General features: G+C 68.7%; 109 protein-coding genes and 1 tRNA gene (2 of these 110 cut by a window edge). 25 read left to right on the forward strand and 85 right to left on the reverse strand.

All coding sequences use genetic code 11. The features are described from left to right. Positions 1–20 carry the final stretch of an SMP-30/gluconolactonase/LRE family protein gene (locus IE209_RS05810; RefSeq protein ID WP_189686024.1) on the forward strand. It extends 880 nt beyond the left edge of the window, so 20 of the gene's 900 nt are visible here — the last part of the coding sequence; the start codon falls outside the window, past its left edge; its stop codon occupies positions 18–20. A 168-nt stretch (positions 21–188) separates the two neighbouring features. After that, the gene (locus IE209_RS05815) at positions 189–1049 is read left to right on the forward strand and encodes a transporter substrate-binding domain-containing protein (RefSeq protein ID WP_229882732.1); all 861 of its coding nucleotides are present in this window, start codon (positions 189–191) and stop codon (positions 1047–1049) included. 3 nt (positions 1050–1052) lie between these two features. Here the strand turns inward: IE209_RS05815 and uvrA are convergent, their stop codons facing one another. Next, entirely contained in the window at positions 1053–6764 is a 5712-nt protein-coding gene (gene uvrA, locus IE209_RS05820) for an excinuclease ABC subunit UvrA (RefSeq protein WP_189686026.1), read from the reverse strand. Between the two features lie 220 nt (positions 6765–6984). Here uvrA and IE209_RS05825 point away from each other — a divergent pair, with 220 nt between their 5' ends. From IE209_RS05825 to pgaD, 4 genes are read left to right on the forward strand one after another with little or no spacing between them, the layout of a single operon-like run. Beyond that, positions 6985–7917, forward strand: coding sequence for a PEP-CTERM sorting domain-containing protein (locus IE209_RS05825; RefSeq protein WP_189686027.1), 933 nt, complete (start codon positions 6985–6987; stop codon positions 7915–7917). Beyond that, the gene (gene pgaA, locus IE209_RS05830) at positions 7914–10364 is read left to right on the forward strand and encodes a poly-beta-1,6 N-acetyl-D-glucosamine export porin PgaA (protein ID WP_189686028.1); all 2451 of its coding nucleotides are present in this window, start codon (positions 7914–7916) and stop codon (positions 10362–10364) included. Before IE209_RS05825 ends, pgaA begins: the two co-directional genes overlap by 4 nt. Before the next feature lie 18 nt (positions 10365–10382). Next, on the forward strand, positions 10383–11648 hold the full coding sequence (gene pgaC, locus IE209_RS05835) for a poly-beta-1,6-N-acetyl-D-glucosamine synthase (protein WP_189686029.1): 1266 nt from the start codon (positions 10383–10385) through the stop codon (positions 11646–11648). A gap of 18 nt (positions 11649–11666) precedes the next feature. Then, the gene (gene pgaD, locus IE209_RS05840; protein WP_189686030.1) at positions 11667–12137 is read left to right on the forward strand and encodes a poly-beta-1,6-N-acetyl-D-glucosamine biosynthesis protein PgaD; all 471 of its coding nucleotides are present in this window, start codon (positions 11667–11669) and stop codon (positions 12135–12137) included. A gap of 48 nt (positions 12138–12185) precedes the next feature. On the opposite strand, the gene IE209_RS05845 is transcribed toward pgaD, so the two are convergent. The 9 genes from IE209_RS05845 to IE209_RS05885 form a co-directional block, all read right to left on the reverse strand. Further along, the gene (locus tag IE209_RS05845) at positions 12186–13865 is read right to left on the reverse strand and encodes an MFS transporter (protein ID WP_229882707.1); all 1680 of its coding nucleotides are present in this window, start codon (positions 13863–13865) and stop codon (positions 12186–12188) included. A 150-nt stretch (positions 13866–14015) separates the two neighbouring features. Then, positions 14016–15308, reverse strand: a complete 1293-nt coding sequence (locus IE209_RS05850) for a DUF3422 family protein (RefSeq protein WP_189686031.1) — start codon at positions 15306–15308, stop codon at positions 14016–14018. A 34-nt stretch (positions 15309–15342) separates the two neighbouring features. Continuing rightward, a complete protein-coding gene (locus IE209_RS05855) occupies positions 15343–15984 on the reverse strand; it encodes a 2-hydroxychromene-2-carboxylate isomerase (protein ID WP_189686032.1) in 642 nt (213 codons plus the stop codon). 82 nt (positions 15985–16066) lie between these two features. Beyond that, positions 16067–16291: a DUF1289 domain-containing protein gene (locus tag IE209_RS05860; protein WP_373305290.1), complete on the reverse strand. Its 225-nt coding sequence runs from the start codon at positions 16289–16291 to the stop codon at positions 16067–16069. Further along, entirely contained in the window at positions 16288–16785 is a 498-nt protein-coding gene (locus tag IE209_RS05865; RefSeq protein ID WP_189686033.1) for a YbaK/EbsC family protein, read from the reverse strand. Before IE209_RS05865 ends, IE209_RS05860 begins: the two co-directional genes overlap by 4 nt. 9 nt (positions 16786–16794) lie before the next feature. Beyond that, the gene (gene rhtB / locus IE209_RS05870) at positions 16795–17433 is read right to left on the reverse strand and encodes a homoserine/homoserine lactone efflux protein (RefSeq protein WP_189686034.1); all 639 of its coding nucleotides are present in this window, start codon (positions 17431–17433) and stop codon (positions 16795–16797) included. Positions 17434–17447: 14 nt separating this feature from the next. After that, positions 17448–18368 carry a hydroxymethylglutaryl-CoA lyase gene (locus tag IE209_RS05875; RefSeq protein ID WP_189686035.1) on the reverse strand — a complete coding sequence of 307 codons (921 nt, stop codon included), beginning with the start codon at positions 18366–18368 and terminating at the stop codon, positions 17448–17450. Between the two features lie 108 nt (positions 18369–18476). After that, positions 18477–18857, reverse strand: a complete 381-nt coding sequence (locus IE209_RS05880; protein WP_189686036.1) for a type II toxin-antitoxin system VapC family toxin — start codon at positions 18855–18857, stop codon at positions 18477–18479. Further along, on the reverse strand, positions 18854–19060 hold the full coding sequence (locus IE209_RS05885; protein ID WP_189686037.1) for a type II toxin-antitoxin system VapB family antitoxin: 207 nt from the start codon (positions 19058–19060) through the stop codon (positions 18854–18856). The genes IE209_RS05880 and IE209_RS05885 overlap by 4 nt, the downstream gene beginning before the upstream one ends. A 39-nt stretch (positions 19061–19099) precedes the next feature. Here IE209_RS05885 and IE209_RS05890 point away from each other — a divergent pair, with 39 nt between their 5' ends. Continuing rightward, positions 19100–19606, forward strand: a complete 507-nt coding sequence (locus tag IE209_RS05890; protein WP_189686038.1) for a cupin domain-containing protein — start codon at positions 19100–19102, stop codon at positions 19604–19606. A 3-nt stretch (positions 19607–19609) separates the two neighbouring features. Here IE209_RS05890 and IE209_RS05895 read toward each other — a convergent pair whose 3' ends face one another. The 6 genes from IE209_RS05895 to IE209_RS05920 form a co-directional block, all read right to left on the reverse strand. Next, on the reverse strand, positions 19610–20527 hold the full coding sequence (locus IE209_RS05895; protein WP_189686039.1) for a 2-hydroxyacid dehydrogenase: 918 nt from the start codon (positions 20525–20527) through the stop codon (positions 19610–19612). A gap of 39 nt (positions 20528–20566) precedes the next feature. Continuing rightward, positions 20567–22579, reverse strand: coding sequence for an acetyl/propionyl/methylcrotonyl-CoA carboxylase subunit alpha (locus tag IE209_RS05900; protein ID WP_189686040.1), 2013 nt, complete (start codon positions 22577–22579; stop codon positions 20567–20569). A 3-nt stretch (positions 22580–22582) separates the two neighbouring features. Then, the gene (locus tag IE209_RS05905) at positions 22583–23290 is read right to left on the reverse strand and encodes a DUF4126 domain-containing protein (RefSeq protein ID WP_189686041.1); all 708 of its coding nucleotides are present in this window, start codon (positions 23288–23290) and stop codon (positions 22583–22585) included. A gap of 6 nt (positions 23291–23296) precedes the next feature. After that, positions 23297–24082, reverse strand: a complete 786-nt coding sequence (locus IE209_RS05910) for an enoyl-CoA hydratase/isomerase family protein (RefSeq protein ID WP_189686042.1) — start codon at positions 24080–24082, stop codon at positions 23297–23299. 11 nt (positions 24083–24093) lie between these two features. Continuing rightward, entirely contained in the window at positions 24094–25725 is a 1632-nt protein-coding gene (locus IE209_RS05915) for a carboxyl transferase domain-containing protein (RefSeq protein WP_189686043.1), read from the reverse strand. 121 nt (positions 25726–25846) lie between these two features. Then, positions 25847–26041 (reverse strand): hypothetical protein, encoded by a 195-nt coding sequence (locus tag IE209_RS05920; RefSeq protein WP_229882708.1) that lies wholly within the window; start codon positions 26039–26041, stop codon positions 25847–25849. An 89-nt stretch (positions 26042–26130) separates the two neighbouring features. On the opposite strand from IE209_RS05920, the gene IE209_RS05925 reads away from it, so the two are divergent. Beyond that, positions 26131–26799: a trimeric intracellular cation channel family protein gene (locus IE209_RS05925; RefSeq protein ID WP_189686045.1), complete on the forward strand. Its 669-nt coding sequence runs from the start codon at positions 26131–26133 to the stop codon at positions 26797–26799. A gap of 5 nt (positions 26800–26804) precedes the next feature. On the opposite strand, the gene IE209_RS05930 is transcribed toward IE209_RS05925, so the two are convergent. Then, a complete protein-coding gene (locus IE209_RS05930; protein ID WP_189686046.1) occupies positions 26805–28940 on the reverse strand; it encodes a hypothetical protein in 2136 nt (711 codons plus the stop codon). A gap of 272 nt (positions 28941–29212) precedes the next feature. On the opposite strand from IE209_RS05930, the gene IE209_RS05935 reads away from it, so the two are divergent. Then, positions 29213–29584 (forward strand): hypothetical protein, encoded by a 372-nt coding sequence (locus IE209_RS05935; RefSeq protein WP_189686047.1) that lies wholly within the window; start codon positions 29213–29215, stop codon positions 29582–29584. A gap of 26 nt (positions 29585–29610) precedes the next feature. Here IE209_RS05935 and IE209_RS05940 read toward each other — a convergent pair whose 3' ends face one another. The 8 genes from IE209_RS05940 to petA all read right to left on the reverse strand — a co-directional run bounded on the left by IE209_RS05940 (position 29611) and on the right by petA (position 34862). After that, positions 29611–29934 (reverse strand): hypothetical protein, encoded by a 324-nt coding sequence (locus IE209_RS05940; RefSeq protein WP_189686048.1) that lies wholly within the window; start codon positions 29932–29934, stop codon positions 29611–29613. Positions 29935–30121: 187 nt separating this feature from the next. Continuing rightward, entirely contained in the window at positions 30122–30601 is a 480-nt protein-coding gene (locus IE209_RS05945) for a helix-turn-helix domain-containing protein (protein WP_189686049.1), read from the reverse strand. Positions 30602–30717: 116 nt separating this feature from the next. Beyond that, positions 30718–30793: transfer RNA gene (locus IE209_RS05950), tRNA-Thr, on the reverse strand. A 25-nt stretch (positions 30794–30818) separates the two neighbouring features. Continuing rightward, positions 30819–31328 (reverse strand): ClpXP protease specificity-enhancing factor, encoded by a 510-nt coding sequence (locus IE209_RS05955; RefSeq protein ID WP_189686050.1) that lies wholly within the window; start codon positions 31326–31328, stop codon positions 30819–30821. A 19-nt stretch (positions 31329–31347) separates the two neighbouring features. Then, complete coding sequence (locus IE209_RS05960) at positions 31348–31959, reverse strand: glutathione S-transferase N-terminal domain-containing protein (protein ID WP_056672295.1); 612 nt, start codon at positions 31957–31959, stop codon at positions 31348–31350. 94 nt (positions 31960–32053) lie between these two features. Next, positions 32054–32824 carry a cytochrome c1 gene (locus IE209_RS05965; RefSeq protein WP_189686051.1) on the reverse strand — a complete coding sequence of 257 codons (771 nt, stop codon included), beginning with the start codon at positions 32822–32824 and terminating at the stop codon, positions 32054–32056. Between the two features lie 21 nt (positions 32825–32845). Then, positions 32846–34249, reverse strand: a complete 1404-nt coding sequence (locus IE209_RS05970) for a cytochrome b (protein WP_189686052.1) — start codon at positions 34247–34249, stop codon at positions 32846–32848. Positions 34250–34262: 13 nt separating this feature from the next. Further along, the gene (gene petA / locus IE209_RS05975; protein ID WP_189686053.1) at positions 34263–34862 is read right to left on the reverse strand and encodes a ubiquinol-cytochrome c reductase iron-sulfur subunit; all 600 of its coding nucleotides are present in this window, start codon (positions 34860–34862) and stop codon (positions 34263–34265) included. A gap of 156 nt (positions 34863–35018) precedes the next feature. Here petA and mscL point away from each other — a divergent pair, with 156 nt between their 5' ends. Continuing rightward, positions 35019–35447, forward strand: a complete 429-nt coding sequence (mscL, locus tag IE209_RS05980) for a large conductance mechanosensitive channel protein MscL (RefSeq protein WP_189686054.1) — start codon at positions 35019–35021, stop codon at positions 35445–35447. 6 nt (positions 35448–35453) lie between these two features. Here mscL and pdxA read toward each other — a convergent pair whose 3' ends face one another. From pdxA to IE209_RS05995, 3 genes are read right to left on the reverse strand one after another with little or no spacing between them, the layout of a single operon-like run. Continuing rightward, entirely contained in the window at positions 35454–36467 is a 1014-nt protein-coding gene (gene pdxA / locus IE209_RS05985) for a 4-hydroxythreonine-4-phosphate dehydrogenase PdxA (RefSeq protein WP_189686055.1), read from the reverse strand. Further along, entirely contained in the window at positions 36467–37225 is a 759-nt protein-coding gene (locus IE209_RS05990) for a Nif3-like dinuclear metal center hexameric protein (protein ID WP_189686056.1), read from the reverse strand. Before IE209_RS05990 ends, pdxA begins: the two co-directional genes overlap by 1 nt. Before the next feature lie 12 nt (positions 37226–37237). Then, the gene (locus tag IE209_RS05995) at positions 37238–38554 is read right to left on the reverse strand and encodes an MFS transporter (protein ID WP_189686057.1); all 1317 of its coding nucleotides are present in this window, start codon (positions 38552–38554) and stop codon (positions 37238–37240) included. Positions 38555–38842: 288 nt separating this feature from the next. On the opposite strand from IE209_RS05995, the gene IE209_RS06000 reads away from it, so the two are divergent. Then, on the forward strand, positions 38843–39988 hold the full coding sequence (locus IE209_RS06000) for a S1C family serine protease (RefSeq protein ID WP_189686058.1): 1146 nt from the start codon (positions 38843–38845) through the stop codon (positions 39986–39988). Here IE209_RS06000 and tatC read toward each other — a convergent pair whose 3' ends face one another. The 39 genes from tatC to IE209_RS06195 form a co-directional block, all read right to left on the reverse strand. Next, complete coding sequence (gene tatC / locus IE209_RS06005; RefSeq protein WP_145548988.1) at positions 39989–40783, reverse strand: twin-arginine translocase subunit TatC; 795 nt, start codon at positions 40781–40783, stop codon at positions 39989–39991. It lies immediately after the preceding gene. Between the two features lie 57 nt (positions 40784–40840). Next, a complete protein-coding gene (gene tatB, locus IE209_RS06010) occupies positions 40841–41326 on the reverse strand; it encodes a Sec-independent protein translocase protein TatB (RefSeq protein ID WP_189686059.1) in 486 nt (161 codons plus the stop codon). Positions 41327–41336: 10 nt separating this feature from the next. Next, positions 41337–41576 (reverse strand): Sec-independent protein translocase subunit TatA, encoded by a 240-nt coding sequence (gene tatA, locus IE209_RS06015; protein WP_189686060.1) that lies wholly within the window; start codon positions 41574–41576, stop codon positions 41337–41339. Positions 41577–41651: 75 nt separating this feature from the next. Further along, positions 41652–42008: a histidine triad nucleotide-binding protein gene (locus IE209_RS06020; RefSeq protein WP_189686061.1), complete on the reverse strand. Its 357-nt coding sequence runs from the start codon at positions 42006–42008 to the stop codon at positions 41652–41654. Positions 42009–42019: 11 nt separating this feature from the next. Further along, on the reverse strand, positions 42020–42418 hold the full coding sequence (locus IE209_RS06025) for a DUF4870 family protein (RefSeq protein WP_189686062.1): 399 nt from the start codon (positions 42416–42418) through the stop codon (positions 42020–42022). Further along, positions 42411–42800 (reverse strand): phosphoribosyl-ATP diphosphatase, encoded by a 390-nt coding sequence (locus IE209_RS06030; RefSeq protein ID WP_189686063.1) that lies wholly within the window; start codon positions 42798–42800, stop codon positions 42411–42413. Before IE209_RS06030 ends, IE209_RS06025 begins: the two co-directional genes overlap by 8 nt. A gap of 6 nt (positions 42801–42806) precedes the next feature. Then, a complete protein-coding gene (hisI, locus tag IE209_RS06035; RefSeq protein WP_189686064.1) occupies positions 42807–43211 on the reverse strand; it encodes a phosphoribosyl-AMP cyclohydrolase in 405 nt (134 codons plus the stop codon). Positions 43212–43239: 28 nt separating this feature from the next. Further along, positions 43240–44019: an imidazole glycerol phosphate synthase subunit HisF gene (hisF, locus tag IE209_RS06040; protein ID WP_189686065.1), complete on the reverse strand. Its 780-nt coding sequence runs from the start codon at positions 44017–44019 to the stop codon at positions 43240–43242. A gap of 30 nt (positions 44020–44049) precedes the next feature. Further along, a complete protein-coding gene (locus IE209_RS06045; protein ID WP_189686066.1) occupies positions 44050–44904 on the reverse strand; it encodes a D-hexose-6-phosphate mutarotase in 855 nt (284 codons plus the stop codon). Continuing rightward, complete coding sequence (gene hisA / locus IE209_RS06050; RefSeq protein WP_189686067.1) at positions 44897–45640, reverse strand: 1-(5-phosphoribosyl)-5-[(5-phosphoribosylamino)methylideneamino]imidazole-4-carboxamide isomerase; 744 nt, start codon at positions 45638–45640, stop codon at positions 44897–44899. The genes IE209_RS06045 and hisA overlap by 8 nt, the downstream gene beginning before the upstream one ends. Before the next feature lie 36 nt (positions 45641–45676). Continuing rightward, positions 45677–46360 (reverse strand): imidazole glycerol phosphate synthase subunit HisH, encoded by a 684-nt coding sequence (hisH, locus tag IE209_RS06055; RefSeq protein ID WP_189686068.1) that lies wholly within the window; start codon positions 46358–46360, stop codon positions 45677–45679. Then, complete coding sequence (gene hisB, locus IE209_RS06060; protein WP_189686409.1) at positions 46360–46959, reverse strand: imidazoleglycerol-phosphate dehydratase HisB; 600 nt, start codon at positions 46957–46959, stop codon at positions 46360–46362. Before hisB ends, hisH begins: the two co-directional genes overlap by 1 nt. A gap of 29 nt (positions 46960–46988) precedes the next feature. Further along, on the reverse strand, positions 46989–48077 hold the full coding sequence (gene hisC / locus IE209_RS06065; protein WP_189686069.1) for a histidinol-phosphate transaminase: 1089 nt from the start codon (positions 48075–48077) through the stop codon (positions 46989–46991). Continuing rightward, positions 48074–49393, reverse strand: a complete 1320-nt coding sequence (gene hisD, locus IE209_RS06070; RefSeq protein WP_189686070.1) for a histidinol dehydrogenase — start codon at positions 49391–49393, stop codon at positions 48074–48076. The genes hisC and hisD overlap by 4 nt, the downstream gene beginning before the upstream one ends. Then, positions 49390–50046: an ATP phosphoribosyltransferase gene (gene hisG, locus IE209_RS06075; RefSeq protein WP_189686071.1), complete on the reverse strand. Its 657-nt coding sequence runs from the start codon at positions 50044–50046 to the stop codon at positions 49390–49392. Before hisG ends, hisD begins: the two co-directional genes overlap by 4 nt. After that, positions 50043–51323, reverse strand: coding sequence for a UDP-N-acetylglucosamine 1-carboxyvinyltransferase (gene murA, locus IE209_RS06080; RefSeq protein ID WP_189686072.1), 1281 nt, complete (start codon positions 51321–51323; stop codon positions 50043–50045). The genes hisG and murA overlap by 4 nt, the downstream gene beginning before the upstream one ends. A gap of 56 nt (positions 51324–51379) precedes the next feature. Then, positions 51380–51631 carry a BolA family protein gene (locus IE209_RS06085; RefSeq protein WP_189686073.1) on the reverse strand — a complete coding sequence of 84 codons (252 nt, stop codon included), beginning with the start codon at positions 51629–51631 and terminating at the stop codon, positions 51380–51382. 10 nt (positions 51632–51641) lie between these two features. Beyond that, positions 51642–52397 carry an ABC transporter permease gene (locus IE209_RS06090; RefSeq protein WP_145549004.1) on the reverse strand — a complete coding sequence of 252 codons (756 nt, stop codon included), beginning with the start codon at positions 52395–52397 and terminating at the stop codon, positions 51642–51644. Beyond that, on the reverse strand, positions 52397–53329 hold the full coding sequence (locus IE209_RS06095) for an ABC transporter ATP-binding protein (protein ID WP_189686074.1): 933 nt from the start codon (positions 53327–53329) through the stop codon (positions 52397–52399). Before IE209_RS06095 ends, IE209_RS06090 begins: the two co-directional genes overlap by 1 nt. A gap of 279 nt (positions 53330–53608) precedes the next feature. Further along, positions 53609–53878, reverse strand: coding sequence for an STAS domain-containing protein (locus IE209_RS06100; RefSeq protein ID WP_145549006.1), 270 nt, complete (start codon positions 53876–53878; stop codon positions 53609–53611). Further along, positions 53878–54519 carry an MlaC/ttg2D family ABC transporter substrate-binding protein gene (locus IE209_RS06105; protein WP_189686075.1) on the reverse strand — a complete coding sequence of 214 codons (642 nt, stop codon included), beginning with the start codon at positions 54517–54519 and terminating at the stop codon, positions 53878–53880. Before IE209_RS06105 ends, IE209_RS06100 begins: the two co-directional genes overlap by 1 nt. Positions 54520–54636: 117 nt before the next feature. Continuing rightward, the gene (locus tag IE209_RS06110; protein ID WP_189686076.1) at positions 54637–55374 is read right to left on the reverse strand and encodes an MlaA family lipoprotein; all 738 of its coding nucleotides are present in this window, start codon (positions 55372–55374) and stop codon (positions 54637–54639) included. 13 nt (positions 55375–55387) lie between these two features. Then, positions 55388–55870, reverse strand: coding sequence for an outer membrane lipid asymmetry maintenance protein MlaD (mlaD, locus tag IE209_RS06115; RefSeq protein ID WP_189686077.1), 483 nt, complete (start codon positions 55868–55870; stop codon positions 55388–55390). 28 nt (positions 55871–55898) lie between these two features. Then, positions 55899–56681 (reverse strand): lipid asymmetry maintenance ABC transporter permease subunit MlaE, encoded by a 783-nt coding sequence (mlaE, locus tag IE209_RS06120; protein ID WP_189686078.1) that lies wholly within the window; start codon positions 56679–56681, stop codon positions 55899–55901. Beyond that, positions 56678–57520 carry an ABC transporter ATP-binding protein gene (locus IE209_RS06125; protein ID WP_189686079.1) on the reverse strand — a complete coding sequence of 281 codons (843 nt, stop codon included), beginning with the start codon at positions 57518–57520 and terminating at the stop codon, positions 56678–56680. The genes mlaE and IE209_RS06125 overlap by 4 nt, the downstream gene beginning before the upstream one ends. 77 nt (positions 57521–57597) lie before the next feature. Continuing rightward, complete coding sequence (locus IE209_RS06130) at positions 57598–59064, reverse strand: glutamate synthase subunit beta (protein WP_189686080.1); 1467 nt, start codon at positions 59062–59064, stop codon at positions 57598–57600. Between the two features lie 29 nt (positions 59065–59093). Further along, the gene (locus IE209_RS06135) at positions 59094–63833 is read right to left on the reverse strand and encodes a glutamate synthase-related protein (RefSeq protein WP_189686081.1); all 4740 of its coding nucleotides are present in this window, start codon (positions 63831–63833) and stop codon (positions 59094–59096) included. A gap of 188 nt (positions 63834–64021) precedes the next feature. Next, the gene (locus IE209_RS06140) at positions 64022–64711 is read right to left on the reverse strand and encodes a transposase (protein WP_189686082.1); all 690 of its coding nucleotides are present in this window, start codon (positions 64709–64711) and stop codon (positions 64022–64024) included. Between the two features lie 89 nt (positions 64712–64800). Next, a complete protein-coding gene (locus IE209_RS06145; protein ID WP_189686083.1) occupies positions 64801–65658 on the reverse strand; it encodes a class I SAM-dependent methyltransferase in 858 nt (285 codons plus the stop codon). Continuing rightward, positions 65655–66215, reverse strand: coding sequence for a DUF1415 domain-containing protein (locus IE209_RS06150; protein ID WP_229882709.1), 561 nt, complete (start codon positions 66213–66215; stop codon positions 65655–65657). Before IE209_RS06150 ends, IE209_RS06145 begins: the two co-directional genes overlap by 4 nt. Before the next feature lie 8 nt (positions 66216–66223). Beyond that, positions 66224–67390, reverse strand: a complete 1167-nt coding sequence (locus IE209_RS06155) for a deoxyguanosinetriphosphate triphosphohydrolase (protein ID WP_189686085.1) — start codon at positions 67388–67390, stop codon at positions 66224–66226. A 3-nt stretch (positions 67391–67393) separates the two neighbouring features. Then, positions 67394–68512, reverse strand: coding sequence for a 3-dehydroquinate synthase (gene aroB / locus IE209_RS06160; protein WP_189686086.1), 1119 nt, complete (start codon positions 68510–68512; stop codon positions 67394–67396). A 27-nt stretch (positions 68513–68539) separates the two neighbouring features. Continuing rightward, a complete protein-coding gene (locus IE209_RS06165) occupies positions 68540–69052 on the reverse strand; it encodes a shikimate kinase (RefSeq protein WP_189686087.1) in 513 nt (170 codons plus the stop codon). A gap of 9 nt (positions 69053–69061) precedes the next feature. Further along, positions 69062–70882, reverse strand: coding sequence for an Ig-like domain-containing protein (locus tag IE209_RS06170; protein ID WP_189686088.1), 1821 nt, complete (start codon positions 70880–70882; stop codon positions 69062–69064). A 168-nt stretch (positions 70883–71050) separates the two neighbouring features. Next, positions 71051–73162 (reverse strand): type IV pilus secretin PilQ, encoded by a 2112-nt coding sequence (locus tag IE209_RS06175; protein ID WP_189686089.1) that lies wholly within the window; start codon positions 73160–73162, stop codon positions 71051–71053. After that, the gene (locus IE209_RS06180; RefSeq protein ID WP_373305301.1) at positions 73159–73710 is read right to left on the reverse strand and encodes a pilus assembly protein PilP; all 552 of its coding nucleotides are present in this window, start codon (positions 73708–73710) and stop codon (positions 73159–73161) included. Before IE209_RS06180 ends, IE209_RS06175 begins: the two co-directional genes overlap by 4 nt. Next, positions 73710–74384: a type IV pilus inner membrane component PilO gene (locus tag IE209_RS06185; RefSeq protein ID WP_189686090.1), complete on the reverse strand. Its 675-nt coding sequence runs from the start codon at positions 74382–74384 to the stop codon at positions 73710–73712. The genes IE209_RS06180 and IE209_RS06185 overlap by 1 nt, the downstream gene beginning before the upstream one ends. 14 nt (positions 74385–74398) lie before the next feature. Further along, entirely contained in the window at positions 74399–75019 is a 621-nt protein-coding gene (locus tag IE209_RS06190; RefSeq protein WP_189686091.1) for a PilN domain-containing protein, read from the reverse strand. A gap of 73 nt (positions 75020–75092) precedes the next feature. Then, positions 75093–76151 (reverse strand): pilus assembly protein PilM, encoded by a 1059-nt coding sequence (locus IE209_RS06195; RefSeq protein WP_373305292.1) that lies wholly within the window; start codon positions 76149–76151, stop codon positions 75093–75095. Between the two features lie 281 nt (positions 76152–76432). Between IE209_RS06195 and IE209_RS06200 the strand changes: the two genes are divergently transcribed. Then, a complete protein-coding gene (locus tag IE209_RS06200; RefSeq protein WP_189686092.1) occupies positions 76433–78829 on the forward strand; it encodes a penicillin-binding protein 1A in 2397 nt (798 codons plus the stop codon). Here the strand turns inward: IE209_RS06200 and cyaY are convergent. Continuing rightward, the gene (gene cyaY, locus IE209_RS06205) at positions 78826–79152 is read right to left on the reverse strand and encodes an iron donor protein CyaY (protein ID WP_189686093.1); all 327 of its coding nucleotides are present in this window, start codon (positions 79150–79152) and stop codon (positions 78826–78828) included. The two genes, IE209_RS06200 and cyaY, sit on opposite strands and share 4 nt — an antisense overlap. A 19-nt stretch (positions 79153–79171) precedes the next feature. Here cyaY and lptM point away from each other — a divergent pair, with 19 nt between their 5' ends. Both lptM and lysA read left to right on the forward strand, forming a co-directional pair. Continuing rightward, positions 79172–79393 carry an LPS translocon maturation chaperone LptM gene (gene lptM / locus IE209_RS06210; RefSeq protein ID WP_189686094.1) on the forward strand — a complete coding sequence of 74 codons (222 nt, stop codon included), beginning with the start codon at positions 79172–79174 and terminating at the stop codon, positions 79391–79393. Between the two features lie 117 nt (positions 79394–79510). Continuing rightward, positions 79511–80800, forward strand: a complete 1290-nt coding sequence (gene lysA, locus IE209_RS06215; protein WP_189686095.1) for a diaminopimelate decarboxylase — start codon at positions 79511–79513, stop codon at positions 80798–80800. Here the strand turns inward: lysA and msrQ are convergent. From msrQ to IE209_RS06240, 5 genes are all read right to left on the reverse strand, one after another. Beyond that, entirely contained in the window at positions 80739–81383 is a 645-nt protein-coding gene (msrQ, locus tag IE209_RS06220; RefSeq protein WP_189686096.1) for a protein-methionine-sulfoxide reductase heme-binding subunit MsrQ, read from the reverse strand. The genes lysA and msrQ overlap by 62 nt on opposite strands. A 1-nt stretch (position 81384) precedes the next feature. Next, entirely contained in the window at positions 81385–82380 is a 996-nt protein-coding gene (gene msrP, locus IE209_RS06225) for a protein-methionine-sulfoxide reductase catalytic subunit MsrP (protein WP_189686097.1), read from the reverse strand. 68 nt (positions 82381–82448) lie between these two features. After that, entirely contained in the window at positions 82449–83795 is a 1347-nt protein-coding gene (gene ccsB, locus IE209_RS06230; protein ID WP_189686098.1) for a c-type cytochrome biogenesis protein CcsB, read from the reverse strand. Between the two features lie 4 nt (positions 83796–83799). Next, complete coding sequence (locus IE209_RS06235; RefSeq protein ID WP_189686099.1) at positions 83800–85932, reverse strand: cytochrome c biogenesis protein ResB; 2133 nt, start codon at positions 85930–85932, stop codon at positions 83800–83802. 124 nt (positions 85933–86056) lie between these two features. Beyond that, entirely contained in the window at positions 86057–86695 is a 639-nt protein-coding gene (locus tag IE209_RS06240) for a c-type cytochrome (protein WP_189686100.1), read from the reverse strand. 71 nt (positions 86696–86766) lie between these two features. Between IE209_RS06240 and yihA the strand changes: the two genes are divergently transcribed. Then, complete coding sequence (yihA, locus tag IE209_RS06245) at positions 86767–87441, forward strand: ribosome biogenesis GTP-binding protein YihA/YsxC (protein WP_189686101.1); 675 nt, start codon at positions 86767–86769, stop codon at positions 87439–87441. Here yihA and IE209_RS06250 read toward each other — a convergent pair. Then, positions 87435–88298: an LpxL/LpxP family acyltransferase gene (locus tag IE209_RS06250; RefSeq protein ID WP_189686102.1), complete on the reverse strand. Its 864-nt coding sequence runs from the start codon at positions 88296–88298 to the stop codon at positions 87435–87437. The genes yihA and IE209_RS06250 overlap by 7 nt on opposite strands. A 192-nt stretch (positions 88299–88490) precedes the next feature. On the opposite strand from IE209_RS06250, the gene metK reads away from it, so the two are divergent. The 4 genes from metK (at position 88491) to IE209_RS06270 (ending at position 94146) form a co-directional block, all read left to right on the forward strand. Next, entirely contained in the window at positions 88491–89672 is a 1182-nt protein-coding gene (metK, locus tag IE209_RS06255; protein ID WP_189686103.1) for a methionine adenosyltransferase, read from the forward strand. A gap of 12 nt (positions 89673–89684) precedes the next feature. Next, complete coding sequence (locus IE209_RS06260; protein ID WP_189686104.1) at positions 89685–90917, forward strand: multidrug effflux MFS transporter; 1233 nt, start codon at positions 89685–89687, stop codon at positions 90915–90917. 52 nt (positions 90918–90969) lie between these two features. Beyond that, positions 90970–91656: an ABC transporter ATP-binding protein gene (locus IE209_RS06265; RefSeq protein ID WP_189686105.1), complete on the forward strand. Its 687-nt coding sequence runs from the start codon at positions 90970–90972 to the stop codon at positions 91654–91656. 162 nt (positions 91657–91818) lie between these two features. Then, on the forward strand, positions 91819–94146 hold the full coding sequence (locus tag IE209_RS06270) for an ABC transporter permease (RefSeq protein WP_229882712.1): 2328 nt from the start codon (positions 91819–91821) through the stop codon (positions 94144–94146). 3 nt (positions 94147–94149) lie between these two features. Here IE209_RS06270 and IE209_RS06275 read toward each other — a convergent pair whose 3' ends face one another. After that, entirely contained in the window at positions 94150–94425 is a 276-nt protein-coding gene (locus IE209_RS06275; RefSeq protein WP_189686106.1) for a hypothetical protein, read from the reverse strand. 80 nt (positions 94426–94505) lie between these two features. Further along, positions 94506–95282, reverse strand: a complete 777-nt coding sequence (locus IE209_RS06280; RefSeq protein WP_189686107.1) for an SDR family NAD(P)-dependent oxidoreductase — start codon at positions 95280–95282, stop codon at positions 94506–94508. Between the two features lie 101 nt (positions 95283–95383). Here IE209_RS06280 and IE209_RS06285 point away from each other — a divergent pair, with 101 nt between their 5' ends. Both IE209_RS06285 and IE209_RS06290 read left to right on the forward strand, forming a co-directional pair. Further along, complete coding sequence (locus tag IE209_RS06285; protein WP_189686108.1) at positions 95384–95932, forward strand: DUF2889 domain-containing protein; 549 nt, start codon at positions 95384–95386, stop codon at positions 95930–95932. Positions 95933–96037: 105 nt separating this feature from the next. Further along, positions 96038–97225, forward strand: coding sequence for a GGDEF domain-containing protein (locus IE209_RS06290; RefSeq protein WP_189686109.1), 1188 nt, complete (start codon positions 96038–96040; stop codon positions 97223–97225). On the opposite strand, the gene IE209_RS06295 is transcribed toward IE209_RS06290, so the two are convergent. Both IE209_RS06295 and IE209_RS06300 read right to left on the reverse strand, forming a co-directional pair. After that, on the reverse strand, positions 97215–99605 hold the full coding sequence (locus IE209_RS06295; protein ID WP_189686110.1) for a penicillin-binding protein 1A: 2391 nt from the start codon (positions 99603–99605) through the stop codon (positions 97215–97217). The genes IE209_RS06290 and IE209_RS06295 overlap by 11 nt on opposite strands. Positions 99606–99831: 226 nt before the next feature. After that, on the reverse strand, positions 99832–100092 hold the full coding sequence (locus tag IE209_RS06300) for a hypothetical protein (RefSeq protein WP_189686111.1): 261 nt from the start codon (positions 100090–100092) through the stop codon (positions 99832–99834). A 366-nt stretch (positions 100093–100458) separates the two neighbouring features. On the opposite strand from IE209_RS06300, the gene groES reads away from it, so the two are divergent. After that, a complete protein-coding gene (groES, locus tag IE209_RS06305; RefSeq protein WP_189686112.1) occupies positions 100459–100749 on the forward strand; it encodes a co-chaperone GroES in 291 nt (96 codons plus the stop codon). Positions 100750–100800: 51 nt separating this feature from the next. Further along, positions 100801–102441, forward strand: a complete 1641-nt coding sequence (gene groL, locus IE209_RS06310; protein WP_189686113.1) for a chaperonin GroEL — start codon at positions 100801–100803, stop codon at positions 102439–102441. A gap of 93 nt (positions 102442–102534) precedes the next feature. Here groL and IE209_RS06315 read toward each other — a convergent pair whose 3' ends face one another. Genes IE209_RS06315 through tal form a run of 3 tightly spaced genes read right to left on the reverse strand, consistent with a single transcriptional unit; the run spans position 102535 to position 105764 of the window. Next, entirely contained in the window at positions 102535–103245 is a 711-nt protein-coding gene (locus IE209_RS06315; RefSeq protein WP_189686114.1) for an FHA domain-containing protein, read from the reverse strand. Positions 103246–103252: 7 nt separating this feature from the next. Continuing rightward, a complete protein-coding gene (gene pgi, locus IE209_RS06320) occupies positions 103253–104815 on the reverse strand; it encodes a glucose-6-phosphate isomerase (protein ID WP_189686115.1) in 1563 nt (520 codons plus the stop codon). Between the two features lies 1 nt (position 104816). Then, positions 104817–105764, reverse strand: a complete 948-nt coding sequence (gene tal, locus IE209_RS06325; protein ID WP_189686116.1) for a transaldolase — start codon at positions 105762–105764, stop codon at positions 104817–104819. A gap of 158 nt (positions 105765–105922) precedes the next feature. Here tal and zwf point away from each other — a divergent pair, with 158 nt between their 5' ends. Continuing rightward, positions 105923–107386: a glucose-6-phosphate dehydrogenase gene (gene zwf / locus IE209_RS06330; RefSeq protein WP_189686117.1), complete on the forward strand. Its 1464-nt coding sequence runs from the start codon at positions 105923–105925 to the stop codon at positions 107384–107386. Positions 107387–107391: 5 nt separating this feature from the next. Next, positions 107392–108240: a MurR/RpiR family transcriptional regulator gene (locus IE209_RS06335; RefSeq protein ID WP_189686118.1), complete on the forward strand. Its 849-nt coding sequence runs from the start codon at positions 107392–107394 to the stop codon at positions 108238–108240. A gap of 3 nt (positions 108241–108243) precedes the next feature. On the opposite strand, the gene IE209_RS06340 is transcribed toward IE209_RS06335, so the two are convergent. The 4 genes in view from IE209_RS06340 to IE209_RS06355 are tightly spaced (at most 33 nt apart) and all read right to left on the reverse strand, a layout consistent with a single transcriptional unit that may run on beyond the window. After that, entirely contained in the window at positions 108244–109254 is a 1011-nt protein-coding gene (locus tag IE209_RS06340) for an ABC transporter ATP-binding protein (RefSeq protein WP_189686119.1), read from the reverse strand. Then, positions 109251–110219 (reverse strand): ABC transporter ATP-binding protein, encoded by a 969-nt coding sequence (locus tag IE209_RS06345; protein WP_189686120.1) that lies wholly within the window; start codon positions 110217–110219, stop codon positions 109251–109253. Before IE209_RS06345 ends, IE209_RS06340 begins: the two co-directional genes overlap by 4 nt. A 33-nt stretch (positions 110220–110252) precedes the next feature. Then, positions 110253–111182, reverse strand: a complete 930-nt coding sequence (locus IE209_RS06350) for an ABC transporter permease (RefSeq protein ID WP_189686121.1) — start codon at positions 111180–111182, stop codon at positions 110253–110255. Continuing rightward, positions 111182–111786: the final stretch of an ABC transporter substrate-binding protein gene (locus IE209_RS06355; protein ID WP_189686122.1), read on the reverse strand. It continues 976 nt past the right edge of the window; 605 of the gene's 1581 nt are visible here — the last part of the coding sequence; its start codon lies beyond the right edge, outside the window; its stop codon occupies positions 111182–111184. Before IE209_RS06355 ends, IE209_RS06350 begins: the two co-directional genes overlap by 1 nt.

The raw sequence follows: 111786 nt of genomic DNA on the forward strand, positions 1-111786 counted from the left end.
CCGGCGCCGGGAGGCCCTGAGGCGCGACATCGGCGTGCATGGGGGTGCAGCGCGCATCCGCGTTTTCGCCGTGGACGGTATGCAGGCTCGCTGCTAGGGTTCGATGGCAGCCTGACTGCATGCACCCCTCATCTCCATTCCACGCCGTGCACCCATTCCACCGCACCGCGGCCTCCCTCGTCCTCGCCATCTTCGCCTGCGCGGCCAACGCCCAGAGCACACCTGCACCCAGCACCTTCGACAAGATCAAGGCCACCGGCGCCGTGGTGCTGGGTGTGCGCGAAGCCTCCGCGCCCATGGCCTACGCGCTCGGCGCCCAGGACAAGTTCGTCGGCTACCACGTGGAGCTGTGCGAGCACGTCCTCAAGGAGATCGCCCCGGGCGCCCGCTTTGACTACAAGGTCCTGACCGCGCAGAACACCATGTCGCTGGTGCAGAACGGCACCGTGGACATCGGCTGCGGCCCGACCACCAACAACCTCACGCGCCAGCAGCAGGTGGCGTTCGCGCTGACGAGTTATGTGAGCCAGGTGCGCATGGCGGTGCGCGCCGATTCGGGCATCACCTCGTTCGAACAACTCGCCGGACGCAACGTGGCCGCGTCCACCGGTACGACGGCCGTGCAGCTGCTGCGCAACTACGCCAAGATGAAGAACATCGAGATCCCGACCGTGCTCGGCAAGGACCATTTCGACAGCTTCCTGATGCTGGAGTCCGGCCGGGCCGACGCCTTCGTGCTCGACGACAACCTGCTGGCCGGCCTGATCGCCAATGGCCGCAACCCCACGGGCTATCGCATCGTCGGCGAGGCCCTGGCGTCCGAGCCCATCGCGCTGCTGTTCCGCAAGGACGACCCGGCGTTCAAGAAGGCCGTGGACGATTCGCTGCGCAGGTTCATGCTCTCGGGCGAGGCGGCCAGGCTCTACGCCAAGTGGTTCATGTCGCCGATCCCGCCCAAGAACGCCAACCTGAACCTGCCCATGAGCGAGACGCTGCAGCAGCTCTTCCGCGAGCCCAACGACAAGCCGCTGGAGTCCTACGCCAAGTAGGCGTCAGCGCGCCAGCACCGGCGCCAAGGCCTTGCCGGTCGCCGTGCCCAGGCGCACCAGCTCCTCCGGCGGCGCTGCGCCGACGATGCGCCCGCCGCCGTCGCCGCCCTCGGGTCCCAGGTCCAGCACCCAGTCGGCCTCGGCGATGAGGTCCAGGTCGTGCTCGATCACGACCACGCTGTGGCCGCCGTCGACCAGGCGGTGCAGCACGCGGATCAGCTTCTCCACGTCGGCCATGTGCAGGCCCACGGTGGGCTCGTCCAGCACGTAGAGCGTGTGCGGGGCTTTCTGGCCGCGGCGGCCCACGTCGTCGCGCACCTTGCTGAGTTCGGTGACCAGCTTGATGCGCTGCGCCTCGCCGCCCGACAGCGTGGGCGAAGGCTGGCCCAGTGTGAGGTAGCCCAGGCCCACGTCCTTGAGCAGCTGCAAGGGATGCGCGATGTTGGGCATGCTGGCGAAGAACTCCACCGCCTCGTCGACCTCCATTTGCAGCACCTCGCCGATGCTCTTGCCGCGCCAGCTCACGGCCAGCGTCTCGGGGTTGAAGCGCGCGCCGTGGCAGCTTTCGCAAGGCACCTTCACATCGGGCAGGAAGCTCATCGCGATGGTGCGGATGCCCTGGCCTTCGCAGCTCGGGCAGCGGCCCTCGCCGGTGTTGAAGGAGAAGCGGCCAGGGCCGTAGCCGCGCGCCTTGGCCTCCAGCGTCTCGGCGAACAGCTTGCGGATGGTGTCCCAGAAGCCGATGTAGGTGGCCGGGCAGCTGCGCGGGGTCTTGCCGATGGGCGTCTGGTCGACTTCGAGCACGCGGTCGATCTGCTCGTAGCCGCGCACCTCGTCGCAGCCAGTCCAGGTGGCGCCGTGCAGCGTGAGCGCGGCCAGGCCGGCCTGGGTGGACTTCTGCGCCACCACGGTCTGCACGTTGGACAGCAGCACGTCGCGCGCGAGCGTGGACTTGCCCGAGCCGCTGACGCCCGTCACGACGACCAGGCGCTTGAGCGGCACATCCGCGTCGACGTTCTGCAGGTTGTGCTCGCGCGCGCCGCGCACCGAGAGCCAGCTGGTGCCGGGCGCGGTGTCCCGGCGGGCCTTGAGCGGATGGCGCATGGCATCGCGCAGGTAGCGGCCGGTGACCGAGTCCTCGGTCTGCGCCAGGTCCTGCGCATTGCCCTGGGCCACGAGGCGGCCGCCGCGCTTGCCGGCGCCGGGGCCGATGTCGATCAGGTGGTCGGCGCGGCGGATGGTGTCCTCGTCGTGCTCGACGACGACCAGCGTGTTGCCCTTGTCGCCGAGCTTGTGCAGCGCGTTGAGCAGGATGTGGTTGTCGCGCGCGTGCAGACCGATGGTCGGCTCGTCCAGGATGTAGCAGACGCCCTGCAGGTTGCTGCCCAGCTGCGCGGCCAGGCGGATGCGCTGGGCCTCGCCACCCGACAGCGTGGGCGCGCCGCGGTCCAGCGTGAGGTAGCCCAGGCCCACCTCTTCGAGGAACTCCAGCCGGCTCGCGATCTCGGGCAGCAGGTCGCGTGCGATGTCGGCTTCGCGCGTGGGCAGGCGGCCCGGCGCGCGCAGCGACTGGATCCAGCGGCGCACCTCGCCGACCGACATGCGTGCGATGTCGGTGATGGCGCGGCCGTCGAAGCGCACGGCGCGCGCCGTGGCGTTGAGGCGCGTTCCCGCGCAGGTCGGGCAGGCCTGCTCGCCCACGTCCTCGGCCTCGGGTTCGGCGAAGGTTTGCTCGCGGCCCTTGTTGTCGTCGTCACGCACGGAGTCGTCGTAGACCGCGCGCTGTTCCCGGGTCAGCTTGACGCCCGTGCCCACGCAGTCGGGGCACCAGCCGTGCTTGCTGTTGTAGGAGAACAGGCGCGGATCGAGTTCGGCGTAGGAGGTCGCGCAGACCGGGCAGGCGCGCTTGGCCGAGAACACCAGCAGCTGGCCGATGGGGGCCGTGGGCTGGCCGTCCGCCATGGCGGCGCGCAGGCCGTCGAGCTGGCTCAGCACGTGCACCACGCCCTTGCCGTGCTCGAGCGCCTGGGCCAGGGCTTCGCGCAGCCGGGCTTCGTTGGCCGGCGTCACGTCCAGGCTGGCCACGGGCAGCTCGATGGTGTGCTCCTTGAAACGGTCGATGCGCGGAAAGCCCGTGGTCGGCAGGAAGTTGCCGTCCACGCGCAGATGCGTGTAGCCGCGCGGCCGTGCCCAGTCGGCCAGTTCCGTGTAGACGCCCTTGCGGTTGACCACCAGCGGCGCGAGCAGGCCCACGTGCTGGTCGCGGAACTGGCGCAGCAGCTGGGCTGCGATGCTGTCGGGCGTCTGCGGCTGCACGGGTGCGTCGTCCTTCACGCAGTGCTGCACGCCCAACTTGACGTAGAGCAGGCGCAGGAAATGCCAGACCTCGGTGGTGGTGCCGACCGTGGACTTGCGGCCGCCGCGCGACAGGCGCTGCTCGATGGCCACCGTCGGCGGGATGCCGTAGACCGCGTCGACCTCGGGCCGGCCGGCCGGCTGCACGATGCTGCGCGCATAGGCGTTCAGCGATTCGAGGTAGCGGCGTTGGCCTTCGTTGAACAGGATGTCGAAGGCCAGCGTGGACTTGCCCGAGCCGCTGACGCCCGTGACCACGTTGAAGCTGCCGCGCGGGATCTGCACCGACAGCGATTGGAGGTTGTGCTCCTTGGCGTTGACGATCTCGATGGCGGCAGGGGCCGCCGCGGCGTAGCGTGGCGCCGGCTCCTGCACGGACAGGGCCTGGCCCGGCGCCATGGCCGCTTCGTACTCGCGCAGCGCGGCCCCCGTGTGCGATGTCGGATGCGCGCGCACCTGCTCGGGTGTGCCCGTGGCCACCACCAGGCCGCCGCCGTCGCCGCCTTCGGGGCCCATGTCGATGAGCCAGTCGCTGGCGCGGATCACGTCCAGGTTGTGCTCGATCACGACCAATGAGTGGCCGGCGTCGAGCAGCTTGCGCAGCGCGCGCATGAGCTTGGCGATGTCGTCGAAGTGCAGGCCCGTGGTCGGCTCGTCGAACAGGAACAGCGTGCCCTTGCGCGCGAGGTTCTGGCGCGAGGGCGCGGCGTTCTTGGCGGCCTCGGCCAGGAAGCCCGCGAGCTTGAGCCGCTGCGACTCGCCGCCCGACAGCGTGGGCACGGGCTGGCCCAGCTTCACGTATTCCAGGCCCACGTCCAGGATGGGCTGCAGCGCGCGCACGACCTCGCGGTCGTTCTCGAACACCTGCACGGCCTCGCTCACGGTGAGCTCCAGCACGTCGGCCACGCTGAAGGCGCGGCGGCGGGCGTTGGCCACGTCGCGGCGCTCGATGTGCACCTCGAGGATCTCGGGACGGTAGCGCTTGCCGTCGCAGTCCGGGCAGCGCAGGTAGACGTCCGACAGGAACTGCATCTCCACGTGCTCGAAGCCAGACCCGCCGCAGGTCGGGCAGCGCCCGTCACCGCTGTTGAAGCTGAACTTGGACGCCGTGTAGCCGCGCTGGCGCGCCAGCGGCGCATCGGCGAACAACGTGCGGATGGCATCCCAGGCGCCCACGTAGCTGGCCGGGTTGGAGCGCGCGGTCTTGCCGATGGGCGACTGGTCCACGTAGACGACGTCGGCCAGGTGGTCGGCGCCCAACAGGCGGTCGTGCAGGCCGGGCGACTCGGTGGCGCGGCCGAAGTGGCGTACCAGTGCGGGCGCCAGCACGTCCTGGATCAGCGTGGACTTGCCCGAGCCGCTGACCCCGGTCACGCAGACCAGGCGCTGCAGCGGGATGTCGACCGTCACGTCGCGCAGGTTGTGCTCGCGCGCGCCTTCGAGGATCAGGCGCGGCGTGTTGTCACCGACCACGCGGCGCTGGCCGATGCCGATCTGCTTGCGCCCGCCCAGGTACTGGCCCGTGAGCGTGTCGGCCTGGCGCAGCTGCGCGGTGCTGCCGTCGAACACGATGCTGCCGCCGCGCGCACCGGGGCCGGGGCCCATGTCGATCATGCGGTCGGCCGCGAACATCACGGCCGGATCGTGCTCGACGACGACCAGCGTGTTGCCGGCATCGCGCAGGCGCTGCATGGCTTCGATGATGCGGTGCATGTCGCGTGGGTGCAGGCCGATGCTGGGCTCGTCGAGCACGAACAGCGTGTTGACCAGCGACGTGCCGAGCGCGGTCGTCAGGTTGATGCGCTGCACCTCGCCGCCCGACAGGGTGCGGCTCTGGCGGTCCAGCGTGAGGTAGCCGATGCCCACGTCGCACAGGTAGCGCAGCCGCGTCGTGATCTCCTCGAACAGCAGGCGCAGCGCCTGGGCCTCGCCGGGGTCGACGGCATGGGTGCTGCCGGAGAGCCGGTCGAAGAAGCGGCGCAGCCGGTCGATCGGCAACAGCATGAGGTCGTGCAGGGTCAGCCCGGGCAAGGCCTCGAGCTGCGCGCGCGACCACTGCACACCCTGCGGCATGAAGCGCTTGGCGGGGTCGAGCACAGCATCGGCGTCTTCCTTGCTGCCCAGGCGCCAGAGCAGGCTCTCGGTCTTCAGGCGCGCGCCGCCGCAGGTTTCGCACGGCGTGTAGCTGCGGTACTTGGACAGCAAGACGCGGATGTGCATCTTGTAGGCCTTGCTCTCCAGGTACTCGAAGAAGCGCTTGACGCCGAACCAGTGCTGGTTCCACTTGCCGTTCCAGTGCGGCGAGCCGTGGATCACCCAGTGCTTCTGCTCGGGCGTCAGCTGCTTGTAGGGCGTGTCGCGCGGGATGCCAGCGGCTTCGGCGTGGCGCATGAGGTCGTCCTGGGCCTCCTGCCAGGCGGGGGTCTGCATGGGCTTGATGGCGCCGGCACGCAGGGTCATCTTGTCGTTCGGGATGACGAGGTCGTAGTCCACGCCGATCACGCGGCCGAAGCCACGGCAGGCCTCGCAGGCACCGACCGGCGAGTTGAACGAGAACATGGACGGGATCGGGTCCGCATAGCGCAAATCGCTGTCGGGGCAGTGCAGGCCCGTGGAGAAGCGCCAGATCTCGGGTGCGGCCTCGGCATCGGCGGCGAGCGCGTAGACGTTGAGCCGGCCGGCGCCGCGCTTGAGCGCGGTCTCGATGGCCTCGATCGCGCGCACGCGCTCGGTGCCGGCCAAGCGGAAGCGGTCGGCCACCACGTCCAGCAGCTTGCGCGGGCCTGCAGGCGTGGCCACTTCGCGCTCGGCCTGGATGCGCGTGAAACCGCTGGCCGACAGCCACTCGGCCACCTGCTCGGCCGAGGTGCCCGCCGGCAGCTCGACCGGGAAGGTCAGCACCAGCCGCGGATCGCCCTGCTCTGCCGCGCGCGCCTGCAGCTGGGCGTAGATGCTGTCGGGCGAATCGTGGCGCACGGGCTGCGCAGTGGCCTTGTCGAACAGCTGCCCGGCGCGCGCGAACAACAGCTTCAGATGGTCGTTGAGCTCGGTCATCGTGCCGACCGTGGAGCGCGAGGAGCGGACCGGGTTGGTCTGGTCGATGGCGATGGCCGGCGGCACGCCTTCGACGCGGTCCACGGCCGGCTTGTCCATGCGGTCCAGGAACTGGCGCGCATAGGCCGAGAAGGTTTCGACATAGCGGCGCTGGCCTTCGGCGTAGAGCGTGTCGAACACCAGACTGGACTTGCCCGAGCCGCTGGGGCCGGTCACCACGGTCAGCTCGCCAGTGCGGATGTCGAGGTCCAGGTTTTTGAGGTTGTGCTGGCGCGCGCCACGGATGGCGATGGTTCCCTGGGACATGGCTTGGTGGGGTGGCAGACGTGGAAGGCGGGGGATTGTAGGGAGAGCTCCTGATCCGTGCTGTAAAGCGTGCAAATGTTCACAAAGACCTTGTGGAGCTGTGCGTTGGTGTGTTGCCCGTCCTGCAGACCCACCGTGTTGCGTGGACTTCTTCACGCGGCGATTTCTCAGAAGTTTTCACAATTCGTTGCATACAAACCAACCGCACTAGGCACTGAACATGAGCAAATCCATTCCTCTCCCGCAGCTGTCCAAGATCGCCATGCTGTGCGCTGGCGTGGTGCTGTCATCGGCCGCCGCAGCGGCCACCGTCACGCTGAATCCGCTGGTCACTGGCGCCGCCCCGACCGGCAGTGTGGCTGGCGGTCTGTCCGGCACTTGGTACAAGGTGCAGAACGACGCACACTTCAGCAACCAGCTCTACACCGACGAAAACGGCACCACCCAAGCCATTGGCGCCTACGGCTGGGGCACCGGCATCTGGTCCACCAGCGACATCGGCGGCATCGTCTCCGGCAGCAACCCCTACGTGACCAAGACCGCGACCAGCACGGGCCAGGTCAGCTACGCCAACAACATCTACAACAACACCCAGGCCAGCGGCGCCTACGGCGTCTGGGGCGAGGACTATCAGCGCGCGCTGGCCCCCATCGTCGGCGGCGCGAACGGCTGCCCACTGCAAACGGAGGCCGAGAGCCTCGCGCACTGCGGCGGCGAGTTCAACTACGCCGCCGTGTTCTCCGGCTACCTCTACGTGGGTGTCGCAGGTGTTTACGATTTCGGCGTGTTCGCCGATGATGGCTTCACCTTCACGCTGACCGGCTTGAACGCCAGCCTCGGCATGGCGCACGAGACGCTGGCGGGCAGCAGCGGACGTGGCCTGTACGAACTGCTGGCCATGAACGGCATCGACGAGTTGTACCTGGAACAAGGCTACTACGGCATCGACATGACCTATTTCAACCGCCTGGAAGCCGGCGTGATCGACCTGGGCTGGCGCGGTCCCGGCGCCACCGCCTGGACGAGCATCGATGAAGGCAACCTGTACAACCAGGTGCCGGAACCCACCTCGGTGGCGCTGTTCAGCGCCGCCCTGCTGGGCCTGTGGAGTATTCGCCGGCGCAGCCTCTCGGCCGCACGGTCGGCCGCATGAACCGGGCGCCCGTCCAGAGCCACGCCCGCTCGCGCCTGCAGGCCTGCGTCGCAGCGCTGTTGCTGGCCAGTTGCACATCGCCCAGTTGGGCGGTCGACCGCTACGGACAGGCCATCTCCCAGGCGCGCGCCGGCCAGTACGACAGCGCCCTGGCCACGCTGCAGGACCTGCTGGCCCAGAACCCGCGCCGGCTCGATGTGCGGCACGACCTGATTGCCGTGCAAAGCTGGGCCGAACGGCACGAAGAGGCGCTGGCCAGCAGCCGCACGCTGCGCCTTGGTGCCAACACACCAGACTACGTGCTCGCCGCGATCGGCAAATCTGCCCTGAGCCGCAACGAGGGTGCGCGCGCAGCCCAGGCTTACGGCTTGCTGGCGCAGCGCCGCCCGCGCAGCGCCGACGCCGCGCTGGGTGCAGGCCTGGCATTGCTGGCCGACGGCAAGCCGGCCCAGGCCGACGCGCAGCTGCGCCGCACGCTGGTGCTGGCGCGGCAGGATGTGCCCATGTTGCAGTCGGCGTTCGCCGCCCTGCAGGCACGCGGTGAAGGCCAGCGCGCCCGGCCCTTCGGCGAGCGCCTGTTGGCCCTCGGCGCGCAGCCACCCGTCGCGGCAGCGCCTGCGCCCACAGCGACGCCGCCGGTGCCGGCGCCGATCGCTGCTGCCCCGGTTGTCGCTCCGGCGCCAACGCCGACGCTGGCCGACGCCCAGGCCACCAATGGCCGCCACATCCGCGAAGCCATCGAAGTGCTGGACCGCGACTTCACATCGGCGCGCTACGCCCCGATCGAGGCCGCCATCGCCGAGAACGCCAGGCTCATCGAACAAGCCCGCACGCAAGGCGCTGCCGACGTGCTGCTGCGACTGCGCCGCGACCGCATCGTCGCGCTGCGCCAACGCGGCCAAGCGGAAGACGCTTTGGTGCTGTTCCGGGAACTCGAAGCCGAGGGCCCGCAGCCCAGCTACGTCGTGCTGGCCGCGGCGGACGCACAGCTGCAGCTGCGCCAGCCGACCGAAGCCCGAGCGCTGTACCGCCGCGTACTGCTGCAGGAGCCGACCAACGCCGCGGCCCGCTCCGGCCTGATCTTCGCCGAGGTCGAGGCAGAGAACTTCCCCGCGGCCGAAGCCGTGTCGCAGGACCAATTGCGCGACAGCGGGGCCAGCGTTTCCGCACGCCGAACCGACATCATGCTGATGCGCTTCGCCGACCGCCTGAACGAAGCCGAAGCTGCGCTGAATACCCTGCAGGCCGAATTGCCCGATGACGCCGGCCTGTGGCTCGACCAGGGCGAACTGCTGGCACGGCGCGGCCTGCCCCGCGCAGCCGCGGAGCGCTTCCAGGCCGTTCTGAGCCGCTCGCCCGACAACATCCGCGCGCGCGTGGGCCTGGCCGAAGCCATCTGGGCCCAGGGCGACATCGCCCAGGCCCGCACGGCCATCGAAGACCTGCAACGCAGCGCCCCCGAACACCCTGCCGTGCAGCGCCTGGTGCGCGCCTGGGAACGCAGCAAGCGCCCCCTCCTGGTCAGCGGCGCGACGCGCGGCCTGGGCCAGGGCCACGTGGCCGGCAACAACGATCTCATTTGGGAGTCCACGCTGTACAGCGGCATGTTCGGGGACGGTCAGCGCGTCTATGCCAACCACCATCTGGCGCGCGCCAGCTTCGACGACAACTCGGCCAAGCACGAACGTGCCGGCATGGGCATCGAGATCACGCGGCGCGACTGGCAGGCCAGCATGGAAGTGGGCCAGGATCTGCGCAACGGCAACGACGCCTACTGGGCGGTCGGTGGCAGCCGCCAGTTCGGCGACCACTTCTCGGTGCGCGCGCGGCACGAGAGCCAGACCAACGACTTCCCGCTCAAGGGCCGCATGCCGGATGCGGAGAACTACCTGAACGCACCCCGCTATCTGCATGCCAGCAAGAGCCTGGTCGGCGCGGCCTACCAGTGGAACGAGTCGCGCCGCATCGCGGCGGACCTCGCCTACTACGACTTCAACGACGGCAACCGCCGCAAGTCCTTCGCGGCCAGTTGGACCGAGCGGCTCTACAGTGGCTACGGCAAGACGCTGGACCTGCAGCCGGCCTTCTATGCCAGCGCCAACACGCTGCGCGACGCGATCTACTTCAACCCGGCGCGCGACATGGCGCTGTCGGTCACGCTGGCCGGCGACTGGCTGACCTGGCGGCGCTACGACAAGAGCTTCAACCAGCGCGCCGCCATCACCATCGGCAGCTACAAGCAGTTCAGCGACGTGCACGCCCCCGGCGGCGGCTGGATGCGCGAAGACTATGGCTGGAACTTCTTCCACGACCTGCGCTACGAGCACGAGTGGAACATCGGTCCCGACTTCTCGACCCGCTACGGCGTCGGTACGCGGCGCTTCCCGTACGACGGGGTCTACGAGACCAAGGGTTACATCTACCTGCACGCCACCTGGCGCTTCTGATCTACAGGAGAGACCCGCATGGACTTCGACCTCTCCCGCGGCATCGGCTGGCTGTTCGATTTCACCTTTTACTACCCGCTGTTCATGTCCTATGTGTGGATGTGCGGCGGCCTTTACTACTACTTCCACTACGAGCGCAAGGACCCGGCTTACGACCAGCCGCCGCCGCTGCCCTCCTACCCACCGGTCAGCGTGTTCGTGCCCTGCCACAACGAGGCCGCCAACCTGCACGAGACCGTGGCGGCATTGCGCGCGCTGAACTACCCGGAGTTCGAGATCCTGTTGATCGACGATGGCAGCACCGACGCCACGCCAGCCCTGATCGATCGCTATGCGCGCGAGGACAGCCGCATCCGCGCCATCCATCTGGCCGCCAACCAGGGCAAGGCCGTGGGTCTCAACACGGCTGCCGCGCTGGCCCGCTACGACTACTTCCTGTGCATCGACGGCGATTCCATCGTCGATCCGCATTGCCTGCGGTGGATGATGCGGCAGCTGCTGTCCAGCCCGCGCGTGGGCGCCGTGAGCGGCAACCCGCGCATCCGCACACGCTCCACGCTGCTGGGCCGCATCCAGGTCGGCGAGTTCTCGTCCATCATCGGCCTGATCAAGCGCGCCCAGCGCACCTATGGCAAGGTGTTCACGGTGTCCGGCGTCATGGTGTGCTTCCGCCGCGCAGCGCTGCACGATGCCGGTTACTGGAATCCCGATGCGCTGACCGAGGACATCGACATCAGCTGGCGCTTGCAACTGCGCCATTGGGACGTGCGCTTCGAGCCCGCCGCGCTGTGCTGGATCCTGATGCCGGAGACCTTCCGCGGACTGTGGCGCCAGCGCCTGCGCTGGTCCATGGGCGGCACGCAGGTGCTGTTCGGCCGGCGCGCCGTGTTCGGCCAGTGGCGGCACCGCCGCATGATCCCGGTCTACATCGAGTACTTCACGAGCGTGCTGTGGGCCTACACCATGGCAGCGGTGATCCTGCTCTGGATCGCAGGCCTGTTCGTGCACATCCCTGAGCCCTGGCATGTCAACACGCTGATCCCGGGCTGGCATGGTGTCGTGATCGGCACCACCTGCCTGCTGCAGTTCGCCGTGTCCATGTTCCTCGACCGCCGCTACGAGCAGGGCCTGGGCCGCAACTACTACTGGATGATCTGGTACCCGTTGGCGTTCTGGATCCTCAACGTCTTCACCACCCTGGTGGCCGTGCCCCGCGTGATCCTGCGCGGCAGCAAGCGCGCCACCTGGATCAGCCCGGACCGCGGCATCCGGGCACAACCGTAATCACAACGAGAGCCTGACATGAGCACTCTTCCCATCGACATGGGCCAGCGCCCTGCGAATCCACTCATCATCGAGCGCCCCGACCTGCAGAGCGGCAACCAGCGCGCGGTCTTCGGCGTGCTGACGGCGGTGTTCTGGTTGCTGTGGGTGGTGTTGTGGCTGCCGCTCATCACGGTGCTCGGCTGGGCCTTCTTCGGCTACCAGTTCAAGTTCCACATGATCGACATGGAAGGCTACAGCGGCTTCCTCGGCGTGCTGGGCGTCTACGCTCTGGTCATCCTGGTGCTCGGCGGCGGACTGCTGGCCTGGGCCAAATACAACCACCTGCGCTTTCGCGGCGTGGACCGGCGCAAGGGCTTCGCGGCCCCCACGCCAGCCGACCTGGCGGCCATCCACGGCCGCCTGCCCGAAGAGGTCGCACAGTGGCAGCAAATGAACATCGTCACCGTGCACCACGACGGGGATGGACGCATCGCGCGAGTGGAATGAAAAAGGCCCGAGTCACCGGGCCTTTTTGCTGGGGGCGCAGAACGCCCTTCAATCGTTCGCGTAGATGTCGTTGTCCTTGGTTTCCTTGACGAACAAGGTGCCGATGACCAGCGTGACGGCCGCGATGATGATGGGATACCACAGGCCGTTGTACATGTTGCCGGTCTGCGCCACGATGGCCAGTGCGGTGGCCGGCAGCAGGCCGCCGAACCAGCCGTTGCCGATGTGGTACGGCAGGCTCATCGAGGTGTAGCGGATGCGGGTCGGGAACATCTCGACCAGCATGGCCGCGATCGGGCCGTAGACCATGGTCACGAGGATCACCAGGTAGACCAGGATCACGATGGTCATGAAGGTGTTCATCTTCGCCGGATCGGCCTTGGCGGGATAGCCCGCCGCCTTGAGGTCGTCGGCCACGGCCTTCTTGAGCGCCGAGTCCTTGGCCTTGAGCTCGTCGGGGGCCAAGCCGGCCGCGTTGTAGCTCGTGATGACCTGCTCGCCGATCTTGATGGTCGCCGGGGCGCCCGCCGGGCCGGCGACGTTGTCGTAGCTGACCGAGCTGGCCGACAGGACCTGCTTGGCAATGTCGCACGAACTCGTGAACTTCGCCGTGCCCGTGGGGTTGAACTGGAACGAGCATTCCTTGGGGTCGGCCGTCACGATCACCTGGTTCTTGGCCTGGGCCGCGGCCAAATCCGGGTTGACGGCCTTGGTCAGCGCGTTGAACACCGGAAAGTAGGTCAGCACGGCGAGCAGGCAGCCGGCCATGATGATGGGCTTGCGGCCGATCTTGTCCGACAGGCTGCCGAAGATCACGAAGAAGGGCGTAGCCACGATCAGCGCCACCGCGATCAGGATGTTGGCCGTGGCGCCGTCGAGCTTGAGCGCGCCCGTCAGGAAGAACAGCGCGTAGAACTGGCCCGTGTACCAAACCACCGCCTGGCCGGCGGTCAGGCCGATCAGTGCCAAGATCACGATCTTGAGGTTGCGCCATTGGCCGAAGGACTCGGACAGCGGAGCCTTGGAGACCTTGCCTTCGGACTTCATCTTGAGGAAGGCCGGCGACTCGTTCATGGACAGCCGGATGTAGACCGACACGCCCAGCAGCAGGATGGAGACCAGGAACGGGATGCGCCAGCCCCACTCCGCGAAGGCCGTCTCGCCGATGGCCGTGCGCACGCCCAGGATCACCAGCAGCGACAGGAACAGGCCCAGCGTGGCCGTGGTCTGGATCCACGAGGTGTAGAAGCCGCGCTTGCCCGGCGGCGCATGCTCGGCCACGTAGGTGGCGGCACCGCCGTACTCGCCGCCCAGCGCCAGGCCTTGCAGCATGCGCAGGATGATCAGGATGATGGGCGCGGCCACGCCGATGCTGGCGTAGCCGGGCAGGAGGCCGACGATGAAGGTCGACAGGCCCATCAAGAGGATGGTCACGAGGAAGGTGTACTTGCGCCCGATCATGTCGCCCAGGCGCCCGAACACCAGCGCGCCGAACGGCCGCACGATGAAGCCGGCCGCGAAGGCCAGCAGCGAGAAGATGGTGCGCGAGGCCGGGTCCAGCGCCGAGAAGAACTGGTTGCCGATGATCACGGCGAGCGTGCCGTAGAGGTAGAAGTCGTACCACTCGAACACCGTGCCGATGGACGAGGCGAAGATGACCTTGCGCTCCTCCTTGGTCATGGGGCGGTTGGCCGCGACCGGCTTGCCCCCTTGCATTGTGGCTGCCATTGCGTTGTCTCCTGTTGTAGCCGACCCCAGGTCGGGGCCTGGGCGCATTCTTGGAGTGCGCACTGACCCGTCTCTGACACCGGGCCAACGCATTCTTACAACTCAGGTACTAACCCGCAGGCTCCGTTTCAGCATACGGGTTGTACGACCTCAATGGCTGAACATGCGGCGGTGCAGTTGGCGCAGCGACCACCAGACCGAGCCGGCGACCAGCGGAATCGCGAGCGCCGCCGTGCTCTCCGCCGACCAGGGCCAGCCCAGTTTCTGCGCCCCCTTGGCCAGGTAGCTGACCAGGCCGACGATGTAGTAGGTGATGGCCGCCACCGACAGGCCTTCGACCGTGGACTGCAGCTTGAGCTGCAGATCCTGCCGCTTGTTCATAGTCGCCAGCAGGGCCTGGCTGCTCTGCTGCTGCTCGATCTCCACGCGTGTGCGCAGCAGGTTGCTGATGCGCGAGACGCGCTGCGACAGCGCGTCCTGCCGGCGCGCCGCCCACTCGCAGGTCTTGCGCGCGGGCGTCAGCCGCCGGTCCATGAATTCGGCGATGGTCTGCAGGCCGGCGCGGCGCACTTCGGCGATGTCTGCGATGCGGCTGTCCATGAGTTCGAAGTACGCGCTGCTGGCCGAGAAGCGCGAATGCGTGGCCGCATGCTGGCTCTCGACCTGGCCGGCCAGCCTTGTGAGCCGGTCCAGCAGCGCCGGCTCGGCGTCGCGGTCGGCGCTGCGGATGGCCTCGGCCAGGGCCGCCAGTTCGCCCTCGGCGCTGGCCAGCACGGCGCTGGCGCGGCGCGCGGCGGGCAGGCCCAGCATGGCGACCATGCGGTAGGTCTCGATCTCCAGAAGCCGCTGCACGAGCCGGCCCAGGCGGCGCGTGGACAGGCCGCCCACGCGCAGCAGCATGCGCGAGCTGCCGTCGGCATGGATCGTGAAGTCGGTGTAGACCTCAGCCAGCCCGCCTGCCACGCTGGAGCCGACCTGCGGGTCCTCGTGCAGCCAGTGGCGCGCCAAGGCCTCGATTTCGCCGTCGCGCGCGGACAGCACCCACAGATTCAGGTGCGACAGGCACTGGCCCGGCAGCGCGGCCAGCCAGTCCTGCGGCACCTCGGCGGTGGCGCTGTCGGCCACGCGCTCGGCCGCCGGCGGTGCCGTCATGGGCAACATGAAGGTCCAGGTCACGAACTCGGTGTGCAGCTCCCAGCGCAGGCGCAACGGTCCCAGGCTCGCGCGCAGGTGCGTGGTGTGCTCGTCGGGCAGCGGCTGGTGGTGGTCGCGCAGCAGCGCCGCCAGGTGCGCGCGGCTCGCGGCCCGGCCCGCGGCATCGGCCAGCATGACCACGTGGGCGATGGCCAGCGGCGCCGCCAGGGCCTCGGGCGGCCGGGCATGGACTTCGTTGTGCAGCAGGGCCCGGTCGGGGTGCTGGTGGAGCGCGGTCGAGGGCAGCATCGTGGCGCGATTCTGCCCGCGCCGGGCGACCGGACTAAGGCAGGCGGTCGAGCGCCGAGGGCCGCCGGGGCGCGTCGTCCCAGACGCTGGTCGCGAACCAGGCATCGCCTTCGAGGTAGGCGCGCAGCATGGGCAGCGCATCCAGGCCCCAGAACACGCGGCCGTCCACCACCAGTGCAGGCACACCGAACACGCCGGCCGCCGTGGCCGCCTCCGTGTTGGCGCGCAGCTGCGCCTTGACGGCCTCGCCGGCCGGATCGCGCACCGGCGCCAGCTCGGCCGCCAAGCGCTGCAGGCGCTCGGGCGCACTGGCATCGGCGCCGCCGCGCCAGACATGGCGGAACACGGTCTCGCAGACGTAGCGGTTGGGCTGCGGGCCGGCGCCGCAGGCCAGCGCCAGCCGCAGCAGCGGCAGCGGCGGGAACGGGTGCTCGGCCGGCAGGTCCATGGGCACGCCATGCTGGTGCGCCAGCCACAGCACCTGGCGGTAGATGAATGCGCGCTTGGCCGGGATCTCGGCCGGGCCGCGCAGACCGTGCGCGCGCAGCACCGCGCCCAGCAGCACGGGCCTGTACTGCACCTGGTAGCTCAGGCCCTGCAGCGCCACCGGCAGGGTTTCGAACGCGATGTAGGCGTATGGGGACAGGAAGTCCAGGTAGAAGTCGATCTGCTTCATCTGCGCCGCCCTGCCGCCCGAAGGCGCAGATGCGCCCCCTCGGGGGGCAGCGATACGCGAAGCGATGAGCGTGGGGGCCTTGTCATGCCACAGCCTCGCTTGCGCGCTCCAACACCAGCCGCCACACGGCGCGGCGCCCCGCATCGTCCATGCGCGACCAGCCGGCGATCTCCTCCAGCTTGCGCAGGCAGCCCTCGCACAGGCCATCGGCCCCCATGCGACAGACCGAGACGCAGGGCGAACCCACCTCGCCGGCCGCGGCCAGCATGCGCGGGCCGCGCCGCAGCAGGGCCTGGGCGGGTGTCACGGCGTTTGCACCACGTCGGCCACGGGCGCGCCGGTCAGTGCTTCGAGGTCTTGCGGCCGCAGCTTGAACACGCCGTGCGGGTGCCCGGCCGCGGCCCAGATCTCCTCGAAGCGGAACAGCTCGCGGTCGATCAGCGTGACCGGCGGCGTGGTGTGCGCGAGCGGCGCCACGCCGCCGATGGAAAAGCCGGTCCGGCTCTTGACGAACTCGGCATCGGCGCGGCCGGTCTTGCCGACCAGTGCATCGACCTTCTTCTCGTCGACACGGCGGTCGCCCGAGGTCACGACCAGCACGGCCGCGTCGTCGCTCTTGCGCCGGAAGATGATGCTCTTGGCGATCTGCCCCACCGCGACGCCCAGCGCATCGGCGGCCTGCTGGGCCGTGCGCGCGGCATCGTCCAGCATGCGCGGCGCATGCGGGTGCGCCTTGTCCTGCAATGCGCGCGCCACGCGCTGCACGCCCTCGGGCAGTGCCGTCAATTCAGCTCCACACACTTTGCTTCCTCAGTTCGAAACACGCTTGACCAGGAACAGGCTGGCCCCCATGGCCATCAGCACGCCGCCGAACACGCGGTTCTGCGCGCTGCGCGCCCGTGCGCTGCGCAACAGGCGCTGCAGACGCGAGGCCAGCCAGGCGTAGCCGTGCATGACCACCATGTCCACCGCCACCGTGGTGGCCAGCAGCACCAGCAACTGCAGCCACAGCGGCCGCGCCGGATCGATGAACTGCGGCAGCACGGCCACCATGAACACGATGCCCTTGGGGTTGGTCATGTTGGTCAGCGCACCGCGCAGCACGCGCTGGCGCACCGACAGCGCCGCCTCGCCCACCACCATGCCGGTGTGCGCATCGCCATGCACGGGCGCGCGCCACTGGCGCCAGCCCAGCCACAGCAGGTAGCCCGCGCCCAGCACCTTGACCACCGTGAACGCCACGGCCGAGGCCATCAGCACGGCACCGATGCCGGCCCCGGCGACGAGCAGCACCACGGCCAGCCCGATCTGCAGGCCGACGATGGTGGCCGTGGTGCTGCGCACGCCGTACGAGAGCCCGTGGCTCATGCTCAACACCGCGCCCGAGCCCGGCGACAGCGCGATGACCCAGGCCGCCAGGAAGTAGGCCAGCCAGACATGCCATTCCATCTTCTGCTCTCCGTTCAGCCGCAACGCTTGGTGCGGATGGCCTTGGACACGCGCGAATGCGGCTCGCGGCCCAGCACCTCGCTGATGTAGACGCCGGCGTCGATGAGCTTGTCGAGATCGATGCCGGTGTCGATGCCCATGCCGTGCAGCAGGTAGACCACGTCCTCGGTCGCCACGTTGCCGGTGGCGCCCTTGGCATAGGGGCAGCCGCCCAGGCCGGCCACGGAGGACTGGAAGTTCCAGACCCCCATCTCCAGGCTGGCCAGCGTGTTCGACAGGGCCTGGCCATAGGTGTCGTGGAAGTGGCCCGAGATGGCGTCGATGCCATAGTGCGCCAGCGTCGCCTCGATGGCACGCCGCACCTTGAGCGGCGTGCCCACGCCGATGGTGTCGGCCACGTCCACGCGCTGCACGCCGATGCCCTTCATGAGCCCCGCCAGGTAGCCCACCTTCTCGGGCGCGATCTCGCCCTCGTAGGGGCAGCCCACCGTGCACGACATGGCGCCGCGCACGGCGATGCCGCGCGCCAGCGCAGCGTCGACCACGGGCGCGAAACGCTCGATGCTCTCGGCGATCGAGCAGTTGATGTTCTTCTGGCTGAAGGCCTCGCTGGCCGCGCCGAAGACCACGATCTCGTCGGGCCACTCTTCGCGCGGTGCGGCGATGGCCGCCTCGAAGCCCTTGAGGTTGGGCGTCAGCACCGAGTAGCGCACGCCGTCCTGGCGCCGGATGCCGTGCATGACCTGCGCGTTGTCGGCCATCTGCGGCACCCACTTGGGGCTCACGAAGCTCGTCACCTCGATCTCGCGCAAACCGGCCTCCTGCAGGCCCTGCACGAGGCCGATCTTGGCCTCGGCCGGCACCGGCTGCTTCTCGTTCTGCAGGCCGTCGCGCGGGCCGACGTCGATGATCTTCACGCGGGTGGGGAGCGTCATGGTTGTCTCTTGGGGTTGCTGCGGGCGAGCCCGCAAGCCTAGCGCATCGCGCGGCACCTGGTCGGCCAAGCGGGTATCGGATCGTGCCACGCCGGGGTGGGCGCGCCCTCAGTGCACGGGCACGGCGTGCGCGATACCGAAGCGCTGCGCCAGACCGGCCAGGCGCTTGTCCAGCGTCCACAGCCGGGCACCGGGCGTGATCAGCGTGGAGGCCAGCAGCGTGATGTCGACCAGCCCGCATCCCAGGCCGTACAGCCTCTCGCGTTCCACGAAAGCCATGACCTCCGCCGTGCTGCTCAGCGCGGCCGGCCGCAGTTGCCCCAACGCAGCCAGCGTGCGGGCACGCGGCGCGGGCGGCGTGCCGCAGGCGAGCTCGAGCAGAACCATGGGATGCATCAACACCCGATCCGCTTCGAGCAGTTCGACCAAGGCGGCATGGCGCTCGCGGAAATGGGCGACCCAGACCGAGGTATCGACCAGCACCGTCATGGCGTGGCGGGTTCACCGCGGCGCCGGGGCGGCTGCTCCATCTGCGGCGCCTGCCCGCCCAGCGCCGCCAGACGCTTGGCGGCCTGCACGCGCACGAAGGTGCGCATGGCCTCACGGAACAGATCGGCCTTGTCCATCTCGGGATCGGCGACCTCCAAGGCCTGTGCGTAGAGCTCGTCGTCGATGGTCACCGTCGTGCGCATGCCATGCCTCGCATCTGAAAAGATGCCATGATGCATCAAATGAAGCATCCACACCCTCCAGGTGGCCGCGTTGCCACGTTGCGGGCAGTCCTCGGCCTGCAGCCCCACCCCGAAGGTGGCGACTTCCGCGAGTGGTTCCGTTCGGCCGCGAGCGTACAGCCCGGCGACGCCCGCCCGTCCCGCAGTGCACTGACCAGCATCGACTTCCTGCTCGAGCGCGGCCAGTTCTCGGCCTGGCACCGCGTGGCCTCCGACGAAGCCTGGCACCTGCTCGAAGGCGGGCCGCTGCGGCTGTGGCTGCTGCCGCCGGACCTGTCGCGCCTCACGCACGTGGACCTCGCGCCCGTGGACGACGCCGGCCACGCGCCGCGCCACGTGGTGCCTGCGCACTGGTGGCAGGCGGCCGAGCCGCTCGGTGCCTTCGCCTATGTGGGCGCGACCGTGGGGCCGGGCTTCGACTTCGCCGATTTCAGTTTCGGCCGCGACGACGCGGCCCTCAGCACCGCCTTGCACCAGCAGCCTGGCGGGCTGGCCAGGCTGCTCTGACGCTCAGTAGCCGCGCTCCGGATCCACCACGCCGGCCACGGCCTCGCCACGCGCCAGCGCCATGATCTTGCCGGCGATCTGCGCGATCGACTCGCGCCGCAGCGTGCGCGCCGAGCCGTGCGGCGTGATGCTGATCTTGGGGTGCTGCCAGAACGGATGGGCGGCCGGCAGCGGCTCGGTTTCGAACACGTCCAGCGTGGCGCCCGCCAGCTTGCCGCTGTCGAGCAAGGGGATCAGGTCGTCTTCGACCAGATGGCCGCCGCGCGCGATGTTGATGAGGTAGCCGCCCGGCTGCAGCGCCGACAGCGTGGTCTTGTTCAGGATGCCGCGTGTGGCGTCGGTCAGCGGCAGCAGGTTGACCAGCACGCGCGTGCCGACCAGGAAGTCACCCAGCCGGGCCTCGCCCGCGAAGGTGCGCACGCCCTCGATCTCCTTGCGCGAACGGCTCCAGCCCAGCACCGGAAACTCGAACTGCGCCACGGCCCTGGCCACGCGCTCGCCCAGCACCCCGAGGCCCAGGATGCCGACCGGGAAGTCGGCCCGCTCACGCGGCTTGCGGTAGACCCAGCGGCCGGCGCGCGCCTCGGCCTCGTAGACGTCGAACTCGCGGAAATGCCGGATCAGCGCATGGCAGACGTACTCGGCCATCTGCACCGACATGCCGGCATCGTCCAGCCGCACGATGCGCGTGCTCGCGGGGATGCGCAGCTGCATGAGCGCGTCCACGCCTGCGCCGATGTTGAACAGCGCCTGCAGCTTCGGCTGCGCGTCGATGAAGGACTGCGGCGGCGCCCAGACCACGGCGTAGTCGGCTGCCGGCTGGCCCGGCTCCCAGGCCAGGACCTCGGCCTCGGGCAGCGCCTGTTGCAGGCCCTGGACCCAGGGCTCGGGCTTCTCGGGGAGGCAGACGGTGATGCGCATCGGGATCGGACCTTTCCTGGCGAAAAGGTCCGATGCTAACTACGCCGCCAGCTTGAGCAGCTCCGCGCCCTCGGCCACCTGGTCGCCCGGCGCGTAGAGCAGTTCGGCCACGGTGCCGTCGGCCGGCGCGGCGATGGTGTGCTCCATCTTCATGGCCTCCATCACCGCAAGCGCCTGGCCCTTGGCGACCTTGTCGCCGGCCTTGACCGAGAACGAGACGACCTTGCCCGGCATCGGCGCCGTGAGCCGGCCGCCTTCGGACTGGTGTTCGCCGGCATGGGCCAGCGCGTCAGGGAGCAGCACCTGGGTGGCGCCCTGCGGTGCGAACAGGTGCACGGTCTCGCCCTGGCGCACGCTGCCCAGCACCAGGCGCTGGCCGGCGAACTGCAGGTCGATGCGGCCATCGGCGCGCCTGCCGAAGGCCAGCACGCCCGTGGTCTCGCCCACGCGCAGCTGCAGCGCGCCGTCGTGCAGCACGCGCAGTTCGACCGCGCCCTCCTCGCCACGGAAGACGTAGTCGATGCGCCGCAGCATCGGCGTGTAGGCCCGCCAGCCGTCGCGCCGGCTCCAGGGATCGGCCCAGGTGCCAGCCGCCGGTGCAGCGGCCGCCTGCTCGGCCTGCAGCAGCTGCGCCACGGCGCCGGCCACGGCCAGGTCGCGGCCCAGCGGCTCCTGGTGGAACAGCACGGCGCTCTCGCGCTGGATCAGCGCGGTGTCCAGGTCGGCCTGGGCGAAGGAGCGGCTGGCCAGCACATGGCGCAGGAACTGCACGTTGTTCTGCACGCCCACCACGCGCATGGCGGCCAGCGCCTGGTCCAGCCGCGCCAGCGCCTGTTCGCGCGTGGCGCCGTGCACGATGAGCTTGGCGATCATGGAGTCGTAGAACGGCGAGATCGCATCGCCCTCGCGCACGCCCGAATCCACGCGCACGGGACCGCGCTCGAAGCGCACGCAGTCGGGCAGCTGGTAGGCGTGCAGCGTGCCGGTCGCGGGCAGGAACTGCTTGTCGGGGTTCTCGGCACAGATGCGCGCCTCGATCGCATGGCCTTGGATGGTCAGCTGGTCCTGGCGCAGCGGCAGCGGCTCGCCGCTGGCCACGCGCAGTTGCCACTCCACGAGGTCCAGGCCCGTGATGGCCTCGGTGACCGGGTGCTCCACCTGCAGCCGCGTGTTCATCTCCATGAAGAAGAAGTTCATCGTGCCGTCGGGCCGCTGCTCGACGATGAACTCCACCGTGCCGGCGCCCACATAGCCGACGGCACGCGCCGCGGCCACGGCGGCCTCGCCCATCTGCTGGCGCATGGCGGGCGGCATGCCGGGCGCGGGCGCCTCCTCCAGCACCTTCTGGTGGCGGCGCTGCACCGAGCAGTCGCGCTCGAACAGGTAGACCACGTTGCCCTGGGTGTCGCCGAACACCTGGATCTCGATGTGGCGCGGGCGCTGCACGTACTTCTCGACCAGCACGGCGTCGTCGCCGAAGCTGTTGATGGCCTCGCGCTTGCACGAGGCCAGCGCAGCCGCGAAGTCGTCCGCCTTGTCGACCGCGCGCATGCCCTTGCCGCCGCCACCCGCGCTGGCCTTGATCAGCACCGGGTAGCCGATGCGCTCGGCCTCGCGCGCCAGCAGCGCCGCATCCTGGTCGGCACCGTGGTAGCCCGGCACCAGCGGCACGCCGGCCTTCTCCATCAGCTGCTTGGACTCGGCCTTCAGGCCCATGGCCTGGATCGCCGAGGCGGGCGGGCCGATGAAGACCAGGCCGGCGGCGGCGCAGGCCTGGGCGAACTCCTCGTTCTCGCTCAGGAAACCGTAGCCCGGGTGGACGGCCTGCGCACCCGTGGCCTTGGCGGCCTCGAGGATGCGCTCCCAGCGCAGGTAGCTGTCCTTGGGCGCGCTGCCGCCGATGTGCACCGCCTCGTCGCAGGCCTGCACATGCTGGGCATGGGCGTCCGCGTCGGAATAGACGGCAACGGTCTGCACGCCCATGCGGCGCGCCGTGGCCGCGACACGGCAGGCAATCTCTCCACGGTTGGCGATCAGGATTTTTTGGAACATGTCTCAGCGTCCTTGGGATGCGGTGCTCGTAAAGAGGGAGGCCAGCTTGCGCGCCAGCAGGCGCAGGAACTTGAACAGCACGACCAGCAGCAGCACGCTCAGCACGAGCACGAGCAGCAGGCAGATGCCGAAGGCGACGGGATGGTGGGTGGCAAGCCACACGGCCGCCACCACCAGGCCGTCTTCCAGCAGGCTCAGGCCCAGGTTGGAGAAGGGTTCGGGCGAGGTGTTGGCCGCGGCCCGCGTGGTGGCCTTGGTGGCGAATGCCGTGGCCGCCAGCGAGCCGCCCAGCAGGCCGGCCACGGCCGCCATGGTGCCGCTGTCGGCACCGAACACGCCGGCCGCCAGCGCCGCGCCGGCCGGGATGCGGACCACGGAGTGCAGCAGATCCCACAGCGAATCCAGCCCCGGGATCTTGTCGGCGAAGAACTCCACGAACAGCATGAAGCCGCTGGCCGCCAGCATGGCCGGGTGCTGCAGCACCTGCAGGCCTGCGGGCAGCGGCAACCAGCCCAGCCAGCCCGACATGCCGACCAGGAACACCACGGCGTAGAGCCGGATGCCGCTGGCCCAGCCCAGCACGCCGGCCAGGGCCAGCAGCTGTGCCATGTCCAGCCCGCTGGCACCCGCCTGCGCGGCGCTGCCGGCCTGGCCCGCGGCCATGCCCAGCCAGGCGGCCAGTGCGTTCCACCAGGAGGCCAGCAGGTCCATGCTCGCTCAGCGCGCCGGCAGCCAGGCCGGCGCGCGCTTGTTCAGGAAGGACTGCACACCCTCGCGCCCCTCGGCGCTGGCGCGGATGTCGGCAATGCCTTCCACCGTGGCCGCGATCAGGCCGGCATCGATGTCCTTGCCGGCCACGTCCTGCACGAGCTTCTTGCAGGCCTTGACGGCCTCGGGGCCGGCGTTGACGAGCGCCTGTGCGAGTTCGGCCACCTTGGCGTCCAGCGCCTCGGCCGGCACCACGGCGTGCACGAAGCCGATGCGCAGCGCCTCGGCCGCGTCGAAGCGCTCGGCCGTCAGGAAGTAGCGGTGGGCGGCACGCGGCCCCATGGCGCGGATGACGTACGGGCTGATGGTGGCCGGGATCAGGCCCAGCTTGACCTCCGACAGGCAGTAGCCCGCCGTGTCGGCCGAGACCGCGATGTCGCACGCCGCCACCAGGCCCGTGCCGCCCGCGTAGGCGTCGCCCTGCACGCGTGCGATGGTGGGCTTGGGGCAGGCGTACAGCACGCGCAGCATCTCGGCCAGCTTGCCGGCATCCGCCAGGTTCTCGGGGCGCGTGTAGTCGGCCATGCGGCGCATCCAGTTCAGGTCGGCACCGGCGCAGAAGGACTTGCCCTCGGCCGCCAGCACGATGCAGCGCACGTCGGCGCGCGCGCCGAGTTCCGTGAAGGCCTGTGTGAGTTCGGCGATGAGTTCGTCGTTGAAGGCGTTGCGCACGTCGCCGCGCGTCAGCGTGACGGTGGCAACGTGGTTCTGGACCTGGGTGGTGAGCATGGCCATGGCGGGCCTCCTTACATGCGGAACACGCCGAACTTCGGCTCGGGGATGGGCGCGTTGAGCGCGGCCGACAGACCCAGCGCCAGCACGCGGCGCGTGTCGGCCGGGTCGATCACGCCGTCGTCCCAAAGCCGGGCCGTGGCGTAGTAGGGGTGGCCCTGGTGCTCGTACTGGGCGCGAATCGGCGCCTTGAAGGCCGCCTCTTCCTCGGCGCTCCACTGCCCACCCTTGGCCTCGATGCCGTCGCGCTTGACGGTGGCCAGCACGCTGGCGGCCTGCTCGCCGCCCATCACGCTGATGCGCGCGTTGGGCCACATCCACAGGAAGCGCGGCGAATAGGCGCGGCCGCACATGCCGTAGTTGCCGGCACCGAAGCTGCCACCGATGACCACCGTGAACTTGGGCACGTTGACGGTGGCCACGGCCGTGACCATCTTGGCGCCGTGGCGCGCGATGCCCTCGTTCTCGTACTTCTTGCCGACCATGAAGCCCGTGATGTTCTGCAGGAACACCAGCGGGATCTTGCGCTGGCCGCACAGCTCGATGAAGTGCGCGCCCTTCTGCGCGGCCTCGGAGAACAGCACGCCCTGGTTGGCGACGATGCCCACGGGCATGCCCTCGATGTGGGCGAAGCCGCAGACCAGCGTGGTGCCGTAGCGCGCCTTGAATTCGGCGAAGGCGCTGTCGTCCACGATGCGCGCGATGACCTCGCGCACGTCGTAGGGCTTGCGCGTGTCCGCCGGGATCACGCCGTACAGCTCCTCGGCCGCAAAGCGCGGCGGGCGGCTTTCCTGCAGCGCCATCTGCGCCAGCCGCGGCGCCTTGCTGCGGTTCAGGTGGGCCACGGCCTGGCGCGCCAGTGCCAGCGCATGGGCGTCGTCCTGGGCCAGGTGGTCGGCCACGCCCGACAGGCGCGTGTGCACGTCGCCGCCGCCCAGGTCTTCGGCCGAGACCACCTCGCCCGTGGCCGCCTTCACCAAGGGCGGGCCGGCCAGGAAGATGGTGCCCTGCTCCTTGACGATGATGGACTCGTCGCTCATGGCCGGCACGTAGGCGCCGCCGGCCGTGCACGAGCCCATCACCACGGCGACCTGGGCGATGCCCTGGGCGCTCATGTTGGCCTGGTTGTAGAAGATGCGGCCGAAGTGCTCGCGGTCGGGGAACACGTCGTCCTGGTTGGGCAGGTTGGCGCCGCCCGAATCGACGAGGTAGATGCAGGGCAGCTGGTTCTGCTGCGCGATCTCCTGCGCGCGCAGGTGCTTCTTGACCGTCATCGGGTAGTAGGTGCCGCCCTTGACCGTGGCGTCGTTGCACACGATCACGCAGTCCACGCCGCTGACGCGGCCGATGCCACAAATGATGCCGGCACACGGCGCGCTGTCGCTGCCGTCGCGGTCGGGGTACATGGCCAGCGCGGCCAGCGGCGAAAGTTCGAGGAAGGGCGTGCCGGGGTCCAGCAGCATCTGCACGCGCTCGCGCGGCAGCAGCTTGCCGCGCGACTGGTGCTTGGCGCGCGCGGCCGGGCCACCGCCCTCTGCCGTTTGCGCCAGCTTGGCGTTCAGGTCTGCGACGGCGGCGCGCAGCACCTCGGCATTGGCCTGGAACTCCGCGGAGCGGACGTTGAGCTTGGTCTCCAGAACGGGCATGGGGGTCTTGTCTCCAGGAAGAGACCCCGAGGGTACCCGCTGCGGCCGTGCAATTGCAGCCACAAGGGTTGCAGATCGTGCCAGCGCCCCGCCCGCGGACAGCGGCCCGCGCCGCGCCGTTTCAGGCCGGTGCGGGCGCCGGCTGGGCGCGCATCAGCACGTTCAGCGCGTGCGTGCCCGCGGCCAGCGCGGCCTCGTAGCTTTCGCTGGGCTCCGGTGCACGGCGCGCCACCTTGGTCGGGCGGCCGCGGGCATCGGTCTCGGCGAGGGTCCACACGAAGGCGCCCGGCACGGGCTCCTCCACCAGGAGTTGCATGGCTGGATGTGTCATGGCCCCATGCTGCGCCGCCGGCCCTGCGCGCGGTGTCGGACAAATGCGCATCCGGCTCGCTACCATCCGCGGCCATGCAAGCCCTTCCGCTGGCCCAGGTGCTGACGCTGTCGAACGCGCAGATCGTGATCGAGGCCGCCGCCACGCTCGCTTTCGCGGCCTCGGGCCTGCTGGCGGCGGCGCGCAAGCGGCTGGACGCCGTGGGCGTGTGCATCGTCTCGGGCCTGGCGGCCTTCGGTGGCGGCACGCTGCGCGACGTGCTGCTCGACCGCCGGCCCTTCTTCTGGGTCGAGCATGCGGGCTGGCTCTGGGCGCTGCTGGCACTGTGCGTGGCGGCCATGCTGTTCCTGCGCACCCGCCACTTCGCGGCCACCGAGCGCGCCATGCAATGGCCTGATGCTTTTGGCCTGGGCCTGTTCGCGGCCAGCGGCACGCAGATCGCGCTGCAGGCCGATATGCCGGCCGTGGTCGCCGTGCTGATGGGCACGATGACGGCGGTGTTCGGCGGCGTGCTGCGCGACATCGTCTGCAACGAGATCCCGCGCGCCTTCAGCGACCACCAGCCCTACGCCGTCTGCGCCTTCATTGGCGCCTGGGTGGTGGTGCTGGGCCACCGCCTGGCCATGGACGACTGGCTCGGCATGGTGGCCGGCGCCAGCACGGCCGTGCTGCTGCGCGCGGTGGCGCTGTGGACGGGGTGGACCTTGCCGGCCTGGCACACGGGCGACGAACGGCGCAGCTGACGCATTCAGCCCGCCGGCAGCCACGCGGCGAACACCCCCCAGCGCCAGGCCGCCACGCCGAGCACCAGCACGAGCAGCACGGCCAGCCAGGGCGTGGCGCTGCGCGGCGCGAACGGATCACGCAGCCGGCGCGTGCCGGGCGGCAACTGCGCCGTCTGCGACAGCGAGGCACCCAGCCGCACGTTGAGCCGCATGCGGCCATTGATGGCCCAGCCGCTGGCGTCCAGGATGGGGCCCAGGCTGCGCTGGCGCAGCTTGAGCCAGGCGATCAGCATGCTGGGACCGGAGATCGACAGCACGATGCCCAGCACACCCATCGGGATCCACCAGCCCAGGTCGATGAACTTGGTGAACAGGCCCACCATGACCGCGCTGATGCTGCCCAGCGCCACGCCCAGGGCCGCCACGGTGCCGACGTCGAAGCGACCGCGCATGCCGGCGGCTGCGGCAGCACCCGGCACGGCGGCCGTCGGCGCGGCCTTGTCCGCCGTGGCGAGCTGGCCCGCCAGGTTGCCCAGGCTTTTCTGCTGCAGCGCATCGCCGGCAGCGGCGCGCTTGGCGACCTGCTCCTCGACCATGCGCAGGAACTTCTTGTACGGCGACAGAAAGGCCTGGCCGATGCTGATCGGGTTCTCGATGACCTTGACGATGCGGGCGTCCCAGTCGCGCCCCTCGCGGTCGTAGAACAGGCCGTTGCGGCCCACGAACAGGAAGTCCACGTCGCCCGCCGTGAAGGCGGCGGCGATCGTCATCTTCTCCTTGCCGCGCTGGCATTCGCAGTAGGCGAGGTAGGTCTTGGCCAACCCGGCCACCACCGCGTGCTTGGCCGCGTCGGCCACCTGCACCGTGAGCTCGCAGCTGCGCCCGTCCAGGAACAGCCGGCCCGCCTGGAACACGGCGCCCTCGCGGTGGTAGAAGGACTCGAAGGAGACGAAGTTGCGCACCAGCACCAGCAGGTCGCGCTGCAGCCGCAGCAACTTCTCCAGCGCGTTCACGCGGGCCTGCTGGCCGCCGGCGGCCCGGTCCTGTGCGATCAGGTCGAGCACGCGCGCCTGGGCCTGCGCCGGCGTTTCGCCCACCAGCGCGCGCAGCTTCTCGCTGCCCAAGGCGGCCACCGCGCCCGGCGGGCGCCGCAGCAGCCAGGCGCGGCAGGGCGCGACATGCGTTTTCAGACGCTGCCAGCCGGCCTCGTCCAGCGCATCGCCTGCCTGCGGGCCGAGCAAGGGCAGCACGGCGGTGTCGCGCAGCGTGCGCAGGGCCGCTTGCCAGGCGGGGTGGGCCAGCGCGTCCAAGGGCAGCGCCCGGCCGGCCGCCACAGGGGCCAGCGGCATCTGGGCCAGCGGTTCTGCGTCCACCGCCAGGGGCTGCAGCGCATGGCTGCGCAGCTGCTCGGGCGTGGGCGCGCTCAGCGCGACGGCGGCCTGCGGGTCGTAGCTGGCCAGCCGGCAGCGCGCGAAGAAATCCTCGACCTTGGCGTACACCGCCTCGACGGCCTGCGCCGCCGCACGCAGCGTGCCGCAATCGCGCTCGCCCTCGGCATGCCATGCGAACAAGGCCTCGGCCTCCGTGAAGAAGGCCTTGACGCGCGCCTCGTCCACACCGGGCGTGCCACCCGCGTCGGCCACGCCGCCCTGGGTCGCGACGATCTGCTCGATGAGCGCGCGCAGCGCCTGGTCGTCCTCGGCCGTGGCCGGCACGACGATGCCGTCGCCGTTGAAGCGCTCGCCGGCCAGGTGCTTCTGGCGCTCCGCCAACTCGGCCAGGCCGATGTCGGCGGCATCCGCCTGGCCATGCAACTCCAGCGTGCGCCGCGCCTCGGCGGCCAGCGCCTGCCCCTCCTCGCTCGCGGCCAGATCCGCGAGCGCGAGCCGTTCGCCACCGTGCAGCAGGCGCTCGGGATCGCGCAGGCGGGCGCAGGCCCATTCGCAGGCGTCGATCAGCTCGGGTGCGCGGATGCGGCCATCGTTGTCAGTGTCGATGAGGTCGAGCGTGCGCGCATCGAAGTGCAGGCCACGCGTGGGACAGGCCAGCGCGACCCAGAGCTTCTGGTCGAGTTCACGCAGGTGGAGAAGGTCGGCGCCGCGGGCGATCAGGACCTGATCGACGCCGCCAGCCCGAAAGAACTGCCAGGCATGGGACATGGAGATCGACCGGCGGCTGCGAAGCGCCGCCCAGGAAGGGAGAGACAAGGGCGAGGCCCACAGATTGCCGCTGGCGTGCCGCCGCCGCCATCGCCCGATCCCGAACCCGTGCGTAGGACAAGGCCCAGCGCAGCACGGCGCGGCCTGCCCGTACAAGCGACGAACGCCCCCCCGCACGCCGCGTACACAGATGTGACGCTTGAAACGCACCGTTGCACCGACCGCCGGCGCATGCCACCACCGGCTCGCTAAATTCTGTGCCGGGAGACCACATGCCCCGCAGGACCTATTCGGCAGTCGTTGCAGGCACCGCTCTTGGAGGGCGGTCCGACCTGATCAAGGCCTTCGCACGCCAGGGGGCGGAGGTGCAACTCCGCCGTGAAGCCGCGAGCAAACATCCGGAAGCCATCGGCGTCTGGCTGCGCTGTCCGCGCTTCTGGGGCCTGTGGAAGACCTGGGCGCACATCGGATTCGTCGAGCACGACGGCGAGCAGCACTGGGCCCACAAGATGGACACCGGACGCCTGCGCGTGGTCAAGGCCTGGGTGCACAGCGCCCATGCCCCGCTGGAGCACCACCGCCCCAGGGTGTTGCTGCGGGTGACTTTCGAGGGTGAAGACGCGCGCGCGGAAACGGCCCGCTGACCGGCGGCACCGGGCGCGCGGAGGCTTCAGCTGGGTCGCGTCGGTATTCGCACGTCCGTCCGGGTCAGGCGCGCCACCTGCAGCGGCGGCATGCCGAGTTGCTTGCACAACCTGCGCTGGAACAGCGTCAGGCGCGGGATTCGGCTCTGCGATTCAGCGGGCAACGAAACCTCCTTGGACGGATGCCACAGCATAGCGGCGCTCCATGCGATCCGCGTGCAGGCGATCAGGGTCTGTTGCTTTGCGCCAATGCGCGCGCCTTGCACCGGTCGAGGATGCGTCTCGCAGACATGAAAAAGCCCGCGCGGCGGCGGGCTTTGGAATTGGCCGTGGACTCTTGCGCGGTTCACGTTTACGACCCTCTGGGGAGTTCTCCCCGATGCGCTCGGGTGGGGCGAGAGAAGCCTGATCTCCATCAGCCCACACTTCCTAGTGGACAGGGGCGCTAGCGCCAACGGATGAGATGGTATGGGAGCCGTGTGACGGTTCGGCGACGCACAGGCGCATGCGGCTGTAGGACGAAGCCGCGTTGCAGCATCAAGGTGCCGGCACGCCGGCGTCGCCAGGCCCGGAGCGATCGGCCTGTGCAAGGGCTTCTGCCAACTGCGCCACCTGCGCAGCGAGCGCGGGATTGTCGGCGAGCTGGGCGAGCAAAGGTGCGATGCCGGACCGGGCCAGCGGGCTCAGCGCGGACAGCGCCGTGCCGAGCTCTGCGATGGCATGGCCCAGCCCCGTTGCCGCGGACGCGCGCACAGAACCGTCTCCCGCCCGCTCTGCGTGGTCCGCCGACCCACCGCGCGGCGAAATGTTCTTCCAATCGCCCTCGCCGGTCTCGAGCCAGGCCGGACGCACACCGAGGGCCACGGCCAGGGTCGTGAGGTCGCGCGGTCGGTCGCGCACGCCGGCTTCGAGCTCCGTGATCGAACTGGTCAACACGCATGCGGACTTGGCCAGCGCGGCCGGTGTGAGCCCGCGCAGTTCGCGGGCCCACTTCACTCTTGAACCGATGGATGCCATGGGGTGATTACAGCGGATGTGTCCGGTGTCTGGAGGGGATCGGAAGCCCCAAGCCAAGAAAAAACCCGCCATGCCATGCGGGCATGCGGGTTGGGGGACGTCCGGAGACTGTCCAGTGGTGCCGATTGTCGGAATCGAACTGACGACCGTCCGCTTACAAGGCGGGTGCTCTACCAACTGAGCTAAATCGGCAAAAACCAGCGGCGATTCTACGCGGTCACTTGACGCGCTTGAGCGCCGGGCGCGGCGCGCCACCACCGGGCTTGGGCGGCTCGGGCTCGCTGCCTTCCTCGGCGGAGTCGACGGGCGCGAGTTGCAGCACCTTGGGCGCTGCCGGGTCCTCGGCCACCTCGGCCGGCAAGGGAGCGCCGGCAGGGGCCGGCGCCGCCTCGGACGCAGCAGCGGCCACCGGCGAGGGGAAGGCCATGCCTTGCCCGTTTTCGCGGGCGTAGATCGCGATCACGCGGCCGATGGGCACGAGGATCTCGCGGGCCGTGCCCGCGAAGCGCGCCTTGAACTCGATGAAGTCGTTGCCGAGCTTGAGTGCGCTGGTGGCGTCGAAGCTCACGTTCAGCACGATCTCACCGTCCTTCACGTATTCGCGCGGCACCTGCACCGTCTCGTCCACCAGCACCGCGATGTACGGCGTGAAGCCGTTGTCGGTGCACCATTCGTAGAGCGCCCGGATCAGGTACGGGCGGGTGGAAGTGGCGTCGAGCGCGTTCATCCGGTCCAGACTCCCGTGCTTACTTGCGCATGACCTTTTCGGACGGCGTCAGCGCTTCGATGTAGGCCGGGCGCGAGAAGATGCGCTCGGCGTACTTGAGCAGCGGCGCCGCGTTCTTGCTGAGGTCGATGCCGTAGAAGTCCAGGCGCCACAGCAGCGGCGCGATGGCCACGTCCAGCATCGAGAAGTTCTCGCCCAGCATGTACTTGTTCTTGAGGAACACCGGGGCCAGTTGCGTCAGGCGGTCGCGGATGTGGGCGCGGGCCTTCTCCAGCGCCTTCTCGTTGCCCTTGGAGGCACGGTTCTCGAGCAGGCTCACGTGCACGAACAGTTCCTTCTCGAAGTTGAGCAGGAACAGGCGCACGCGGGCGCGGTCGACCGGGTCGCCGGGCATCAGCTGCGGATGCGGGAAGCGCTCGTCGATGTACTCGTTGATGATGTTCGATTCGTACAGGATCAGGTCGCGCTCGACCAGGATGGGCACCTGGCCGTACGGGTTCATGACGCTGATGTCTTCGGGCTTGTTGTAGAGATCGACGTCGCGGATCTCGAAATCCATGCCCTTTTCGAACAAGACGAAGCGGCAACGGTGGGAGAAGGGGCAGGTCGTTCCCGAGTACAAGACCATCATGAGAGAAGACTCCTAAAAAACCAAAAAGAGTGGGTGCGGCAGCCGCACCCACTCTGATCACGCCCGCAGCCTGCTGCTGCCGGGCATGGACTGCTTACTTGACGTCTTTCCAGAACGCTGCGTTCAGACGCCAGGTGATGACCGAGAAGACCGCGAGGAACAGCAGCACCCACACCCCCACGCGCACGCGCGTGTTCTGTGCGGGTTCGGCCATCCAGGCCATGAAGCTGACCAGATCGCCGACGGCCTGATCGTATTGCAGGGGCGTCATTGTGCCCGGCTTCACTTGCTCCCATCCTTTGAACACGGCAGTGGCATGGCCATGGCTCTGGATTTCCTCGAAGACGGGCTTGCGCTCGCCCTGCAGTTCCCACAGCACATGCGGCATGCCCACGCTGGGGAAGGCCAGGTTGTTCCAGCCCGTGGCCTTGGTGTCGTCGCGGTAGTAGGTGCGCAGGTAGGTGTAGAGGTAGTCGGCCCCCGTGCCGCCGTGGCCGGAACGCGAGCGCGTCATCAGCGTGAGGTCGGGCGGGTTGGCGCCGAACCATTCCTTGGCCTGGCGCGGGTCGATCGCGGACTTCATGGTCTCGCCGACCTTGTCGGTCGTGAACAGCAGGTTGTCCTTGATCTGCTGCTCGGTCAGGCCGATGTCCTTGAGCCGGTTGAAGCGCATGAACGCGGCCGAGTGGCAGTTCAGGCAGTAGTTGACGAACAGCTTGGCACCGTTTTGCAGCGATGCCATGTCGTTGGTCTTGACGGGCGCCTTGTCCCAGGCGATGCCGCCTTCGGCCGCGTGCACGCTGCCGGCGGCCAGGCCCAGCGACAGCAGCAGGCCAGCGATGAAACCGTGGAGATTCTTTTTCATGGTCTTCGTCTGTTCCGTGGCTCAGTGCGGGTTGAAGGTCACGCGCGCGGGCACCGGCTTGGGCTCGCCCAGGCGGCTCCACCAGGGCATCAGCAGGAAGAAGCCGAAATAGAACAGGGTGCCGACCTGCGACACGCGCTCGCCGATCGGCGACGGTGCCTGCACGCCCAGGTAGGCCAGCACGATGAAGTTGATGACGAACACGCCATACACGTACTTGTGCCAGTCGGGGCGGTAGCGGATCGACTTGACCGGGCTGTGGTCCAGCCAGGGCAGGAAGAACAGGATGATGACGGCACCGCCCATGACGACCACGCCCCAGAACTTGGCGTCGATGTTGAGCATCAGCACCACAGCCACGACGGCCGCCGCCACGATGAAGGCCTTGACGAAGCTGGGCAGGCGCAGCTTGACGACCATGAGGCCGGCACCGAGCACCACGCAGGCGATCAGCACATACATCATCTCGCTCGTGATGGCGCGCAGCATCGAGTAGAACGGCGTGAAGTACCAGACCGGCGCGATGTGCGCAGGCGTCTTCAGCGGGTCGGCCGGGATGAAGTTGTTGTACTCGAGGAAGTAGCCGCCGAACTCGGGGGCGAAGAAGATCACCGCCGAGAACACCATCAGGAACACGCACACGCCGAAGATGTCGTGCACGGTGTAGTACGGGTGGAAGGGAATGCCGTCCAGCGGCTTGCCCTTGGCGTCCTTGGTGGCCTTGATCTCGATGCCGTCGGGGTTGTTGGAGCCCACGTCGTGCAGCGCCAGCAGGTGCGCGACGACCAGGCCCAGCAGCACCAGCGGCACGGCGATCACGTGGAAGCTAAAGAAGCGGTTCAGCGTGGCATCGCCCACCACGTAGTCGCCGCGGATCAGCAGCGCCAGGTCGGGGCCGATGAAGGGGATCGCGGCGAACAGGTTCACGATCACCTGGGCGCCCCAGTAGGACATCTGGCCCCAGGGCAGCAGGTAGCCCATGAAGGCTTCGGCCATCAGGCACAGGAAGATCGCGCAGCCGAAGATCCAGACCAGCTCGCGCGGCTTGCGGTAGGAGCCATACAGCAGGCCGCGGAACATGTGCAGGTAGACCACCACGAAGAAGGCCGAGGCGCCCGTGGAGTGCATGTAGCGGATCAGCCAGCCCCAGGGCACGTCGCGCATGATGTACTCGACCGAGGCGAACGCGAGGTTCGCATCGGGCTTGTAGTGCATCACGAGGAAGATGCCCGTGACGATCTGGATCACGAGCACCAGCAGCGCCAGCGAGCCGAAGATGTACCAGAAGTTGAAGTTCTTCGGCGCGTAGTAGTCCGACATGTGGACGCGGTACGCGTCGAAGGCGGTCGGGAACCGGTTCTCCAGCCAGTTCGTCAGCTGCGCGCTCATCGGCGCATTGGGGGAGATTTCTTTGAATTCAGCCATTGCCTGTGTCCCCTCAAGCCTTCTTGTCTTCGCCGATCAGCAGCCGCGTATCGGACAGGTACATGTGCGGCGGCACTTCAAGGTTGTCGGGCGCCGGCTTGTTGGCGAAGACGCGGCCGGCCAGATCGAAGGTCGAGCCATGGCAGGGGCACAGGAAACCGCCCTCCCAGTTGTCGGGCAGGGAGGGTTGCGGGCCGCGCGTGAACTTGTCGACCGGCGAGCAGCCCAGATGGGTGCAGATGCCGACCACGACCAGCACGTCGGGCTTGATCGAGCGGCCTTCGTTGCGTGCGTATTCGGGCGTCAGTTCCGATGGCTTGCGCAGCGACTTCGGGTCGGCCAGCTGGCTGTCGAGCTTGGGCAGTTCGGCGAGTTGCTCGGGCGTGCGCTTGATGATCCAGACGGGCTTGCCCCGCCACTCCACGGTGACCTTCTCGCCCGGCTTGAGCGCCGAGATGTCGACCTCGACCGCGGCACCCGCCGCCTTGGCGCGCTCCGACGGCTGGAAGGTGCTCACGAACGGAACTGCGGTTGCCACACCACCTACCGCCCCCGCGCAACCGGAGGCGATGAGCCATGTCCGTTTGCTACGGTCGACTGGAATGTCACTCATGGGGTTCCTCAATAGTCTCTTATTGGAGTCAACAAAAGATTGTAGCGGACGGGGTTATTCGCTCTCAAGGCGCGCCGATGGCCGCTGTGCGCCCTGAGCGACACGCAGTTGCAGCGAGAATGCCCCGGTTTTTCACTCAGCAAAGCGAGGACTGCCATGGGGATGGTTCAGGAGTTCAAGGAGTTTGCGGTCAAGGGCAACGTGATCGATCTGGCCGTGGGCGTGATCATCGGCGGGGCCTTCGGCAAGATCGTCGATTCGGTCGTCGCCGACCTCATCATGCCGGTCGTGGGCCTGGTCTTCGGCAAGCTGGATTTCTCCAACCTCTTCGTGGTGCTGGGCACCGTGCCGCCCGGGGTTCCGAACACGCTGGACGCACTGCGCAAGGCCGGCGTGCCGGTGCTGGCCTATGGCAACTTCATCACCATCGCGGTGAACTTCATCATCCTGGCCTTCATCATCTTCATGATGGTCAAGCAGATCAATCGCCTGAAGCGCTCCGAACCGGCACCCGCACCGGCCGCCCCGGTCACGCCCGAGGACATCGTGCTGCTGCGCGAGATCCGCGACAGCTTGAAGAAGTAAGCCGCTTCAGACGCGCGCCAGCTGGCGCGCCATGCGCAAGGCCTCGACGAGGCTGCGCGCATCGGCCTGGCCCGTGCCGGCGATGTCGAAGGCCGTGCCGTGGTCCGGGCTGGTGCGCACCAGCGGCAGGCCCAGGGTCACGTTGACGCCCTGCTCCACGCCCAGGTACTTCACGGGGATCAGGCCCTGGTCGTGGTACATCGCCACCACCACGTCGAAGGCACCGTTGCGCGCCCGCATGAAGACGGTGTCGGGCGCGTAGGGGCCCTGGGCGTCGATGCCCTCGGCCCGCGCGGCCGCCATGGCCGGCGCGATGGTGTCGATTTCCTCGCGGCCGAACAGCCCGCCCTCGCCTGCATGCGGGTTCAATCCCGCCACGCCGATGCGCGGCGCGCGCCCCAGCACGGATTGCAACGCAGCGTGCGTGATGCGCAGGGTCTGCAACACGTTGTCGAAGGTCACGGCGTCCAGCGCGGCGCGCAGCGCCACATGGATGCTCACCAGCACCGTGCGCAGCTCCGGGTTGGCCAGCATCATGCGCACGGGCATCTCGGCCACGGGCCGGCCGGCATGGGCCGCAGCCTCGGCCTGCAGCAGTTCCGTGTGGCCCGGATACGGCACGCCCGCGGCGGCCAGCGCTTCCTTGTGCACGGGCGCGGTCACCAACGCCGCCACCTCGCCTCGCAGGGCGGCACGTGCGCCCCATGCCACGCAGTCGGCGGCCAGGCGGCCGGCTGCCGCACTGACCGCGCCGTAGGCCATGGCCGGCGTGTCGGGCCCTGGCTGCAGCACCGGGATGCAACGCGGCGGCGCCTGCCAAGCCTGCGCAGGCGTGGCGATGGGCGCCAGTGCCGGCGCAACGCCCGCCAGCAGCGCGCACGCGCGCCGCATCAGCGCCACGTCGCCCACGACGAAGCAGCCCTGCAGCAGCGCAGGCTCGGCCTGGAAGGCCTTGGCGATGATCTCGGGGCCGATGCCGGCGGCATCGCCCATGCTGATGGCGATCGGCAGCGCAGGCATCAGGCCGGGTTCTCGATCTCGATGAAGCGGTGCGCGATGCCCAGCTGGGCCGCGACATGGGCTGCCACGGCAGGCGCGCCGTAGCGCTCGCTCGCGTGGTGGCCGCAGGCCAGAAAGGCCACGCCGCATTCGCGCGCCAGGTGCGCCTGCGGCTCGGAGATCTCACCCGTGATGAAGGCGTCGGCGCCCGCAGCGATGGCGGCCTCGAAGTACGACTGCGCGCCGCCCGTGCACCAGGCGATGCGGCGCAGCGGCCGCGCGTGCCCGGGGTCGACCAGCGTCACGCGGCGGCCCAGCCGCTGCTCCACGTGCAGGGCCAGCGCCTGTGCGTCGGCAAACGCGCCCTGCCCCATGAGGCCCAGGTCCTGCTCGCCGAAGCGTTGCGGTTCGAGCGGCAGGTCAAGAACGCGGCCCAGCTGCGCGTTGTTGCCCAGCTCGGGATGCGCGTCCAGCGGCAAGTGGTAGGCCAGCAGGCTGATGTCGTGCGCGAGCAGCAGCGCCAGACGCTGCTTCATCCAGCCCGTGACGGTGCCGCTCTGGCCGCGCCAGAACAGGCCGTGGTGCACGAAGATGGCATCGGCGCCGTCGGCAATGGCTGCCTCGATCAGCGCCCGGCTGGCCGTGACGCCGCTGACGAGCCGGCGGACCTGCGCCTTGCCTTCCACCTGCAGGCCGTTCGGCCCATAGTCCTTGAACCGGGCTGGCTGCAGCAGCGCATCGCAGGCCTGCAGCAATTCGTCGCGCGTGGTCGTGTGCATCGCCGGATTGTCTCAGGCGCGCGGCTCCCACCCGCGCGAGGCGAAAGGCCACAGGCCGATCAGGAAGCCCAGCGCCGCGACCGCCGCCACGTAATGGGCCGGGGCCATCACGTCGACCTTCTGCCACACGCTGATCAGCACCGGCGTGAGGCCGCCGAACACGGCATAGGCCATGTTGTAGGCGAACGAGAGACCGGAGAAGCGCACGGCCGGCGGGAAGGCGCGCACCCCCACGATGGGCAACAGGGCGATGGAACCGACGAAGAAGCCGATCAGCGCATAGCTCCACACCAGCGACTCCGGCGTGCCCGGCAGGCCCAGGTAGAACAGGTAGGTCGTGGCCACGAGGCCGCCCCAGCCGACCAGCATCACGGCCTTGGTGCCGAAGCGGTCCGAGGCCCAGCCGACCACCGCGCATCCCACCGTCAGCGTGAAGGTGGCGGCCAGGTTGGCCTGCAGCGAGAGCTTGGCCGGGATCTCGAAGACCTTCTGCAGGTAGGCCGGTGTGAACAGAATCACCACGACGATGGCGGTCGACAGCACCCAGGTCATGAGCGCGACCAGCACGATGGCCGCGCGGTGCTCGCGCAGCACGGTCTTCACGGGCAATTCCCGCGCGACCTTCTTGCGCTCGGCCAGTTCCTGGAACACCGGCGTCTCTTCGAGGAAGCGGCGCAGGTAGACCGACACCAGGCCGAACACGCCGCCCAGGATGAACGGAATGCGCCAGGCACCGTCGTGGATCTCGGCCGGGCTGTAGTGGGTGTTGAGCGCCACGGCGATCAGCGAACCGAGCAAGATGCCGCCCGTGATGCCCGCCGTCAGCGTGCCCACGGCCAGACCGTAGTGGCGCTTGGGCACATGCTCGGCCACGAAGACCCAGGCCCCCGGCATTTCGCCGCCGATGGCCGCACCCTGCAGGATGCGCATGGCCAGCAGCAGCAGCGGCGCGGCGATGCCGATCGAGGCGTAGGTGGGCAACAGGCCGATCACCAGCGTGGGCACGGACATCAGGAAGATCGACAGCGTGAACATGCGCTTGCGACCCAGGATGTCGCCGAAGTGCGCGATCACGATGCCGCCCAAAGGCCGCGCGAGGTAGCCGGCCGCGAAGATGCCCAGCGTCTGCAGCTGGCGCAGCCAGTCGGGCATGTCGGCCGGGAAGAACAGCGCGCCCAGCACGTTGGCGAAGAACACGAAGACGACGAAGTCGTAGAACTCCAGCGTGCCGCCCAGGGCCGACAGGCCCAGGGTGCGCAGATCGTTGCGGGTCAGCGGCCGGCGTTGGCCGGCGTCGGCCAGGGACGGGGCCGAAACGGTGGTGGTCATGGAGGCTATTTCCGGAAGCAGCAGGCAGGATCGCGTCTGCGCAGGACGCGGCCGCGGGATGGGCGGCACGAAAGGGATCGTTCGACGGGAGGGTCCGGATGGGGCCTGGTCCATGCAAGCCACCGGGGGTGACCGGTGCGGCATGGCGGGGAACGCAGCGGCTGACGCAGGGGCGCAATTCTAAGGGTTTACCCGATATTCCGCCCGACCAGGGCCGCCTGGCGGACCGTGGGAACGTGCTCGCCATGGCAGACAATGCGCACTTTCCCGGATTTTTTCCTCGCCACCATGAAGCGCTTCTGGCTGCTGTTCTCCCAGTCCGTGACCGTGCTGCTCGCGGCCTATTTCGTCGTCGCCACCCTGAAACCCGAATGGCTGGGCAAGCGCGGCTTCGCGGGCGGCAGCATCTCGGTGATCGAGGCGCCGCCCACACCGCCGGGCAGCGTGGCCGCGGGCAGCTTCGCGCCGGCCGCCAAGCGCGCCGCGCCGGCCGTGGTCAGCATCAACACCAGCACGGCGGCCCAGCCCCATCCGAACAGCAACGACCCCTGGTTCCGCTTCTTCTTCGGCGACCGCGGCAGCGAGGCGCGCGCCGGCCTGGGCAGCGGCGTGATCGTGAGCGCCGAGGGCTATGTGCTGACCAACAACCACGTGGTCGAGGGCGCCGACGTGATCGAGGTGATCCTCAACGACGCCCGGCGCACCCAGGCCAAGGTCATCGGCACCGATCCCGAGACCGACCTGGCCATCCTCAAGATCGACCTGGACAAACTGCCTGTCATGGTGCTGGGCAGCTCCGACGCGCTGCAGGTCGGCGACCAGGTGCTGGCCATCGGCAACCCTTTCGGCGTGGGTCAGACGGTCACCAGCGGCATCGTCAGCGCATTGGGCCGCAACCAGCTGGGCATGAGCCCGCTGCAGGAGTTCATCCAGACCGACGCGGCCATCAACCCCGGCAATTCGGGCGGCGCGCTGGTCGACACGGCGGGCAACCTGCTGGGCATCAACACGGCGATCTACTCGCGCTCGGGCGGCAGCATGGGCATCGGCTTCGCGGTGCCGGTGTCCACGGCCAAGCTGGTGCTCGAAGGCATCGTGCGCGACGGCCAGGTGCGGCGCGGCTGGATCGGCGTGGAGCCCAACGATCTTTCGCCCGAACTGGCCGAGACCTTCGGCGTGAAGACCACGGCCGGCGTGATCATCACCGGCGTGCTGCAGAACGGCCCCGCGGCCCAGGCCGGCGTGCGGCCCGGCGACGTGATCGCCCAGGTGGCCGGCAAGCCCATCGGCAACGTGACGGAGCTGCTGTCGTCGGTGGCCGCGCTCAAGCCGGGCGAGGCTTCGGAGTTCGAGGTGCTGCGGCGCGAAGAACGCCTGCGCCTGCAGGTCACGCCCGGCGTGCGGCCCAAGCCGCAGCGCGCACAGCGGCCCTGATCAGTTGCCGCTGGCCTCGGCCTCGGTTTCTTCCGGGGCCTTGGTGTGCTTGATGAAGAGCTGGGCCGCCCAGATGCCCACCTCGTACAGGATGCACATCGGAATGGCCAGGGCCAGCTGCGACACCACGTCCGGCGGCGTCACGATGGCCGCCACGACGAAGGCCACCACGATGAAGTAGCCGCGGAAGCTCTTGAGCTTCTCCACGCTCACGACACCGATGCGCGCCAGCACCACCACCGCGATCGGCACCTCGAAGGCCAGGCCGAAGGCCAGGAACATGCTCAGCGCGAAACCCAGGTAGGCCTCGATGTCCGGCGCCGCCGTGATGCTCTTGGGCGCAAAGCTCTGGATGAACTTGAACACCTGGCCAAACACGAAGTAGTAGCAGAACGCCACGCCGATCAGGAACAGGATGGTGCTGGAGACCACCAGCGGCATCACGAGCTTCTTCTCGTGCGAGTACAGGCCCGGCGCGACGAAGGCCCAGACCTGGTAGAGCACCACCGGCAGCGCGATCATGAAGGCCGCCATCAAGAGGATCTTGAGCGGCACCAGGAACGGGGAGATCACCGAGGTGGCGATCATGGTCGCGCCCTGCGGCAGCGAGGCCACCAGCGGCGCGGCCAGCAGGTCGTACAGCGCGCCGGGCCCGGGATAGACGGCCAGCACGGCGGCCACCACGGCGATCGCGACGACGGCCTTGATGAGCCGGTCGCGCAACTCCATCAGATGCTCGACGAAGGGCTGCTCCGTGCCGGCGAGTTCGTCTTCCTTGGTCTTCGGATCAGGCATGGTGCAAATGGCGACGCGGCCGACGCGGGGGCCGGCCAGACACGGCTGGCGCCGCGTTCAATTGAGTTTCTGGGGCCGGTAGCGGGCCACCCGCGCTGCGCCCGACAAGGCCTTGGTGCGAACGCCGTTGCGGGCCTTGTACCAGTGCGGCACGGCGCCCTGCTTCACGCGCCAGTGCTTCTTGGGGTGCTTGTATTCGGGGTACTGCACGAAGGTCTCGGCCGTCGTGCTGTCGGAAGACGCCGTCGTGCTGCCGTCCAGCCCGGCCGTGGTGGCGGCCCAGTCCTTCTCGAACTCGCTGGCGGTGGTCTGCATGGAGGTGTGCACGTCGCGTGCGGCGCCCTCCACCGTTTCCTTCATCTTCTTGAGTTCGTCCAGCTCCATGGAGCGGTTGACCTCGGCCTTGACGTCGGCCACATAGCGCTGCGCCTTGCCCAGCAAGGTGCCCACCGTGCGGGCCACGCGCGGCAGTTTTTCCGGCCCGATGACGATCAGCGCCACGGCGCCGATCAGCGCCATCTTCGAGATGCCGAGATCGATCACGGGCGGACGATCAGGACTTGGTCTTGGCTTCGACGTCGATGGTGGACTTCTCGGCGTTGGCCGTGTTGCCCACCTGCGCGTTCGGCGCGGCGGTCTTCTCGTCCGTGCTGCTGCCGTCCTTCATGCCGTCCTTGAAGCCCTTGACCGCGCCACCCAGGTCGCTGCCCATGTTCTTGAGCTTCTTGGTGCCGAACACCATGACCACGATCAGCAGCACGATCAGCCAGTGCCAGATGGAAAAAGAACCCATGGAAGTACTCCTAACGAATTGCGTTGAATTTTAGTGCGCGGGATGAACCATTCCCGCGACGGGCCCATAGACCGATCAGCCGCGCGCCCAGGGCCGCGGGCCGCCCAGCACGTGCAGGTGCAGGTGGTGCACCTCCTGGCCGCCTTCGGTGCCGGTGTTCACCACCAGCCTGAACCCGCCGTCGGGATAGGGGTTGCATCCCTCCTGCAGCGCCAGCCGCGGCGCCAGCGCGAGCATGCGGCCCAGCATGGGCGCGTGCTCGTCCGTGACCTGGGCCATGGAGGCCACATGGTGCTTGGGGACGATCAGGAAGTGGATCGGTGCGGCGGGGCGGATGTCGTGGAAGGCGAAGAACTCGTCGTCCTCGTGCACCTTGCGGGAAGGAATCTTGCCGTCGACGATCTTGCAGAACAGGCAGTTGGGGTCGTGCATGCGGGGCTCGCTCAACGGGGAAGGCCGACCGGGCGGCTGGCGTTCATGTCCACCATGCCACGCACGATGCGGTACAGGAACCAGATGGAGATCACCAGCCAGGCGATCGCGCCCGGCAGGTAGAGCAGGAAGAACAACGGCAGCGTGACCACGTAGAGCACGCCGGCCCACAGCACCGAGCGGATGCGCCAGGAGAAATGGCTGGCCTGCCAGGTGCCTTCGGCGTCCGACTTTTTGACGAGGTCGATCACGAGCGCGATCAGCAGCAGGCCGATGCTGGGCTGGGCCGAGGGAACCACCGCCGCCACCGCCACCACGAGGTGGAGCAGGTAGCTGATCCAGCCCACCGTCTTGAGCTGCTGGGCCTGTTCGCTGTCCTTGACCTGGACGTCGATGATGTCGTCAGCCATGGCCACCTCCTTCGCGCGCAACGGCCTTGCGCAAGGCCTTTTCCTCGATGCCGCTGGTGCCTTCGCGGCGCAGCAGCTCGGCGATCACGTCCTCGGGGCCGGAACCGTAATGGGCCAGGGCCACCAGCGAGTGGAACCACAGGTCGGCCACCTCGGCGACGAACTTGCCCTTGAGGTGTTCGGCCTCGCCGCGGCCGGCGTCGATGTCCTTGGCGGCCATGACGACCTCGGTCGCCTCCTCGCCGATCTTCTTGAGGAAGGCATCCGGGCCCTTGTGCAGCAGCCGGGCCACGTAGCTGGCCTCCGGGTTGCCGCCGGCCGCGGGCTTGCGGCTCTCGATCACGGCCGCGAGGCGGCCCAATGCATCCTGGGACAAGGTCATGGCCGCTTACTTGTAGATGGATTCGGGGTCTTTCAAGACCGGGTCGACGGCGCGCCAGCGCGCACCGGCCTTGTCATCGGCCTCGAGCTTGCTGAAGAAGCAGCTGTGCCGGCCCGTGTGGCAGGCAATGCCCGGCTCGTGGCCCAGCTGCGTGACCTTGAGCAACACCACGTCGGCGTCGCAGTCCAGCCGGATCTCGTGCACGGTCTGCACATGGCCGGATTCCTCGCCCTTGAACCAGAGCTTGCCGCGCGAGCGGCTGAAGTACACGGCGCGCTGCAGTTCGAAGGTCTTTTGCAGTGCTTCGCGGTTCATCCACGCGAACATCAGCACATCGCCGCTCGCGGCTTCCTGGGCGATCGCGGGCACCAGGCCCTGCGCATCCCACTTCACGTCGTCCAACCAGTCCATCGCGGGATTCTCGGCGATCATGATGACGTCAGACGCGTACGGGAATGCCGCGTGCCGCCATATGGGCTTTCGCCTGGCCCACCGTGAACTCGCCGTAGTGGAAGATGCTGGCGGCCAACACCGCGTCGGCACCGCCGGACTGCACGCCATCGGCCAGGTGGTCCAGGCTGCCGACACCGCCCGAGGCGATGACGGGCACGTCCACGGCGTCGCTGACGGCGCGCGTGAGCGCGAGGTCGAAGCCGGACTTGGTGCCGTCGCGGTCCATGCTGGTCAGCAGGATCTCGCCGGCGCCCCGGCGCGCCATCTCGGCGGCCCACTGCACGGCGTCCAGACCCGTGTTCTTGCGCCCGCCATGGCTGTAGACGTCCCAGCCGGCGCCGCGCTGGGCCGCGTCTTGCGGACTGCGGCGCTTGGCATCGATGGCCACCACGATGCACTGGGCGCCGTACTTGTCCGAGGCCCGGTTGATCACCTCGGGATTGGCGATCGCGGCCGAGTTGAAGCTGGTCTTGTCCGCGCCCGAGTTGAGCAGCCGGCGCACGTCCTCGACGGTGCGCACGCCGCCGCCCACGGTCAGCGGAATGAAGACCTGCGAGGCCACGGCCTCGATGATGGGCAGGATCAGGTCGCGGCCGTCGCTGGTGGCGGTGATGTCCAGGAAGGTCAGCTCGTCGGCGCCTTGCTCGTTGTAGCGCGCGGCAATCTCCACCGGGTCGCCCGCATCGCGCAGCTCGACGAAGTTGACGCCCTTGACGACGCGGCCGCCCGTGACGTCCAGGCAGGGAATGATGCGTTTGGCCAGCATGGGCGTGTGTGCTCGGAAAAGAGGGGGAAATCAGGCGACGACGCGCAGCCGCTGCCAGCCCGTCCACTGCGCGCCGGGCGCGAGGTTCAGCGGGCGCTCGACCTGGGCGGCTTCGACGCACAGCATCTGCGCGTAGCTGTCAGGCGCCATGTCGGCCATGGTGGCGGACTTGGCGGCACCGGGATTCCAGACCACGGTGTCCTCGAAGCTCGCGCTCTGGGCGATGTCCAGCACCGTGTCGCCGTCCAGCAGGCCCAGCGGCGCCGGCGCGGCAAGAAACACGCGGTCGAACTCGCCGTCGAAGCGCACCTCGCCGGCATGCGTGGTCCGCGTGTCGGCCAGTGCGTCCCAGCAGGGCTGGCCGTCCAGGCCTTGCAACCGCACGGCGGCGATGTCCTGCACCTGCAGATAGGTGTGCAGCGCGCCCGTGAAGGTCCAGGGGGCGCTGCCGAGATTGTGCAGGTCCAGCAGCATCTCCAGCCGGCCCGCGCCGAGCCGCAGCGTCAGCGCAAAGCGGAAGTCGGCCGGCCAGCTCGCGCGCGTGGCCGCGTCGCTTTCGAGGACCAGGGTCAACAGCACATCGCCCGAGGCCGCGTCCACGCGCGCGCCATCGCAGCGCCAGGGCAGATTGCGCGCGAAGCCGTGCTTGGGTAAGGGACCGCGTTCGTTGAACTGCGGCAGGCAGACCGGCACGCCGCCGCGGATGGCGGCCTGGCCGTCGAAGACCGCTTTGGGGCTCAGGTACAGGCGTTCGCGCCCGGCACCGGTCCAGGACAGCACGTGGGCACCGTGCAGGGCCACGAGCAGGCTGTCGTCCGGGCCCCAGGTCAGGCGCAGGCAGGGTTGGCCGCGGAAGGATTCGGCCGCGGCCGCCAGCTCAACCATTGTTGTAGGTGTCGGCACGCTCCTGCGCGCTGGCGAAGTCCAGGTCGCCGGTGTAGATGGCGCGGCCGCAGATCACGCCTTCGATGCCTTCGCTCTCGACCTCGCAGAGCTTTTCGATGTCGGCGATGTTCGACAGCCCGCCCGACGCGATCACGGGCGTGTTGAGCGCCTGCGCCAGCTTGACGGTGGCCTCGATGTTGATGCCGGTCAGCATACCGTCGCGGCCGATGTCGGTGTAGATGAAGGACTCGACGCCGTAGTCCTCGAACTTCTTGGCCAGGTCGATGACCTCGTGGCCCGTGAGCTTGCTCCAGCCGTCGGTGGCGACCTTGCCGTCCTTGGCGTCCAGGCCCACGATGATGTGGCCGCCGAAGGCCGTGCAGGCATCGTGCAGGAAACCGGGGTTCTTGACCGCAGCCGTGCCGATGATGACGTAGCGCAGACCTGCGTCCAGGTAGCGCTCGATGGTGTCCAGGTCCCGGATGCCGCCGCCCAGCTGCACATCGACCACGTCGCCGACTTCCTTGAGGATGCGCCGGATCGCCATCTCGTTCTTGGGCTTGCCGGCGAAGGCGCCGTTCAGGTCGACCAGGTGCAGCCGGCGTGCACCTTCGTCGACCCACTTGCGCGCCATTTCGGCGGGGTCGTCGCTGAAGGTGGTGGACTGTTCCATGTCGCCTTGCTTGAGGCGCACGCATTGACCGTCTTTCAGATCGATCGCAGGAATGAGAAGCATGGTGCTGAGGGCAGCCGTAGCGGTGGGGGAAAGAGGTCAGGGATTCCAGTGGAGGAAGTTGCGGTACAGCGCCAGACCATGCGCTGCGCTCTTCTCCGGGTGGAACTGGGTCGCAAAAATATTATCGCGGGCGATGGCGCAGGTAAAGGTTTCCCCGTACTCCGTCAAGCCCGCACTGTGGTTCTGATCCGACGGTCGTGCGTAAAAACTGTGCACGAAATAGAACCAGCTCTGATCCGGCACCTCGCCCCAGACCGGGTGGCGGCGCCCGCCGGGCTGCTGCTGCGCCACGCGGTTCCAGCCCATCTGCGGAACCTTGTAACGGCTGCCATCGGGCTGGGTGCGGCCCTGCAGTTCGAAGCGCAGCACCTCGCCGGCGATCAGGCCCAGGCCGGGCGTGAAGCCGCCCGCATCGCCCGCGCGCGTCTCGGCGCTGCGGTCCAGCAGCATCTGCATGCCCACGCAGACGCCGAACAGGGGCTTGCTGGCCGCGGCCTCGAGCACCGACTCCATCAGGCCGGAATCGCGCAGCTCGCGCATGCAGTCGGGCATGGCGCCCTGGCCCGGCAGCACCACGCGCGTGGCAGCGCGCACCTGGGCCGGGTCGCTGGTCACGACCACCTGCACGCCCTCGCCAGCGGCGGCCGCCTGCACGGCCTGCGACACCGAGCGCAGATTGCCCATGCCGTAGTCGACCACGGCCACGGTGTTGCCAGCCATCACAGCGAACCCTTGGTGGAAGGAATGGTGCCCAGCGCGCGCGGGTCGAACTCCAGCGCACCGCGCAGTGCGCGTGCGAAGGCCTTGAACACCGTCTCGCACTGGTGGTGCGCGTTCACGCCGCGCAGGTTGTCGATGTGCAGCGTCACGAACGCGTGGTTGACGAAGCCCTGGAAGAACTCGTGCGTGAGCTGGGTGTCGAACGCGCCGATCATGCCGCTCGTGAACGGCACATTGAGCACCAGGCCCGGACGGCCCGAGAAGTCGATCACGACGCGGCTCAGCGCTTCGTCCAGCGGCACGTAGGCGTGGCCGTAACGCCGGATGCCCTTCTTGTCGCCGATGGCCTTGGCCACGGCCTGGCCCAGCGTGATGCCCACGTCTTCCACGGTGTGGTGGCCATCGATGTGCAGGTCGCCTTCCACCGCGATGTCCAGGTCGATCAGGCCGTGCCGCGCGATCTGGTCCAGCATGTGGTCGAAGAAGCCGATGCCGGTGGCGAGCTTGGCCTGGCCGGTGCCGTCCAGGTTCACGCGCACCGTGATCTTGGTTTCGGCGGTGTTGCGGCTGACCTCGGCCGTGCGTGCCAATGGCGCCATCGGCGCGGTGGGGGTGGGGACTAGGCTGCTCATAAGGACTGCTGCAGGGCCCGCAGCATCTGGGCGTTGTCGTCGGCGCTGCCGACCGTCAGGCGCAGGCAGTTGGCCAGCAAGGGATGCATTCTAGAAACGTTCTTCACGAGCACGCCGCGGGCCTTCATGCCGTCGAACACGGCCTGGGCAGCGCCCTCCCCGCCCGGCACGCGCACGAGCACCATGTTGGCATCGCTTCTCCAGACCTGCAGGCCCAAGGCGCGCAGCGCCGGCAGCAAGGCATCGCGCTGTGTCCGCAGATCGGCGGCCTGGGCGTCGAACACCTCGGCATGCTCGAGCGCGAACAGCGCGCACTCGGCGTTGAGCACGCTGATGTTGTAGGGCGGGCGCACCTTGTCGATCTCGGCGATCAACGCGGCCGGGGCCATCATGTAGCCCAGGCGCACGCCGGCCAGGCCGAACTTGCTCAGCGTGCGCATCAGCAGCACATGGCCGTGCCGCGCCACGCGGTCAATGTAGGAGCGGCTCGCGAAAGGCTGGTAGGCCTCGTCCATGACCACGAGGCCTGGTGCGGCGGCGACGATGCGCTCGATCACCGCGTCGTCCCACAAGTTGGCGGTGGGGTTGTTCGGGTAGGCCAGGAAGACGATGGCGGGCTGGTGCTCTTCGATCGCGGCCAGCATGGCGGCCTCGTCGAGTTCGAAGTCGGCCGTGAGCGGCACGCCGACGAAATCCAGGCCCTGCAGCTGCGCGCTCATGGCGTACATCACGAAGCCGGGCACCGGCGCGAGGATGGTCGCGCCGGGCCGGTCGCAGGCCATCGCCAGCAGCGAGATCAGCTCGTCCGAGCCGTTGCCCAGCATGAGACCGAAGCCCTCGGGCATCTGCGCATGGCGGGCCAAGGCCTGGCGCAGGTCCTCGAGGCGGCTGCCCGGATAGCGGTTGAGCTCCACCGCGCCGAGGCGCGCGCCCAGTTGGGCCTGCAGCGCCTCGGGCAGCCGGTACGGGTTCTCCATCGCGTCCATCTTGAGCAGGCCGCTGGCGTCCTGCACGGCGTAGGCGTGCATGGACTGCACGTCCTGGCGGATGAGCCTGGCGAGTCGGGGGTCGAGGGGGGCGGTCATGGTTTCAAGCGCAGTTCGGCAGCGCGCGCATGGGCCTGCAGGCCTTCGCCATGGGCCAGCACGGAGGCAATGGGGCCCAGCACCTGGGCGCCCGCGGCGCTGACCTCGATCAGGCTGCTGCGCTTTTGGAAGTCGTAGACACCCAGCGGGCTGGAGAAGCGCGCCGTGCCAGAGGTCGGCAACACGTGGTTGGGGCCGGCGCAGTAGTCGCCCAGGCTCTCGCTGGTGTAGGCGCCCAGGAAGATCGCGCCGGCATGCTTGAGCAGCGGCTCCCAGCGGTGCGGCTCGCTGCTGCTGACCTCCAGGTGCTCGGGCGCGATGCGGTTGCTGATGGCGCAGGCCTCCTGCATGTCGCGCGTGTGGATCAGCGCGCCGCGGCCGTTCAAGCTCGCGGCGATGATCTCGGCGCGCGGCATGGCGGGCAGCAGGCGGTCGATCGCCTCCTGAACGGCGTCGATGTAGGCGGCATCCGGGCACAGCAGGATGCTCTGGGCCAGCTCGTCGTGCTCGGCCTGGCTGAACAGGTCCATCGCCACCCAGTCGGGCGGCGTGCTGCCGTCGGCCAGCACCAGGATCTCGCTGGGGCCGGCGATCATGTCGATGCCCACCGTCCCGAACACGCGCCGCTTGGCGGCGGCCACATAGGCGTTGCCGGGGCCGGTGATCTTGTCCACGGCCGGCACGGTGGCGGTGCCGTAGGCCAGCGCGGCCACGGCCTGGGCGCCGCCGACCGTGAAGGCGCGCGTGACGCCGGCGACATGGGCCGCGGCCAGCACCAGCATGTTCTTCTCGCCGCGCGGCGTCGGCACGACCATGATGATCTCGCCCACGCCGGCCACATGGGCCGGGATCGCGTTCATGAGCACGCTGGAGGGGTAGGCGGCCTTGCCGCCCGGCACGTAGATGCCCACGCGGTCCAACGGCGTGACCTTCTGGCCCAGCAGCGTGCCGTCGGCATCGCGGTAGCTCCAGCTTTCGCCGCTGGCCTTCTTCTGGGCCTCGTGGTACGTGCGCACACGTTGCGCGGCGGCCTGCAGGGCCTCGCGCTGGGCGGCAGGCAGGCCGTCGAAGGCCGCCTTCAACTCCCCGGGCTGCAGCGTGAGCGCCTGCAGGTCGGGCGCGTCCAGGCCGTCGAATCGGCGCGTGTACTCCAGCACGGCCGCATCGCCACGCTGCTGCACGTCGGCCAGGATCTCGGCCACGCGCTGCTCGATGGCGGCATCGGTGTCGGCCGACCAGTGCAGGCGCGCCTTGAACTGGGCCTCGAAGTCGGCCTCGGTGGTGGCCAGGCGCAGCGGGCGGGCGGCGGATGTCATGCCACGCTCCCGGCGGATGCGCGCACGGCGGCAGCGAAGCCGTCGATGATTCCGCGCAGCGGGCCCTGCTTGCGCTTGAGCGCGGCCTGGTTCACGACCAGGCGCGAGCTGATGTCCATGATGCGCTCGACCTCGACGAGGCCGTTGGCGCGCAGCGTGTTGCCGGTGGAAACCAGGTCGACGATGGCGTCGGCCAGGCCCGTCAGCGGCGCCAGCTCCATGCTGCCGTAGAGCTTGATCAGGTCCACGTGCACACCCTTGGTGGCGAAGAAGTCGCGCGCGATGCCCACGTACTTGGTGGCCACGCGCAGGCGCGAGCCCTGGCGCACGGCCGAGGCGTAGTCGAAGTCCTTGCGCACGGCCACGCTGATGCGGCAGCGTGCGATGTCCAGGTCCAGCGGCTGGTACAGGCCCTGGCCGCCGTGCTCGATGAGCGTGTCGCGGCCCGTGATGCCCAGGTCGGCGCCGCCGTACTCGACATAGGTCGGCACGTCGGTGGCGCGCACCAGCACCACGCGCAGCTCCGGCTGGTTGGTCGCGAGAATCAGCTTGCGCGAGGTCTCGGGGTCTTCCAGCACCTCGATGCCGGCCGCGCGCAGCAACGGCAGCGTCTCGTCGAAGATGCGTCCCTTGGACAAGGCCAACGTGATCATGCTTTCACCCGTTCGATGTCGGCGCCGATGCCGCGCAGCTTGGTTTCCATGCGGTCGTAGCCGCGGTCCAGGTGGTAGACGCGGTCGACCAGGGTCTCTCCGTCGGCCACCAGGCCGGCGATGACCAGGCTGGCCGAGGCGCGCAGGTCGGTCGCCATCACCGTGGCGCCCGACAGGCGCGGCGCACCCTCGATCAGCGCGACCTTGCCGTCGATCTGGATGCGCGCACCCAGGCGCATCAGCTCGTTCACGTGCATGAAGCGGTTCTCGAAGATGGTCTCCGTGACCTTGCTCGCGCCCTGCGAGATGCAGTTCAGCGCCATGAACTGGGCCTGCATGTCGGTCGGAAAGCCCGGGTACTCGGTGGTGCGGAAATTCTGCGCGCGCAGAAACTCGTAGGCCGGCGCATCGGCCTGCACGCGCACACCGCCCTCCACCGCCTGCACGCGGGCGCCCGCGTCGCGCAGCTTTTCGATCACGGCGTCCAGGTGGTCGGCGCGTGCGCCCTGCAGCAGCACGTCGCCGCCCGTGGCGGCCACGGCGCACAGGAAGGTGCCGGCCTCGATGCGGTCGGCCACCACGGCGTGCTTGCAGCCGTGCAGGCGCTCCACGCCCTCGATCACGATGCGGCGCGTGCCGTGGCCGTGGATGCGCGCGCCCATGGCGATCAGCATCTCGGCGAGGTCGGGGATCTCGGGCTCCTGGGCGGCGTTCTCGAGCACGGTCTCGCCTTCGGCCAGCGCGGCGGCCATCAGGAAGTTCTCGGTGCCGGTCACGGTGACCATGTCGGTCGTGATGTGGGCGCCGCGCAGGCGGGTGCGGCCCTCCGGCAGCCTGGCGACCATGTAGCCGTGCTCGACCACGATCTGCGCGCCCATGGCCTGCAGGCCCTTGATGTGCTGGTCCACCGGCCGCGAGCCGATCGCGCAGCCGCCCGGCAACGACACCGTGGCATGGCCGAAGCGCGCCAGCAGCGGGCCCAGCGCGAGCACCGAGGCACGCATGGTCTTGACCAGCTCGTAGGGCGCCTCTGGCTTGGACAGAGCGCGCGCATTGACGGCTACGCGGCCGTCCTCGTGCTGCTCGACCGCCACGCCCATGTTGCGGATCAGCTTGAGCATGGTGGCCACGTCCTGCAGGTGCGGGACGTTGGACAGCTCGACCGTGTCCTCGGTCAGCAGGGCGGCGCACAGCTCGGGCAGGGCCGCGTTCTTCGCGCCGGAAATGCGCACCTCGCCGCTCAGGCGGCGGCCGCCGCGAATCAACAGTTTGTCCATCAGAAGCCGATCAGGAAATCAGGCCCGCGCGAGAGGCCGCGGGCGGAAGGAAGCGCTCAGTGCTGGGGCCGGCCCTGCGCCGCCCATTCGTCGGGCGTCAGGGTCTTCATCGACAGCGCATGCACTTCGTCGTTGCGTATTTTCTCACCCAGCGTCGCATAGACCATCTGGTGCCGCTGGATCGGACGCTTGCCCGCGAACGCGGTGGAGACGATGGTGGCGTACCAATGCCGGCCGTCGCCCTGCACGTGCAGATGCTCGCAGGCCAGGCCGGCGGCGATCAGGGAGCGGAGTTGGTCGGCAGTCATGGTGGGCGGTCTAGTTTCGGATCTTGTAGCCGGTGCGCAGCAGGTGCACCGCGATCGCGCTCACGACGACGAGCGCCGTGCCCACGATGGCCAGGCTGGTCCAGGGCGAGATGTCGGACAGGCCGAAGAAGCCGTAGCGGAAGCCGTCGATCATGTAGAAGAACGGGTTCAGGTGGCTCACGGTCTGCCAGAAGCTGGGCAGCGAGTGGATGGAATAGAACACGCCCGACAGAAAGGTCATGGGCATGATCAGGAAGTTCTGGAACGCCGCCATCTGGTCGAACTTCTCCGCCCACAGGCCGGCGATCACGCCCAGCGCACCGAGCAGCGCGGCACCCAGCACGGCGAACACGAGGATCCACAGCGGCGCGACCATGTGCACGCCCGTGAAGCCCACCGTGACCAGGAACACGCCGAAGCCCACGAGCACGCCGCGCACCACGGACGAGCCCACGTAGGCCACGAACCAGCTCCAGTGCGACAGCGGCGTCAGCAGCACGAACACCAGGCTGCCCATGATCTTGCTCTGGATCAGCGAGGACGAGCTGTTGGCGAAGGCGTTCTGCAGCACGCTCATCATCACGAGGCCGGGCACCAGGAAGGCGGTGTAGCCGATGGTGTCGTAGACCTTGACCTTGTCCTCCAGCACATGGCCGAAGATCAAGAGGTAGAGCACGGCCGTGAGCACGGGCGCAGCCACTGTCTGGAAGCCGACCTTCCAGAAGCGCAGCACTTCCTTGTAGAACAGGGTCTGCCAGCCGCTCATCAGGCCACCAATGCCTCGGGGTTGCGTTCGGCGGCCATGACCTGCAGGAACACGTCCTCCAGGTCGGCCTTGCGGATTTCCACATCTTCCACCGTGAGGCCGGCCTGGCGCACGGCCGCCAGGTACTGCTCGATCTCGAGCGCGCCCTGGGCCGGCAACTGCACGATGCGGCCGGTCACGCGCGCGCTGCGCGCCAGCGCGGGCGGCAGTTCGCCGTCGACCTTGAAGCGCAGCACGTTGCTGGAGGCCGACTTGAGCAGCTCGCTGGTCTCGGCCAGCGCCACCATGCGCCCCTGCTTGAGCATGCCGATGCGCGTGCACAGCGCCTCGGCCTCTTCGAGGTAGTGGGTGGTCAACAGGACGGTGTGGCCCTGCTTGTTGAGCCGGGCGATGAACTGCCACAGCGTCTGGCGCAGCTCCACGTCCACGCCGGCCGTGGGCTCGTCCAGCACGATCACGGGCGGGCGGTGCACCAAGGCCTGGGCCACGAGCACGCGCCGCTTCATGCCGCCGGACAGCTGGCGCATGTTGGATTTGGCCTTGTCGGCCAGGCCCAGGCTTTCGAGCAGCTCGTCGATCCAGGCCTCGTTGTTGCGCACGCCGAAGTAGCCGGACTGGATGCGCAGCGCCTCGCGCACGTTGAAGAAGGGGTCGAACACCAGCTCCTGGGGCACCACGCCGAGCTTGCGGCGTGCTTGCGCGAAATCGCCCTGCACGTCGTGCCCGTGCACGGTGACGCGGCCGCTGCTGGCGCGCGAGAGGCCCGCGAGGATGCTGATCAGCGAGGTCTTGCCGGCGCCGTTCGGCCCCAGCAGGCCGAAGAACTCGCCCTCGCCGATGTCGAAGCTGACACCGTCGAGCGCACGGAAGGGGGAAGTGCCGCTGCGACCTGCATAGGTCTTGCTGACGGACTGGAACGAGATGGCGGGCATGGGGAGCCCGGCATTCTAAAGGGGACGGGTTTTTGCTGCTGGCGGCGGGGAAGGCTCAGAACGTGTGAACGAACCGATCGCGCCCACGACGGGGTGCGGCGGGCCGCAGGCGTAGGCGCGGGCCGCAGCCCGGGCTCGTGCCCGGGCAAGGACCGCAACGCCCGCATGCGGCCTGGCGCGCCCCGGCCCGAAGGGCGAGGCCCCAAGCGCAACGAACATGATGGAAACGGCTGCTCATCAGGGGCCTCGCGTGGGTGTGAGCGGTTCGTTCACACGTTCTCAGACCGCGGCGGGCAGCAGCAGGTCCACACCGTAGAGCTTGGCCAGGGCGCGCAGCCGCTCGGGCAGCGCGCGCACCGTGAAGCCGCGGCCCTGGCTCATGCTCTCGCGCCGGCACTGCAACAGCACGGCCAGCGCGGAGGAATCGAAGCGCTGCAACGCGCTGGCATCCACCAGCACCGGCCCGGTCTGCGAGGCCAGCCCCTGCAGCAGCATGTGCAAGGAGGCCGAGGCCTCCGCATGCGTCAGCGCGGCCGGCAACACCAGCATCAGCCGGCCTTCTTGTCGTTGGACTTGTTGCGCTGGGCGAGCGCCGCGATCAGGCCGTCCAGGCCCTTGGCATTGATCTCCTGCGAGAACTGGCTGCGGTAGGTCTCCACGAGCCAGATGCCCATCACGTTGAGGTTGTAGATCTTCCAGCCGGCGCCCTCGCCCGGCGTCTTCTCGAGCCGGTAGTCCAGCTGCACAGGGTCGCCGCGGCCACGCACCTCGGAGCGCACCACGACTTCCTTGTCCTCGGCCGCCGCGCGCAGCGGGCGCACCGAGATCTCCTGGTCGCTGACCTGGGCCAGCGCGCCCGAGTAGGTGCGCACCAGCAGCACCTTGAACTCGTCCTGCAGCTTCTGCTTCTGCGCCTCCGTGGCCTGGCGCCAGGCCGGGCCGACCGCCGAAGCCGTCATGCGCTGGAAGTTCACGTTGGGCATGATCTTGGAATCGACCAGCGCGATGATCTTGCCGACATCGCCGGCCTGGATGGACTTGTCGGCCTTGATGGCGCCCAGCACCTCGGTCGACAGGCGCGTGATCATGGCGTCGGGTGCTTCGTCGGCGGCCAGGGCCAGGCTCGACCAGCCCTGCGCCAGCACCAGGCTGGCGACGCCGGCCCAGCGGCCCAGTTGTCTGCGGTTCATCATTTCGCTCTCTCCAACAGGGCACGCAGCCCGTGTGTACGCATGGGATCTTGGAAACCGCCGGCCGCGTCCAGGTTCCGCAGCGGCCAGGCGGGGTGCAACAGAATGTGCAGGCGCCTACTTTGCCGGGGCGGGGGCCGGGCGCGCCTCCGGATCTTCGGCATTGCCGTCGTAGTCCGACTGACCGCGCAGCTGCAGGTAGATGTCGCGCGTGAAGCTGTACTTGTCGAGCGCCGCTTCTTCCAGCACGTTGCTGGCGCGCAGCAGTTGCGCCCGCGTGTCGACGATCCGCAGCGCGTACAGGCCATAGCGCGCGCCATGGTCGTCCAGGTGCGAGACCGGGTTGCCCCAGGTATCGACCGGCAGCGCCGCCGTGTCGCGGATGGTCGAGGGACCCAGCAGCGGCAGCACCAGGTAGGGCCCGGTCGGCACACCCCAGCGGCCCAGGGTCTTGCCGAAGTCCTCGCGGTGGCGCGGAATGTCGGCATCGCTGGCGATGTCGATCAGGCCGCCGAGGCCGAACACGGTGTTCACCTGCACACGGAAGAAGCTCTCGACCGCGGCCTGACCGCGCAGCTGCAACAGCGCGTTCACGGCGGTCCAGGCGTCGGCCAGGTTGTTGAAGAAGTTGCGCACGCCGGTGCGCACCGGGCTGGGCAGCGTGTCGTTGTAGGCCTGGGCCACGGGCTTGAGCACGGCCCGGTCCACGCCTTCGTTGAAGCTGTAGATGCTGCGGTTGAAAGGCTCCAGCGGATCGCGCGGGTCGGCATTGGGGCCGGTGGCGCAACCGCCGAGCAAGGCCAGAGCCAGCACCCCGGCGACGGCGCTGCGGGATCGGACGACAGAGAACTTCATGGCGTATTGACCTTCATTTTTTCGCAGCAGGCGCCGCCGGCGTGTCTGCTGCCTTGTTGTAGAGGAATTGGCCGATCAAGTTCTCCAGCACCACGGCGGACTGGGTGGTGGTCACGGTGTCGCCGGGGGCGAGATTCTTGTCATCGGCACCGGCCTCGATGCCGATGTACTGCTCGCCGAGCAGGCCGCTGGTCAGGATCTTGAGCGAGCTGTCCTTGGGAAAAGTGTAGCGACTCTGCATCGCGAGCGTCACGCGCGCCTGAAAGCTCTTGTCATCAAATTCGATGGCGTCGACGCGGCCCACGACCACGCCCGCGCTCTTGACCGCCGCCTTGGGCTTCAAACCGCCGATGTTGTCGAACTTGGCGGCGATCTGGTAGGTGGACGCCAGGTTGAGGCTGGTCAGGTTGGCCGCCCGCAGCGCGAGAAACAAGATGGCGGCCGCGCCCAGCAGCACGAACAAGCCCACCCACACATCCGTCTTGGAACGTTGCATCGATCGATCCTAGAGACCCGCCGGGTCTTCAAATATTGAACATCACGGCCGTCAGCACGAAGTCCAGCGCCAGCACGGCCAGCGAGGACACGACGACGGTACGCGTGGTCGCGCGCGACACGCCCTCGGGCGTGGGCTGGGCGCGCCAGCCCTGCAGCAGCGCGACGAAGGTCACCGTGAAGCCGAACACGATGCTCTTGAGCACGCCGTTGCCCACATCGGCCAACCAGTCCGTGCCGCCCTGCATCTGGCTCCAGAACGCACCCGCGTCCACGCCGATCATGACCACGCCGACCAGCCAGCCTCCGATGATGCCGACGGCAGAGAACAGCGCGGCCAGCAGGGGCATGGCGATCACGCCCCCCCAGAAGCGCGGTGCCAACACCCGGCTGACCGGGTCCACGGCCATCATCTCCATCGCGGTCAGTTGCTCGCCGGCCTTCATGAGGCCGATGCCGGCCGTCAGCGAGGTGCCGGCGCGGCCCGCGAACAGCAGCGCCGTGACCACCGGGCCCAGTTCGCGCACCAGACTCAGGGCCACCAGCAGGCCCAGCGCCTCGGACGAGCCATAGCGCTGCAAGGTGTAGTAGCCCTGCAGGCTCAGCACGAAGCCCACGAACAGGCCCGAGACCATGATGATGGCCAGCGAGTAATTGCCCAGGAAGTGGATCTGGTCGCGCACCAGGCCGAAGCGGCGCAGGCAGGCGCCACCCAGGCCGACCAGGCGCACGAACAGGCGCGCGGCCTGGCCCAGGTCGGCCAGAGCCGTGCGCGCCGCGAAACCGATGTCGGCGGGCTTGTACCAGCTCATTTGCGCACCGCGACGGAAGGCCCGTGCGTGGGACCGAAGTCCTGGTCGATGCCAGGGCCGGGGTAATGGAAATGCACAGGGCCCTCGGCCTCGGCGTGGACGAACTGGTGCACCAGCGGATCGGTGCTGGCGCGCACCTGCTCGGGCGTGCCCTGCGCGGCAATCCTGCCGTTGGCCAGCACGATGACCTGGTCGGCGATCGCGAAGGTTTCGTCCAGATCGTGCGAGACGACGATGCTGGTCAGGCCCATGGCATCGTTGAGCTGGCGGATCAGGCGCGCGGCCGTGCCCAGCGAGATCGGGTCCAGGCCAGCGAAGGGCTCGTCGTACATCACGAGTTCGGGGTCGAGCACGATGGCGCGCGCCAGCGCCACGCGGCGCGCCATGCCGCCCGAGACCTCGCTGGGCATCAGGTCGCGGGCGCCGCGCAGTCCCACGGCATTGAGCTTCATGAGCACGATGTCGCGCACCAGCGCGTCGGACAGGTCGGTGTGCTCGCGCAGCGGAAAGGCCACGTTCTCGAACACGTCCAGGTCGGTGAACAGCGCACCGAACTGGAACAGCATGCCCATGCGGCGGCGGATCGCGTACAGGCCGGCGGGGTCCAGCGCCGCCACGTCCTGGCCGTCGAACAGCACCTGGCCCTGCTGCGGCCGGATCTGTCCGCCGATCAGGCGCAGCACCGTGGTCTTGCCGCCGCCGGAGGCACCCATCAAGGCCGTGACCTTGCCACGCGGAATGGTCAGCGAAACGCCATCCAGGATCGGACGCTCTCCGTAGGAAAAGGAGAGATCCTTGAGTTCGATGAGGGGGTCGGGAAAAGGCAGAACGGCGTCCATCGACAGGAAGGCCGGGAGGACCCCGGCCGCTGGCGATGATAAAGGAAGCCGATGAAAACCGAATTAACGGAGCCCCCTCAGCGCGGCAGGTCCGAGAAGCCCATCAGGAACTCGTCCACCGCGCGCGCGGCCTGGCGGCCCTCGCGGATCGCCCAGACCACCAGCGACTGGCCACGGCGCATGTCGCCGGCCGCGAAGACCTTGGGCACGTTGGTGGTGTAGCCACCGTCGAACTCGGTCGTGGCCTTGGCGTTGCCGCGGGCGTCCTTGTCCACGCCGAAGGATTCCAGCACCGAGGCGACCGGGTTCACGAAGCCCATGGCCAGCAGCACGAGGTCGGCCTTCATGACCACCTCGGTGCCCGGGATCTCCACGAGCTTGCCGTCCTTGAACTCCACGCGCACGGTTTTGAGGCCCGTGACCTTGCCCTTCTCGCCGATGAACTCCTTGGTCGAGATCGCGAACTCGCGCTCGCAGCCCTCTTCGTGGCTGGAGCTGGTGCGCAGCTTGATCGGCCAGTAGGGCCAGGTCAGCGGGCGGTTCTCTTCCTCGGGCGGGCGCGGCATCACCTCGAACTGCACCACGCTGGCCGCGCCATGGCGGTTGCTCGTGCCCACGCAGTCGCTGCCGGTGTCGCCACCGCCGATCACGATGACGTGCTTGCCGTCCGCACGCAGCTGGCCCTTGAGCTTGTCGCCCGCGTTGACCTTGTTCTGCTGGGGCAGGAACTCCATCGCGAAATGGATGCCGTCCAGGTCGCGGCCCGGCACCGGCAGGTCGCGCGACTGCTCGGCGCCGCCGGTCAGCAGCACGGCATCGAATTCCTTGAGCAGCTCTTCGGACGCAACCGTGTTCTTGGCCCAGTTCGTGACCTTGGAGTCCTTGGGCCAGTTACCCACGACCGTGCCGGTCTTGATGGTCACGCCCTCGGCCTTGAGCTGCTCGACGCGGCGGTCGATGTGCGACTTTTCCATCTTGAAGTCGGGGATGCCGTAGCGCAGCAGGCCACCCACGCGGTCGTTCTTCTCGAACAGCGTGACGTCGTGGCCGGCACGGGCCAGTTGCTGCGACGCGGCCAGGCCGGCCGGGCCGGAGCCGACCACGGCGACCTTCTTGCCCGTCTTGTGCTTGGCCGGACGCGGCGTGACCCAGCCCTCTTCCCAGGCCTTGTCGATGATGGCGTGCTCGATCGACTTGATGCCGACGGCGTCGTCGTTCACGTTGAGCACGCAGGCGGCCTCGCAGGGCGCCGGGCAGATGCGGCCCGTGAACTCGGGGAAGTTGTTCGTGGAGTCCAGCACCGCGAACGCGTTCTGCCAGTCCTGGCGGTACACCAGGTCGTTGAAGTCCGGAATGATGTTGTTGACCGGGCAGCCGTTGTTGCAGAACGGCGTGCCGCAGTCCATGCAGCGCGCGCCCTGGACCTTGGCCTGCTCGGGCGTGAGCGCGACCACGAATTCCTTGTAGTGCTTCAGGCGCTCCTCGACGGGCTTGTAGCCCTCCTCGATGCGCTCATGCTCCATGAAGCCGGTGATCTTTCCCATCGTGTTCTACCTCGTTGTTCTGGCTGCGTTCAGACCTTGGCCGGCTGGCGCACGGCGTGCGGTTCCAGGCCGACATGGGCGTTGTTGCCGCTGCTGGCGAGCTCGACCTTGCGGTCGTGGATTTCGCCCAGCGCACGCTTGTATTCGTTCGGGAACACCTTCACGAACTTGCCGCGTGCCGTCGCCCAGTCGTCCAGCAGCTCGCGCGCGCGCTTGCTGCCGGTCCAGCGGTGGTGGTCTTCCAGCAGCTTGCGCAGGATGGCCTCGTCGGTCTGGCCGTTGTGCCAGTGGCCGCGCTTGATGGTGGCGGTCTGCTCGGCCGTGCTCAGCACCTTCTCCAGCGTGACCATGGATTGGTTGCAGCGGCTGGCGAACTGGCCGTCCTCATCGAAGACGTAGGCCACGCCGCCGCTCATGCCGGCGGCGAAGTTGCGGCCGGTCTTGCCCAGCACCGCGACGGTGCCGCCCGTCATGTATTCGCAGCCATGGTCGCCCGTGCCTTCCACGACGGCCGTGGCGCCCGACAGGCGCACGGCGAAGCGTTCGCCGGCCACGCCGCAGAAGTAGGCCTCGCCCGTGGTCGCGCCGTACATCACGGTGTTGCCCACGATGATGTTGCGCACGGCCTCGCCGCGGAAGTCCAGGCTGGGGCGCACCACCACGCGGCCGCCCGACAGGCCCTTGCCCGTGTAGTCGTTGGCCTCGCCGATCAGGTACAGCGTGATGCCCTTGGCCAGGAAGGCGCCGAAGGACTGGCCGCCCGTGCCTTCGAACTGGATGTGGATGGTGTCGTCCGGCAGGCCTTCGGGGTGCACGCGCGTGACGGCGCCCGAGAGCTTGGCGCCCACGGTGCGGTTCACGTTGCGGGCCACCTCGATGAAGCGCACCTTCTCGCCCTTCTCGATGGCGTCCTTGGCCTTCTCGATCAGGCGCGTGTCCAGGTTGTGCTCCAGGCCGTGCTCCTGGTTCTCCACGTGGTAGCGCGCCACGTCGGCCGGCACCTCGGGCTGGGCGAACAGGCGCGAGAAGTCCAGACCCCGCGCCTTCCAGTGGGCGATGCCCTTCTTCATGTCCAGCAGGTCGGCGCGGCCGATCAGCTCGTCGAACTTGCGGATGCCCAACTGCGCCATGATCTGGCGCACTTCCTCGGCGACGAAGAAGAAGTAGTTCACCACGTGCTCTGGCTTGCCCGAGAACTTCTTGCGCAGCACTGGATCCTGCGTGGCCACGCCCACCGGGCAGGTGTTCAGGTGGCACTTGCGCATCATGATGCAGCCCTCGACCACCAGCGGTGCGGTGGCGAAGCCGAACTCGTCGGCGCCCAGCAGCGCACCGATGGCGACGTCGCGGCCGGTCTTCATCTGGCCGTCGGCCTGCACGCGCACGCGGCCGCGCAGGCGGTTCAGCACCAGGGTCTGCTGGGTCTCGGCCAGGCCGATCTCCCAGGGGCTGCCGGCATGCTTGATGGAGGACCAGGGCGAGGCGCCCGTGCCGCCGTCGTGGCCCGCGATCACGATGTGGTCGCTCTTGCACTTGGTCACGCCCGCGGCGATGGTGCCCACGCCCACTTCCGACACCAGCTTGGTGCTGATGGAGGCGTGCGGCGCCACGTTCTTCAGGTCGTGGATCAGCTGGGCCAGGTCCTCGATCGAGTAGATGTCGTGGTGCGGCGGCGGCGAGATCAGGCCCACGCCGGGCACGGCGTAGCGCTGCTTGCCGATGTACTCGGTGACCTTGCCGCCGGGCAGCTGGCCGCCTTCGCCGGGCTTGGCACCCTGGGCCATCTTGATCTGGATCTGGTCGGAGGACGAGAGGTACTCCGCCGTCACACCGAAGCGGCCCGAGGCCACCTGCTTGATGCGCGAGCGCAGCGAGTCACCATCCTTGAGCGGCAGATCGACCTCGACCTCCTTGGCGCCGATGATGCTCTTGAGCGTGTCGCCGGTCTTGATCGGGATGCCCTTGAGTTCGTTGCGGTAGCGCGCCGGATCCTCGCCGCCCTCGCCCGTGTTGCTCTTGCCGCCGATGCGGTTCATGGCCACGGCCAGCGTCGCATGGGCCTCGGTGGAGATGGAGCCCAGCGACATCGCGCCGGTGGCGAAGCGCTTCACGATCTCGGAGGCCGGCTCCACCTCGTCCACGGGAATCGCCTTGGACGGGTCGATCTTGAACTCGAACAGGCCGCGCAGCGTCATGTGGCGCCGGCTCTGGTCGTTGATGATCTGGGCGTACTCCTTGTACGTGTTCCAGCTGTTGGCGCGCGTGCTGTGCTGCAGCTTGGCGATCGCGTCGGGCGACCACATGTGCTCCTCGCCGCGCGTGCGCCAGGCGTATTCGCCGCCGGCGTCCAGCATGCTGGCCAGCACCGGGTCGTCGCCGAAGGCGGCGGCGTGCATGCGCAGCGCCTCCTCGGCGATCTCGAACACGCCGATGCCTTCCACGCGGCTGGCGGTGCCGCTGAAGTACTTGTCGACCGTGCTGTTGTTCAGGCCGATGACCTCGAACAGCTGCGCGCCGCAGTAGGACATGTAGGTCGACACGCCCATCTTGGACATGATCTTGGACAGGCCCTTGCCGATCGCCTTGACGTAGTTGTAGACGGCCTTTTCGGCCGACAGCGCGCCGGGCAGGTCGGCGTGCATGGCCGCCAGCGTCTCCATCGCCAGGTAGGGGTGGATGGCTTCGGCGCCGTAGCCGGCCAGCACGCCGAAGTGGTGCACTTCACGCGCGCTGCCCGTCTCCACGACCAGGCCGGCCGTGGTGCGCAGGCCCTCGCGCACCAGGTGCTGGTGGATCGCGCTGGAGGCCAGCAGGGCCGGAATCGCGACCTGGGTCGCGCTCACCGCGCGGTCGGACACGATCAGGATGTTGGCGCCGCCCTTGATCGCGTCGACGGCTTCGGCGCACAGCGAGGCCAGCTTGGCCTCCACGCCCTCGCGGCCCCAGGCCGCGGGGTAGGTGATATCCAGCGTGGCCGAGCGGAACTTGCCCTGGGTGATGCGCTCGATGTCGCGCAGCTTGGCCATGTCGGCGAAGTCCAGGATGGGCTGGCTGACCTCCAGCCGCATCGGTGGGTTGACCTGGTTGATGTCCAGCAGGTTGGGCTTGGGCCCGATGAAGCTGTTCAGCGACATCACGATGGCCTCGCGGATCGGGTCGATCGGCGGGTTCGTGACCTGCGCGAACATCTGGCGGAAGTAGTTGTAGAGCAGCTTGTTCTTGGAGGACAGCACGGCCAGCGGGCTGTCGTTGCCCATGGAGCCGATGCCCTCCTCGCCGGCCTGGGCCATGGGGCTCATCAGGAACTTGATGTCTTCCTGCGTGTAGCCGAAGGCCTGCTGGCGGTCCAGCAGCGAAACGGCGCTGTCAGGCGGGTTGCCGGAGGTTTCCGACAGGTCGTCCAGCTTGATGCGCAGGTTCTCGATCCATTGTTTGTAAGGCTTGGTGTTGACGACGAGGGACTTGAGCTCCTCGTCCTCGATCATGCGGCCCTGCTCCAGGTCGATCAGGAACATCTTGCCCGGCTGCAGGCGCCACTTCTTGATGATCTTGTGCTCGGGAATGGGCAGCACGCCGGACTCGGACGCCATGATGACCATGTCGTCGTCGGTCTGGATGTAGCGCGAGGGGCGCAGGCCGTTGCGGTCCAGCGTGGCGCCGATCTGGCGGCCGTCGGTGAACACGATGGAGGCCGGGCCGTCCCAGGGCTCCATCATCGCGGCGTGGTATTCGTAGAACGCGCGGCGGCGTTCGTCCATCTTCTCGTGCTGCTCCCAGGGCTCGGGGATCATCATCATGACGGCCTGGGCGATCGGGTAACCGGCCATGGTCATGAGTTCGAGGCAGTTGTCGAAGGTGGCCGTGTCGGACTGGCCGGCGAAGCTGATCGGATACAGCTTGGCCAGGTCGGCCGCCAGCACGGGTGAGGACATCACACCCTCGCGCGCCAGCATCCAGTTGTAGTTGCCGCGCACCGTGTTGATCTCGCCGTTGTGGGCGACATAGCGGTACGGGTGGGCCAGCGGCCACTTGGGGAAGGTGTTGGTGGAAAAACGCTGGTGCACCAGGCCGATGGCCGAGACGCAGCGCTCGTCGGCCAGGTCGTAGTAGTACACGCCCACCTGGTCGGCCAGCAGCAGGCCCTTGTAGACCACGGTGCGGCTGGACATGGAGGGAACGTAGTACTCCTTGGAGTGCTTCAGTTCCAGGTTCTGGATGTTGGCGCTGGCGGTCTTGCGGATCACGTACAGCTTGCGCTCCAGCGCGTCCTGCACGATCACGTCGTTGCCGCGGCCGATGAAGACCTGGCGCAGGATGGGCTCGGTCTTGCGCACGGCCGGGGACATGGGCATGTCCTTGTTGACCGGCACGTCGCGCCAGCCCAGCAGCACCTGGCCTTCGGCCTTGATGGCGCGCTCCAGCTCCTGTTCGCAGGCCATGCGCGAGGCGTGTTCCTTGGGCAGAAAGATCATGCCCACGCCGTACTCGCCGGCCGGCGGCAGCGTGACGCCCTGCTTGGCCATCTCCTCCCGGTAGAGCGCGTCCGGGATCTGGATCAGGATGCCGGCACCATCGCCCATGAGCTTGTCGGCACCCACGGCGCCGCGGTGGTCGATGTTTTCCAGGATCTTGAGCGCCTGGGTCACGATGTCGTGCCGCTTCTCGCCCTTGATGTGGGCCACGAAGCCCAGGCCGCAGGCGTCGTGCTCGTGTGCGGCGGAATACAGGCCGTGCTGGGCCAGGTGTTGGATTTCTGCATCCGTGGTCATCGACGCACTCCTTCGGGTTTTCACTCAATCGCGGGGGAAGCGGAGCATAGTGCGTTGCAACAAGGATGCCAAGCAGAATAAATGGGGTCAGATACCGTTTAAAACTTGAGTTTTTCCATCAGAAATTATTTGGGGACACATCAAATCCGGCCGCGGTAGCGCTGTTGTGTACACCGCGCAGAGGGAACTCAGGCGGTTTTGCGCGGGCGGCCGGGCTGGCTGGGCGTGAGCCGGCGCGGTGCGGATTGCTGCAGCCGCGCGACGAAGCTGGCATCCCCCAACACCCAGCCGCCCAGAACGGACCGCGTCAGTGCATCCTGCTGCGCCGATGTGACGCCCTCGTGCACCATGCTGGCGTATGCCGCCTCGCGCGCGAACGGCGTGTTGCCCAATGCCCAGTAGGCTGGCGGCGGCGCCAGCCAGGGATCGTTGCGCAGCCCGGCGTAGTGGCCGTGGCTGGACCAGGGGTAGTCCTGCGCCGCCTGCACCAGCGACGCGCGCACGGGGTTCAGGTCGAAATAGGCCATGCAGGGCAGCAGGTGAAGCTCGGGCTGCAGCACCGTGGAGCGGTAGCGCCCCTCCCACAGCGTGCCGCTGCGGCCATGGGCCAGGTTGAAGCGGCGCACATAGGTGCGTCCCACGGCCTGCAAGGCGTGCGAGAGCGCGCCCTCCTCCGGCGGCGTCAGCAGCAGGTGGAAGTGGTTGGGCATCAGCACGTAGGCATGCACCGCCACGCCGGCGGCGCGGCATTCCTGCGCCAGCAGCTGCAGCATGGCCAGGTGCTCCTCGGCCTGCGTGAAGATGGGCTGGCGGTTGTTGCCGCGTTGCAGCACATGGTGCACCTGGCCGGCCAGGGACAGGCGGGGCAGGCGGGCCATAGGTCAGGGGCGCCCGGCCGCCCGAAGCCCCTGACGCGCCCCCTCGGGGGGCAGCGATACGCGAAGCGATGAGCGTGGGGGCAACATGTTTACGCGGGCAGCAGGTCGAAGCGGCTGTCGCGCAGCGCCTGCAGGCCGAACTCCTCGAGCAGCTGGCCCAGCCGCTCGGCCGCGCTGCGCTTGCCGCGGCCGGTCTTGCGCGCCACGATGAGCTCGTTCTTGAGGCTGTGCTCCCAGCCCACGAGCTCGGTCACCGTGACCTGGTAGCCGCAGGCCTCCAGGTACAGGCAGCGCAGTACATTGGTGAGCTGGCTGCCGATCTCGCGCGTGTGCAGCGGGTGGCGCCAGAGCTCGGCCAGCGGCGTGCGTGCCAGGGCCAGCGCCTTGTGCTGGCGCAGGCTGGCCGCCACCTCGGCCTGGCAGCAGGGCACCAGCACCATGCTGGCCGCCTCCTTCTGCAGGCCGAAACGGATCGCGTCGTCGGTGGCGGTGTCGCAGGCGTGCAGGGCCGTGACGATGTCGATGCGCGGCGGCAGCTGGTCCGAGGCGCCGGCTTCGGCCACGCTGAGGTGGAGGAAGGACATGCGGCCGAAGCCAAGCCGCTCGGCCAGCGCGCGCGACCTGTCGACGAGTTCGCCGCGCGTCTCGATGCCGTAGACATGGCCCGGCCGCTGGCCGAACACGAGGTCGTAGAGCATGAAGCCCAGGTAGGACTTGCCCGCGCCGTGGTCGGCCAGGGTGATGGCTGCGTCGGGCGCGAAGCCCTCGCGCATCTCGCGCTCGATGAACTGCACGAGGTGGTAGACCTGCTTGAGCTTGCGGCGCGCGTCCTGGTTCAGCCTGCCCTCGCGCGTGAGGATGTGCAGCTCCTTGAGCAGCTCGATGGACTGGCCGGGGCGCAGCTCGGCGGCCAGGGCCGCGGCTGGATCAACGGCTGGGCGTTTCATGGGGATTCCTTGGTGGCACCGACGCCGAGCGCAGCCCAGCCCTCGGCGCCGAGCTTCTCCAGCGTGGCCATGTTGCGCTCGAAGATGTCCGAGGCGTCGGGGAAGGCTTGGACGGCGCGCTCCACGCTGTCCTCGCGCAGCAGGTGCAGCATGGGGTATGGCGCGCGGTTGCTGCAGTTGGTCACGTCGTCGGGGTCGGTGCCGGCGAATTGGTAGTCGGGATGGAAGCTCGCGATCTGCAGTTCGCCCACGGCGTCGAGTTCGTCGAGCACGGCGTCGGCGCGGTCGAGGAAGTCGTTGAAGTCCAGGAAGTCGGGCAGCGCCAGCGGCAGCACCAGCAGCGTCGTGTCGCGCACCTGGGCATCGAGCGCGAGCAGGTCGCGGATCTCGTCGCGCAGCCGGGCCTGCACGGCATCTTCGTCGCGCGCGTCGCTGACGGCCACATGCAGCTGGCCCTTGGCCACGACGCCCTTGGCGAAGGGGCACAGGTTCAGGCCGATCACGGCGCGCTCCAGCCAGCGCTGGGTGTCGGCGCGGACCACGTCTTCAGATGGCATGGCAGCACTCATCCGAGCAAACGCTGTCCGGTCAGGCGCTCGTGTTCGCGCGCGGCGAAGCGGTCGGTCATGCCGGCGATGTAGTCGGCCACGACGCGGGCCTGGCCGGCCATGCCCACGGCCGCGAAACGCGTGGCGGCGCGCTCGGCGAAGCCACCGGCCATCTCGGCCGGCACCTGCTGGTAGGCCGCGAACAACGCCTGCACGACCGCCTTGGCCCGGCCCGTGACCTCGACCACCTGCGCATGCCGGTACAGGTTGCGCATCAGGAAGCGCTTGAGCTGCTGCGAGGCATCGCGCATGGCTTCACCGAAGCCGATCAGCGGCGCGCAGCGGCGGGCCGCGTCGGCGCTGCCGGGCTGTGCCTGCGCCAGCGCCGCGTTGCTCGCGTCGATCACGTCGTAGACCTGGGCACTCAGCATGCGGCGGATGCTTTCGTACAGCAGCCGGCGGCCGGTCAGATCCGGATGCTCGCGCAGCGTGGCACGGCGGAAGTCGTCGAACAAGGGCACCTCCTCGAGCTGCTCCATCACCAGCAAACCCGAGCGCACGCCGTCGTCGATGTCGTGCGCGTTGTAGGCGATCTCGTCGGCCAGGTTGCACAGCTGCGCCTCCAGGCTGGGCTGGGTGCGCTCGAGGAAGCGCAGGCCCACGTCGCCCGGAAACGCGGCCTCCAGCCGCTCGGCATTGGCGCGCGAACAGTGCTTGAGGATGCCCTCGCGCGTCTCGAACGAGAGGTTCAGCCCGTCGTAGCGTGGGTAACGCTCCTCGAGCTCGTCGACCATGCGCAGGCTTTGCAGGTTGTGCTCGAAGCCGCCGAACGAAGCCATGCAGGCGTTCAGCGCGTCCTGCCCGGCATGGCCGAAGGGCGTATGGCCCAGATCGTGCGCGAGCGCGATGGCTTCGACCAGGTCTTCGTTGAGCTTCAGCGAGCGCGCGATCGAGCGGCCCAGCTGCGCCACCTCCAACGAATGCGTGAGCCGCGTGCGGAACAGGTCGCCCTCGTGGTTCAGGAACACCTGGGTCTTGTAGACCAGGCGCCGGAACGCGGTGGAGTGCACGATGCGGTCGCGGTCGCGCTGGTATTCGGTGCGGGTGGGCGCGGGCGCCTCGGCATGCCGGCGGCCCCGGCTCGCAGCCGGGTCGCAGGCGTAGGGAGCCAGCACGCCCTGCATGGCTCAGACGCAGGAGGCGGCGATGACTTCGCGCACGAGAGCATCGGGCGCGCCGCGCACGACGGCGCGGCCGATGCCGGCTATCAGCACGAACTTGATCTCGCCGGCCTCGGCCTTCTTGTCCACGCGCATGAGTTCGAGGTAGCGGCCGGCGTTGTCCTGGGCGTCCAGGACAGGGCCGACCGTGGGCAGGCCGGCCCGCTCGATCAGGCGCGTGAGCCGCTCGACCTGCGCCGCGTCGAGCAGGCCCAGGCGCTGCGACAGCCGCGCCGCCATGACCATGCCGCAGCCCACGCCCTCACCGTGCAGCCAGGCGCCATAGCCCATGCCGGCCTCGATCGCATGGCCGAAGGTGTGGCCGAAATTCAGGATGGCGCGCAGCCCGCCTTCGCGCTCGTCCTGGCCGACGACATCGGCCTTGATCTCGCAGCTGCGCTGCACGGCATGGGCCAGCGCGGCCGGATCGCCCGCGCGCAGCGCATCGACGTTCGCCTCGATCCAGTCGAGGAAGGCCGCATCGGCGATCGGGCCGTACTTGATGACTTCGGCCAGGCCCGCGCTGAGCTCACGCGGCGGCAGGGTCTTGAGCACGTCTAGGTCGCAGACCACCAGTTGCGGCTGGTAGAAGGCGCCCACCATGTTCTTGCCCAGCGGATGGTTGATGGCCGTCTTGCCGCCCACCGAGGAATCCACCTGGGCCAGCAGCGTGGTCGGCACCTGCACGAAGGGCACGCCGCGCATGTAGCTGGCGGCTGCGAAACCCGTGATGTCACCCACCACGCCGCCGCCCAGTGCGAACAGCACGGTCTTGCGGTCGCAGCCGCGCGACAGCAGCGCGTCGAAGACGAGGTTCAGCGTTTCCCAGGTCTTGTAGGCCTCGCCATCGGGCAGCACCACGGTGTGCACCGCACGGAAGCGGCCGGCCAGCGCCTGCTGCAAACGCTGCGCGTAGAGCGGCTCCAGCGTGGTGTTGGTGACGATCAGCGCCGCCGCGGCCTGGGGCACGGCGGCATAGGTGCCGGGCTGGTCGAACAAGCCCGCACCGATGGCGATCGGGTAGCTGCGCTCGCCCAGCGCGATCTGCACCTGGGCCGTGGGAGGGGCGGAAAGGGTGGCGTCCATGAGGGCGCCAAGTGTAAGCCGCGGCCCTCAGCCGGCCTGCTGCTGCACCAGGCCGGCGATGGTGTTGACCAGGGCCGCGGTGGAAGGACGGCCGATCGTGATGACCTCGTGCGCCGTCTCGCGGTACAGCGGATCGCGCTGCGCGAACAGTTCACGCAAGCGGGCCTGCGGATCCGCCACCTGCAGCAAGGGCCGCACCTGGTCGTGGCGCAGGCGCCGGTAGACCTCCTCGGGCGTGGCGAACAGGTAGAAGACCCGCGTGTTCTGGCGCAGGCAGGCGCGGTTGGCCTCGCGCAGCACGGCCCCGCCGCCGGTGGCGATCACGGCAGGACCGCTGGCCGTGATGTCGGCCAGCGCCTGCTGCTCGAAGTCGCGGAAGCCGGCCTCGCCCTCGCGCTCGAAGTACTCGCGGATCGAGCAGCCAAGACGCTGCTCGACCCACTGGTCGGCGTCAACGAAGGGGAGTTGGAGCCGGCGCGCAAGTTGGCGGCCGACGGTCGACTTGCCCGAACCGGGCATGCCAACAAGCGCGATGTTCAAACAAAAACCTCATGGCAATGTCACAGCAGGAAACGTCGTGGCCAAGCCCGAAGGAGCAGTGACCGTGATCGTCACGGTGTTGCCGGCAGCACAGCCACTAAGAGACAGCGCCACCAAGCTGGCCAGATCCTCGGACGGGCTACCGGGCGCTGGACGCACATCCGCCAAAGGCGTCCCGCCTATGTTGTCGATCAGGCAGGTCGTCGGCGAAGTCGTGGCCGTGACCCGGGTACCCGCTGGCATTGGCAACAACGGATTATCAGCGCTCCGCAGGCGGAAGCTCACGCTGCTGCGCGTCGTGACAAACGAAGGTGTCGCTGGCGAGGTGGAAGCGAACAGCAACACGGCCTGCTGACGCACGGTCGTGGCGAGGCCGCTGTCACAGGTGTTGGCCCGGGACGGGAAAGCACCACCCGCCCCTGCACACGCCCCGCTCGCGCCACGCGGCACCACGAACTCGCCAGCATCGAAGGCATTGCTTTCATTGTCGTCACGGTACGCATCGCCGATCTGGACCAAGCTGTCGCCGGCGTCAAAGATGTTGTTGCCGTTGGCATCAACGTAATCCTTGGTGCCCTCGGTGTACGCGAGCACCGAAGCGCGCCCACCGGCTGGGCGTGGGTTCTGCGTCACGAATGTCACGGAACAGGACGAGATGTTGTTGGTGCGGGTGGTCGCACAGCTACGCGCGACCTGACCACCTTCCGCCGTGAAGTTGATGACCGTACCATCTTCAACCGCATTGCCTTGGCGATCAGCCAAACGTACCGTCAGCGTCGTGGACGTTCCATCGATCGCCCAGCCTTCCAGGGCAGCCTGGCCAGCCGACAGACTCATGAATCGCTGCGACGGAGGGCCTGATGCAACCGTCAGGAACTGAGACTCCGCGAACACCGTCGGGCTGCTGACCAATGCTGCACGCACCTTGACAGCACCAGGAATGGTGCCCGAGAACGCAGAGACTGACACATATCCATCGGCATCGCTGGTCTTCGTGACAGCCGCCGTTGAACCAGAAGCGTCAAGTCCGACGCCCCCAGGATTGGTCTCGATGCTCAACTGGACAGGGACGCTGGCCAGTGATGTGCCAACGGACGACAGCACACGGAACCGGAGCACGGCCTGCTCAGCTGCGCCACTTCCGGCAACGAAAATCTGCTGCGGCGTGGCATCGACGAACGTCACCGTGTTGGCCACGGGCGCCGCCACGGTCAGTGTGCCCGTCTGCGCCGACGCACCAGCACTGGATGCAGTCACTGTCACGGTACCGCTGCAAGGCTGCCCAGCGCCGTCGACAGACGAATAGGTCACCGAGGCAACACCGCTGCCGTTGGTTGTCTTGCTGAAGCTGCCTGCGCTGGTGTCCTGACCATCGATCCGACCGCAAGAGGCAGAGAACGCAACATTGACCGGCGTCGAGCCGGCCGCCACACCTGCGATGCTTGCGGTCGTGGACACGGTGGCGTTTCCACCCGAAACCAGAGAAGTCGAGCTGATCGACAGTGCCGACAGCGCAAGGCTGGACGCGGAGACTGAAAAATCGGTGCTGCCGGTCACCGGCGACTCTCCAACCGTTGCGCTGGCCGTCACCGTAGCGGCACCGCGCGCGGACAGCGAAGCAGGTTCGACGCTCACTTGGGCGACGCCGGAAGCATCTGTCAGTGCCGTTGCTGGCGACAGTGTTGCGATCGCTTCGTCAGAGACCGTGAAAGTGACAAGTCGGCCGGCAACTGCGGCACCAGACGAATCCCGCAAGGTACCGCGGACCGTCGATGCGCCACCCACGCTGACGCTCGTCACTGCCGCACCAGTGCTGTTGACGATGCTCAAGGTCAGCGTCGGCGTTGCGGTCCCGCCACCGTTGCTGCCACTGCTCCCGGTGGAACTCCCGCCCCCCCCGCAAGCCGCCACCAATCCAGCCGCGGCCACCGCCGCCAGGTATCGCATCCAACGCATAGCTCTTCCCTCTTGTGATTCTGTCGACCGCAGAACGCCGCCTCAGCGCCCTGCCATCCGCTCGGCGATCATCTTCGGCGTGATGAACACCAGCATCTCCGTCTTGTTGGAGGTGCGCGTGCGGCTCTTGAACAGGTTGCCGGCGATCGGGATGTCACCCAGCAACGGCACCTTGGTCACGTCGTCGTTCTCGGTCAGCTCGAAGATGCCGCCGATCACCACCGTGCCGCCGTTCTCCACCAGCACCTGGGTCTTGATGTGCTTGGTGTTGATCGCGAAGCCGGCCGAGGTGCTCTGGCCCACGCTGTCCTTGTTCACGTCCAGGTCCAGGATGATGTTGCCCTCGGGCGTGATCTGCGGCGTCACCTCCAGCTTGAGGTTGGCCTTGCGGAAGGCGATCGAGGTCGCGCCGCTGGACGTGGCGACCTGGTAGGGCAGCTCCGTGCCCTGCTCGATCAAGGCCTTGGTCTGGTCGGCCGTCACCACGCGCGGGCTCGAGACCACCTTGCCCTTGCCATCGGCTTCCATGGCCGACAGTTCCAGCGTGAGGAAGCGGCCCACGCCCTCGCGGAAGATCGACACGGCGAAACTGGCCGCCTCCGTCGCGCTGCCCTGGGCCGTGGCCGGCAGGTTCACGAAGTTGCTGCTGGTGTTGATGGCATTGCCGTTCGCCGCGGCCGTGGCGTTGCTGTAGCTGGTGCCGGCCACGATGCGGTTGCCGCCGCCGATGCTGTAGCCGTTGCCGTTGCCGCCCCCCAGGCGTACACCCAGCGACTTGCCGAAGGTGTCCGAGGCCTCGACGATGCGCGCCTCGATCAGCACCTGGCGCACCGCCACGTCGAGCTTCTTGATCAGCTCGTTGACGGCCTCCAGCCGGCTCGCCACGTCGGTCACGAACAGCTGGTTGGTGCGCGGCTCGGGAATGGCCGTGCCGCGGGTGCTCAGAAAGCGGCTGTTGCCCGTGGAGCCGGTGCCGCCTGCGCTCGCATTGGTGATCTGCGCGGCGATATCGACCGCACGCGCATAGTTCATCTGGAACGACTGGGTGCGCAGCGGCTCCAGGTTCTCCAGCGCCGCGGCGGACTCCAGGTCCTTCTTCTTGCGCGCGTCGATCTCGTCCTTGGGCGCGATCCACAGCACGCTGCCGCTCTTTTCCATGCCCAGGCCCTTGGCATCCATGATGATCTGCAGCGCCTGGTCCCAGGGCACGTCCTTGAGCCGCAGCGTCACCGCGCCGGTGACCGAGTCGGAGGTCACCACGTTGAAGTTGGTGAAGTCGGCGATCACCTGCAGCAGGGCCCGCACCTCGATGTTCTGGAAGTTCAGCGAGAGCTTCTCGCCGCTGAAGCCGGGCCCCTGGCTCAGGCGGTTGGGGTCGACGCGCTGCGGCCGCACCTCGACGACGAACTGGCCTTCGCTCTGGTACGCGCTGTGCTCCCAGTTGCCGCGCGGCTCGATGACCATGCGCACGCGGTCGCCGACCTGGAAGGTCGAGATGGTCTGCACGGGCGTGCCGAAGTCGCCCACGTCCAGCCGGCGCCGCAGGCCCTCGGGCAGAGAGGAATTGAGGAACTCCACGACCAGGCTCTGGCCTTGCTGGCGCACGTCCACGCCGACCTGGCTGCTGCCCAGGCCCACGAGCACGCGGCCGGTGTTGTCGGCACCACGCCGGAAATCGAGGTCGCGCAGCGCCGCGCGGCCCTGCGCGCCAGCATCCGGGAACACGGGTGCCGGGCTGGCCGGCAGAGCCGAGGCCACCGGGTCCAGCACGATCAGCACCGTATTGCCCTGCAGCAAGGCCTTGTACGAGGTGGCCTGCTTGAGGTTGAGCACAACGCGCGAGCGGTCGCCCACGCTGAGCACGCTGGCCGAGCGCAGATTGCCCTGGTTGATGTCGATGGGCGTGCGCGGCATGGCGCTGGCCACGCCGGCGAAGTCCAGCGCGATGCGCGCCGGCGACTGGATCGCCACACCGGCCGGCAGGGCTGCCGGGGCTTCGCTGAGGTCGATGCGCACGATCTCGGAGCCGTTCTGCACCGCGCCAGTGACCGACTGGATCGCCGGCACGGCCCAGACGCCGCAGCAGGCCAGCGCCAGCCCGAACGCTGCGAGGCCTCGCGCCACAATGCCGGAACGGTGGTTGTGCTTGTTCATTTGACTTTCTCCTGCAGCTGCAGACTCGCCGCCCGCTCGATCCACTCACCGCTGCCGTCCTGCACGATCTCGCGCAGGATCACCTCCGCTTCGTCGATCTTGGTGACTTTTCCGTAGTTCTGGCCCAGGTGTTCGCCCACCCGCACCTGGTACAGCAGGTTGTCCACGCGGACCAGCGCCACCGGCGCGCCGGCACGCCGCAGACTGCCGACCATGGTCATGGAATCCAGCGGATAGGCCTCCAGCGGCTCCTTGCGGCGCGCCAGCTCGGGGCCGATCAAGCCGCTGTTGGTCGCGCTGGGCGCCGCGTCCTGCCGCAGCACCGACGCCAGCCGCTGCTGGCTGAACGGGTCGACGGAGGCTTCCTGCGTGTAGGCCTGCGGCACGAACTGCTTGGGCGCCGACAGCGGCGTCACCTTGGTGCGCACCTGGCTGCGCCGCTCGGCCATCCATTGCTGCAATTCGTCCTGGTCGCTGCCGGTGCAGGCCGCCAGCCATGCGGTCGCCGCCAACAGTGCGACCTGGCCGGCCAGGCGCGGCAGCCGGATCACTTGCCAGCCCCCTTGGCCGGGGCCTTCTGGGCGGCGATTTCGTCGGCATCCAGGTAGCGGAAGGTGCGCGCCGTGGCGTCCATGGTCAGCGTGCCATCACGGGCGGGCACGATGGCGATGTTGTTCAAGGTCACGATGCGCGAGAGGTTGGCCACGTCGGCAGCGAAGGCCCCGATGTCGTGGAAGCGGCCCGTCACGCGCAGGGCGATCGGCAGTTCGGCGTAGTAGGGGCGCACCACGACCTGGCCCGGCCGGAACAGGTCGAACTGCAGGCTGCGCCCCAGGCCGGCCTGGTTCACGTCGGACAGCAACGCCGCCATTTCGGCCTTGCTGGGCAGCTGGCGCTCGAGCTGCGTCACGTACTGCTGGATCTGCTCGCGCTGCTTCTTGAGCGCATCCAGGTTGACGGCCTTGACCAGGCGTGTCTCGTAGGCCTGGCGCAGCTCCGCTTCCTTGTTCTGCTCGGCGACCAGTTCGTCTTCGAAGCTGCTCAGGTAGGCGAACCAGGCCACGGCCAGCACCGCCACCGCCACGAAGGCCAGCAACAGCACGCGCGGCAGCGGCGGCCACTGCGAAGGATCGGACGGATGCAGGTTGCGGAACTGCGCAGCGACCTGGGCCTGCAGCGCGGCGAAATCGAGGGAGCGGGCCTTCTTGGAGGGGGTCGCCATGGCGCAGTGCTTCCTCAGGGTTTCGCCGGGGCCGGCGCCGAAGCAGCTTTGGCAGCGGCCTCGACCTCGCTGGCGCGCACCAGGCGCACACGCAGGTTGAAATTGGCCACGCGGCGGTTGTCGCGCGCGCCCAGGGCCACGTTGCCGGCGACGATCTCGGCCAGGTCCGGCTTGGACAGCCAGGGCGTGTTCTCGGCCAGGTTGCGCAGCAGTTCGGAGATGCGCTCGTTGGACTGGGCCACGCCCTGCAGCGTGACGGCCTGGTCGTCCTGCTTGAGACTGGTGATGTAGACCCCGTCGGGCAACTGCTTGACGAGCTCGTTGAGCAGGTGCACGGGAAGGTTGCGGTCGGCCTGCAGATCTTCCACCGCCTTCTGGCGCGCCGTGAGCGCCGTGATCTCCTGCTCGATCGTGGCGATCTCCTTGATCTGCACGTCCAGCACCTGGATCTGCGACTGCAGGAACTGGTTGCGCTCCTGCTGGGTCTCGATGCGTGCCTGGAACCACAGGTAGATCGCGCCGGCCAATGCCAGGCCGACCAGGGCCGCCACGCCCAGCATGACCTGGAACGCCTCCTTGCGGGCCTTGCGCGCCGCCTCGCGGTGCGGCAGCAGGTTGATGCGCACGGTCGTCATGACTGCACCCTTCGGCCCGCAGCCTGTCCCGCCGAGCGGGAGCGCGCTTGCTTGGGGCGACCCGGCGCTGCGCTCATGGGAACCTGCGCAGCGCCAGGCCGCACGACGTCAGATAGGAAGGCGCCTCGCGCCCCATGCGCGCCGTGCGCACATCCTTGCCCATCTCCATGCCGTCGAAGGGATTGGCCAAGCTGCACGGGAAGGAGGAGTGCAGCGTGACGGCCTCCGTCAGCCCCGCCAGGGGCGCCGAGCCGCCGGCCAGCATCACGTGGTCGACCGTGTTGTGCGGGGTGCTCGTGAAGAAGAACTGCAGCGCCCGGGCGATCTCCTGCGACAGGCCTTCGACAAAGGGGGCGAGCACGCTGCTGGCGTAGTCGGGGGGCAGTTCGCCGCTGCGCTTCTTCTGCTCGGCCTCCTCCACCGAGAAGCCGTACTGGCGCACGATCAGCTGGGTCAGCTGCGCGCCGCCGAAGGCCTGGTCGCGGTCGTACAGCACCTCGCCATCGCGCAGCACCTGCATGCTGGTGGTCATCGCGCCGATCTCGAACAGGGCCACGATCTGGCCCGCGCCTTCGTTCGGCAGCTGCGCGACCAGCCGGCCGACGGCCAGCCGCGAGGCGAAGGACTCGATGTCCAGCACCACCGGGTTCAGGCCCGCGGCCTCGGCCAGGCCCTGGCGGTCCTGCACCTTTTCCTTGCGCGAGGCCGCGATCAGCACCTCCACGTCGCCGGTGCCTCCCCTGCTGGGGCCGATGACGCAAAAGTCCAGGCTGACCTCGTCGAGCGAGAACGGGATGTACTGGTTGGCCTCGGACTCGACCTGGAACTCCATCTCCTGCTCGGTCAGGCCGCCGGGCAGTGCGATCTTCTTGGTGATGACGGCCGAAGGCGGCAGCGCCATGGCCACGTTCCTGGTGCGCGTGCCGCTGCGCTTGACGAGCCGGCGCAACGCCTGCGCCACCTCATCGAACTTCTCGATGTTGCCGTCGGTGATCCAGCCACTCTCCAGCGGTTCGATGGCGCAACGCGTCAGCACCAGGCGCCCGGCGGGATCATGGTCCAGTTCCACCAGCTTGATGCTGGACGAACTGATGTCGATCCCCAGCAGCGGGGCCGGTTTACGGCTGAACATCGTCCCCAAAGAGATCAATCAAGGCCCCTGAATTGCTCAGAAATAGCTACAAATACTGACAAGCTTTATGGATGCTATCAGCAACAGTTTGGACCGGGAACCGCTTGTGTACGCCGCCGGGCGCGCGACGTTGGTAAAAGCAGACGCGTCTGGCCGCACCAGCGGTCCGGATTTGTAACGGCGCGTGGACAGGCGCCCTGCGGGAATCCCGCGGCGCGCGGGTGGCAGGGCAAAATGACGGCCCGCGCCCGGTCCCGACCGGCGCCATCCCGCGAGTCTTTATGCCTTCCAAGTCTTCCCCCGGCGACACCGCCAATGCCGCCCCCTCCACGCCGCGCAGCCCGTGGGCCTGGGTCGGCCGCGCGCTGGCCTGGCTGGTGGGCATCGCGGTGGCGGGCGTCGCGGCCCTGGCGCTGATGGTGGCCATCGCCCTGGCTGTGGCCTACCCGAACCTGCCGGACATCTCCGACCTGGCGGACTACCGCCCCAAGCTGCCCTTGCGCGTGTACTCGGCCGACAACCTGCTGCTCGGCGAGTTCGGCGAGGAGCGCCGCAACCTCATGCCGATCGCCGAGATCCCCCAGGTCATGAAGGACGCCGTGCTGGCCATCGAGGACGCCCGCTTCTACGAGCATGGCGGGGTGGATTACAAGGGCGTGGCCCGTGCGGCACTGGCCAACCTGGGCAACGTGAAGAGCCAGGGCGCCTCCACGATCACCATGCAGGTCGCGCGCAACGTCTATCTTTCCTCCGAGAAGACCTACACACGCAAGATCTACGAGATCCTACTGACCTTCAAGCTCGAGCACCTGCTCTCCAAGGACAAGATCCTGGAGATCTACATGAACCAGATCTTCCTGGGCAACCGTGCCTATGGGTTCGCCGCCGCCTCGGAGATCTACTTCGGCCGCCCGCTCAAGGACATCACGGTGGCCCAGGCCGCCATGCTGGCCGGCCTGCCCAAGGCCCCCTCCGCCTACAACCCGATCAGCAACCCCAACCGCGCGCGCGTGCGCCAGCTCTACATCATCGACCGCATGCTGGAGAACGGCTTCATCACGGCCGCCCAGGCCCAGCAGGCCAAAAACGAGGAGCTGCGCATCCGTCCCGGCAACGAGGGTGCGCGCGTGCACGGCGAGTTCGTCGCCGAAACCGTGCGCCAGCTGATGTACGCGCAGTACGGCGACGCCACCTACACGCGCGGCCTGAACGTCTACACCACGCTCAGTTCCAGCGAGCAGATCGCGGCCTACAACGCGCTGCGCCGCGGCATCATGGACTTCGAGCGCCGCCAGATCTACCGCGGTCCCGAGAAGTTCGTGACGCTGCCGGCCGGCGGCGCCGAACTCGAAGACGCCATCGACGACGTGCTGCTGGGCCATCCGGACAACGGCGACGTGCTCTCGGCCGTGGTGCTGGAGGCCACGCCCAAGCGCATCCTCGCGGTGCGCGGCAACGGCGACGAGGTCGAGATCACGGGCGATGGCCTCAAGCCCGCGCAGTCGGGCCTGGCCGCCGCCGCGCCGCCCAACATCAAGATCCGCCGCGGTGCCGTGATCCGCACGGTCAAGACGCCCAAGAACACCTGGGAGATCACCCAGCTGCCCGAGGTCGAAGGCGCCTTCGTGGCCATGGACCCGCGCAGCGGCGCCGTGCGCGCACTGGTGGGCGGCTTCGACTTCCAGAAGAACAAGTTCAACCACGCCACCCAGGCCTGGCGCCAGCCGGGCTCGAGCTTCAAGCCCTTCATCTATTCGGCCGCGCTGGAGAAGGGCTTCACGCCCGCCACCGTGGTCAACGACGCGCCGCTGTTCTTCGACGCGGGCTTCACCGGCGGCCAGCCCTGGGAGCCCAAGAACTACGACGGCAAGTTCGACGGCCCGATGACGCTGCGCACGGGCCTGGCCAAGTCCAAGAACATGATCTCCATCCGCGTGCTGCAGGCCGTGGGCGCCAAGAACGCGCAGGACTGGATCACGCACTTCGGCTTCGAAGCCGAGCGCCACCCGGCCTACCTGACCATGGCGCTGGGCGCGGGCTCGGTCACGCCCATGCAGATGGTGGCGGCCTACTCGGTGTTCGCCAACGGCGGCTACCGCGTCAATCCCTGGCTGATCGCCAAGGTGACCGACCACAAGGGCCGCGTCCTCGTGGAAACCCAGCCACCGGTGCTCGACGAATCCATGCGCACCATCCCGGCGCGCAACGCCTTCGTGATGAACAGCCTGCTGAACGAGGTCACGCTGCGCGGCACGGCCGCACGCGCGCAGGCCACGCTCAAGCGCCCCGACGTGTACGGCAAGACCGGCACCACCAACGACGCCATCGACGCCTGGTTCGCCGGTTACCAGCCGACGCTGGCCGCCGTCACCTGGATCGGCTACGACCAGCCGCGCAACCTGGGTTCGCGCGAGACCGGTGGCGGCCTGTCGCTGCCGGTGTGGATCAACTTCATGGAGACCGCGCTCAAGGGCGTGCCGGTCGCGGCGCTGACACCACCGCCGGGCGTGGTCAACAGCGGCGGCGAGTGGTTCTACGAGGAATACGCCCACAACGCCGGCGTCAACAGCCTGGGCCTGGATGCGCCGGTGCCGGGCAACAACGGCAACGGCAGCACGGTGGCCGCGCCGCCGCCAGCCGAGGAGCGCAACCGCATCCTCGACCTGTTCAGGAACTAGGAGAAGACGAGCGCCTGGCCAGCCTGGGCGCTCGCATCGCGCGAGAGCTGGGCAAAGAACTCGGCGCCGCCCTTGGTGTCGCGCCACTGGCCATCGGCGAAGCGGTAGTGGTAGCCGCCGGACTGCGCCGCGAGCCAGACCTCGTGCAGCGGCTTTTGCAGGTTCACGACGATCTGGCTGCCATTGGCAAAGGCCAGCGTGACCATGCCGCCCACGCGCTGGTTGTCCAGGTCGGCATCGCTCTCGTCGTTGATGCGGTCGCAGCTGGCTTCCACGGCCGCCAGGAGCTGCTCGGCGCGGTCCATGAATTCGGGGTCGGTCATAATTTCGCGGATGTCCTCATTGCCAAAGATTCTAGGTGCGGCCTTGCTGGCACTGCTGGCTGCCGCCTGCGGCCAGAAGGGCGATCTGTATTACTCCAAGGACCCTGCGGCGCGCAACCGCGCCTCGCTGGGCCAGGCCCTGCGCCCGTCGATGCCGGCCTCCGCCACACCAGCGCCCGAGGCCCAGGTGCTGCCGCCGGTCGCGCCGGCGACCCAGCCGCTGCCGCTGCCGAGCAACTGAAGGCCGGGCGGCGCCAGCGCCGTTGAATTCAAGCCCAGGCCGACCACAGGCCTTTCTTTGCGCATGGCACAGCGGGCTGGACCTGCATAACATCTTCCTCTTTTGGCTGCCTGCCCCATGACCACCACGCCCCTGCCCGGCCATCCCCATGTCCACCAGCGCGACGGCGCGCTGCACACCGAAGGCGTGCGCCTGGCCGATCTGGCCGCTGCGCACGGCACGCCGCTGTTCGTCTACTCCAAGGCATCGATGCTGGACGCGTTGGCCGCCTACCAGCGCGGCTTCGCGGGCCGGCGCGCGCAGATCTGCTATGCGATGAAGGCCAACTCCACGCTGGCCGTGCTGCAGCTGTTCGCGCGCGCGGGCTGCGGGTTCGACATCGTCTCGGGCGGCGAGCTGCAGCGCGTGCTGGCGGCCGGTGGCGACCCGGCCAAGGTGATCTTCTCGGGCGTGGGCAAGACCCGGGCCGAGATGCGCCTCGCGCTGGACCATGGCATCGCCTGCTTCAACGTGGAGAGCGCGGCCGAGCTCGACGTGCTCGACGAAGTGGCGCGCGCCCATGGCAGCCGCGCGCGCGTGAGCATCCGCGTGAACCCCGACGTGGACGCCAAGACCCACCCCTACATCTCCACGGGCCTGAAGGGCAACAAGTTCGGCGTGGCGCACGACGAGGCGCTCGCGCTGTACCGCCACGCGGCCAGCCTGGCGGGCCTGCAGGTGGTCGGCATCGACTGCCACATCGGCTCGCAGATCACCGACGCCTCGCCATATGTGGATGCGATGGACCGGGTGCTGGACCTGGTGGACGCGATCGAGGCGGCCGGCATCCGCATCGAGCACATCGACTTCGGCGGCGGCCTGGGCATCGTCTACGGTGCGCCCGGCGACGACGCACCGCCGGCCGCCGACGGCCTGTGGCAGCAGCTGCTGGCCAAGCTCGACGCGCGCGGCTATGGCGACCGGTTGCTCATGATCGAGCCCGGCCGCTCGCTGGTCGGCAATGCCGGTCTGTGCCTGACCGAGGTGCTGTACTTGAAGCCCGGCGCGCAGAAGAACTTCTGCATCGTCGACGCGGCCATGAACGACCTGCCGCGCCCGGCGATGTACCAGGCCTTCCACCAGATCGTGCCGCTGGCGCCGCGCACGCAGACGCCCGAGGTCTACGACGTGGTCGGCCCGGTCTGCGAAAGCGGCGACTGGCTGGGCCGCGACCGCAAGCTCGCCGTGCAGCCCGGTGACCAGCTGGCCGTGCTGTCGGCCGGCGCCTACTGCATGAGCATGTCCAGCAACTACAACACGCGTGGCCGGGCGGCCGAGGTGCTGGTCGACGGCAGCGCCGCCCACCTCATCCGCGCGCGCGAGGACGTGCAGGCGCAGATGCGCGGCGAGTCGCTGCTGCCGGACTGAAGCGGCGCCACAGCCGCCAGGCCAGCAGCACGCCGAGGATGGCCGCATACAACGCCACCTCGGCAAAGTCGTTCTTGCCCGCGCGCATCCAGAAGAAGTGCAGGATGGCCAGGCCGGCCACCGCGTAGACCGCGCGGTGCAGCACCTGCCAGCGCCGGGCGCCCAGGGCCTTGATCGCGCGGTTGAACGAGGTGGCGGCCAGCAGCGTGAGCAGCACCAGCCCCAGGAAGCCGACCAGGATGAAGGGCCGCTTGGCGATGTCGGTCGCGATCTCGGGCCATTCGAAGCCCATGTCGAACCAGGCATAGCAGAGCAGGTGCAGCGCGCCGTAGAACCAGCAGAACAGGCCCAGCATGCGCCGAAAGCGCGCCAGGGCCGGCCAGCCCGCGAGCTGGCGCAGCGGCGTGACGGCCAGCACGATGCACAGAAAGCGCAGCGTCCAGTCGCCCGTGGCGCGGATCAGGTGCTCGGCCGGGTTGGCTCCCAGCGTGTTCGCGAACGCACCCCAGGTCAGCCAGACGAACGGCAGCAGGCACAGCGCGAACACCAGCGGCTTGGCCGCAGGGTGCAGCAGGACGCGCACTTCAATAGTTCTTCTTGAGGTCCATGCCGGCGTAGAGCTGCCCGACCTGGGCCTCGTAGCCGTTGAACAGCAGCGTCTTGCGCTTCTTGGCGAACAGGCCGTCCTCGCCGATGCGGCGCTCCGTGGCCTGGCTCCAGCGCGGGTGGTCCACGTTGGGGTTCACATTGGAATAGAAGCCGTACTCGTTGGCCGCGGCCTTGTTCCAGGCCGTGGCCGGCTCCTTGTCGACGAAGCGGATCTTGACGATGCTCTTGGCGTTCTTGAAGCCGTACTTCCACGGCACGACTAGGCGCACGGGCGCGCCGTTCTGCTTGGGCAGCACCTCGCCGTACATGCCGAAGCTCAGCAGCGTGAGCGGGTGCATGGCCTCGTCCATGCGCAGGCCTTCGGCATAGGGCCAGCTCAGCACGCGCGAGCCCACGAAGGGCATGGTCTTGGGATCGGCCAGCGTCAGGAACTCGACGTACTTGGCACCGGGTTGCGGCTCGACCTTCTGGATCAGCGCCGACAGCGAATAGCCGACCCAGGGGATCACCATGGACCAGCCCTCCACGCAGCGCATGCGGTAGATGCGCTCTTCCTGGGCCGACAGCTTGAGCAGGTCTTCCAGCGCGTACTTGCCGGGCTTCTTGACCAGGCCCTCGATCTCCACGCTCCAGGGGTCGGTCTTGAGCGTGTGCGCGTTGCGCGCCGGGTCGGCCTTGTCGGTGCCGAACTCGTAGAAGTTGTTGTAGCTGGTGGCGTCCTCGTAAGAGGTCAGCTTCTCCATGGTCACCGCGCCGGCCACGGTGGAACGCACGCCCGGCAGCGCCGCGAGCTTGCCCGGCCGTGCCACCTGCGCCAGCGCCTCACGCTGGGCCCAGCCCGCCAGTGCCACGCCCGCGGCGCCACCGGCCATCCAGCGCATCAACGCGCGCCGGCTCTGGTAGACGCTTTGCGGCGTGATCTCGCTGGCATGCGGGTGGAGAAATCCGTCGGCATTCGTCTTGATCAGCATCGTGCATCCTTTCCGAGAAGTCATACGCAGAAACCGCCGCGCTGGATGCCGTCAGAGACGAAACAGCGTCACAACGTTCCGTAGCTGTGCAGGCCCGACAGGAACATGTTGACCCCCAGGAAGGCGAAGGTCGTGATGGCCAGGCCCACCAGCGCCCACCAGGCTGCCACGGTGCCGCGCAGGCCCTTCATGAGCCGCATGTGCAGCCAGGCCGCGTAGTTGAGCCAGACGATCAGGGCCCAGGTTTCCTTCGGGTCCCAGCTCCAGTAGCCGCCCCAGGCCTCGGCCGCCCACAGCGCGCCCAGCACGGTGGCGATCGTGAAGAAGGCGAAGCCGACCGCAATCGCCTTGTACATCACGTCGTCCAGCACCTCCAGCGCGGGCAACCGCCCGGCGATGCGGCGCCGGCCGAACAGGATGGCCGCCACGATCAACGCCGAGACGCCGAAGTACACCATCCAGTAGCTGCTACCGCCCTCCACGCCGCCCTGGCGGAACACGATGGGCTCAAAGCACAGCACCACGCCCAGCGCCCACAGCGGCGCCAGGCGCCACCAGCGGGTTTCGCCGGCTTGCTGTTTGATCAGGTAGGCGAAGGCCACCATGGCCGCCAGCGCGAAGGTGCCGTAGCCGACGAAGTTGGCCGGCACGTGCAGCTTCATCCACCAGCTCTTGAGGGCCGGCACCAGCGGCTGGATCTCGTGCGCCTCGCGCACCACGGTGTACCAGAGCAGGAAGCCCACGGCCGCGCTGATGACCAGCATCACGAAGGCGCCCAGCGCGCGCGTGCGGTACTGGTCTTCGAAGTAGAGGTAGAAGGCCGCCGTGAGCCAGCAGAACAGCACGAAGACCTCGTACAGGTTGCTGACCGGGATGTGGCCGATGTCCGGGCCGATCTGGTGGCTCTCGTACCAGCGCACCATGGTGCCGACCAGGGCCATGGTGACGGCCGCCCAGGCGATGCGCGAGCCGATCAGCTCCAGCGCCGCGGCCGGGTTGCGCGCGACCATGCCGCCCCAGTAGAACACCGTGCTGATGAAGAACAGCATGCTCATCCAGAGGATGGCCGACTGGCTGGACAGGAAGTACTTGAGCCAGAACACCTGGTCGGCGCGGGCCAGGTCGGCGCGGCCATCGACCTGGTAGGAGGCGATGGCCAGCAGCGCCAGCCCCGCCACGACCAGCATCAGCATGCGCAGCGGCCGCCAGAACCAGCCCAGCCAGATCAGGCTGGGCACGGCGCCGGCCAGGATCCACTTCTCGTAGATGTCCATGGCCGCGTGGTAGCGCGAGAACGCGAACACGCCGCCGGCCAGCACCAGCACGGCGAACAGCCAGTCGAAGCCGTTGCGGCGGGCCAGGAAGCCCTCGTGGAGCACCAGCGTCTCGCTGGGGCTGCGTGTGATGGTGTTCATCGTCTCACTCCTTGGCGCCGGTCCCGGCGCCGATCAGCCGGCTTTTGAGCAGGTCGAATTCGCGGTCCACGTCCAGCGTCTTGCGGTTGGACGACAAGGCCATGGTGGCCTGGGTGGCATCGCCCTGGGGTGCCATCCAGACCCACAGGCGGCGTTCGCGAACATACAGCATCGCGAAAATCCCCAGGATCAGCAGCAGACAGCCCAGGTAGACGATGTTGCGCCCGGGCGCGCGCGCCACCTGGAACACGCTGGCCTGCACCTGTTTGAAGTCGACGAGCTGGAACACCATGGGCGCGGGGTACAGCGATGCATCGCTGAGCGAGAGCACGGCCTGCGTCATGAAGCCCTGGGTCTTCTCGTTGCTCGCCAGCGGGGGGGCGCCCACGCGTTCCTGGCCCATCTGCACGAGCTCGAACAGCACGCCGTTCAGGATGCGCACCAGCACCTCGCCGGCGCGGCCGCGCTCGGCCTCGGGCACGTTGGTTTCCATGAAATCGGCGATCGCCTGCAGGCCGCCGCGCGGCTTGGCCGACGGACCGGCAGCCTGGCCTTCGCCAGCGAACAGGGCCAGCGCCTTGGCGGCCGAGGCGGCCAGCTGCTCGGCCAGCTCGGGCCGCTGCGGATCGACCGCGCGCGTCGCATAGCGGCGCACGGCGGCCGCGCGCTGCGCCGGGTCCATGAGGTCGACGCGCAAGCGCAGGAAGGTGTCCATGCTGGCGTTCTCGTCGGCCGGCACCCGCAGGTAGCGGAAGGACTCGGCCGGGGTTTCGCGCACACCCAGCAGGAAGGCCGCCACGCCGTCGCCGGTGTCCACGGGCAGCATGTAGTTGTGGTACTCGCGGGCCTGGCCGGCCGCATCGCGCAGCCGGTAGGTGATGCTGGGGCCCACGTTGCGCAGCTCGCGGTGCGTCACGGTCTTGTTGCCCGCGCCCAGGCGCGCATCGATGGCGCCGCGCAGGTCGACCTTGCGCACGTCCACGGCGTTGCCGGTCTGGCCGGTCAGGTTCTCGACGTTGATCACGCGCAGAGCCTGGTACTCCAGCGTCATCTTCTCGTCGCCGCGGTTCAGTTCGCTGCTGCCGCCGACCACGCCCTCGACCTCGAAGGTCTTGCCGCCCGGCAGCAGCGGCACGGCCTTGAGTCGGACGCTGGAGCCGCCGTCGTCGAAGCTGGACTGGTAGATCTCCACGCCCTTGTAGCTGAACGGGTGGTTGACCTCCACGCGCGCGGGCGTCTGGGCGCCGGTCTCGCGGTCGTGCACCACGATCTCGCTGGCGAACAGCTTGGGCATGCCGGTGGAGTAATACTCGACGATGAATTTCTTGAGCTCGACCGCGAAGGGCAAGTCCTGCAGCAGCACGCCGTCGGACTGCGCCAGGATGGCGGTGCTGGACTGCGTGCCCTCGGCCACCATGAGGTTGCCGCGGAAGGTCGGGTTGCGCATGGACAGCCGGTGCTCGGGCGCCACGTCGGCGATCATGCCGCCGCCCTTGTAGACGCTCTTGCCGTTGAACCAGGTCTGGGCGCGCACCACGAGATCGCCGTCCAGCAGGCCACCGATGCAGACCAGCACGATGGCGCTGTGCGCCGCGATGTAGCCGAACTTGTTGGCCGCGCCGGCCTTGGCGGCCACCATCCAGCCCTCGCCGGTCGGCGTCTCGCGGCGCTGCAGCTTGACCTTCCAGCCGGCCTTGGCCAGGGCCTGACCCACGCGCGCGGCCGCGGCCTCGGGCTGGCCGGCGACCATGGCGCTGGCCTTGTGGTGGAAGGCATTCAGACTCTGCGCGCGGATGTTCTCCTTGTAGACCTTGAGGTCCGCGAAGATCTTGGGTGTGCTGCGCGCGATGCAGAGCGTGGTGCTGATGACCAGGAAGGCCAGGATCAGCAGGAACCACCAGGCGCTGTAGACCGCGTTGAGGCTGAACTTGTCGAACAGCAGCGCCCAGAACGGGCCGAACTGGTTGACATAGTTGTTGGCGGGCTCGTGCTGCTTGAGCACCGTGCCGATGATGGACGCGATGCAGATGATGGTCAGCAGCGCGATCGCGAAGCGCATCGACGACAGCAGTTCCACCGCGGCCCGCCAGGCGTGCGAGCCGCTGCGTACGCGCAGGCCGTGGGTGGTGGTGGTCATCGTGCAAGGCCCCGTTCAAAAACAAAACGGGCCGCTGTACCAGCCGGCCCGCCGTGGCGCCCGTTCCTTGGGGTGGAAAGCGGGCATTTGGTTCCGCCCGCGCGCGGGCGTGTGCACTGCGGGATCAGCGCAGGCCGGCGATGTAGTCGGCCACGGCGCGGATCTCGCGGTCGTTCATCTTGGCCGCCACACCCGTCATCTGGGCGTTGTTCTTGCGCTTGCCGTCGCGGAACTCGACCAGCTGCGTGGTGGTGTAGTCGGCGTGCTGGCCCGACAGGCGCGGATATTGCGAGGGGATGCCGGCACCGTTGGGGCTGTGGCAGCCGGCGCAGGCGGCGACCTGGCGGTCCGGGATGCCGCCGCGGAAGATGCGCTCGCCCAACTGCACGAGCTCCTTGTCCTTGGCGAAGCCGGGCTTGGGCTTCTGCGACGTGAGCCAGTACGAGATGTTGCGCATGTCCTCGTCGCTGAGCGCCGAGGCGAAGCCCTTCATGATGGGGTTGTTGCGCTTGCCGTCCTTGAAGTCGTGCAGTTGCTTGACCAGGTACTCGGGGTGCTGGTGTGCCAGCTTGGGGTTGGCCGCGATGGCCGAATTGCCGTCTGCACCGTGGCAGGCTGCGCACACCGCCGTGTAGCCCTGCTCGCCCTTGACCAGATCGGGCTTCGCCGCCGCGGGAGCCGCCGGCGCGGCGTCGGCGGCATGGCTGGAGAACGAAGGCGCTGCGAACACTGCAGCCAGAACCATGGTGGCAAGCAACTTCATATCGAGGGTAGTTTTATGTACGCAAAACCGGGCGATTCTACAATGCGCCCCCGCGCCATCCCTGCACATTCATGACAGCTCCCGCTCCCGCCGCCGCCGCACCGGCCCCCTCTGCCGCTGCCGTCGCCTCGGGCTGGCTGCACACCGCCCGCTTCCTGACCACGGCCCCGCAGCTGCAGTTCCTGCCCGCGCTGGAGGTGCCCGAGATCGCCTTCGTCGGCCGCTCCAACGCCGGCAAGTCCACCTGCATCAACACGCTCACGCAGCAAAAGCAGCTGGCCTTCGCCTCCAAGAAGCCGGGCCGCACCCAGCACATCAATTTGTTCGCGCTCGGCAAGCAGGGCGTCACCGACGCCGTGCTGGCCGACCTGCCCGGCTACGGCTATGCCGCCGTGCCCAAGGCCGACAAGGAGCGCTGGCAGCGCGTGATGGCCAACTACCTCGTCACGCGCGAGAACCTCAAGGGTGTGGTGCTGCTGTGCGACCCGCGCCTGGGCCTGACCGAGCTCGACGAAGTGCTGCTCGAGGTGATCCGCCCGCGCGTGGAAGAGGGCCTCAAGTTCCTGCTGCTGCTGACCAAGGCCGACAAGCTCACGCGCATGGAGGCCAGCAAGGCCCTGGCGATCGCCAAGCTCAACGCGGGCGGCGGCGAGGCCATGCTGTTCTCGGCGCTCAAGCGCCACGGCATTGACGAGGCCAGCCAGCTGTTGTGGCGCTGGGCCCACCCTGAAGCTGCCGCTCAGTAGACCGGGGGCTCTCCGGGCGGGCGGGTCTTGAAGCGCTTGTGGACCCAGAAGTACTGCTCGGGCATGGTGTCGATGTAGCCCTGCAGGCGCTCGTTCATGAGCGCCGTGTCGGCCTCGGCATCCGGCCCCGGAAAGCCGTCCCAGCCCGGCAGGATCTGCACCTCGTAGCCCTCGGGCGTCAGCCGCGTGACCACGGGCACCACGCGCGCGCGGCCCAGCCGTGCGAAGCGGGCCAGCGAGGGCACGGTGGCCGCCGGCACGCCGTAGAAGGGCACGAACACCGAGTCGCGCGCGCCGAAGTCCATGTCGGGCAGCAAGTAGATCGGCTCGCCCGCACGCAGGGCCGCCACCACCGGCTTGACGCCATCGATGCGGTTGTAGAGCTTGGCGTTGCCGAAGCGCTGGCGCCCCTGCGCCACCCAGATGTCCACGGTCTGGTTGGACTGCGGCGTGAAGATGGTCGCGAACTGCCGCGGGATCTGCTGCGACAGCGCCGTCGCCCCCGCATCCAGGCCGACGAAGTGCGGCGCGAACAGCAGCGTGGGCGCCGTGCCGGCCAGCTCGTGCAGCGCGCCCGTCATGCGCAGGCGCGCGCGTACCACCTCGGGCCGCGCGTGCCAGAGCCAGGCGCGGTCCAGCCAGGCCTGCACGAACACCACGAAATGGCGCCGCGCCAGCGCCTCGCGCTCGCGCGGCGTCAGCTGCGGGAAGCACAGCGCCAGGTTGGTCAGCGCGATGCGCCGGCGGCTGCCGACCAGCGCATAGAGCAAGCGCCCCAGCATGGCGCCCAGCGCCCGCACCCAGGCCAACGGCAGCGGCGCGAGCAAGCGCAACAGCGCAATCGCGAAACGGGTCATCTCGCCAGCCGGCCGGTCAGGAGGCCATCGCACATGAGGTTCATGGGGAACGCTAGAATCGCCGCGGTCGCTGAGTTATTGAACTACTTGCAGGGCGACGTTAAACACATCTGCTAAAGCGTTCGCCACGAGCTCCCGCCAGAGGCAACGCGCGACGCAACAGCCTTTTACGAAGCGAAGGAGTTTATTCAAATGGCGAACGATTTCCTCTTCACGTCCGAATCCGTCTCCGAAGGCCATCCCGACAAGGTGGCGGACCAGATCTCCGACGCCATCCTGGACGCGATCTTCGAGCAGGACCCGCGCTCGCGCGTGGCGGCCGAGACGCTGACCAACACCGGCCTCGTGGTGCTGGCCGGCGAGATCACGACCAACGCGCACGTGGACTACATCCAGGTCGCGCGCGACACCATCAAGCGCATCGGCTACGACAACACCGACTACGGCATCGACTACAAGGGCTGCGCGGTCATGGTCTGCTACGACAAGCAGTCCAACGACATCGCCCAGGGCGTGGACCATGCCAGCGACGACCACCTGAACATCGGCGCCGGCGACCAGGGTCTGATGTTCGGCTACGCCTGCGACGAAACGCCCGAGCTGATGCCCGCGCCCATCTACTACGCGCACCGCCTCGTGGAGCGCCAGGCCCAGTTGCGCAAGGACGGTCGCCTGCCCTTCCTGCGCCCCGACGCCAAGAGCCAGGTCACGATGCGCTACGTGGACGGCAAGCCACACTCGATCGACACCGTGGTGCTGTCCACCCAGCACCACCCCGACCAGAGCGAGACGCCGACCAAGATGAAGGCCAGCTTCACCGAAGCCATCATCGAGGAGATCATCAAGCCCGTGCTGCCCAAGGAGTGGCTGCAGGACACCAAGTACCTGATCAATCCCACGGGCCGCTTCGTCATCGGCGGCCCGCAGGGCGATTGCGGCCTGACGGGCCGCAAGATCATCGTCGACACCTACGGCGGCGCCTGCCCGCACGGTGGCGGCGCGTTCTCGGGCAAGGACCCGTCCAAGGTCGACCGCTCGGCCGCCTACGCCGCGCGCTACGTGGCCAAGAACATCGTCGCCGCCGGCCTGGCGCGCCAGTGCCAGATCCAGGTGGCCTACGCCATCGGCGTGGCCCGCCCCATGAACGTGACGGTCTACACCGAAGGCACGGGCGTGATCCCCGACGACAAGATCGCCGCGCTGGTGCAGGAGCACTTCGACCTGCGTCCCAAGGGCATCATCCAGATGCTGGACCTGCTGCGCCCGATCTACCAGAAGACCGCCGCCTACGGCCACTTCGGCCGCGAAGAGCCCGAGTTCAGCTGGGAGCAGACGGACAAGGCGGCCGTGTTGCGTGCAGCGGCCGGCCTGTAAGCGGAGCCATCCATGCGCGTAGAGGCCACGCCCTCCTGGCGCGGCCCGCGCTGGGCCCTTGCCGTGCTGCTGGCCACGCTCGGCATGCTGGGGCCGTTCGCGATCGACACCTACATCCCGGCCTTCTCCGGCATCGCGCGCTCGCTGGGCGCAACGCCGGTGGAGATGCAGCAGACGCTGTCGGCCTACCTGTTCGGCTTCGCCTTCATGAACCTGTTCCACGGCGCGCTGTCGGACAGTTTCGGCCGACGGCCCGTGGTGCTGTGGGGCATCGCGGTGTTCACGATCGCCTCGGCCGGCTGCGCGCTGGCGCAGAACATCGGGCAGCTGGTCTTCTTCCGTGCGCTGCAGGGCTTGTCCACGGGCGCCGGCATCGTGGTCTCGCGCGCGGTGATCCGCGACGTCTATCCGCCCGCCGAAGCCCAGAAGGTCATGAGCCAGGTGACCATCTACTTCGGCGTGGCCCCGGCCATCGCGCCCATCGTCGGCGGCTGGCTGTTCGTGCACCTGGGCTGGCACAGCGTGTTCTGGTTCCTGACGGGCGTGGGCGTGCTGCTCTGGATCAGCAACTGGCGGCTGCTGCCCGAGACGCTGCAGCCCGCGCAGCGCCAACCCTTCCATGTGCCCGACCTGCTGCGCGGCTACCGCCAGCTGCTCTCGGACCCGCGCTTCGTGCTGCTGGCCTTCGCCAGCGGCGTGCCGTTCAACGGCATGTTCCTGTACGTGCTGTCGGCGCCTGAGTTCCTGGGCACGCTGCTGGGCCTGTCGCCGACCCAGTTCTTCTGGTTCTTCATCCTGACCATCGCCGGCATCATGGGCGGCGCCTGGGCCAGCGGCCGGCTGGCAGGGCGCATCCCGCCCAAGCGCCAGATCCGCCATGGCTTCTTGATCATGACCGTGGTGGCCGTGCTGAACCTGGCCGCCAACCTGCTCTGGACCGCGCACCCGCTCTGGGCGCTGCCGCCGATCGCGGTGTTCGCCTTCGGCTGGGCCTTGATGGTGCCCGTGGTCACGCTGCTGGTGCTGGACCTGTACCCCACGCGGCGCGGCATGGCCTCCTCGCTGCAGGCCGTGGTCGGCTCCACCGCCAACGGCGTGGTGGCCGGCGTGATCGCGCCGCTGGTCATGCACTCCACGGTGCTGCTGGCGCTGGCCTCGTTGCTGATGATGGGGGTCGGCCTGGTGTGCTGGATCGGGCTGCACCACCGCTGGCCCGAAATCGGCCGGCACGCGAACGTCGCGTAAAGCCGGCGCGGCGGGGGGAACCCCGGCGCGCCTGCCGGGCTCCCACCCGGCCATGATCGAACTCCAGCACCTGGCCCTGCACTATCCCTTGGGCGCGACGCGCGTGGACGTGTTGCGCGACGTCAACCTGCGCATTCCTGCGGGCCAGAGCGTGGCCATCGCCGGTCCCTCGGGTTCGGGCAAGACCTCGCTGCTGCTGTTGCTGGCAGGGCTGGAACGCCCGCAGGCCGGCCGCGTGCTGCTGGACGGCCAGCCGCTCGACACGCTGGACCGCGACGCGCTGGCCGACCTGCGCCGCGAGCGCATCGGCATCGTGTTCCAGTCCTTCCACCTGCTGCCGAGCCTCACGGCGCTGGACAACGTGGCCCTGCCGCTGCAGCTGGCCGGCCGGCGCGATGCCCATGCGAGGGCGCGCGATTTCCTGCGCCGCGTGGGCCTGGCTGCGCGCCAGCAGCACTACCCCGGCCAGCTCTCGGGCGGCGAGCAGCAACGCGTGGCCATCGCGCGCGCACTCGTGCACGGCCCACGCCTGCTGCTGGCCGACGAGCCGACCGGCAACCTGGACGACCAGACCGGCGCGCGCGTGCGCGAGCTGTTGTTCGAACTGAACCAGGAGGCCGGCACCACGCTGGTGCTGGTCACGCACGACATGGACTTCGCCGCCCGGTGCCAGCGCGTGCTGCGCCTGCACGAGGGCCAGCTGCACGAGGAACGGCACGAGGACGCCCATGCTGCTTAGCCTGGCCTGGCGCGACCTGCGCGCGAGCGGTCGCCAGCTCTGGGTGTTCTGCGCCTGCCTGGCGCTGGGCGTGGCCCTGGTCGCGGCGAGCGGCGGTCTGTACCGCCAGGTGGCCGGTGCGCTGCAGGAGGACGCGCGTGCGCTGTTCGGCGGCGACCTGAGGTGCGCAGCAGCGAACCCCTGCCCCCCGCCGAACGCGACTGGGTGCAGGCGCGCGGCGAGGTCGCGCGCGCGATCGAGCTGCGCAGCATGCTGCGCGCGCCGGACGGCCGCGCCCAGCTCGTCGTGCTGCAGAGCGCCGATGCGCGCTACCCGCTGTACGGCGAGGTCACCCTGGCGCCCGCGCAGCCGCTGGCCGATGCGCTGGCCCAGCGCGATGGACGCTGGGGCCTGGCCGTGGACGGCGGGCTGGCCCGGCGCCTGGGCCTTTCGCCCGGCAGCGCCGTGCAACTCGGGGATCTCACGTTGCAGTTGCGCGCGGTGATCGCGCGCCAGCCCGACCGCAGCCTGCGTGCCGACTGGAATGGCGCGCCCGTGCTGCTGGCCGAGGGCGCCCTGCAGGCCACCGGCCTCGTGCAGCCCCAAAGCCGCGTGCAGTACCACTACCGCGTGCGCACCGCCACGCCGCCCGCGGCCTGGCGCGACAACTTCATCGCGGCCTTCCCCCAATCCAACTCCGAGGTGCGCAGCTTCGAACAGCGCAGCGAGCGCGTGGCCCAGGTGCTGGAACAGGTCGGCTCGGCACTGCTGTTGATCGGCCTGTCGGCGCTGTTCATCGGCGGGCTCGGCGTGTTCAACAGCGTGCAGTCCTACCTACAGGGCAAGCTCGCGACGCTGGCCACGCTGCGCGCGCTGGGCCTGCGCGATGCCCGGCTGGCCGCCCTGGTGCTGCTGCAGGTGCTGATGCTGGCCGTGGCCGCCAGCGCACTCGGCGTTCTTGCCGGCGGCGCACTGGCGCTGGGTGGCGCGGCTGTGGCCGCGCGCAGTTTGCCAATGGTGCAGCAGCTCGGCCCGCAGCTCGCCGCGATGGCCGGCCCGGCCGCGCTGGCCATGGGCTTCGGCGTGCTGACCGCGTTGGCCTTCGCGCTGCCGGCCCTGGGCCGGGCATTGACGGTGACGCCCGCCGCCCTGTTCCGGGGCCTGGACGCCGCCGCGCTGCGCACGCCCGGCCGGGCCTGGGCCGCAAGTGCCCTCTGCGGCCTGGCCATCGCCGCGCTGCTGATCGCCAGCCTGCCCGATGCGCGCATCGGCGGGGCCTTCCTCGCCGTCGTCGCCGGGCTGCTGGTGCTGCTCGAAGGCGTGCAACGCCTGTTGCGCGTCCTCGCGCGCTGGTTGCTGGCCTCGCGCTGGCAACCCGGCTTCGCACTGCGCCTGGCGCTGGCCGGCCTGCAGCGGCCCGGCTCGGCGCTGCGCCCGGCCCTGCTCTCGCTGGGCACGGCGCTGACGCTGCTGGTGGCCTGCACGCTGGTCGTGGCCACGCTGCTGCGCACCATCGCCGACACCGTGCCGCGCGCGGCACCGGGCCTGGTGCTGCACGACGTGCAGACCGAACAGTTGCCGCTGCTGCGCGAGCAGCTGGGGCACGTGCAGCGCCTGCAGACCGCGCCCCTGGTGCTGGGTCGTCTGGCCGCCGTCAACGGCGAAGCACTGCGCGACAGCGGGGACGCAGGCCGCCTGCGCGCGGCGCGCAAGGAACACAAGCTCTCCACACGCGCCGGCAACCTGGACGACGTGGTGGTCGAGCGCGGCGCGCTGTGGGCGGACGACTACCAGGGCCCGCCGCTTGTGGCCATGGAAGACCGCGAGGCGGACGCGCTGGGCCTGCAGGTCGGCGACCGCCTGCGCTTCGACATCCAGGGCGAGCCGGTCGAAGCCACCCTGTCGGCGATCTACGGCCAGCGCCGGCTGCAAGCGCGGCTGTGGCTGGAGGGCATCTTCAGCGACGGCGTGCTCGACCCCTACATCACGCGCCACGTCGGCGCCGCCTGGCTGGACCCGCAGCAGGCGATCGCGGCACAGGACCGGCTCGCGGCCGCCGCGCCCAACATCGTCAGCGTGCGCACCGACGCCCTGTTGTCCGAAAGCCGCCTGCTGCTAGGCCGGGCCAGCGCCGCACTGGCGGTGGTCGCGGGCATCTGCCTGGCCGCCAGCCTGCTGGTGCTCACCAGCGTGGTTGCGGCCAGCCGGGCGCGGCAGGTCTATGACGCCAGCGTGCTGCACGTGCTGGGCGCGCGGCTCGCGAGCCTGCGCGGGGCACTGCGCTGGGAGTACGCGCTGCTGGCCTTCGTCACCAGCGTGTTCGCGACCGTGGCAGGCAGCGCCCTTGCTTCGGCCTTGCTGGACTGGCGGCTCGATCTGGACGCCACGGGCCTGTACTGGACCGGCGCGCTGGCCGCGACGTGCGTCAGCGGGCTCAGCCTCGCTCTGGGCGCACAGTGGCTGCTCGCGCAGCTGCGGCTCTCGCCGGCTCGGCTGTTGCGCGGCAGCTGAGCCTCAATCGTCCACGCCGGGCCCGCTCTCGAGCACCGGGTCGGCGCTCTCGTCTTCCGCCACCTCGGCACGCGGGCCGTACTGGGCATCGCCCAGGCCGCGCAGCGTGGCAGCGCCGTCTTCCCAGGCTTCGCTGAAGGTGTCGTAGGCGTCGTCGGAGGCTTCCACCACGAACCAGGTCTTCATGGCGTCCTCGCTCTCGAGCAGCATCCAGTGGAACAGGCCCGGTTCGGGCTCGTCGACGGACAGCGCCAAGTGGCGCAACGGTGTCTGTTGCATGGCAGCTCCTTCTAGGTTCCCGCCAGTATGGAAAGCACCCGTGCCGCCGCTGTAGGCCGGCGGCGCCCGCGGCTGCCGGCTCAGAACTTGGTGTAGCCGCCGTCGATGACGAATTGCTCGCCCGTGGTGTAGGCCGCGGCATCGCTGGCCAGGTACACGGCGATGCCGCCGAAGTCGTCGATGGTGCCCCAGCGCCGGGCCGGTACGCGCGGCAGCACGTTGGCTGCGAACTTCTCGTTGGCGAACGAGCGCTCGGTCATCTCGGTGGCGATCCAGCCGGGCAGGATGGAGTTGACGCGGATCTTGTGGCGCGCCAACTCCACGGCCAGCGCACGCACCATGGCCGTGACGGCGCCCTTGGAGGCACCGTAGTGGCTGTTGCGCGCCGCCCCTTCCACAGCCGCCGTGCTAGCCGTGGCCACCAGCGAGCCGCCCTCGCCATGCGCGGCCATGTGGCGGGCCGCGGCGCGGAAGGTCAGGAACACGCCTTCGACGTTGATGCGCTGGATGCGGCGGAATTCCTCCAGCGACATCTCGGTCAGCACCGTGCCCTTGCTCGACACGCCGGCGTTGGCGAAGCAGGCGTGCAGCGGGCCGAGCGCCGCCACGGTGGCGGCGAAGGTCTGCTCGACGGCCGCCTCGTCGCCCACGTCGCAGACGGCGCTGTGCACACGCGACGCGTCGCCGCATTCGCGCACCAGCGCATCGCGCGCGCTGGCGGTCTTGTCGGGGTTGGAGCCCCAGATCGACACCTTGGCGCCGCAGGCGAGCAGCGCGCGCGCCATGCCCAGGCCGATGCCGCCGTTGCCGCCCGTGATGAGCGCGCTGCGCCCGCTGAGATTGAAGGGTTGGTACATGTCTGCCTCCTGATGGTGGTGGCGTGTATAGCAAGCGCCGGCTGCGCGCGAAGACACCAAGGTGACGCGCCGTCCTCCACCCCCGCGCACAATCGTCGCCCATGGACCGCGAAGAACTGCACCACCGCCAGATCGACCTGCGCTTCTACCGGCTCGCCAGCGGCCTGTACGAGGTCGTCGGCCGGCTCGTGGACACCAAGCGCCAGCCCTTCCGGCGCCAGCTGGCCGAGGCCGACACGCCGCCCGGCACGCCCATCCACGACATCGCCGTGCACCTGGTCGTGGACGACGAGATGCAGGTCCACGACGCCTTCGCCTCCATGGATGCCACGCCCTTCAGCATCTGCCCGGGGGCAACGGCCACGCTGGCGCCGCTCAAGGGCTTGTCCATGCGCAAGGGCTGGAACCGCCAGGTGCGCGAGCTGCTGGGCGGCGCGGCGTCGTGCACGCACATCGTGGAACTGCTGGGGCCGATGGCGACCACCGCTTTCCAGGGCCTGGCGCCCGCGCGGCTGGCGCAGATCAACCTGCCCGGCAGCGAAGCCCAGCGCCAGGCCAAGGTCGACAGCTGCTACGCCTACGCGGCCGAGCGCGAGGTGGTGGCGCGGTTGTGGCCGCATCTACACCGTAGCCCGGATCGGCCGGACTGACCCCGGGCGGTGGCGCCGCAACCGCGCCAACACAGAAATACTGCACATTTCAGCCGCTGGCCGTGCGGCGGGAATGTGCCACCATCGCGCCCACCCATGGGAAGCATGTCCACTTACGCGCTGGATCCACGCACGACCGTCCTGATCGGCAGCATCACGAGCGGCTTGATGGCCATGGTGCTGACGCTGCTGGCCCGCGCGACCCCGCTGCCCGTGCCGGGCCTGCGCACCTGGGTGGCGGGCGCCTGGCTGGTGTTCGCGGGCATGTTGCTGCTCGGCCTGCGCGACTGGATCTCGCATCTGGCGACGGTCACGCTGGGCAATGCCGCCTTCGTGCTGGCCTACATCGTCTGGCTGGCCGGCACGCGCCGGCATTTCGGCGAACGCCTGCGCTGGGGGCCATGGCTGCTGGCATGGCTGGCCATGGTGGCCGCGGTGACCTGGTTCGCCTATGGCCAGCCCAGCTACCGCATGCGGCTGGTCGTCGTGGCGGGGCTGTGCTGCTTCATCAGCGTGCACCATGCGCTGTTGCTGCTGCGCTACCCCCAGGCCGAGCGCTTCGGCCGCGCGCTGGGCATCACGCTGACCACCTCGTGGCTGGCCGTCCTTACCACCGTCTACGCCGCCAGGGGCGTGCACGCAGCGCTGTTCCCGCAGGGCGACAGCGGCCTGCTCACGCAGGACGCGATCCAGATCGTCTACACGGGCAGCTTCACGGTCTGCAATCTGCTGCTCGTGATCGGCTTCGCCACCATGGCCTCGGACCATGTGCGTGCCCGCATCGAGGAGCAGGCCATCCGCGACCCCTTGACCGGCACACTGAACCGCCAGGCCTTGCTCGAATGCCTGGGGCGCGAGCGCGCCAACCACGGCCGCACGGGCCAGCCCTTTTGCGTCGCCATGCTGGACGTGGACCATTTCAAGAAGATCAACGACAGCCATGGCCATCCCGTGGGCGACCGCGTGCTCGTGCACCTGTGCCGGCGCATGGCGGCGCTGGTGCGGCCGCACGACGTGGTGGCACGCTACGGCGGCGAGGAGTTCGTCGTCGTGATGCCGCACACGCGCCTGCCCGAGGCCGCGCTGGTGGCCGAGCGCATCCTGGTCGAGGCCGTGCAGGCCGACGGCCTGGCCCTGCCGGCCTTCACGGTCAGCATCGGCCTGGCCGAATGGTCGACCGGCGATGCCACGGAGCAGGACGTGATCGCACGTGCCGATGCCGCGCTCTACCAGGCCAAGGCGCGAGGCCGCAACCGGCTCGAGCGCGCGGCCCTGCGCCTGGTCAACGCTTGAACAGGTCGAGGATGCTGCGGCGCTCCTCGGTGCGCTCCTGCGTGGCTTCGCCCATCGGGCCGGACATCGGTTGGGCCGTGGGCACCGCTTCGGTGGCCGCCATCCCGGGCTCGGCCGTGCTGGCGAACTCGGTGTAGGACCAGTCGCCCTCGTTGCGCACCACGCCCTCGGGTGCGGCGGGCGGCGCCACCGGCACGCCCTTGAGCGCCTGGCGCATGAAGTCGATCCAGACCGGCATGGCCAGCGCACCACCACTCGCATGCGTGCCCAGGTTCTGCGGCTGGTCATAACCGATCCAGGCGATGGCCGTCAGCGTGGGCTGGTAGCCCGCGAACCAGGCGTCGACGGCGTCGTTGGTGGTGCCGGTCTTGCCGTACAGGTCGGCACGCTGCAGCGTGGCACGCGTGCGCGCGGCCGTGCCGCGCGTGGCCACTTCGCCCAGCAACTGCGTCATCAGGAAGGCGTTGCGCGCGGGCACGGCGCGGGCCGACTCGTCGAGCATGGGCGCCGTTTCCTGTTGCAGCACCTGGCCGCGCTGGTCGGTCACCTTGTCGATGAGCCGCGGCTGCACGCGGTAGCCGCCGTTGGCGAACACCGAATAGGCCGAGGCCATCTGCAGCGGCGTGACCGCGCCGGCCCCCAGTGCCATGGTCAGCGAGGCCGGCTGGCGCTCGGTGTCGAAGCCGAAGCGCGTGACCCATTGCTGCGCGGCCGGCACGCCCACGGTCTGCAACACGCGGATGGCGACCACGTTCTTGGACTTGGCCAGTGCCGTGTCCAGGCGGATCGGGCCGTCGAAGGCGCCGTTGTCGTTCTTGGGCTCCCACGGCTTGCTGCCGGTGACGCTGGCGTCGAAGTACAGCGGGCCGTCGTCCACGATGGTGGCCGGCATCAACCCCTTCTCGAGCGCGGCCGAATAGATGAAGGGCTTGAAGGTGGAGCCCGGCTGGCGCCAGGCCTGCGTCACGTGGTTGAACTGGTTCCTGCCGAAGTCGAAGCCGCCGACCAGCGCGCGCACGGCGCCGTCGCGCGGGTCCATGGCGACGAAGGCGCCTTCGACCTCGGGCAGCTGCGTGATCTCCCAGCTGCCTTTGTCGGTGCGCAGTACGCGGATCACCGAGCCGGGCCGGATCTTCACGGCCGCGGCCGCATTGGCCGCCAGCCCCGACTGCGCAGGCTGCAGGCCCTCGCCCGTGATCTCCAGCCGTTCGCCGTCGCCGCGCACGGCCTTCACGCGCCGGCTGTCGGCCTCCAGCACCACGGCCGAGACCAGTTCGCCGTTGTCGGGGTGGGCATCCAGCGCTTCCTCGATGGCGTCGTCCTGGGCCTCGCCGGCGGTCGGGAGGGCGATCTGGGCCTCGGGCCCGCGGTAGACCTGGCGCCGCTCATAGGCCAGGATGCCGCGCCGCAGCGCGCCGTAGGCCGCGGCCTGGTCCTTGGCATCGAGCGTGGTGTAGACATTGATGCCGCGCGTGTAGGTGGCGTCGCCGTACTGCGCGAACATCTGCTGGCGCACGCTCTCGGCCACGTACTCGCCGTGCACGGCCACCGTGTCGCCGGCGCTGCGCACAGCCAGCGGCTCCTCCTTCGCCGCCTGCGCCTGGGCTGCGGTGATGAAGCCGTTTTCCTGCATGCGGTCGATGATGTAGAGCTGGCGCACGCGCGCGCGGCGCGGGTTGCTGATCGGGTTGTTGGCCGAGGGCGCCTTGGGCAGGCCGGCCAGCATGGCGGCCTGGGCCACCGTGATGTCCTTGAGCTGGCGGCCGAAATAGACCTCCGAGGCGGCCGCGAAGCCATAGGCCCGGTGGCCCAGGAAGATCTGGTTCATGTAGATCTCCAGGATCTGGTCCTTGGAGAGCGCGCGCTCCAGCTTGAAGGTCAGCAGCACCTCGCGCAGCTTGCGCGCATAGGTCTTCTCCGAGGACAGGAACATGTTGCGCGCCACCTGCATGGTGATGGTCGAGGCGCCCTGACTGCGCGAGCGGCCCAGGTTGGCCACGGCCGCGCGCAGCATGCCCGTGTAGTCCACGCCGTCGTGCGTGTAGAAGCGCTGGTCCTCGATGGCCAAAACCGCATCCTTCATGACCTGCGGGATCTCGGCGATGGGCGTGAGGTTGCGCCGCTCCTCGCCGAACTCGCCCAGTAGCACGCCGTCGCGCGTGTACACGCGCAGCGGCAGCTTGGGCTGGTAGTCGGCCGCCGCCGACACGTCGGGCAGCTGCGCGTAGGCCTGCCAGGCGGCCACGCCCAGCCCGACGGTGGCGAGCGCCGCCGTGGCCAGGACGGCGCCCGCGGCCCACAGCAGCGTGCGACGGCGTGCGGCGGCCCGCGGCGAAGCAGAAGATTCTTTCGGGGTGGGCGGGCGAGGAGAGGAAACCATGCAGTGGCGCGGAAAAGGCGTGGGGCGATGCCCACCTGGCAGAGTCGCCCACCTGCGAAATGGTTCAGCAGGGCAACGGCGCTCTCACGTAAGCCCTTGATTTTCCTCTATTGCCGATGTACCGGCCGCCTCGCCGATCGGGCGGCGCGTGTTCGACCACTGGTTGGGCGCGCTCGGGGGGCAAGCGTCCGCACGGCATGCCCCGGGGGCTTGCCCGACAGCGCCGCTACTGCAAGGCCTCACGGCTCCGCCCGAAGGTGGGCGGCGCGATGTACGGCGACTCCACCACACGCTCCGCAGTGCACAGCAGCCCGGCCCCGAGCATCGACTCGTACTGGTCGCGCGTGACGGGCATGCGGAACAGCGCTGCCGCGCCTTCCACATGGTCGGCGCGCAGCCACTCGAGGCAGCCCTTTCCAAGCCGGTAGCGGTGCGCCCCCTCGGGCACATAGATGCTCAGTTCGTGCAGCTTGTCTCGAACGTTCATGGCGGTCTCCCGGCGGGGTGGGTGAAGTCTGAACCGGCGTGCGTGCCGCCCATGTCGGACAGCAGCCTGTCTCGCTGCCACACGTCGGGGCGGGGACGAGGCGCGCGGGTTGCTTCAGGCCCGCGCCTCTGGCCAGCATAGGGGCCTGCTGTGACAAGTTTTCCAAGCCCCCGGCAGCCGCGGGTGGTTTTCCGTCGCGCGGCAGGTGTGCAGCTTTTTTCCTGCTCCCACTTGATCCTTCACATTTCGCCTTTATGATTAGCACTCGCTGGGGACGAGTGCTAACGATGCCTTCGTTCCCACGTTTTCCGGGCTTGCAGCCTCTGGCTGCCCCACAACGCAACGCAACCTTCTCAGGAGATGCAATTGAAACTTCGTCCTTTGGCCGATCGCGTGATCGTCAAGCGCATTGAAAGCGAAACCAAGACCGCCTCGGGCATCGTGATCCCCGACAACGCCGCCGAGAAGCCCGACCAGGGTGAAGTGCTGGCGGTGGGCCCGGGCAAGCTGGACGACAACGGCAAGCGCATCGAACTGTCGATCCGCGTGGGCGACCGCGTGCTGTTCGGCAAGTACTCGGGCCAGACCGTCAAGGTCGACGGCGACGAACTGCTGGTGATGAAGGAAGACGACCTGTTCGCGGTCGTCGAGAAGTAAGCACTTCGCTTCCCCTCCATCCCCTTCCTGTATTGATTCGGAGAAATTCACATGGCAGCTAAAGACGTAGTTTTCGGCGGCGAAGCACGCGCCCGCATGGTCGAAGGCGTGAACATCCTGGCCAACGCGGTCAAGGTCACCCTGGGCCCCAAGGGCCGCAACGTGGTGCTCGAGCGCTCGTTCGGCGCCCCCACCGTGACCAAGGACGGCGTGTCCGTGGCCAAGGAAGTCGAACTGAAGGACAAGCTCCAGAACATGGGCGCCCAGATGGTCAAGGAAGTCGCTTCCAAGACCTCTGACAACGCTGGCGACGGCACCACCACCGCCACCGTGCTGGCCCAGGCCATCGTGCGCGAAGGCATGAAGTACGTGGCCGCCGGCATGAACCCGATGGACCTCAAGCGCGGCATCGACAAGGCTGTCCAAGCCCTGGTCGCCGAGCTGAAGAAGGCCTCCAAGGCCACCACGACCTCCAAGGAAATCGCGCAAGTCGGCTCCATCTCGGCCAACAGCGACGAATCCATCGGCAAGATCATTGCTGACGCGATGGACAAGGTCGGCAAGGAAGGCGTCATCACCGTCGAAGACGGCAAGTCGCTGGACAACGAGCTGGAAGTCGTCGAAGGCATGCAGTTCGACCGTGGCTACCTGTCGCCCTACTTCATCAACAACCCCGAAAAGCAGGCCGCCCTGCTGGACAACCCGTTCGTTCTGCTGTTCGACAAGAAGATCAGCAACATCCGCGAACTGCTGCCCACGCTGGAAGCCGTTGCCAAGGCCGGCCGTCCGCTGCTGATCATTGCCGAGGAAGTCGAGGGCGAAGCCCTGGCGACCCTGGTGGTGAACACGATCCGCGGCATCCTGAAAGTCGTCGCCGTCAAGGCACCTGGCTTCGGCGACCGCCGCAAGGCCATGCTGGAAGACATCGCCATCCTGACGGGCGGCAAGGTCATCGCTGAAGAAGTCGGCCTGACGCTGGAGAAGGTCACGCTGGCCGACCTGGGCCAAGCCAAGCGCATCGAAGTGGGCAAGGAAAACACCACCATCATCGATGGCGCCGGTGCCGCTGCCGACATCGAAGCCCGCGTCAAGCAAGTGCGCGTGCAGATCGAGGAAGCGACCAGCGACTACGACCGTGAGAAGCTGCAAGAGCGCGTGGCCAAGCTGGCCGGCGGTGTTGCCGTGATCAAGGTCGGCGCTGCCACCGAAGTCGAAATGAAGGAAAAGAAGGCCCGTGTCGAAGACGCGCTGCACGCCACCCGTGCTGCCGTGGAAGAAGGCATCGTGGCTGGTGGTGGCGTCGCGCTGCTGCGCGCCAAGCAAGCCGCTGGCGAGATCAAGGGCGACAACGCCGACCAGGACGCCGGCATCAAGCTGGTGCTCAAGGCCATCGAAGCCCCGCTGCGCGAGATCGTCTACAACGCCGGTGGCGAAGCCTCCGTCGTCGTGAACGCCGTGCTGGGTGGCAAGGGCAACTACGGCTTCAACGCCGCCAACGACACCTACGGCGACATGATCGAAATGGGTATCCTGGACCCGACCAAGGTGACCCGCACGGCCCTGCAGAACGCCGCGTCCGTGGCTTCGCTGATGCTGACGACCGAGGCCATGATCGCCGAGGCTCCGAAGGAAGACGCACCCGCCCCGGCCATGCCCGGCGGCATGGGTGGCATGGGCGACATGGGCATGTGATGTGCCGGGTGCGGCCACCGGCCGCACCGCCCTCAGAAAAAAGCCCCGCGGCGCAAGCCGCGGGGCTTTTTCTTTGTCTGCGTTGCCTTTGCGTCAACCGGCGGAGCTGTCGCGCTGCTCCACGCGCGCCTGCGCCTGGCTCACACGGGCCAGGGCCTCCTCGAAGCTCGTGAACCAGGCCTGTTGCACGGCTGGCGAGCAGTGCGGGATCCAGGTGCGCAGCGTGTCCTCGATGGCGCTGCGCATGAACTGGCCGGCCTGCTCCGCCGTGACGGTGGCCGGCAGCGGCGCCGAGGCGCAACCCATGCCCTGCAGCAACTCGCCCACCGTGCCCTGCGCCGGCCCGGGCCGCGGCGGCATGCCCAGGCCCGAGGTGACGAAGCCGGCCGCGGAATCGTCGAACGGGGCCAGGTCCGGCCAGGGCGGCACGCGCCGCGCCAGCGGCTCGCCGGTCATGTCGTCGAACAGCGCCTCTTCCGCGTCGTCGAGCGGCAGCTCGTGCTCGCCCGCATCGGACACCAGCAGCGAGAAGCGGCCGATGCGCAGCACGTCGCCGGCCGCCAGCTCGGCCTCTTCGGCCGTGGCCAGCAAGCCACCGTTGTGGATGATGGTGTTCAGGCCCATGTTGACGAGCACGAAGCCGCTCGGGCGCCAGTCGACCCGCGCGTGCAGGCGCGACACCGAACGCTCGGCGTCGCTGAGCACCAGGGTGTTCTGGCTGGCCCGGCCCAGCGTACCGCCCTGGGGGCCGAACACCGCGCCGGAGTCGGCCGAGCCTTCGATGCTGATGCGCAATGCCGGCATGGGTGCCTCAGCCGCGCAGGCGCTGCAGCAGATTGGCGGTCGATGCGTCCAAGCCGCTCGCGTCGCCGCTGGCCAAACGCGGCTCGATGTCCTTGGCCAGGACCTTGCCGAGTTCCACGCCCCATTGGTCGAAGCTGTTGATGCCCCAGACCGAGCCGCTCGTGAACACCCGGTGCTCCTGCAGCGCGACCAGCGCGCCCAGGCTGCGCGGCGTCAGACGCTGCAGCAGCAGGAAGGTGCTGGGCCGGTTGCCCGGGAAGTCGCGGTGGCCGCCGGCATCGGCCTTGCCCTGCATCAGGGCCTGGGCCTGGGCCAGCGCGTTGGCCAGCAGCGCGGCCTGGTGGCCCGGCAGGCGGTGGGCGGCCTCGCGCACGGCGACGAACTCCACCGGCACCACATCCGTGCCCTGGTGCAGCATCTGGAAGTAGGCGTGCTGGCCATTGGTGCCGGGCTCGCCCCACAGCACGGGCGAGGTGCCGTAGGGCAAGGGCCCGCCGTGGCGGTCCACGCGCTTGCCGTTGCTTTCCATCTCCAGCTGCTGCAGATAGGCCGGCAGCCGCGCGAGCGCGCTGTGGTAAGGCGCGATGCTGCGGCTCGTGAACTGCAGGAAGTTGCGGTACCAGACATCGAGCAGGCCCAGCCGCATGGGCAGGTTGCTGCGCAGCGGCGCCTCGCGGAAATGGGTGTCCATGGCGTGGGCACCGGCCAGCAGCTCGCGGAAGCGTTCGGCGCCGATGGCGATCGCAATCGGCAGGCCGATGGCCGACCACAGCGAGTAACGCCCGCCCACCCAGTCCCAGAAGCCGAAGATGTTGGCGATGCCGAAGGCACGCGCACCGTCCACGTTGCTCGACAGCGCGGCGAAGTGGCGTGCCACGTCGGTGCCGCCCTCGCGCTGGAACCAGGACAGCGCGGAGCGCGCGTTGGCCATGGTCTCGGCCGTGGTGAAGGTCTTGGAGGCGACGAGGAACAGGCTGCTTTCGGGCTTGAGGCGGCGCAGCACGGCATCGAGCTCGTGGCCGTCCACATTGCTGACGAAGTGCAGGCGCCGCCCCGGCGCGGCATAGGCGTCCAGCGCGCGCACCGCCATCTGCGGCCCGAGGTCGGAGCCGCCGATGCCGATGTTGACGATGTCGGTGATGCGCGCATCGGCGCGCACCTGCTCGGCATAGGCCAGCATGGCGTCCAGCGTCTGGTGCACCTCGGCCAGCGCCTCAGCGAGGGCGGGCGTGGCCTGCGGCGCACCCGCTGGCGCGCGCAACAGGGTGTGCAGCACGGCGCGCTGCTCGGTGTTGTTGATACGCTCGCCAGCGAACATGGCATCCCGGTGCGCGGCCAGACCTGCCTGCTCGGCCAGGTCGAACAGCGTGTCCTCGATGCTGGCGTCGATCCAGTTCTTGGACAGGTCGGCGAACAACTCCGGCGCGTCCTGGCTGAAGCGCGCCACGCGGCCGGCATCGCCCGCCAGCGCGGCCCGCACGTCGTAGCCGGTCGTGAGCGCCTGGCTCAACGCGCGCAGCTGGCCCCAGGCGGGCAGCTGGTCACAGCGGGGTCGGTCGGCCCACCCCATCTCAGGCCGCCTGCATGAGCTTTTCGAGCTTGACGGCGTCCACCGCGAACGCGCGGATGCCCTCGGCCAGTTTCTCGGTGGCCATGGCGTCCTCGTTCAGCGCGTAGCGGAAGCCGGCCTCGTCGTACTGCACGGGCGCGAGGTCCAGCTTGCGTGCAGCGTCGGCGTCGAGTGCGCGCGTGAGCGTCGCGTCGCTGGCCGCCAGCTTGGCCAGCAGGTCCGGGCTGATGGTCAGCAGGTCGCAGCCGGCCAGCGCCGTGATCTGGCCCGTGTTGCGAAAGCTCGCGCCCATGACCTCGGTGGCGATGCCGAAGCGCTTGTAGTACTCGTAGATCTGGCGCACCGAGCGCACACCCGGGTCGTTGGCGCCGCTGTTGGCCGCCTCGTCCCAGGCGCTGCCCGCGGACTTCTTGTACCAGTCGTAGATGCGGCCCACGAAGGGCGAGATCAGCTGCACCTTGGCCGCACCGCAGGCCACGGCCTGGCAGAACGAGAACAGCAGCGTGAGATTGGTGCGGATGCCCTTCTGCTCGAGCTCGGCCGCCGCCTGGATGCCTTCCCAGGTGGATGCCACCTTGATCAGCACGCGTTCCCTGGCAATGCCCTCGGCCTGGTACAGCGCGATCAGGCGCTCGCCGCGGGCCACGGTGGCGGCGGCGTCGAAGCTCAGGCGTGCATCGACCTCGGTGGAAACGCGGCCCGGGATGATGGCCAGGATCTCGCTGCCGAAGCGCACCAGCAACCGGTCCATGACCTCGTCCAGCGGCTTGCCGCGAAAGCGGCCCACGGTGTCCTTGAGCAGCGGCGCGTAGTCGGGCAGCTGCACGGCCTTGAGGATCAGCGAGGGATTGGTCGTCGCGTCGGTGGGCTTGTAGGCATCGAGCTGCTTGAAGTCACCGGTGTCGGCAACAACGGTCGTCAGTGCCTTCAGGGCATCGAGTTGGTTCATGGCGGGTGGCAAGGCTATTGCGAGGGTGGCAAGGTGGGCGCAAGGATACGGCAAGCACAAGCGGGGCCAGGTCAGCCGGCACCGCATTGCGCAGCGCCCGCAGTATGCCCGAGCATGAAACTAAGTTACAGTCCCACCCACCTTTTCATGTAACAACCATGAGCTTCGACCTTGTATTGTTCGGCGGCACCGGCGATCTGGCCTGGCGCAAGCTGATGCCCGCGCTGTTCCAGTCGTTCCGCCACGGCACCCTGCCGGCCCAAGGCCGCATCATCGGCGTGGCCCGCGACGACCTCAGCGACGACGACTACCGCGCGCTGATCCGCTCGCGCTTCGACGCCGTGGAAGGCGACAAGCGCCCCAACGACGAGGAATTCAAGCGCTTCGCTGAGCTGCTGCACTACCAGCGCGTGGACCTGTCCAAGCCGCAGGACTTCGCGGCGCTGGCCGACCGGCTGAAGACGCGCGATGCGGATTCGCTCGTGATGTACGTGGCCACGGCACCGGCCCTCTTCACGCAGGTGGTCGAGCAGATCGCCGCGGCTGGGCTCAACGGTCCCAAGACGCGGGTGGTGCTGGAAAAGCCGCTGGGCCACGACCTGGCGTCCAACCGCGCCATCAACCAGGCCGTGGGCCAAGTGCTCAAGGAGAACCAGGTCTTCCGCATCGACCACTACCTGGGCAAGCCCTCGGTGCAGAACCTGTTCGCGATGCGCTTCGGCAATGCGCTGTTCGAACCGATCTGGCGCCGCGAGTACATCGCCAACATCCAGATCACGATCGCCGAGGATCTGGGCGTGGAAAAGCGCGGCGCCTTCTACGACCAGACCGGCGCGCTGCGCGACATGGTGCAGAACCATGCGCTGCAGCTGGTCTGTGCGATCGCCATGGAGCCGCCCATCAACGCCCACGCCGACGCGATCCGTGACGAGAAGCTCAAGGTGCTGCGCTCGCTCAAGCGCTGGAACCCCGAGACGTTGGGCCTGCACACCGTGCGCGGCCAATACACCGCGGGCACGGCCTACGGCGCGCGCGTGCCGGGCTACCTGGAGGAACCGGGCGTGGACCCGGAAAGCCGCACCGAGACCTTCGTCGCGCTGCGCACCGAGATCGAGAACTGGCGCTGGGCCGGCGTGCCCTTCTACATCCGCACGGGCAAGCGCCTGTCTTCGCGCGATGCGCGCATCGAGGTGAACTTCAAGCCCACGCCGCATGCCATCTACGACACGCCGCAGGGCAGCTTCAACCGCCTGGTCATCAACCTGCAGCCCAGGGACGGCCTGGAGCTGCACCTGATGGCCCAAGGCCAGGGCAGCCGCAAGCGCAGCGGCAGCGCCGAGCAACTCGCGCCCGTGCAGGCCGATCTGGACTTCGACAAGCGCTTCGGCACCGAACGCGTGGGCGCCTACGAGCGGCTGCTGCTGGACGTGCTGGACGGCCGGCTCAACCTGTTCGTGCGCAGCGACGAGCAGGAAGCCGCCTGGCGCTGGGTCGAGCCCATCCTGGAGTACTGGAAGAACGACAGCCGCCCGCCCCGCAGCTACGCGGCCGGAACCTGGGGGCCGAGCGCCTCCAGCGCCATGATCGCGCGCGACGGCTTCTACTGGAGCGAGGAAGCCTGAACGCCATGCTCGAGCGCATCCGCGCCTGCCTGCCTTCGCTGGCGCCTGCCGAGCAGCGGGTCGCCAGGCTGGTGCTCAACGACCCGCGCGCCTTCGCCTCGCTGCCGGTCGGCGAGCTGGCCGAGATGGCCCATGTGAGCAAGCCCACCGTGGTGCGCTTTTGCCGCAGCGTGGGCTACGACGGCCTGGTCGACTTCAAGCTCAAGCTGGCCGGCAGCGTGAGCGAGGGCGTGCCCTTCATCCACCGTTCGGTGGACATGGACGACAAGACCGGCGACGTGCTGGTCAAGGTCATCGACAACACCGTGGCGGCCTTCCTCAAGTACCGCAACGACGCCGGCGTCGGCGCCGTCGAGAAGGCCGCGGCCGCGCTGGCCGCCACGCACGCCACCGGGCGGCGTGTGGAGTTCTACGGCGTGGGCAATTCGGGCATCGTGGCCCAGGACGCGCAGCACAAGTTCTTCCGGCTGGGCGTCAACGCGATCAGCTACAGCGACGGCCACATGCAGGTCATGGCGGCCTCGATGCTGCGCCCGGGCGATTGCGTGGTGGTGATCTCCAATTCGGGGCGCACGCGCGACCTCATGGACGCCTGCGACATCGCACGGCGCAAGGGTGCCACCACGATCGTGCTGACGGCGAGCGGTTCGCCGCTGGCCGCCGCCGGCCAGATCCATCTGGCGGCCGACCATCCCGAGGGCTACGACCGCTACAGCCCCATGGTGTCGCGCTTGCTGCACCTGATGGTGGTGGACATCCTGGCCACCTGCGTGGCGCTGCGCATCGGCGGCGCACGCCTGCAGCCCATGCTGCAGGACATCAAGGACAACCTGCGCAGCAAGCGATACACGTAGCGTTCAGATCCGCCCTTCCTCCACCGCGTGGCACGCCACCGTCACGCCGCCGATCTTCTGCACCAGCGGGCGCTCGGCCTTGCAGCGGCTGCTGGCATGCGGGCAGCGGGGGTGGAAGCTGCAGCCGCTCGGCGGATTGAGCGGGTTGGGCACCTCGCCTTGCACCGGCGTGCGGGCGCGGCCGGTGTCGTGCATCTTGGGAATCGCATCGAGCAGCATGCGCGTGTAGGGATGGCGCGGCTCGGCGAACAGGGTCTGCTTGTCCGCCAGTTCCACCAGGCGCCCCAGGTACATCACGCCGACCTCGTCGCTCACATGCCGCACCACCGCGAGGTTGTGCGAGATGAACAGGTAGGTCAGGCCGCGGTCGCGCTGCAGCGTCTTCATGATGTTGAGCACCTGGGCCTGCACGCTCACGTCCAGCGCCGAGGTCGGCTCGTCGCAGACCAGAAAGTCCGGTTGCGTGGCCAGCGCACGCGCGATCGAGATGCGCTGGCGCTGGCCGCCGGAGAACTGGTGCGGGTACTTGGCCATGTCCAGCGGCGACAGACCGACGGATTGCAGCAGCTCGCCCACGCGCGCGCGGCGCGCGGCCTTGTCCTTGATGAGGCCATGCTCGAGCAGCGGCTCGGCGATGATGTCCTCGACCACCCAGCGCGGGTTCAGGCTTGCGTAGGGGTCCTGGAAAATCATCTGGATGCGCCGGCGCAGCGCCGCGCCCTCGCTGCCGGCACGCCCTTCGGACGCCTTGAACGCGGCATGCGCGTCCTGCCCGTCGAACGTGAGCCCGCCGCGCGTGGGCGCATACAGACCCACCAGCAGGCGCGCCACCGTGCTCTTGCCGCAGCCGGACTCGCCCACCAGCGCCAGCGTCTTGCCCTTCTCGATCGAGAAGCTCACGCCGTCGACGGCATGCAGCAAGGCCTTGGGCTTGCGCTCGATGACGCGGTTGAGCCAGGGCGGCGAGACGTCGAAGACCTTGGCCAGGTCGTGCGCCTGGACCAGCGCGCTCATCGGGCACCTCCCGCGTGCAGCCAGCAGGCGGCGCGGCTGGCGCCGGCATCCATGAGTTCGGGCCGCTCCACCTTGCAGCGGTCGAACACCCTGGGGCAGCGCGGGTTGAAGGCGCACCCCTTCGGAATGGCGTTGAGACGCGGCATCGCGCCATCGATCTGGTTCAGCATCTCGCGGTCGACCGTGATGTCGGGGATGGCGGCCATGAGGCCGTCGGAATAGGGATGGGCCGGATGGTTGATGACCTCGTGCACGGGACCGATCTCGGCGATGCGGCCGGCGTACATCACGGCCACGCGGTCGCAGGTCTCGGCGATCACGCCCATGTCGTGCGTGATCAGCATCACGGCCGCCCCATGCTGCTGGCACACGCGCTTGAGCAACGTGATGATCTGCGCCTGGATCGACACGTCCAGCGCCGTGGTGGGTTCGTCGGCCACGATCAGCTTGGGCTCGGCCGCCAGCGCCAGCGCGATCACCACGCGCTGGCGCATGCCGCCCGAGAACTGGTGCGGGTAGTGGTCGATGCGCTGCTCGGCCGCCGGGATGCCGGTGTCCTGCAGCAGGCCGATGGCGCGCTGGCGCGCCTCGGCCGCGGTGACGGGCAGGTGCGCTTGGATGGTCTCGATGAGCTGGCGGCCGACCGAGTACAGCGGGTTCAGCGAGGTCAGCGGGTCCTGGAAGATGGCGCCGATGCGCCGGCCACGGATGCGGCGCATGGCCTCGGCGCCGAGGTTGTCGATGCGTTGGCCCTCCAGCAGGATCTGCCCGCTGGCAACGCGGCCAGGCGGCTCGAGCAGGCCGATGATGGACGCGCCGGTCAGCGACTTGCCGGCACCGGATTCACCCACCACGCCCAGGATCTCGCCGGGCGCAATGGAAAAGGAGATGTCGTCCAGCGCGCGCAGCGTGCCGCGCCGGCCGGGAAACTCGACGACAAGGTTCTTGACTTCTAGCAGGGACATGCGGCTGGCTCGTGGCTGGCGTTGTGCGCAGGGTCAGCGCAGGCGGGGATTGAGCGCGTCGCGCAGCCAATCGCCGAGCAGGTTCACGCTGAGCGCGATGACGATCAGCATCAGCCCCGGGAACACGGTGATCCACCATTCGCCCGAGAACAGGTAGTCGTTGCCGACGCGGATCAGCGTGCCCAGCGAGGGCGAGGTCGGCGGCGCGCCCACGCCCAGGAAGGACAGCGTGGCCTCGGTGATGATGGCCGTGGCCACCTGGATCGTGGCCAGCACCATGACCGGGCCCGTCACGTTGGGCAGCACATGCCGGCGCATGATGCGCATGGGCGAGACGCCGGTCACGCGCGCGGCCTGCACGTATTCCTTGTTGCGTTCCACCAGCGTGGAACCGCGGACCGTGCGCGCGTACTGCACCCAGCCGGTCAGCGAGATCGAGATGATCAGCACGCCGAAGGCCAGGCCTTCGTGCGCATTGGGAAACAGTGCGCGGCCGACGCCGGCGATCAGCAGCGCCACGAGGATCGCGGGGAAGGACAGCATCACATCGCACAGGCGCATCAGCGCGGCATCGACCCAGCCGCCCTTGAAGCCGGCCAAGAGGCCCAGGCTCACGCCGACCAGCAAGGACAGCAGCACCGAGGCCAGGCCCACGACCAGCGAGATGCGCGCGCCGTACATGAGGGCCGACAGGATGTCGCGGCCCTGGTCGTCCGTGCCCAGCAGGTACTTGGCCGTGCCCTCGGCCTGCCAGGCCGGCGGCAGCCGTGCGTCGCCGAGCTCCAGCGTGGCGAGATCGAACGGGTTGTGCGGCGCGACCCAGGGCGCGAAGAAGGCGCAGAAGATGCACACCAGCGCCACCACACCTGCCACGATCGCCGTGGGCGAGGTGCGGAAGCTGTGGCCGACGTCGCTGTCCCAGGCGCGCTGGAACCAGTTGCCCTGCGTGCTGACTGCCTGCATCACTTGCCGACCTGGATGAACTTCCAGGGCATGAAGTTGTCCGGCAACTGCACCACCGTGACGCCCTTGCGCACGGCCCAGTTCAGGGTCTGCTGGTGCAGCGGGATGTGGCCGATGTCGTCCTGGTGCAGCTTCATGGCCTCGTGGATCATGGCCATGCGCTTGCCGTCGTCGACCTCAGAGGCGATCTTGTCGGTCAGCTCGTCGAGCTTGGGATTGCTGTAGGCGCCCAGGTTGAACTGACCACGGCCGCCCTCGCCCGGCGTGCCCATGACGGGGAACAGCACGTTGTGCACGTCCACCGTGCTGGCGACCCAGCCTAGCATGTAGAAGCTGGTGTCGCGCCGCAGGATCTTGGGGAAGTAGCTGGCCTTGGTCTCGGCCTCCAGGTTGATCTTGACGCCGATGCGCGCCAGGTTGGCCGCCACCGCCTGGCAGATGTCGCTGTCGTTCACGTAGCGGTCGTTCGGGCAGTTCATCTTGACCTCGAAGCCGTTGGGGTAGCCGGCCTCGGCCAGCAGCTTCTTGGCCGCTTCGGTGTCGTAGGGCAGGCGCTTGTCCAGGTCCTTGGCGTAGCCGCGCACCTGCGGCGGGATCATGAGCG

It is taken from the genome of Pseudorhodoferax aquiterrae (genome assembly GCF_014652235.1).
Classification (GTDB): Bacteria; Pseudomonadota; Gammaproteobacteria; order Burkholderiales; family Burkholderiaceae_C; genus Pseudorhodoferax; species Pseudorhodoferax aquiterrae.

Excerpts from the sequence above, each read along its gene's own strand:
- IE209_RS05850 (WP_189686031.1), bottom strand. The coding sequence starts at position 15,308 with ATGCTGCCCTCGACCGCGCTCCACCAGCACCCCGACCGGGCCCTGCTG.
- hisF (WP_189686065.1), bottom strand. The coding sequence starts at position 44,019 with ATGCTGGCCAAACGCATCATTCCCTGCCTGGACGTCACGGGCGGCCGC.
- IE209_RS06190 (WP_189686091.1), bottom strand. The coding sequence starts at position 75,019 with ATGACGACCGTGCGCATCAACCTGCTGCCGCACCGCGAGGCGGCGCGC.
- pgaC (WP_189686029.1), top strand. The coding sequence starts at position 10,383 with ATGGACTTCGACCTCTCCCGCGGCATCGGCTGGCTGTTCGATTTCACC.
- metK (WP_189686103.1), top strand. The coding sequence starts at position 88,491 with ATGGCGAACGATTTCCTCTTCACGTCCGAATCCGTCTCCGAAGGCCAT.
- hisI (WP_189686064.1), bottom strand. The coding sequence starts at position 43,211 with ATGGACTGGTTGGACGACGTGAAGTGGGATGCGCAGGGCCTGGTGCCC.
- IE209_RS06125 (WP_189686079.1), bottom strand. The coding sequence starts at position 57,520 with ATGGACGCCGTTCTGCCTTTTCCCGACCCCCTCATCGAACTCAAGGAT.
- IE209_RS06195 (WP_373305292.1), bottom strand. The coding sequence starts at position 76,151 with ATGTTCAGCCGTAAACCGGCCCCGCTGCTGGGGATCGACATCAGTTCG.
- IE209_RS06315 (WP_189686114.1), bottom strand. The coding sequence starts at position 103,245 with ATGCCGGCATTGCGCATCAGCATCGAAGGCTCGGCCGACTCCGGCGCG.
- IE209_RS06000 (WP_189686058.1), top strand. The coding sequence starts at position 38,843 with ATGAAGCGCTTCTGGCTGCTGTTCTCCCAGTCCGTGACCGTGCTGCTC.
- IE209_RS06185 (WP_189686090.1), bottom strand. The coding sequence starts at position 74,384 with ATGGCGACCCCCTCCAAGAAGGCCCGCTCCCTCGATTTCGCCGCGCTG.
- mlaE (WP_189686078.1), bottom strand. The coding sequence starts at position 56,681 with ATGAGCTGGTACAAGCCCGCCGACATCGGTTTCGCGGCGCGCACGGCT.
- IE209_RS05905 (WP_189686041.1), bottom strand. The coding sequence starts at position 23,290 with ATGGACCTGCTGGCCTCCTGGTGGAACGCACTGGCCGCCTGGCTGGGC.
- IE209_RS06020 (WP_189686061.1), bottom strand. The coding sequence starts at position 42,008 with ATGCACGACCCCAACTGCCTGTTCTGCAAGATCGTCGACGGCAAGATT.
- IE209_RS06030 (WP_189686063.1), bottom strand. The coding sequence starts at position 42,800 with ATGACCTTGTCCCAGGATGCATTGGGCCGCCTCGCGGCCGTGATCGAG.
- yihA (WP_189686101.1), top strand. The coding sequence starts at position 86,767 with ATGACAGCTCCCGCTCCCGCCGCCGCCGCACCGGCCCCCTCTGCCGCT.
- IE209_RS06135 (WP_189686081.1), bottom strand. The coding sequence starts at position 63,833 with ATGACCACGGATGCAGAAATCCAACACCTGGCCCAGCACGGCCTGTAT.
- IE209_RS06085 (WP_189686073.1), bottom strand. The coding sequence starts at position 51,631 with ATGACTGCCGACCAACTCCGCTCCCTGATCGCCGCCGGCCTGGCCTGC.
- IE209_RS06235 (WP_189686099.1), bottom strand. The coding sequence starts at position 85,932 with ATGACCACCACCACCCACGGCCTGCGCGTACGCAGCGGCTCGCACGCC.
- IE209_RS06100 (WP_145549006.1), bottom strand. The coding sequence starts at position 53,878 with ATGCTGGTGTTGCCGGCCGCGCTGACGCATGCGGAGGCCTCGGCCTCC.
- tatC (WP_145548988.1), bottom strand. The coding sequence starts at position 40,783 with ATGCCTGATCCGAAGACCAAGGAAGACGAACTCGCCGGCACGGAGCAG.
- IE209_RS05885 (WP_189686037.1), bottom strand. The coding sequence starts at position 19,060 with ATGCGCACGACGGTGACCATCGACGACGAGCTCTACGCACAGGCCTTG.
- IE209_RS05880 (WP_189686036.1), bottom strand. The coding sequence starts at position 18,857 with ATGACGGTGCTGGTCGATACCTCGGTCTGGGTCGCCCATTTCCGCGAG.
- IE209_RS06295 (WP_189686110.1), bottom strand. The coding sequence starts at position 99,605 with ATGGTTTCCTCTCCTCGCCCGCCCACCCCGAAAGAATCTTCTGCTTCG.
- ccsB (WP_189686098.1), bottom strand. The coding sequence starts at position 83,795 with ATGAACACCATCACACGCAGCCCCAGCGAGACGCTGGTGCTCCACGAG.
- IE209_RS06155 (WP_189686085.1), bottom strand. The coding sequence starts at position 67,390 with ATGCAGGGCGTGCTGGCTCCCTACGCCTGCGACCCGGCTGCGAGCCGG.
- IE209_RS06145 (WP_189686083.1), bottom strand. The coding sequence starts at position 65,658 with ATGAAACGCCCAGCCGTTGATCCAGCCGCGGCCCTGGCCGCCGAGCTG.
- IE209_RS05915 (WP_189686043.1), bottom strand. The coding sequence starts at position 25,725 with ATGCCCGTTCTGGAGACCAAGCTCAACGTCCGCTCCGCGGAGTTCCAG.
- hisC (WP_189686069.1), bottom strand. The coding sequence starts at position 48,077 with ATGACCGCCCCCCTCGACCCCCGACTCGCCAGGCTCATCCGCCAGGAC.
- IE209_RS06275 (WP_189686106.1), bottom strand. The coding sequence starts at position 94,425 with ATGCAACAGACACCGTTGCGCCACTTGGCGCTGTCCGTCGACGAGCCC.
- IE209_RS05890 (WP_189686038.1), top strand. The coding sequence starts at position 19,100 with ATGAAGCATCCACACCCTCCAGGTGGCCGCGTTGCCACGTTGCGGGCA.
- msrP (WP_189686097.1), bottom strand. The coding sequence starts at position 82,380 with ATGCTGATCAAGACGAATGCCGACGGATTTCTCCACCCGCATGCCAGC.
- pgi (WP_189686115.1), bottom strand. The coding sequence starts at position 104,815 with ATGGGGTGGGCCGACCGACCCCGCTGTGACCAGCTGCCCGCCTGGGGC.
- IE209_RS06335 (WP_189686118.1), top strand. The coding sequence starts at position 107,392 with ATGCTCGAGCGCATCCGCGCCTGCCTGCCTTCGCTGGCGCCTGCCGAG.
- IE209_RS06025 (WP_189686062.1), bottom strand. The coding sequence starts at position 42,418 with ATGGCTGACGACATCATCGACGTCCAGGTCAAGGACAGCGAACAGGCC.
- IE209_RS06240 (WP_189686100.1), bottom strand. The coding sequence starts at position 86,695 with ATGAAGTTGCTTGCCACCATGGTTCTGGCTGCAGTGTTCGCAGCGCCT.
- IE209_RS05930 (WP_189686046.1), bottom strand. The coding sequence starts at position 28,940 with ATGTCCCATGCCTGGCAGTTCTTTCGGGCTGGCGGCGTCGATCAGGTC.
- IE209_RS05845 (WP_229882707.1), bottom strand. The coding sequence starts at position 13,865 with ATGGCAGCCACAATGCAAGGGGGCAAGCCGGTCGCGGCCAACCGCCCC.
- pdxA (WP_189686055.1), bottom strand. The coding sequence starts at position 36,467 with ATGCCTGCGCTGCCGATCGCCATCAGCATGGGCGATGCCGCCGGCATC.
- IE209_RS05995 (WP_189686057.1), bottom strand. The coding sequence starts at position 38,554 with ATGACCACCACCGTTTCGGCCCCGTCCCTGGCCGACGCCGGCCAACGC.
- petA (WP_189686053.1), bottom strand. The coding sequence starts at position 34,862 with ATGAGTGACATTCCAGTCGACCGTAGCAAACGGACATGGCTCATCGCC.
- IE209_RS05875 (WP_189686035.1), bottom strand. The coding sequence starts at position 18,368 with ATGACGCTCCCCACCCGCGTGAAGATCATCGACGTCGGCCCGCGCGAC.
- hisB (WP_189686409.1), bottom strand. The coding sequence starts at position 46,959 with ATGGCGCCATTGGCACGCACGGCCGAGGTCAGCCGCAACACCGCCGAA.
- IE209_RS05920 (WP_229882708.1), bottom strand. The coding sequence starts at position 26,041 with ATGCAACTCCTGGTGGAGGAGCCCGTGCCGGGCGCCTTCGTGTGGACC.
- IE209_RS06095 (WP_189686074.1), bottom strand. The coding sequence starts at position 53,329 with ATGCCCGCCATCTCGTTCCAGTCCGTCAGCAAGACCTATGCAGGTCGC.
- mlaD (WP_189686077.1), bottom strand. The coding sequence starts at position 55,870 with ATGCAACGTTCCAAGACGGATGTGTGGGTGGGCTTGTTCGTGCTGCTG.
- uvrA (WP_189686026.1), bottom strand. The coding sequence starts at position 6,764 with ATGTCCCAGGGAACCATCGCCATCCGTGGCGCGCGCCAGCACAACCTC.
- IE209_RS06350 (WP_189686121.1), bottom strand. The coding sequence starts at position 111,182 with ATGCAGGCAGTCAGCACGCAGGGCAACTGGTTCCAGCGCGCCTGGGAC.
- IE209_RS05895 (WP_189686039.1), bottom strand. The coding sequence starts at position 20,527 with ATGCGCATCACCGTCTGCCTCCCCGAGAAGCCCGAGCCCTGGGTCCAG.
- mscL (WP_189686054.1), top strand. The coding sequence starts at position 35,019 with ATGGGGATGGTTCAGGAGTTCAAGGAGTTTGCGGTCAAGGGCAACGTG.
- IE209_RS05900 (WP_189686040.1), bottom strand. The coding sequence starts at position 22,579 with ATGTTCCAAAAAATCCTGATCGCCAACCGTGGAGAGATTGCCTGCCGT.
- IE209_RS06290 (WP_189686109.1), top strand. The coding sequence starts at position 96,038 with ATGTCCACTTACGCGCTGGATCCACGCACGACCGTCCTGATCGGCAGC.
- pgaA (WP_189686028.1), top strand. The coding sequence starts at position 7,914 with ATGAACCGGGCGCCCGTCCAGAGCCACGCCCGCTCGCGCCTGCAGGCC.
- IE209_RS05855 (WP_189686032.1), bottom strand. The coding sequence starts at position 15,984 with ATGAAGCAGATCGACTTCTACCTGGACTTCCTGTCCCCATACGCCTAC.
- IE209_RS05965 (WP_189686051.1), bottom strand. The coding sequence starts at position 32,824 with ATGAAAAAGAATCTCCACGGTTTCATCGCTGGCCTGCTGCTGTCGCTG.
- IE209_RS06140 (WP_189686082.1), bottom strand. The coding sequence starts at position 64,711 with ATGGCCCGCCTGCCCCGCCTGTCCCTGGCCGGCCAGGTGCACCATGTG.
- IE209_RS05910 (WP_189686042.1), bottom strand. The coding sequence starts at position 24,082 with ATGGCCATGCTCACCACCCAGGTCCAGAACCACGTTGCCACCGTCACG.
- IE209_RS06175 (WP_189686089.1), bottom strand. The coding sequence starts at position 73,162 with ATGAACAAGCACAACCACCGTTCCGGCATTGTGGCGCGAGGCCTCGCA.
- aroB (WP_189686086.1), bottom strand. The coding sequence starts at position 68,512 with ATGGACGCCACCCTTTCCGCCCCTCCCACGGCCCAGGTGCAGATCGCG.
- IE209_RS06130 (WP_189686080.1), bottom strand. The coding sequence starts at position 59,064 with ATGGGAAAGATCACCGGCTTCATGGAGCATGAGCGCATCGAGGAGGGC.
- cyaY (WP_189686093.1), bottom strand. The coding sequence starts at position 79,152 with ATGACCGACCCCGAATTCATGGACCGCGCCGAGCAGCTCCTGGCGGCC.
- zwf (WP_189686117.1), top strand. The coding sequence starts at position 105,923 with ATGAGCTTCGACCTTGTATTGTTCGGCGGCACCGGCGATCTGGCCTGG.
- IE209_RS06110 (WP_189686076.1), bottom strand. The coding sequence starts at position 55,374 with ATGAAGTTCTCTGTCGTCCGATCCCGCAGCGCCGTCGCCGGGGTGCTG.
- pgaD (WP_189686030.1), top strand. The coding sequence starts at position 11,667 with ATGAGCACTCTTCCCATCGACATGGGCCAGCGCCCTGCGAATCCACTC.
- IE209_RS05970 (WP_189686052.1), bottom strand. The coding sequence starts at position 34,249 with ATGGCTGAATTCAAAGAAATCTCCCCCAATGCGCCGATGAGCGCGCAG.
- tal (WP_189686116.1), bottom strand. The coding sequence starts at position 105,764 with ATGAACCAACTCGATGCCCTGAAGGCACTGACGACCGTTGTTGCCGAC.
- IE209_RS06280 (WP_189686107.1), bottom strand. The coding sequence starts at position 95,282 with ATGTACCAACCCTTCAATCTCAGCGGGCGCAGCGCGCTCATCACGGGC.
- hisA (WP_189686067.1), bottom strand. The coding sequence starts at position 45,640 with ATGCTTCTCATTCCTGCGATCGATCTGAAAGACGGTCAATGCGTGCGC.
- groL (WP_189686113.1), top strand. The coding sequence starts at position 100,801 with ATGGCAGCTAAAGACGTAGTTTTCGGCGGCGAAGCACGCGCCCGCATG.
- IE209_RS05925 (WP_189686045.1), top strand. The coding sequence starts at position 26,131 with ATGCAAGCCCTTCCGCTGGCCCAGGTGCTGACGCTGTCGAACGCGCAG.
- IE209_RS06340 (WP_189686119.1), bottom strand. The coding sequence starts at position 109,254 with ATGAGCGCGCTGGTCCAGGCGCACGACCTGGCCAAGGTCTTCGACGTC.
- IE209_RS06265 (WP_189686105.1), top strand. The coding sequence starts at position 90,970 with ATGATCGAACTCCAGCACCTGGCCCTGCACTATCCCTTGGGCGCGACG.
- IE209_RS06285 (WP_189686108.1), top strand. The coding sequence starts at position 95,384 with ATGGACCGCGAAGAACTGCACCACCGCCAGATCGACCTGCGCTTCTAC.
- IE209_RS06345 (WP_189686120.1), bottom strand. The coding sequence starts at position 110,219 with ATGTCCCTGCTAGAAGTCAAGAACCTTGTCGTCGAGTTTCCCGGCCGG.
- IE209_RS05960 (WP_056672295.1), bottom strand. The coding sequence starts at position 31,959 with ATGATGGTCTTGTACTCGGGAACGACCTGCCCCTTCTCCCACCGTTGC.
- lysA (WP_189686095.1), top strand. The coding sequence starts at position 79,511 with ATGACCACCACGCCCCTGCCCGGCCATCCCCATGTCCACCAGCGCGAC.
- rhtB (WP_189686034.1), bottom strand. The coding sequence starts at position 17,433 with ATGGAATGGCATGTCTGGCTGGCCTACTTCCTGGCGGCCTGGGTCATC.
- IE209_RS06150 (WP_229882709.1), bottom strand. The coding sequence starts at position 66,215 with ATGCCATCTGAAGACGTGGTCCGCGCCGACACCCAGCGCTGGCTGGAG.
- IE209_RS06300 (WP_189686111.1), bottom strand. The coding sequence starts at position 100,092 with ATGAACGTTCGAGACAAGCTGCACGAACTGAGCATCTATGTGCCCGAG.
- IE209_RS06200 (WP_189686092.1), top strand. The coding sequence starts at position 76,433 with ATGCCTTCCAAGTCTTCCCCCGGCGACACCGCCAATGCCGCCCCCTCC.
- IE209_RS05935 (WP_189686047.1), top strand. The coding sequence starts at position 29,213 with ATGCCCCGCAGGACCTATTCGGCAGTCGTTGCAGGCACCGCTCTTGGA.
- IE209_RS05990 (WP_189686056.1), bottom strand. The coding sequence starts at position 37,225 with ATGCACACGACCACGCGCGACGAATTGCTGCAGGCCTGCGATGCGCTG.
- hisD (WP_189686070.1), bottom strand. The coding sequence starts at position 49,393 with ATGACATCCGCCGCCCGCCCGCTGCGCCTGGCCACCACCGAGGCCGAC.
- IE209_RS05945 (WP_189686049.1), bottom strand. The coding sequence starts at position 30,601 with ATGGCATCCATCGGTTCAAGAGTGAAGTGGGCCCGCGAACTGCGCGGG.
- IE209_RS06260 (WP_189686104.1), top strand. The coding sequence starts at position 89,685 with ATGCGCGTAGAGGCCACGCCCTCCTGGCGCGGCCCGCGCTGGGCCCTT.
- IE209_RS05955 (WP_189686050.1), bottom strand. The coding sequence starts at position 31,328 with ATGAACGCGCTCGACGCCACTTCCACCCGCCCGTACCTGATCCGGGCG.
- murA (WP_189686072.1), bottom strand. The coding sequence starts at position 51,323 with ATGGACAAACTGTTGATTCGCGGCGGCCGCCGCCTGAGCGGCGAGGTG.
- IE209_RS06090 (WP_145549004.1), bottom strand. The coding sequence starts at position 52,397 with ATGAGCGGCTGGCAGACCCTGTTCTACAAGGAAGTGCTGCGCTTCTGG.
- IE209_RS06105 (WP_189686075.1), bottom strand. The coding sequence starts at position 54,519 with ATGAACCGCAGACAACTGGGCCGCTGGGCCGGCGTCGCCAGCCTGGTG.
- IE209_RS05825 (WP_189686027.1), top strand. The coding sequence starts at position 6,985 with ATGAGCAAATCCATTCCTCTCCCGCAGCTGTCCAAGATCGCCATGCTG.
- IE209_RS06045 (WP_189686066.1), bottom strand. The coding sequence starts at position 44,904 with ATGGTTGAGCTGGCGGCCGCGGCCGAATCCTTCCGCGGCCAACCCTGC.
- hisG (WP_189686071.1), bottom strand. The coding sequence starts at position 50,046 with ATGATCACGTTGGCCTTGTCCAAGGGACGCATCTTCGACGAGACGCTG.
- tatA (WP_189686060.1), bottom strand. The coding sequence starts at position 41,576 with ATGGGTTCTTTTTCCATCTGGCACTGGCTGATCGTGCTGCTGATCGTG.
- hisH (WP_189686068.1), bottom strand. The coding sequence starts at position 46,360 with ATGGCTGGCAACACCGTGGCCGTGGTCGACTACGGCATGGGCAATCTG.
- IE209_RS06250 (WP_189686102.1), bottom strand. The coding sequence starts at position 88,298 with ATGACCCGTTTCGCGATTGCGCTGTTGCGCTTGCTCGCGCCGCTGCCG.